Origin of the sequence: Vibrio sp. ES.051 (assembly GCF_002563795.1) — a bacterium.
Classification (GTDB): domain Bacteria; phylum Pseudomonadota; class Gammaproteobacteria; order Enterobacterales; family Vibrionaceae; genus Vibrio.
The window spans coordinates 230,687-346,029 of the sequence record NZ_PDJL01000006.1; the positions used below are offsets into that span (position 1 = coordinate 230,687).

At 45.3% G+C, this 115,343-nt stretch carries 119 protein-coding genes and 5 pseudogenes (2 of these 124 running past the window's edge); 47 read left to right on the plus strand and 77 right to left on the minus strand.

The features are described from left to right. On the minus strand, positions 1–6 hold the start of the coding sequence (gene rpmA / locus ATG66_RS18145; RefSeq protein ID WP_076586054.1) for a 50S ribosomal protein L27. 252 nt of this gene lie to the left of the window's left edge; 6 of the gene's 258 nt are visible here — the first part of the coding sequence; its start codon is at positions 4–6; its stop codon lies beyond the left edge, outside the window. Between the two features lie 20 nt (positions 7–26). Then, complete coding sequence (rplU, locus tag ATG66_RS18150; RefSeq protein WP_098416621.1) at positions 27–338, minus strand: 50S ribosomal protein L21; 312 nt, start codon at positions 336–338, stop codon at positions 27–29. 256 nt (positions 339–594) lie between these two features. Between rplU and ispB the strand changes: the two genes are divergently transcribed. Then, positions 595–1,566 (plus strand): octaprenyl diphosphate synthase, encoded by a 972-nt coding sequence (ispB, locus tag ATG66_RS18155; RefSeq protein WP_143699720.1) that lies wholly within the window; start codon positions 595–597, stop codon positions 1,564–1,566. A 61-nt stretch (positions 1,567–1,627) separates the two neighbouring features. On the opposite strand, the gene ATG66_RS18160 is transcribed toward ispB, so the two are convergent. Beyond that, the gene (locus ATG66_RS18160) at positions 1,628–1,819 is read right to left on the minus strand and encodes a hypothetical protein (protein ID WP_179885751.1); all 192 of its coding nucleotides are present in this window, start codon (positions 1,817–1,819) and stop codon (positions 1,628–1,630) included. Positions 1,820–1,941: 122 nt separating this feature from the next. Next, on the minus strand, positions 1,942–2,877 hold the full coding sequence (gene mdh / locus ATG66_RS18165) for a malate dehydrogenase (protein WP_098416624.1): 936 nt from the start codon (positions 2,875–2,877) through the stop codon (positions 1,942–1,944). Between the two features lie 359 nt (positions 2,878–3,236). Between mdh and argR the strand changes: the two genes are divergently transcribed. The 4 genes from argR to ATG66_RS18195 all read left to right on the plus strand — a co-directional run bounded on the left by argR (position 3,237) and on the right by ATG66_RS18195 (position 8,426). Beyond that, positions 3,237–3,707, plus strand: a complete 471-nt coding sequence (gene argR, locus ATG66_RS18170) for a transcriptional regulator ArgR (protein ID WP_098417111.1) — start codon at positions 3,237–3,239, stop codon at positions 3,705–3,707. Between the two features lie 395 nt (positions 3,708–4,102). Continuing rightward, positions 4,103–5,071 (plus strand): TAXI family TRAP transporter solute-binding subunit, encoded by a 969-nt coding sequence (locus ATG66_RS18180; protein ID WP_098416626.1) that lies wholly within the window; start codon positions 4,103–4,105, stop codon positions 5,069–5,071. A gap of 293 nt (positions 5,072–5,364) precedes the next feature. Then, the gene (locus ATG66_RS18190) at positions 5,365–7,944 is read left to right on the plus strand and encodes a TRAP transporter permease (RefSeq protein ID WP_098416627.1); all 2,580 of its coding nucleotides are present in this window, start codon (positions 5,365–5,367) and stop codon (positions 7,942–7,944) included. Positions 7,945–7,988: 44 nt separating this feature from the next. Further along, the gene (locus ATG66_RS18195) at positions 7,989–8,426 is read left to right on the plus strand and encodes a universal stress protein (protein ID WP_098416628.1); all 438 of its coding nucleotides are present in this window, start codon (positions 7,989–7,991) and stop codon (positions 8,424–8,426) included. An 86-nt stretch (positions 8,427–8,512) separates the two neighbouring features. Here the strand turns inward: ATG66_RS18195 and thiQ are convergent, their stop codons facing one another. The 5 genes from thiQ to mpl form a co-directional block, all read right to left on the minus strand. Further along, positions 8,513–9,217, minus strand: a complete 705-nt coding sequence (thiQ, locus tag ATG66_RS18200) for a thiamine ABC transporter ATP-binding protein (protein WP_098416629.1) — start codon at positions 9,215–9,217, stop codon at positions 8,513–8,515. Continuing rightward, the gene (thiP, locus tag ATG66_RS18205) at positions 9,217–10,803 is read right to left on the minus strand and encodes a thiamine/thiamine pyrophosphate ABC transporter permease ThiP (RefSeq protein ID WP_098416630.1); all 1,587 of its coding nucleotides are present in this window, start codon (positions 10,801–10,803) and stop codon (positions 9,217–9,219) included. The genes thiQ and thiP overlap by 1 nt, the downstream gene beginning before the upstream one ends. A 41-nt stretch (positions 10,804–10,844) precedes the next feature. After that, positions 10,845–11,837: a thiamine ABC transporter substrate binding subunit gene (gene thiB / locus ATG66_RS18210; RefSeq protein ID WP_098416631.1), complete on the minus strand. Its 993-nt coding sequence runs from the start codon at positions 11,835–11,837 to the stop codon at positions 10,845–10,847. A 280-nt stretch (positions 11,838–12,117) separates the two neighbouring features. Then, complete coding sequence (locus ATG66_RS18215; RefSeq protein ID WP_098416632.1) at positions 12,118–12,753, minus strand: flavin prenyltransferase UbiX; 636 nt, start codon at positions 12,751–12,753, stop codon at positions 12,118–12,120. 4 nt (positions 12,754–12,757) lie between these two features. Continuing rightward, complete coding sequence (mpl, locus tag ATG66_RS18220; RefSeq protein WP_098416633.1) at positions 12,758–14,116, minus strand: UDP-N-acetylmuramate:L-alanyl-gamma-D-glutamyl-meso-diaminopimelate ligase; 1,359 nt, start codon at positions 14,114–14,116, stop codon at positions 12,758–12,760. Between the two features lie 312 nt (positions 14,117–14,428). Between mpl and fbp the strand changes: the two genes are divergently transcribed. After that, complete coding sequence (fbp, locus tag ATG66_RS18225; protein ID WP_098416634.1) at positions 14,429–15,445, plus strand: class 1 fructose-bisphosphatase; 1,017 nt, start codon at positions 14,429–14,431, stop codon at positions 15,443–15,445. Between the two features lie 117 nt (positions 15,446–15,562). Further along, complete coding sequence (gene ppa, locus ATG66_RS18230; RefSeq protein ID WP_098416635.1) at positions 15,563–16,093, plus strand: inorganic diphosphatase; 531 nt, start codon at positions 15,563–15,565, stop codon at positions 16,091–16,093. A gap of 74 nt (positions 16,094–16,167) precedes the next feature. Here ppa and ATG66_RS18235 read toward each other — a convergent pair whose 3' ends face one another. The 4 genes from ATG66_RS18235 to tamA are packed head-to-tail and all read right to left on the minus strand — an operon-like array spanning position 16,168 to position 22,436. After that, complete coding sequence (locus ATG66_RS18235; protein WP_098416636.1) at positions 16,168–16,533, minus strand: DUF2799 domain-containing protein; 366 nt, start codon at positions 16,531–16,533, stop codon at positions 16,168–16,170. Between the two features lie 49 nt (positions 16,534–16,582). Next, on the minus strand, positions 16,583–16,930 hold the full coding sequence (locus tag ATG66_RS18240) for a gamma-glutamylcyclotransferase family protein (protein WP_098416637.1): 348 nt from the start codon (positions 16,928–16,930) through the stop codon (positions 16,583–16,585). A 32-nt stretch (positions 16,931–16,962) separates the two neighbouring features. Continuing rightward, the gene (gene tamB / locus ATG66_RS18245) at positions 16,963–20,727 is read right to left on the minus strand and encodes an autotransporter assembly complex protein TamB (protein WP_098416638.1); all 3,765 of its coding nucleotides are present in this window, start codon (positions 20,725–20,727) and stop codon (positions 16,963–16,965) included. Next, positions 20,724–22,436: an autotransporter assembly complex protein TamA gene (gene tamA, locus ATG66_RS18250; RefSeq protein WP_098416639.1), complete on the minus strand. Its 1,713-nt coding sequence runs from the start codon at positions 22,434–22,436 to the stop codon at positions 20,724–20,726. The genes tamB and tamA overlap by 4 nt, the downstream gene beginning before the upstream one ends. Before the next feature lie 179 nt (positions 22,437–22,615). Here tamA and msrA point away from each other — a divergent pair, with 179 nt between their 5' ends. Further along, positions 22,616–23,254, plus strand: a complete 639-nt coding sequence (gene msrA, locus ATG66_RS18255; protein WP_098416640.1) for a peptide-methionine (S)-S-oxide reductase MsrA — start codon at positions 22,616–22,618, stop codon at positions 23,252–23,254. Between the two features lie 86 nt (positions 23,255–23,340). On the opposite strand, the gene ATG66_RS18260 is transcribed toward msrA, so the two are convergent. Beyond that, positions 23,341–23,541 carry a DUF1107 family protein gene (locus tag ATG66_RS18260; RefSeq protein ID WP_098416641.1) on the minus strand — a complete coding sequence of 67 codons (201 nt, stop codon included), beginning with the start codon at positions 23,539–23,541 and terminating at the stop codon, positions 23,341–23,343. A 224-nt stretch (positions 23,542–23,765) separates the two neighbouring features. On the opposite strand from ATG66_RS18260, the gene ATG66_RS18265 reads away from it, so the two are divergent. The 7 genes from ATG66_RS18265 to ATG66_RS18295 all read left to right on the plus strand — a co-directional run bounded on the left by ATG66_RS18265 (position 23,766) and on the right by ATG66_RS18295 (position 29,345). Beyond that, positions 23,766–24,317, plus strand: a complete 552-nt coding sequence (locus tag ATG66_RS18265; RefSeq protein ID WP_098416642.1) for a YtfJ family protein — start codon at positions 23,766–23,768, stop codon at positions 24,315–24,317. Positions 24,318–24,503: 186 nt separating this feature from the next. Continuing rightward, a complete protein-coding gene (locus ATG66_RS18270; protein WP_098416643.1) occupies positions 24,504–24,803 on the plus strand; it encodes a DUF2607 family protein in 300 nt (99 codons plus the stop codon). 137 nt (positions 24,804–24,940) lie between these two features. Further along, positions 24,941–25,579 carry a zinc uptake protein ZrgA gene (gene zrgA / locus ATG66_RS18275; RefSeq protein ID WP_098416644.1) on the plus strand — a complete coding sequence of 213 codons (639 nt, stop codon included), beginning with the start codon at positions 24,941–24,943 and terminating at the stop codon, positions 25,577–25,579. Positions 25,580–25,631: 52 nt separating this feature from the next. Beyond that, positions 25,632–26,360, plus strand: coding sequence for an ABC transporter ATP-binding protein (locus ATG66_RS18280; RefSeq protein WP_098416645.1), 729 nt, complete (start codon positions 25,632–25,634; stop codon positions 26,358–26,360). Then, positions 26,357–27,616 (plus strand): ABC transporter permease, encoded by a 1,260-nt coding sequence (locus tag ATG66_RS18285; RefSeq protein ID WP_098416646.1) that lies wholly within the window; start codon positions 26,357–26,359, stop codon positions 27,614–27,616. Before ATG66_RS18280 ends, ATG66_RS18285 begins: the two co-directional genes overlap by 4 nt. Positions 27,617–27,620: 4 nt before the next feature. Then, complete coding sequence (locus tag ATG66_RS18290; RefSeq protein ID WP_098416647.1) at positions 27,621–28,115, plus strand: DUF3299 domain-containing protein; 495 nt, start codon at positions 27,621–27,623, stop codon at positions 28,113–28,115. 324 nt (positions 28,116–28,439) lie between these two features. Beyond that, positions 28,440–29,345, plus strand: a complete 906-nt coding sequence (locus ATG66_RS18295; protein ID WP_098416648.1) for a TIGR03899 family protein — start codon at positions 28,440–28,442, stop codon at positions 29,343–29,345. A 90-nt stretch (positions 29,346–29,435) separates the two neighbouring features. Here the strand turns inward: ATG66_RS18295 and cysC are convergent, their stop codons facing one another. The 5 genes from cysC to cobA form a co-directional block, all read right to left on the minus strand. Then, positions 29,436–30,053, minus strand: coding sequence for an adenylyl-sulfate kinase (gene cysC / locus ATG66_RS18300; RefSeq protein ID WP_098416649.1), 618 nt, complete (start codon positions 30,051–30,053; stop codon positions 29,436–29,438). Between the two features lie 24 nt (positions 30,054–30,077). Beyond that, positions 30,078–31,802: an SLC13 family permease gene (locus ATG66_RS18305; RefSeq protein WP_098416650.1), complete on the minus strand. Its 1,725-nt coding sequence runs from the start codon at positions 31,800–31,802 to the stop codon at positions 30,078–30,080. A 251-nt stretch (positions 31,803–32,053) separates the two neighbouring features. Next, positions 32,054–33,484 carry a sulfate adenylyltransferase subunit CysN gene (gene cysN, locus ATG66_RS18310; protein ID WP_098416651.1) on the minus strand — a complete coding sequence of 477 codons (1,431 nt, stop codon included), beginning with the start codon at positions 33,482–33,484 and terminating at the stop codon, positions 32,054–32,056. Between the two features lie 18 nt (positions 33,485–33,502). Further along, on the minus strand, positions 33,503–34,411 hold the full coding sequence (gene cysD, locus ATG66_RS18315) for a sulfate adenylyltransferase subunit CysD (protein WP_098416652.1): 909 nt from the start codon (positions 34,409–34,411) through the stop codon (positions 33,503–33,505). A gap of 59 nt (positions 34,412–34,470) precedes the next feature. Next, positions 34,471–35,346: a uroporphyrinogen-III C-methyltransferase gene (gene cobA / locus ATG66_RS18320; RefSeq protein ID WP_179885752.1), complete on the minus strand. Its 876-nt coding sequence runs from the start codon at positions 35,344–35,346 to the stop codon at positions 34,471–34,473. Between the two features lie 273 nt (positions 35,347–35,619). Between cobA and ATG66_RS18325 the strand changes: the two genes are divergently transcribed. Next, positions 35,620–37,581 carry a bifunctional 2',3'-cyclic-nucleotide 2'-phosphodiesterase/3'-nucleotidase gene (locus ATG66_RS18325; RefSeq protein WP_179885753.1) on the plus strand — a complete coding sequence of 654 codons (1,962 nt, stop codon included), beginning with the start codon at positions 35,620–35,622 and terminating at the stop codon, positions 37,579–37,581. 125 nt (positions 37,582–37,706) lie between these two features. Then, entirely contained in the window at positions 37,707–38,285 is a 579-nt protein-coding gene (locus tag ATG66_RS18330) for a Crp/Fnr family transcriptional regulator (RefSeq protein ID WP_098416655.1), read from the plus strand. 51 nt (positions 38,286–38,336) lie between these two features. Here the strand turns inward: ATG66_RS18330 and dbpA are convergent, their stop codons facing one another. Continuing rightward, a complete protein-coding gene (gene dbpA / locus ATG66_RS18335; protein ID WP_098416656.1) occupies positions 38,337–39,716 on the minus strand; it encodes an ATP-dependent RNA helicase DbpA in 1,380 nt (459 codons plus the stop codon). 195 nt (positions 39,717–39,911) lie between these two features. Here dbpA and ATG66_RS18340 point away from each other — a divergent pair, with 195 nt between their 5' ends. Then, positions 39,912–40,388 carry a GNAT family N-acetyltransferase gene (locus ATG66_RS18340; RefSeq protein ID WP_098416657.1) on the plus strand — a complete coding sequence of 159 codons (477 nt, stop codon included), beginning with the start codon at positions 39,912–39,914 and terminating at the stop codon, positions 40,386–40,388. Between the two features lie 51 nt (positions 40,389–40,439). On the opposite strand, the gene ATG66_RS18345 is transcribed toward ATG66_RS18340, so the two are convergent. After that, positions 40,440–41,036: a LysM-like peptidoglycan-binding domain-containing protein gene (locus tag ATG66_RS18345; protein ID WP_098416658.1), complete on the minus strand. Its 597-nt coding sequence runs from the start codon at positions 41,034–41,036 to the stop codon at positions 40,440–40,442. Positions 41,037–41,268: 232 nt separating this feature from the next. Between ATG66_RS18345 and ATG66_RS18350 the strand changes: the two genes are divergently transcribed. Both ATG66_RS18350 and ATG66_RS18355 read left to right on the plus strand, forming a co-directional pair. Further along, positions 41,269–41,889: an FKBP-type peptidyl-prolyl cis-trans isomerase gene (locus tag ATG66_RS18350; protein WP_098416659.1), complete on the plus strand. Its 621-nt coding sequence runs from the start codon at positions 41,269–41,271 to the stop codon at positions 41,887–41,889. A 135-nt stretch (positions 41,890–42,024) separates the two neighbouring features. After that, positions 42,025–42,501, plus strand: coding sequence for a DUF2780 domain-containing protein (locus tag ATG66_RS18355; protein WP_098416660.1), 477 nt, complete (start codon positions 42,025–42,027; stop codon positions 42,499–42,501). 124 nt (positions 42,502–42,625) lie between these two features. Here the strand turns inward: ATG66_RS18355 and rplQ are convergent, their stop codons facing one another. From rplQ to rpmE, 29 genes are all read right to left on the minus strand, one after another. Further along, positions 42,626–43,006, minus strand: a complete 381-nt coding sequence (gene rplQ / locus ATG66_RS18360; protein WP_098416661.1) for a 50S ribosomal protein L17 — start codon at positions 43,004–43,006, stop codon at positions 42,626–42,628. 26 nt (positions 43,007–43,032) lie between these two features. After that, positions 43,033–44,025: a DNA-directed RNA polymerase subunit alpha gene (locus ATG66_RS18365; protein WP_098416662.1), complete on the minus strand. Its 993-nt coding sequence runs from the start codon at positions 44,023–44,025 to the stop codon at positions 43,033–43,035. 24 nt (positions 44,026–44,049) lie between these two features. Then, positions 44,050–44,670 (minus strand): 30S ribosomal protein S4, encoded by a 621-nt coding sequence (gene rpsD / locus ATG66_RS18370; RefSeq protein WP_098416663.1) that lies wholly within the window; start codon positions 44,668–44,670, stop codon positions 44,050–44,052. 27 nt (positions 44,671–44,697) lie between these two features. Beyond that, positions 44,698–45,087: a 30S ribosomal protein S11 gene (gene rpsK / locus ATG66_RS18375; protein WP_098416664.1), complete on the minus strand. Its 390-nt coding sequence runs from the start codon at positions 45,085–45,087 to the stop codon at positions 44,698–44,700. Positions 45,088–45,105: 18 nt separating this feature from the next. Next, entirely contained in the window at positions 45,106–45,462 is a 357-nt protein-coding gene (gene rpsM, locus ATG66_RS18380) for a 30S ribosomal protein S13 (protein WP_098416665.1), read from the minus strand. 149 nt (positions 45,463–45,611) lie between these two features. Then, on the minus strand, positions 45,612–45,725 hold the full coding sequence (gene rpmJ, locus ATG66_RS18385; RefSeq protein ID WP_000868186.1) for a 50S ribosomal protein L36: 114 nt from the start codon (positions 45,723–45,725) through the stop codon (positions 45,612–45,614). A 38-nt stretch (positions 45,726–45,763) separates the two neighbouring features. Next, positions 45,764–47,098: a preprotein translocase subunit SecY gene (secY, locus tag ATG66_RS18390; RefSeq protein WP_098416666.1), complete on the minus strand. Its 1,335-nt coding sequence runs from the start codon at positions 47,096–47,098 to the stop codon at positions 45,764–45,766. A gap of 20 nt (positions 47,099–47,118) precedes the next feature. Further along, positions 47,119–47,553, minus strand: coding sequence for a 50S ribosomal protein L15 (gene rplO, locus ATG66_RS18395; protein ID WP_098416667.1), 435 nt, complete (start codon positions 47,551–47,553; stop codon positions 47,119–47,121). A gap of 5 nt (positions 47,554–47,558) precedes the next feature. Beyond that, entirely contained in the window at positions 47,559–47,735 is a 177-nt protein-coding gene (gene rpmD, locus ATG66_RS18400; RefSeq protein ID WP_005379565.1) for a 50S ribosomal protein L30, read from the minus strand. Positions 47,736–47,742: 7 nt separating this feature from the next. Next, positions 47,743–48,246: a 30S ribosomal protein S5 gene (gene rpsE, locus ATG66_RS18405; RefSeq protein ID WP_004745894.1), complete on the minus strand. Its 504-nt coding sequence runs from the start codon at positions 48,244–48,246 to the stop codon at positions 47,743–47,745. Positions 48,247–48,260: 14 nt separating this feature from the next. Beyond that, on the minus strand, positions 48,261–48,614 hold the full coding sequence (gene rplR, locus ATG66_RS18410) for a 50S ribosomal protein L18 (protein WP_005379568.1): 354 nt from the start codon (positions 48,612–48,614) through the stop codon (positions 48,261–48,263). Positions 48,615–48,623: 9 nt separating this feature from the next. Then, the gene (rplF, locus tag ATG66_RS18415; protein ID WP_098416668.1) at positions 48,624–49,157 is read right to left on the minus strand and encodes a 50S ribosomal protein L6; all 534 of its coding nucleotides are present in this window, start codon (positions 49,155–49,157) and stop codon (positions 48,624–48,626) included. Positions 49,158–49,170: 13 nt separating this feature from the next. Then, positions 49,171–49,563, minus strand: coding sequence for a 30S ribosomal protein S8 (rpsH, locus tag ATG66_RS18420; protein WP_098416669.1), 393 nt, complete (start codon positions 49,561–49,563; stop codon positions 49,171–49,173). Positions 49,564–49,592: 29 nt separating this feature from the next. Further along, complete coding sequence (gene rpsN, locus ATG66_RS18425) at positions 49,593–49,898, minus strand: 30S ribosomal protein S14 (protein ID WP_098416670.1); 306 nt, start codon at positions 49,896–49,898, stop codon at positions 49,593–49,595. A 17-nt stretch (positions 49,899–49,915) separates the two neighbouring features. Next, complete coding sequence (rplE, locus tag ATG66_RS18430; protein WP_098416671.1) at positions 49,916–50,455, minus strand: 50S ribosomal protein L5; 540 nt, start codon at positions 50,453–50,455, stop codon at positions 49,916–49,918. Between the two features lie 23 nt (positions 50,456–50,478). Beyond that, entirely contained in the window at positions 50,479–50,796 is a 318-nt protein-coding gene (rplX, locus tag ATG66_RS18435; RefSeq protein ID WP_098416672.1) for a 50S ribosomal protein L24, read from the minus strand. Positions 50,797–50,809: 13 nt separating this feature from the next. Further along, positions 50,810–51,181: a 50S ribosomal protein L14 gene (gene rplN / locus ATG66_RS18440; RefSeq protein ID WP_098416673.1), complete on the minus strand. Its 372-nt coding sequence runs from the start codon at positions 51,179–51,181 to the stop codon at positions 50,810–50,812. Between the two features lie 163 nt (positions 51,182–51,344). Then, a complete protein-coding gene (gene rpsQ, locus ATG66_RS18445) occupies positions 51,345–51,599 on the minus strand; it encodes a 30S ribosomal protein S17 (RefSeq protein WP_098416674.1) in 255 nt (84 codons plus the stop codon). Continuing rightward, on the minus strand, positions 51,599–51,790 hold the full coding sequence (rpmC, locus tag ATG66_RS18450; RefSeq protein WP_098416675.1) for a 50S ribosomal protein L29: 192 nt from the start codon (positions 51,788–51,790) through the stop codon (positions 51,599–51,601). The genes rpsQ and rpmC overlap by 1 nt, the downstream gene beginning before the upstream one ends. Next, complete coding sequence (rplP, locus tag ATG66_RS18455) at positions 51,790–52,200, minus strand: 50S ribosomal protein L16 (protein ID WP_005379577.1); 411 nt, start codon at positions 52,198–52,200, stop codon at positions 51,790–51,792. The genes rpmC and rplP overlap by 1 nt, the downstream gene beginning before the upstream one ends. Before the next feature lie 11 nt (positions 52,201–52,211). Further along, positions 52,212–52,910, minus strand: coding sequence for a 30S ribosomal protein S3 (gene rpsC / locus ATG66_RS18460; protein ID WP_098416676.1), 699 nt, complete (start codon positions 52,908–52,910; stop codon positions 52,212–52,214). Between the two features lie 17 nt (positions 52,911–52,927). After that, a complete protein-coding gene (gene rplV, locus ATG66_RS18465; protein WP_041156798.1) occupies positions 52,928–53,260 on the minus strand; it encodes a 50S ribosomal protein L22 in 333 nt (110 codons plus the stop codon). A 10-nt stretch (positions 53,261–53,270) separates the two neighbouring features. Then, positions 53,271–53,549: a 30S ribosomal protein S19 gene (gene rpsS / locus ATG66_RS18470; protein WP_041156799.1), complete on the minus strand. Its 279-nt coding sequence runs from the start codon at positions 53,547–53,549 to the stop codon at positions 53,271–53,273. A 20-nt stretch (positions 53,550–53,569) separates the two neighbouring features. Further along, positions 53,570–54,394, minus strand: a complete 825-nt coding sequence (gene rplB, locus ATG66_RS18475; RefSeq protein WP_098416677.1) for a 50S ribosomal protein L2 — start codon at positions 54,392–54,394, stop codon at positions 53,570–53,572. A gap of 15 nt (positions 54,395–54,409) precedes the next feature. After that, positions 54,410–54,712, minus strand: a complete 303-nt coding sequence (gene rplW, locus ATG66_RS18480; RefSeq protein ID WP_098416678.1) for a 50S ribosomal protein L23 — start codon at positions 54,710–54,712, stop codon at positions 54,410–54,412. Then, positions 54,709–55,311 (minus strand): 50S ribosomal protein L4, encoded by a 603-nt coding sequence (gene rplD, locus ATG66_RS18485; RefSeq protein ID WP_098416679.1) that lies wholly within the window; start codon positions 55,309–55,311, stop codon positions 54,709–54,711. Before rplD ends, rplW begins: the two co-directional genes overlap by 4 nt. Positions 55,312–55,328: 17 nt before the next feature. Beyond that, complete coding sequence (rplC, locus tag ATG66_RS18490) at positions 55,329–55,958, minus strand: 50S ribosomal protein L3 (RefSeq protein WP_098416680.1); 630 nt, start codon at positions 55,956–55,958, stop codon at positions 55,329–55,331. 14 nt (positions 55,959–55,972) lie between these two features. Next, positions 55,973–56,284 (minus strand): 30S ribosomal protein S10, encoded by a 312-nt coding sequence (gene rpsJ / locus ATG66_RS18495; protein WP_004410492.1) that lies wholly within the window; start codon positions 56,282–56,284, stop codon positions 55,973–55,975. Positions 56,285–56,763: 479 nt separating this feature from the next. Next, positions 56,764–56,985 carry a 50S ribosomal protein L31 gene (gene rpmE, locus ATG66_RS18500; RefSeq protein WP_098416681.1) on the minus strand — a complete coding sequence of 74 codons (222 nt, stop codon included), beginning with the start codon at positions 56,983–56,985 and terminating at the stop codon, positions 56,764–56,766. Between the two features lie 292 nt (positions 56,986–57,277). Here rpmE and priA point away from each other — a divergent pair, with 292 nt between their 5' ends. From priA to rraA, 9 genes are all read left to right on the plus strand, one after another. Further along, the gene (gene priA, locus ATG66_RS18505; RefSeq protein ID WP_098416682.1) at positions 57,278–59,479 is read left to right on the plus strand and encodes a primosomal protein N'; all 2,202 of its coding nucleotides are present in this window, start codon (positions 57,278–57,280) and stop codon (positions 59,477–59,479) included. Positions 59,480–59,780: 301 nt separating this feature from the next. Beyond that, on the plus strand, positions 59,781–60,809 hold the full coding sequence (gene cytR / locus ATG66_RS18510) for a DNA-binding transcriptional regulator CytR (RefSeq protein WP_257145780.1): 1,029 nt from the start codon (positions 59,781–59,783) through the stop codon (positions 60,807–60,809). A 218-nt stretch (positions 60,810–61,027) separates the two neighbouring features. Next, entirely contained in the window at positions 61,028–61,573 is a 546-nt protein-coding gene (gene ftsN / locus ATG66_RS18515) for a cell division protein FtsN (protein ID WP_098416684.1), read from the plus strand. Between the two features lie 304 nt (positions 61,574–61,877). Beyond that, complete coding sequence (hslV, locus tag ATG66_RS18520; protein ID WP_098416685.1) at positions 61,878–62,429, plus strand: ATP-dependent protease subunit HslV; 552 nt, start codon at positions 61,878–61,880, stop codon at positions 62,427–62,429. A 23-nt stretch (positions 62,430–62,452) separates the two neighbouring features. Beyond that, positions 62,453–63,784: an HslU--HslV peptidase ATPase subunit gene (gene hslU, locus ATG66_RS18525; RefSeq protein ID WP_098416686.1), complete on the plus strand. Its 1,332-nt coding sequence runs from the start codon at positions 62,453–62,455 to the stop codon at positions 63,782–63,784. Positions 63,785–63,865: 81 nt separating this feature from the next. Beyond that, complete coding sequence (locus tag ATG66_RS18530; RefSeq protein ID WP_098414183.1) at positions 63,866–64,372, plus strand: helix-turn-helix domain-containing protein; 507 nt, start codon at positions 63,866–63,868, stop codon at positions 64,370–64,372. After that, positions 64,369–65,211: an IS3 family transposase gene (locus ATG66_RS18535; RefSeq protein WP_143699719.1), complete on the plus strand. Its 843-nt coding sequence runs from the start codon at positions 64,369–64,371 to the stop codon at positions 65,209–65,211. Before ATG66_RS18530 ends, ATG66_RS18535 begins: the two co-directional genes overlap by 4 nt. A 331-nt stretch (positions 65,212–65,542) precedes the next feature. Further along, positions 65,543–66,460 carry a 1,4-dihydroxy-2-naphthoate polyprenyltransferase gene (locus ATG66_RS18540; RefSeq protein WP_098416687.1) on the plus strand — a complete coding sequence of 306 codons (918 nt, stop codon included), beginning with the start codon at positions 65,543–65,545 and terminating at the stop codon, positions 66,458–66,460. A 75-nt stretch (positions 66,461–66,535) separates the two neighbouring features. Further along, the gene (gene rraA / locus ATG66_RS18545; protein ID WP_098416688.1) at positions 66,536–67,057 is read left to right on the plus strand and encodes a ribonuclease E activity regulator RraA; all 522 of its coding nucleotides are present in this window, start codon (positions 66,536–66,538) and stop codon (positions 67,055–67,057) included. Between the two features lie 170 nt (positions 67,058–67,227). Here the strand turns inward: rraA and zapB are convergent, their stop codons facing one another. Then, positions 67,228–67,470 carry a cell division protein ZapB gene (gene zapB / locus ATG66_RS18550; RefSeq protein WP_098416689.1) on the minus strand — a complete coding sequence of 81 codons (243 nt, stop codon included), beginning with the start codon at positions 67,468–67,470 and terminating at the stop codon, positions 67,228–67,230. A 347-nt stretch (positions 67,471–67,817) separates the two neighbouring features. Here zapB and glpX point away from each other — a divergent pair, with 347 nt between their 5' ends. The 3 genes from glpX (at position 67,818) to ATG66_RS18565 (ending at position 70,149) form a co-directional block, all read left to right on the plus strand. Next, a complete protein-coding gene (glpX, locus tag ATG66_RS18555; RefSeq protein WP_098416690.1) occupies positions 67,818–68,825 on the plus strand; it encodes a class II fructose-bisphosphatase in 1,008 nt (335 codons plus the stop codon). 203 nt (positions 68,826–69,028) lie between these two features. Continuing rightward, positions 69,029–69,643, plus strand: coding sequence for a helix-turn-helix transcriptional regulator (locus ATG66_RS18560; protein WP_098416691.1), 615 nt, complete (start codon positions 69,029–69,031; stop codon positions 69,641–69,643). A 167-nt stretch (positions 69,644–69,810) separates the two neighbouring features. After that, on the plus strand, positions 69,811–70,149 hold the full coding sequence (locus ATG66_RS18565; RefSeq protein WP_098417112.1) for a DUF3135 domain-containing protein: 339 nt from the start codon (positions 69,811–69,813) through the stop codon (positions 70,147–70,149). A gap of 41 nt (positions 70,150–70,190) precedes the next feature. Here ATG66_RS18565 and ATG66_RS18570 read toward each other — a convergent pair whose 3' ends face one another. Beyond that, the gene (locus ATG66_RS18570) at positions 70,191–70,613 is read right to left on the minus strand and encodes a DUF805 domain-containing protein (RefSeq protein ID WP_098416692.1); all 423 of its coding nucleotides are present in this window, start codon (positions 70,611–70,613) and stop codon (positions 70,191–70,193) included. A gap of 166 nt (positions 70,614–70,779) precedes the next feature. Beyond that, on the minus strand, positions 70,780–71,127 hold the full coding sequence (locus tag ATG66_RS18575) for a 5-carboxymethyl-2-hydroxymuconate Delta-isomerase (RefSeq protein ID WP_098416693.1): 348 nt from the start codon (positions 71,125–71,127) through the stop codon (positions 70,780–70,782). 269 nt (positions 71,128–71,396) lie between these two features. Here ATG66_RS18575 and tpiA point away from each other — a divergent pair, with 269 nt between their 5' ends. Then, positions 71,397–72,167 carry a triose-phosphate isomerase gene (gene tpiA, locus ATG66_RS18580; protein ID WP_098416694.1) on the plus strand — a complete coding sequence of 257 codons (771 nt, stop codon included), beginning with the start codon at positions 71,397–71,399 and terminating at the stop codon, positions 72,165–72,167. A 101-nt stretch (positions 72,168–72,268) separates the two neighbouring features. Here tpiA and ATG66_RS18585 read toward each other — a convergent pair whose 3' ends face one another. The 3 genes and pseudogenes from ATG66_RS18585 to ATG66_RS18595 form a co-directional block, all read right to left on the minus strand. Next, positions 72,269–73,528 (minus strand): sensor domain-containing diguanylate cyclase, encoded by a 1,260-nt coding sequence (locus tag ATG66_RS18585; RefSeq protein ID WP_098416695.1) that lies wholly within the window; start codon positions 73,526–73,528, stop codon positions 72,269–72,271. Positions 73,529–73,730: 202 nt separating this feature from the next. Next, positions 73,731–75,218, minus strand: a pseudogene (locus ATG66_RS18590) (putative bifunctional diguanylate cyclase/phosphodiesterase); the annotation flags it as partial. A gap of 248 nt (positions 75,219–75,466) precedes the next feature. Next, positions 75,467–75,670, minus strand: a pseudogene (locus tag ATG66_RS18595) (transposase domain-containing protein); the annotation flags it as partial. 384 nt (positions 75,671–76,054) lie between these two features. Between ATG66_RS18595 and ATG66_RS18600 the strand changes: the two are divergent. From ATG66_RS18600 to pepE, 4 genes are read left to right on the plus strand one after another with little or no spacing between them, the layout of a single operon-like run. Beyond that, positions 76,055–76,909: a MurR/RpiR family transcriptional regulator gene (locus ATG66_RS18600; protein ID WP_098416696.1), complete on the plus strand. Its 855-nt coding sequence runs from the start codon at positions 76,055–76,057 to the stop codon at positions 76,907–76,909. Between the two features lie 48 nt (positions 76,910–76,957). Continuing rightward, positions 76,958–78,319, plus strand: coding sequence for a C4-dicarboxylate transporter DcuC (dcuC, locus tag ATG66_RS18605; RefSeq protein ID WP_098416697.1), 1,362 nt, complete (start codon positions 76,958–76,960; stop codon positions 78,317–78,319). Positions 78,320–78,330: 11 nt separating this feature from the next. Beyond that, entirely contained in the window at positions 78,331–79,572 is a 1,242-nt protein-coding gene (pepT, locus tag ATG66_RS18610) for a peptidase T (protein WP_098416698.1), read from the plus strand. 12 nt (positions 79,573–79,584) lie between these two features. Further along, entirely contained in the window at positions 79,585–80,316 is a 732-nt protein-coding gene (pepE, locus tag ATG66_RS18615) for a dipeptidase PepE (protein WP_098416699.1), read from the plus strand. Between the two features lie 397 nt (positions 80,317–80,713). Here the strand turns inward: pepE and ATG66_RS18620 are convergent. The 4 genes and pseudogenes from ATG66_RS18620 to ATG66_RS18630 form a co-directional block, all read right to left on the minus strand. Then, positions 80,714–80,857: pseudogene (locus tag ATG66_RS18620) on the minus strand (transposase domain-containing protein); the annotation flags it as partial. Positions 80,858–80,882: 25 nt separating this feature from the next. Continuing rightward, positions 80,883–80,990 carry a hypothetical protein gene (locus ATG66_RS21245; protein WP_441351608.1) on the minus strand — a complete coding sequence of 36 codons (108 nt, stop codon included), beginning with the start codon at positions 80,988–80,990 and terminating at the stop codon, positions 80,883–80,885. A 318-nt stretch (positions 80,991–81,308) separates the two neighbouring features. Continuing rightward, positions 81,309–82,826, minus strand: a complete 1,518-nt coding sequence (locus tag ATG66_RS18625) for a BCCT family transporter (RefSeq protein WP_098416700.1) — start codon at positions 82,824–82,826, stop codon at positions 81,309–81,311. A 21-nt stretch (positions 82,827–82,847) separates the two neighbouring features. After that, on the minus strand, positions 82,848–84,839 hold the full coding sequence (locus tag ATG66_RS18630; RefSeq protein ID WP_098416701.1) for a CocE/NonD family hydrolase: 1,992 nt from the start codon (positions 84,837–84,839) through the stop codon (positions 82,848–82,850). A gap of 117 nt (positions 84,840–84,956) precedes the next feature. Between ATG66_RS18630 and ATG66_RS18635 the strand changes: the two genes are divergently transcribed. After that, entirely contained in the window at positions 84,957–85,868 is a 912-nt protein-coding gene (locus tag ATG66_RS18635) for a LysR family transcriptional regulator (RefSeq protein WP_098416702.1), read from the plus strand. Between the two features lie 339 nt (positions 85,869–86,207). Then, the gene (uraH, locus tag ATG66_RS18640; RefSeq protein WP_098416703.1) at positions 86,208–86,594 is read left to right on the plus strand and encodes a hydroxyisourate hydrolase; all 387 of its coding nucleotides are present in this window, start codon (positions 86,208–86,210) and stop codon (positions 86,592–86,594) included. A 296-nt stretch (positions 86,595–86,890) separates the two neighbouring features. On the opposite strand, the gene galU is transcribed toward uraH, so the two are convergent. Together galU and ATG66_RS18650 are read right to left on the minus strand one after the other, a co-directional pair. Beyond that, positions 86,891–87,769, minus strand: coding sequence for a UTP--glucose-1-phosphate uridylyltransferase GalU (gene galU / locus ATG66_RS18645; protein WP_098416704.1), 879 nt, complete (start codon positions 87,767–87,769; stop codon positions 86,891–86,893). Positions 87,770–87,837: 68 nt separating this feature from the next. Beyond that, on the minus strand, positions 87,838–89,004 hold the full coding sequence (locus tag ATG66_RS18650) for a nucleotide sugar dehydrogenase (protein ID WP_098416705.1): 1,167 nt from the start codon (positions 89,002–89,004) through the stop codon (positions 87,838–87,840). A 183-nt stretch (positions 89,005–89,187) separates the two neighbouring features. Here ATG66_RS18650 and wecA point away from each other — a divergent pair, with 183 nt between their 5' ends. Next, positions 89,188–90,273 (plus strand): UDP-N-acetylglucosamine--undecaprenyl-phosphate N-acetylglucosaminephosphotransferase, encoded by a 1,086-nt coding sequence (gene wecA / locus ATG66_RS18655; RefSeq protein ID WP_098416706.1) that lies wholly within the window; start codon positions 89,188–89,190, stop codon positions 90,271–90,273. 630 nt (positions 90,274–90,903) lie between these two features. Here wecA and ATG66_RS18660 read toward each other — a convergent pair. Continuing rightward, entirely contained in the window at positions 90,904–91,557 is a 654-nt protein-coding gene (locus tag ATG66_RS18660) for a GGDEF domain-containing protein (protein ID WP_098416707.1), read from the minus strand. A gap of 331 nt (positions 91,558–91,888) precedes the next feature. Between ATG66_RS18660 and ATG66_RS18665 the strand changes: the two genes are divergently transcribed. Continuing rightward, complete coding sequence (locus ATG66_RS18665) at positions 91,889–92,668, plus strand: ion transporter (RefSeq protein WP_098416708.1); 780 nt, start codon at positions 91,889–91,891, stop codon at positions 92,666–92,668. A gap of 37 nt (positions 92,669–92,705) precedes the next feature. Here the strand turns inward: ATG66_RS18665 and ATG66_RS18670 are convergent, their stop codons facing one another. The 6 genes from ATG66_RS18670 to ATG66_RS18695 form a co-directional block, all read right to left on the minus strand. Next, positions 92,706–94,574 (minus strand): DNA repair protein, encoded by a 1,869-nt coding sequence (locus ATG66_RS18670; RefSeq protein WP_098416709.1) that lies wholly within the window; start codon positions 94,572–94,574, stop codon positions 92,706–92,708. Positions 94,575–94,583: 9 nt separating this feature from the next. Further along, the gene (locus ATG66_RS18675) at positions 94,584–95,507 is read right to left on the minus strand and encodes a DNA repair protein (RefSeq protein WP_179885725.1); all 924 of its coding nucleotides are present in this window, start codon (positions 95,505–95,507) and stop codon (positions 94,584–94,586) included. Between the two features lie 2 nt (positions 95,508–95,509). Next, complete coding sequence (locus ATG66_RS18680; protein WP_098416710.1) at positions 95,510–95,914, minus strand: TerB family tellurite resistance protein; 405 nt, start codon at positions 95,912–95,914, stop codon at positions 95,510–95,512. Between the two features lie 14 nt (positions 95,915–95,928). After that, entirely contained in the window at positions 95,929–97,086 is a 1,158-nt protein-coding gene (locus ATG66_RS18685) for a chemotaxis protein (protein WP_098416711.1), read from the minus strand. Between the two features lie 37 nt (positions 97,087–97,123). After that, on the minus strand, positions 97,124–98,080 hold the full coding sequence (locus tag ATG66_RS18690) for a helix-turn-helix transcriptional regulator (RefSeq protein WP_098416712.1): 957 nt from the start codon (positions 98,078–98,080) through the stop codon (positions 97,124–97,126). Positions 98,081–98,624: 544 nt separating this feature from the next. Further along, positions 98,625–99,194, minus strand: a complete 570-nt coding sequence (locus ATG66_RS18695) for an outer membrane beta-barrel protein (protein ID WP_098416713.1) — start codon at positions 99,192–99,194, stop codon at positions 98,625–98,627. Between the two features lie 819 nt (positions 99,195–100,013). Here ATG66_RS18695 and ATG66_RS20885 point away from each other — a divergent pair. After that, a complete protein-coding gene (locus ATG66_RS20885; RefSeq protein ID WP_257145773.1) occupies positions 100,014–100,193 on the plus strand; it encodes a hypothetical protein in 180 nt (59 codons plus the stop codon). 63 nt (positions 100,194–100,256) lie between these two features. On the opposite strand, the gene ATG66_RS18700 is transcribed toward ATG66_RS20885, so the two are convergent. The 4 genes and pseudogenes from ATG66_RS18700 to tnpA form a co-directional block, all read right to left on the minus strand. After that, positions 100,257–101,624: an endonuclease/exonuclease/phosphatase family protein gene (locus ATG66_RS18700; RefSeq protein WP_098416714.1), complete on the minus strand. Its 1,368-nt coding sequence runs from the start codon at positions 101,622–101,624 to the stop codon at positions 100,257–100,259. Positions 101,625–101,861: 237 nt separating this feature from the next. Further along, positions 101,862–103,402: pseudogene (gene tnpC, locus ATG66_RS18705) on the minus strand (IS66 family transposase). Between the two features lie 79 nt (positions 103,403–103,481). Then, the gene (tnpB, locus tag ATG66_RS18710; RefSeq protein ID WP_098416715.1) at positions 103,482–103,814 is read right to left on the minus strand and encodes an IS66 family insertion sequence element accessory protein TnpB; all 333 of its coding nucleotides are present in this window, start codon (positions 103,812–103,814) and stop codon (positions 103,482–103,484) included. Beyond that, positions 103,811–104,131: pseudogene (gene tnpA, locus ATG66_RS18715) on the minus strand (IS66 family insertion sequence element accessory protein TnpA). Before tnpA ends, tnpB begins: the two are co-directional and overlap by 4 nt. Positions 104,132–104,663: 532 nt before the next feature. Between tnpA and ATG66_RS18720 the strand changes: the two are divergent. After that, entirely contained in the window at positions 104,664–105,722 is a 1,059-nt protein-coding gene (locus ATG66_RS18720) for a glycosyltransferase (protein ID WP_179885726.1), read from the plus strand. 32 nt (positions 105,723–105,754) lie between these two features. After that, a complete protein-coding gene (locus ATG66_RS18725; protein ID WP_098416717.1) occupies positions 105,755–107,017 on the plus strand; it encodes an O-antigen ligase family protein in 1,263 nt (420 codons plus the stop codon). Positions 107,018–107,061: 44 nt separating this feature from the next. On the opposite strand, the gene ATG66_RS18730 is transcribed toward ATG66_RS18725, so the two are convergent. The 4 genes from ATG66_RS18730 to ATG66_RS20890 all read right to left on the minus strand — a co-directional run bounded on the left by ATG66_RS18730 (position 107,062) and on the right by ATG66_RS20890 (position 109,477). Continuing rightward, positions 107,062–108,033 (minus strand): GGDEF domain-containing protein, encoded by a 972-nt coding sequence (locus ATG66_RS18730; protein ID WP_098416718.1) that lies wholly within the window; start codon positions 108,031–108,033, stop codon positions 107,062–107,064. 260 nt (positions 108,034–108,293) lie between these two features. Next, a complete protein-coding gene (locus tag ATG66_RS18735; protein WP_098416719.1) occupies positions 108,294–108,584 on the minus strand; it encodes a YkgJ family cysteine cluster protein in 291 nt (96 codons plus the stop codon). Positions 108,585–108,805: 221 nt separating this feature from the next. Beyond that, positions 108,806–109,087: a hypothetical protein gene (locus ATG66_RS18740; RefSeq protein WP_098416720.1), complete on the minus strand. Its 282-nt coding sequence runs from the start codon at positions 109,085–109,087 to the stop codon at positions 108,806–108,808. A 240-nt stretch (positions 109,088–109,327) separates the two neighbouring features. Next, positions 109,328–109,477, minus strand: a complete 150-nt coding sequence (locus tag ATG66_RS20890; RefSeq protein ID WP_179885727.1) for a hypothetical protein — start codon at positions 109,475–109,477, stop codon at positions 109,328–109,330. Between the two features lie 903 nt (positions 109,478–110,380). On the opposite strand from ATG66_RS20890, the gene ATG66_RS18750 reads away from it, so the two are divergent. The 3 genes in view from ATG66_RS18750 to ATG66_RS18760 are tightly spaced (each overlapping or abutting the next) and all read left to right on the plus strand, a layout consistent with a single transcriptional unit that may run on beyond the window. Next, on the plus strand, positions 110,381–111,928 hold the full coding sequence (locus tag ATG66_RS18750; RefSeq protein ID WP_098416722.1) for a hypothetical protein: 1,548 nt from the start codon (positions 110,381–110,383) through the stop codon (positions 111,926–111,928). After that, the gene (locus tag ATG66_RS18755; RefSeq protein ID WP_098416723.1) at positions 111,921–114,725 is read left to right on the plus strand and encodes a tyrosine-type recombinase/integrase; all 2,805 of its coding nucleotides are present in this window, start codon (positions 111,921–111,923) and stop codon (positions 114,723–114,725) included. Before ATG66_RS18750 ends, ATG66_RS18755 begins: the two co-directional genes overlap by 8 nt. Beyond that, positions 114,722–115,343, plus strand: the start of a protein-coding gene (locus ATG66_RS18760) for a hypothetical protein (protein ID WP_098416724.1). Its footprint extends 659 nt past the window's final position; only the first 622 of its 1,281 coding nucleotides appear in the window; its start codon is at positions 114,722–114,724; its stop codon lies off the right edge, out of view. Before ATG66_RS18755 ends, ATG66_RS18760 begins: the two co-directional genes overlap by 4 nt.

Below are 115,343 nucleotides of genomic sequence, written 5' to 3' on the forward strand. Positions count from 1 at the left end.
TGCCATTGTTAAACTCTCCTAATAGATTAAGCGTTGATACCAGTGATCTTCACTTCAGTGAACCACTGACGGTGACCTTGTTGCTTACGAGAGTGCTTACGACGACGGAACTTAACGACTTTAATTTTATCGCCACGACCGTGTTGTACAACTTCAGCAACAACTTTGCCGCCCTCTAGAAGAGGAGCACCAACTTTGATGTCTTCGCCGTTAGCAACAAGAAGAACTTTATCAAATTCTACAGTTGCACCAGTTTCAACGTCTAATTTCTCTAAACGAAGAGTTTGACCTTCGCTTACACGGTGTTGTTTACCACCAGATTGGAAAACAGCGTACATATTTTACTCCGCTTTTTCCGCACAGCCTTTCTTGAGGGTGTGCGCTTAACTAATCATCAATAGGGCGCAGATTCTACAGAATAGACGTTCCCATGACAAGCCATATTTTTAAAAAGTTGGCGAAAAGCTAATCGCCAAACAAAAGTGCGGCAATCATGCCCTTTAGTAATGTATTAATCAACGTTTTTTAGTGTATTATCCCACAATTATATAAATCGAATAAGCCTTGCAGGGTCTAACTTCAGCCGGATATACGATGGATTTTAAAACTATCCAAGCGCTTACTGCCGATGACATGGCAAAAGTGAATGAAACAATTCAAGCCCAACTAAATTCTGATGTCTCTTTAATCAACCAACTCGGTTTCTACATCGTGAGTGGTGGAGGCAAGCGTTTAAGACCGCTACTCGCGATACTGTCTGCCCGCGCACTTGGTTACCAAGGCAGCGGTCATACAATGGCAGCAGCGTTTATTGAGTTCATCCATACAGCAACTTTGCTGCATGATGATGTCGTAGACGAATCAGATATGCGCCGCGGTAAAGCAACAGCAAATGCAGCCTTTGGCAATGCTGCGAGCGTACTCGTTGGGGACTTTATCTATACTCGTTCATTCCAAATGATGACCGAGTTAGGATCAATGAAGATCCTTAAACTTATGAGCAACGCCGTCAACGTGATCGCAGAAGGTGAAGTGCAGCAATTAATGAACTGCAATAACCCTGACACGACAGAAGAAAGTTACATGCAAGTCATCTACTCAAAGACGGCACGCTTATTTGAATCCGCCACTCAGATTGGCGCAATCTTAAACAGTGCACCAGAACATGTAGAAATCTCGATGCAGAATTACGGTAAGTATCTTGGCACCGCCTTTCAGCTTATTGATGATGTGATGGACTATGCGTCTGATGATGACGACATGGGCAAAAATGCTGGTGACGATTTAGCGGAAGGTAAACCAACCCTGCCTTTGCTTCATGCGATGCGTAACACCACGCCAGAAAATTCTCTCATGATTCGTGAAGCAATTGAAAAAGCCAATGGTATGGATCGTTTGGAAGACATTCTTGCGGTCATGAAAGAGGCTGGCTCTTTGGAGTACACAACGCAGAGAGCGTTAGAAGAAGCAGACAAAGCCATCGCGGAGCTGGATGTTCTGCCTGAGTCTGAATACAAACAAGCACTGATTACTTTGGCCCACGTCGCGGTAAGACGCACGAAATAACTTGTGTGCCTAGTAAACAAAAAAGGAAGAGTAACTCTTCCTTTTTTGTTTCAGTATCACTCTAGTAGTACCTATCAGAGCTACCATGTAATTGTGGGTCATCCTCAATTTCATCAAAACTGACGGCTACCTGCTGATCAGAGCCTTGTTTCGACAACAATACAGTCTCCGCTTCGTAGTCCACAACCAGTATCGTCCCTACTCCTTGTTGACACTCAACAACCATGCCTTTACGGATTCGACTTGCTTCCATCATCTTCTCCCTAACAATGTCGTCTTACCAGCTTTTTTACGATTATGGAAAACGAAAGATCAAAAAAACCGATCATTTTGATCGGCTTTCTTTATCGCATATCTTATTAGACGTACTTTTGCTTACTTGGCGAACTCAACACCAATCTTTATGTCGCCATTAAGTGTTTCTAGCATACCGTCTAGTGCAGACTTTTCGTAGTCACTCAACTTACCGTAGCTTAAGACTTCTTCTACACCTTCTTTACCTAGTTTCACAGGTTGCGCGAAGTAAGTCGCATGCTCACTACCACCTTCAACGTAAGCGCATTCAACCACGCCTTCTTCACCGTGTAGAGCACGAACCAGAGACAGACCAAAACGACAAGCGGCTTGGCCCATAGATAGCGTTGCACTACCACCACCCGCTTTCGCTTCTACCACTTCAGTACCAGCGTTTTGAATACGTTTCGTTAAGGCTTCTACTTCTTCCGCGGTAAACTCCACACCTTCCACTTGAGACAGTAGAGGTAAGATCGTTACGCCAGAGTGACCACCAATAACAGGTACGCGAATGTCACCTGGATCTTTGTCTTTTAGCTCAGCAACGAAGGTTTCTGAACGGATAACGTCTAGTGTCGTAATACCAAACAGACGACGTTTGTCGTAAACGCCCGCTTTTTTTAGTACTTCAGCGGCGATCGGTACCGTTGTGTTTACAGGATTAGTGATGATACCCACACAGGCTTTCGGACAAACAACCGCAATCTTCTCAGCTAAAGATTTAACGATGCCCGCATTTACATTAAATAGATCCGCACGATCCATACCAGGCTTACGCGCAACACCGGCAGAAATGAGCACTACGTCAGCCCCTTCTAATGCGGGCGTTGGATCTTCACCAGCGTAACCTTTGATAGAAACGGGCGTCGGGATGTGACTAAGATCGGCAGCCACACCTGGGGTTACTGGAGCAATATCATATAGGGCTAAATCAGAACCAGCAGGAAGACGGTTCTTAAGTAGAAGGGCCAGGGCCTGACCGATGCCGCCAGCGGCACCAATAACGGCTACTTTCATGTAGTTCTCCTTGAGAGTATTTCTCTTATAAACGTATTCGTAGGGTAGTTTGTAACCAACTGAAATAAAGCTATCGGAATCACAACTTGATTACAATCAATTAACGCCAGCTTTGCGACCTCGCGCAACTCGCTGATGTCGTACGACAAATGGCACTTGGATTATTCTTTTATTATGTTGAAATGGAAAGAAATTCAGCTGAATAACATGAGAAGCTGTAACTACATTTGAAGGATATCATTCCATTCATGATTTACAGCGATATAACTAACATAATGTCGGGACTTTTTGGCACTTTATGAATATATATGCGAGAATATGCAAAATTGCTGACCCGTAATAAGAGACTTATAATGACTATGCGCAATTCAGAAAAACAAGACCACTTGGTCCGCGCCTTTAAAGCCCTACTAAAAGAAGAAAGCTTTGGCTCACAAGGTGAAATTGTTGATGCTCTAAAACACCAAGGGTTTGAGAGCATTAACCAATCTAAAGTTTCTCGTATGCTGACGAAGTTCGGTGCTGTCCGTACGCGTAATGCGAAAATGGAAATGGTGTATTGCCTGCCAGCAGAATTGGGCGTTCCAACGGTAAGCAGTTCTCTACGTGAACTGGTTTTAGATATCGATCATAACGCAGCATTAGTGGTTATCCACACAGGCCCAGGTGCCGCACAGCTGATCGCTCGTTTACTCGACTCATTAGGTAAATCTGAAGGTATTCTCGGTGTTGTGGCTGGTGATGATACCATTTTCATTACCCCTACGATGCCAATCACTACAGAACAATTATTCAACTCTGTCTGTGAGTTGTTCGAATACACAGGCTAAGCCAGTTAAGTTAATATCTTTTATGGGGCTATGAAAGTAATCACACTTTGTAGCCCATGAATTATGTAAATTTTTTGCTTAAGGTGGTCACTATCTAACCTGCACTTGTGTGATTAACATCACGCAATTGATTTTTTCCACTTTGGCCCCCAACGATACTTAAGTAACTGTTTAAAAACAATTAAAATAAAAACCCAACATTATCCCCCATCGCAAGCTTCAGACTTATCAACTATAACATTTAACAAATGGATAATTTTCTGCCAATTTTTTGTTATGATTCGCTCGCTTTTTCAAACAATTGGATTGGAAAAGATGCCGTTTCCAAAGAGGAAACTCCAGAAGTGATTTATGGTTATTTCCGGGTAAATAATGAATATAAGGAAGGGAAATTCATGGCATTTAACAAGCTTCTCAAAGTAGGCGCTATCGCCGCAGCTGTAATGGGTACAGGCGCAGTTAACGCTCAAGAGTTTATTACTATCGGTACTGGCTCTGTTACAGGTGTTTACTACCCTACTGGTGGTGCTATCTGTAAGTTAGTCAATAAAGGTCGTAAAGAACACAACATCCGTTGCTCAGTAGAATCGACTGGCGGCTCCATTTACAACGTTAATACTATGCGTGCTGGCGAACTAGATTTTGGTGTCGTGCAATCGGACTGGCAATACCATGGTTATAACGGTACGAGTAAGTTTGCGGAACAAGGCCCGTACAAAAAACTGCGTGCCATGTTCTCTCTTCATACAGAACCTTTCAACATCATCGCACGCACTGATTCAGGCATTGAGAACGTGGAAGACCTTAAAGGCAAACGTGTAAACATCGGTAACCCTGGCTCTGGTGACCGTGCAACCATGGGCGTTGTCATGCAAGCAATGGGCTGGACCAACGACAGCTTTAAACTTGCTTCAGAACTAAAAGGATCTGAACGCTCTCAAGCACTTTGTGACAACAAAATTGACGCGTTCATATACATGGTGGGTCACCCGAATGGTTCCATTAAAGAGGCAACCACCTCTTGTGATGCTAAGTTAGTTTCTGCTACTGGACCAAAAATCGATAAAATTGTTGCAGATAACCCTTATTACGCGTTCAGCACAGTACCTGCAGACATGTACCGCGGCACAGACAAAGACGTGAACAGCTTTGGTGTAGCGGCAACAATGATAACAACAGCTGATGTTTCAGATGACGTGGCATACAATGTAGCAAAAGCAGTATTCGAAAACTTCGATACGTTCAAACGCCTACACCCGGCATTTGCAAGCCTGAAAAAAGAAGACATGGTGAAAGCAGGTCTTTCAATTCCTCTTCACCCAGGTGCGGAAAAGTACTACAAAGAAATGGGCCTAATTAAGTAACGCCCACAGCCCCAAATTCAGGCAGAAACAGATGGTTTTCTGCCTGTTTTAACATCCAATTTGTAGCCAGTTATGGCAGCACGCTTTCATTCGTCAGTTTTCCTCTGAGAATTGAGAGCTCATACCCAAGAAAAACGTTTACGCCGCCAATCAGAGTTTCTCGTTAATCAACACTTTGAGTTCAGGCAGCAAATACTCGAAAGCAAGCTTCGCTCCGTTCACTACACTGATAGAGGCGAAGTGTGGTTCTCGATAAAAATCCGACAGGACCATCAATAATAAGGAAAAAGTACATGGCGACGAATCAAACTCCGTCACAAGATGTGCAAGAAATGGTGGCTCAGGCAGATACAGGTGCACGCAGCCCATCGGGTATGCAAGGGCGAATCCTCTGGTTTGTTCCTCTGTGTTGGTCACTATTTCAATTATGGTACGCTTCCCCGCTACCATTTATTTTTAATTTCGGCGTACTGAACGATACTGAAGCGCGATCAATTCATTTAACTTTCGCGATCTTTTTAGCTTTCACCGCTTACCCCGCACTGAAGAATTCTCCACGCGATAATATCCCGCTCGTCGACTGGGTGCTCGCTCTGGCTGGTAGCTTTTCTGCGGCCTATATTTACCTTTTCTATACTGAGCTTGCTGGACGCTCTGGCGCGCCAACCACTGCGGACATTGTTGTAGCCGTTATTGGTATGGTGCTCCTTTTAGAAGCCACACGCCGTGCTCTCGGGCCCCCTCTCATGGTGGTGGCTGCGGTATTCCTCACTTACACCTTTGCAGGCCCTTACATGCCCGATGTCATTGCACACAAAGGGGCAAGCTTAAACAAAGCGATGTCGCATTTGTGGCTGACGACGGAAGGGGTATTTGGTGTCGCATTAGGCGTATCGACCTCCTTCGTGTTCCTATTCGTACTGTTTGGTGCAATGCTCGAGCGTGCGGGTGCTGGCGCTTACTTTATTAAGGTTGCCTTTTCCCTACTCGGTCATATGAAGGGAGGACCAGCCAAAGCTGCGGTTGTTGCATCAGGATTATCAGGACTGGTTTCAGGCTCTTCTATCGCCAACGTCGTCACTACTGGTACCTTTACTATTCCATTGATGAAGCGAGTTGGCTTTCCGGGAACCAAAGCGGGTGCGGTCGAAGTTGCAGCTTCAACTAATGGGCAGTTAACACCACCCATAATGGGAGCCGCCGCGTTTTTGATGGTGGAGTACGTCGGTATCTCTTATGTTGAAGTCATCAAAGCGGCACTACTTCCCGCTCTGATTTCTTACATCGCTTTGATTTACATTGTTCACCTTGAAGCATGTAAAGCAGGCATGACGGGGCTTCCTCGTCGCCACACTCCTACACTGGTACAAAGTCTGTTGTCATTTACAGGCACCATCTTAGGACTGGGTGTGCTCAGTGCGCTGGTTTATTACGGTGTTGGCTGGACCAAAGATGTCTTTGGTGATGCCGCAACGCCAATCGTCACGGTCGCTCTACTCATCGCTTATGTGGGCTTGGTCAAGATCTCGGCAAATCACGCAAAAGATGGTGCAATTGAGATTGATGCAGAGCTAACAGAAGTGCCCGATCCAGGTCCTACTGTAAAATCTGGCCTGCACTTTCTACTCCCAATCGTGGTACTTGTATGGTGCTTAACCGTTGAACGATTCTCACCGGGCTTATCGGCATTCTGGGCAACGGTGTTCATGATTTTCATTTTGCTAACTCAGCGTCCATTAATTGCGCTGCTCTCAAAGCAGGGCGACATGGTTGAACAAACCAAAAATGGTTTTGTTGATCTCGTCGAAAGTTTGGTGTCTGGTGCTCGTAATATGATTGGTATTGGTGTCGCAACAGCGGCAGCTGGTACCGTCGTTGGTGTAGTAACACTAACCGGCATCGGTTTGGTTATGACGGATTTTGTTGAGTTCATTTCCGGCGGTAGCATTATTCTCATGCTTCTTTTTACTGCGATTATCAGTTTAATCCTCGGAATGGGTCTACCTACCACGGCAAACTACATCGTCGTATCTACGCTCATGGCTCCCGTTATCGTCACCCTTGGTGCTGCGCATGGTCTGATCATCCCGCTCATTGCCGTCCATTTATTCGTGTTCTATTTCGGTATCTTGGCTGACGATACCCCTCCTGTGGGTTTAGCCGCGTTTGCCGCAGCAGCGATAGCAAAATCGGACCCAATCCGCACTGGTATCCAAGGCTTTACCTACGATATTCGAACCGCGATTTTGCCATTTATGTTCGTGTTCAATACCCAATTACTCTTAATGGGAATTGACTCTTGGTGGCACTTAGCGCTGACGATTATTTCTTCCATTATCGCTATGCTGATTTTCTCTGCTGCAACGCAGGGATGGTGGTTTACACGTAACAAATGGTGGGAAACGATCCTATTATTAGTTCTGACATTTTCATTCTTCCGTCCAGGCTTCTGGTGGGACATGTTGTACCCAGCGAAAGTTCTTTCTCCTGGGGTTGAGATAGCTCAAATCACGGACAACCTAAATGTAGGAGAATCCATAGAGCTACGTGTTGGCGGTGAGAACTTAGAGGGTGACTATATCGAGAAAACGGTGCGCCTCCCGTTTGATGATGACGCCACGACAGCGGAAGAACGCATTTCTTCAATGGGTCTAATGCTGACCGAAAGCGACAACAAAATGATTGTCGATATGGTCGAGTTTGGTAGCCCGGCAGAGTCTGCAGGTATCGACTTTGACTGGGAGATCAAGTGGGTAATACAAGATGCCGCTCGTCCAATGAAAGAATGGGTATTTGTACCGTGCTTAATGATTTTGCTGGTACTTGCCATGAACCAAAAACGTCGTGCTCGCAAGGAACAACTGAGCGCATAATCGATTTGGCCCCGAGGATAAGGGGCCTTAATGAGAGACATTGAATGTACAAACAAATTCTTGTTCCGGTTGATCTAAATGACCAAGGCTTTTCGGACCGAGCTGTTGAGCTGGCCGTTTGGCAGGCTAAGCAAGCGAATGCGGAAATTCATCTGTTGACCGTTTTACCCGGTATTCACATGTCGATGGTCGCGAGCTATTTTCCAAAAGACGCGGCAATGAAAATGAAGCAAGACGTAAAACAGCAACTGAAAACATTCGCCAATGAACACATCGATGAAGATGTTATTTATAAGGTACACGTTGCCGAAGGGAAAGCTTACGCGACAATTCTTGATTATGCGGAGCGTTTAGGGGCGGATCTTATCATCATGCCAAGTCACAAACGCTCGAAAATCAACAAAGTGATGCTTGGCTCGGTCGCCAGTAAAGTAGTGGAATACTCTCCCATCAACGTAATGGTGGTGAAGCCTCAAAACTAATTCTCGTATGAGACAGCTAACTAAAAAGCGCAGAAAAATAACAAGGTTGACGTGAACGTCAACCTTGTTCCCTACGTCTAAAAACCTCATCCGGCAGCGCGAACAAACGCTTGTAACGCTTCACTCGGGTGCGATACTTTAAGCTCATCGAGCACGCCTCTCGCTTCGACTTTACCATCAACAACAAACGCAAAATGACTCGCTATGGCTCTCGCATCACTCAAATGATGCGTGACCATCAAAACCGTGATACACCGCTCATTTGCCAGTCGCTTTACTAACGCCAACATCTCTTCATGTAATACTGGATCCAAAGCAGAAAACGGCTCATCCAACAACCAGATAGGATGCGCCTGTACAAAACATCGCGCTAAAGCAACCCGTTGACGTTGACCGCCAGATAAGTGTTCAGGCAAACGGTCAAGATACTCCATGACTCCCACTTGCTGCGCCGCTTGCTCAACCTGGCGCACTTGATCTGCCGTGAGTTTAAGCCCCGGCTGCAAACCTAAACCAATATTGTCACGCACCGATAAGTGAGCGAACAAATTGTGTTCCTGAAATAACATCGAGAAAGGACGCTGATAAGGCGCGTGGTGAATAATCGATTCACCATCGACGCGAATGTCGCCTTGGTCTGGATGTATAAACCCAGCCACCAAAGCCAGCAACGTCGACTTTCCCGCTCCACTCGGCCCCATCAGCGATACAATCTGACCACGCTCAATGGTTAAGTCAAAACGAAACAGTTCACGTTGGTAGGTATACTGCACATCATCCAACACTAACATTACGCTCTCTCCTTCGTTTTCAATACTTGCTCTATCAGCGCAAAACAGCCCACACTCAACAACAACAAGGTCACCGATACCACCGCTGCCGCTTCCATCTGATAGCTGCCAAGCAACTGGAATAAATACAGAGGTAAGGTGCGGAACTCTTGTCCGCCAAACAATGCGATGGCACTTAAATCGCCAATCGCAAACATAAAGCTAATCGCAAACGCATGTGCGAATGGCTTGCGCAGCGCTTGCCACTCCACCACCTTAAACCGTTGCCAGCCACGCATGCCTAAGCTGGCACATACATACTGATATTGCTGTTCAATGTGCAGCATTGGTTGTGCCAGCGTTTTAATCACATAAGGCAAAGCCATCAAACCATTCACCAAAATCACGACAAAGAACGCCAAGCTAAAAACATCGGTAAATGATCGCAGTAGTAAGAATAACCCGGTGCTAATCACCAAACCTGGCGTGACCAATATAATGGTGCCAATCAACTCAATCTGATCGGCGCGAGTGTTCTTATATTGCAGACGCCAGCGGCGACTGGTAAGCAAAATTGACACGCCTGATGCCACCGCCAATGAGCTTGCGAACAGCGCAACGGTTAACGAGTTACACAACGCAGACCAAAAACGTTCATCAGTTAACACCGTCCAAACCTGTTGATTAATACCACTCAATAACACCATCAATAACGGCGGTATTACCAGTAAAAAGGCACCTATGATCCAAAAGCCATCCCAAGCTTTTGACCACCGATGATCCTTCGTTAAATATTGCTGTACCGATGTGCTGCCAGCGCTGATAGAAACAGGCTTCGTTAACTTCTGCACTCCAATTGCGATCAGTCCACACAACAGCATCTGCCACAGCGCTAACAGCGCTCCGGCTTGCAAATCAAAATCAAACTTAATCGCTTGGTAGATAGCCAATTCAATAGTGGTCGATTTAGGTCCACCACCCAGCGCCATCACCGTCGCAAAACTGGTGAAGCACAACATAAAAACTAACCCGCTGACGTGCGGCAATTGCTGTCTTAACCGCGGCCACTCCACCCAACGAAACTTATTCCAATGACTCATACCTAGATGCGCGCAAAGCTTATGTTGCTCCGCAGGAATGGACTCCAAGGCTTGCAACAGCAAACGCGCCGCGTAAGGTAAATTAAAGAACACATGGGCAAGTAAAATGCCGTTCAAACCGTAAATAGAGAATGGCAGTTTGCTATCGAAACTTTGCAACCACTGCGCCAACAAACCACTGTTGCCATAAATCGCTAAGAGCCCGAAAACGCCAACCAACACCGGCAGAACCAGCGTCGATGCAAACAGCTTAAGCAGTAATGACTTACCCCAAAATTGGCGACGTGAAAGCGCGTGCGCAACTGGAATGGCAAAGCCAACACTGAGCAATGTGGAAAGAAACGCTTGGTAGAAGCTGAACTTGGTGACATGTTGATAGTACGGGTCGTCCCATACCACAGACACATCAAGTGAAGGAGCTTGAACAATCAAAGCACCGAGGGCAGAAATAACAAAGGTCGCGATGATCATCGCGACCTCTAAACCTATTTTTGGAACAGAATTCAAAGGTAAAACCTATCTCATTCAGATGAGGGTTGGAACGTCAGCTAAAACGTCAGTGCGCTTTGCCATTCACGAATCCAAGACTTACGCATTTTTGCCACTTCATCAGCACTAAAACTCAACGACTTGCTTGGAACGCTCAAGGTTTCAAAACCTTTAGGTAACTCAACGTCAGTGACTGGGTACATCCAGTTGCCCATTGGCATCGCCGATTGAAACTCATCACTTAAAATGAAATTCATAAACTGCTCAGCGAGTTCTGAATTTTTTGATCCTTTCACTTTGGCGGCTACTTCAACTTGCATGTAATGACCTTCCGCAAAATTCGCCGTCGCAAAATTCGAATCGTTTTCCGCAATCAAGTGGTACGCAGGTGATGTGGTGTAAGAAAGCACTAAATCCGACTCGCCATTTAAGAACATGGAATACGCTTCAGACCACCCTTTGGTGACCGTAACCGTTTTATTCGCCAGCTTCTGCCACGCTTGTGTCACGTCATCACCATAGATGGATTTCATCCACAGCATCAAGCCTTGCCCCGGCGTTGAAGTACGCGGATCTTGATAAATCACTTTCAAATCGTCGCGCGTTTCCACCAGCTCTTTCATGCTTTTCGGTGGATTAGTCAGTTTCTCTTTGTTGTACACAAACGCGAAGTAGCCGTAATCGTACGGGACAAATGTGTTGTCATTCCAGCCGTTTGGCAGCACCGTTTTGGTGGTATCAACACGATGCTCTGCCAGTAGTCCGGTTTTCTTCGCTTCTGCCATTAGGTTGTTATCCAAACCTAATAGAATATCAGCTTTGCTGTTGCGCCCCTCTAAGCGAAGACGGTTGAGAATGGATACGCCATCGTCCAGTGCCACAAAGTTTACGTCACAACCACATTTTGCTTCGAATGCTTGCTCGATTTTAGGACCGGGGCCCCAGTCAGCAGCAAAAGAGTCATAAGTATAGATGGTTAAGGGGTTTTCATCAGCTAAGGCTGACGCAGAAGCAATTGCCGCTAAAACAATCAAACTAGAAGTGGTTTTCACTGCTCGCTCTCCATGAGTATTTCAAAGAAATAAGTTGAGCGGCACAGGCTTGAGGTGGCTATTAAGGACTTCCAATATCCAGACTCAATTCCTACGCCAGCATTATCTGGTTCAGGTAATACGGGTCCCCGCCTGCGTAACAAGGTTAAGCATTAGGTCTCAGCGTCCACACGCATTGATACTGCCAATGCAAAATGGTTTAGCTCCCCGATGAGTTCGATGAATTGTATACCCAATTCACCTAGAAATGCTAGGTTTCGCGAGATAGCTCTGGAATCAATTACGAACGTTGATCATAACCCCAACGCGGCACTAAGCCTTGCTCAAGGCCAAGGTGATCCAGAATTCTCGCCACCATGAAGTCGACTAAATCTTCAATACGCTTGGGTTGATGATAAAAGCCTGGCGCCGCAGGCATGATGGTCACGCCCATTTGCGATAATTTGTGCATATTCTCTAAGTGCAGCGTCGAAAAGGGGGTTTCACGTACCACGAGCAGTAACTGACCGCGCTCTTTCATCACCACGTCAGCGGCGCGCTCAATCAAATTATCCGACATACCATGCGCGATCGCCGCAACACTGCCTGCTGAACATGGGCAAACCACCATTTGCTTGGGTGCCGCAGAGCCAGACGCTACCGGCGAAAACCAATCGTCTTTACCACAAACGGTGAGGTTATTTGGGTCACAATTGAGATGTTCCACCAGCGCTTGCTTTGCAGCTTCGGGGCCGCTTGGCAGCTTAAGGTTGTGTTCGGTCGCCATCACCACACGCGCCGCCGAAGAGATCAGCACGTAAACGTGGTAATCCGCCGCGACTAAACATTCGAGAAGACGGAGGCCATAAGGCGCACCAGACGCCCCCGTTAGGGCCAAAGTGATGGCTTTTTCTGCTTGCTGCTGTTTGTTTTGCATAAAATCAGACTTTTTGTTTAAGTTGCTCGAGGATCTTGCTGTGAATACCGCCAAAGCCACCATTACTCATGACTAGAATTTGGTCGCCTTTACTTGCACGCTCCACGATTTTAGACACCAGTTTATCTATATCAGCATCCACAAAAGCTGGCTGCTGGCACTGATCGGCAATGTCTTGAACGGACCATTCAATACTATCTGGCTGGAAGAGGAACACTTCGTCAGCATTGTGCAGCGAATTCGCGAGTGCATTATTGTGAACACCACGTTTCATCGTGGCAGAGCGAGGTTCTAACACAGCAAAAATACGTTGCTTGCCTACCTTGTTACGCAAACCGCCGACGGTGAGTTCAATCGCCGTCGGGTGATGGGCAAAATCATCGTAAACCGTGATGCCTTGCGCTTCACCTTTTAACTCCAAGCGGCGCTTAGTATTGATGAAGCGACCAAGAGCCTGACAAGCTAAATCCGGTGTCACACCAACGTGTCGCGCCGCAGCAATCGCCATCAGCGCATTATCAACGTTGTGATCACCAACGAGTTCCCATTCAACAGTGCCCACTTTTTTGCCTTGCAGAGCAACGTCGAATTTTGAACCATCGGCCACCAACTTGTCCGTTTGCCAGTCACCGCCAACACCCGAAAACTGCTCTTCTGTCCAACAGCCACGTTCAAGTACATCCGTCAACGCCGGATCTTGCTTCGGCGCCAAAATCAAACCATTGCCCGGCACGGTTCGTACCAAATGGTGAAACTGGCGCTTAATCGCTTCAAGATCATCGAAGATGTCAGCATGATCGAACTCAAGGTTATTCATGATCAAAGTGCGAGGGTGGTAATGCACAAACTTAGAACGCTTATCGAAAAAAGCACTGTCATATTCGTCCGCTTCAACAACAAAAAACATGCTTTCACCCAAACGCGCAGAGACACCAAAGTTGCCCAGTACCCCACCGACTAGGAAACCAGGTTGATAACCACAATCTTCCAGTATCCACGCTAGCATGCTCGACGTAGTGGTTTTACCGTGTGTCCCCGATACCGCTAACACCCAACGGTCGTGCAGCAAAAACTCGTTCAGCCACTGCGGACCAGAGGTATAGCGCATGTTGGTATTGAGTACATGTTCGACACACGGATTACCACGACTCATCGCATTGCCGATCACCACAAGGTCTGGTTGAGGGTCAAGCTGAGATGGGTCGAAGCCTTCAATTATTTCAATACCTTGAGACTCTAGCAGTGTACTCATCGGTGGGTAAACGTTGGCATCAGAGCCTGTGACTTTATGCCCTAGCTGACGCGCTAAAATTGCAGCGCCGCCCATAAACGTGCCACAGATACCCAAGATATGAATGTGCATAAACGAAACCTTGTAATGCGTTCTTTAATGCCTTCATTATCGCGATCATGACCAGAAAAGCGAGTGACTTTAGCCTTCTTCTTGCCGTCCCTTTCACAAATATGACAAGGTTGAACACAGAGTGTACAACCTCTTACTTAATGATGAGCCCACCACCTAAGTAGACAAATAAATTGAGATCTCAAACAGTTACTTCATTACCATTAAAAAGATCTGCGACTTAAACTTACATCTGGCGCAATCGTTTAACATCCAGTAAGAGATGCCCCTTTGCGCACTACCCCCAATGAAATGAAAATGTAAGGATTAACCATGTCAGGACTGCGCACCCTAGGCGAGTTCATTGTCGAAAAACAAGCGGATTTCCCCCACGCTAGCGGTGATCTCTCATCCCTTTTAGCCTCCATTCGTTTAGCTGCCAAAATCGTTAACCGCGAAATTAACGCAGCCGGTCTTGGTGATATCACCGGGGCTGTCGGAACAGAAAATGTCCAAGGTGAAGATCAGCAAAAACTCGACGTTTATGCGAACGATAAATTTAAAGCCGCGCTTGAAGCTCGTGACCAAGTGTGTGGCGTTGCCAGTGAAGAAGAAGACGAAGCAGTTGCCTTCAATAAAGCGCTCAACCAAAACGCAAAATACGTCGTATTAATGGACCCACTTGATGGTTCTTCTAACATCGATGTGAACGTCTCTGTTGGTACTATCTTTTCGATCTATCGTCGTGTCTCTCCGATTGGCACACCAGCCACCGAAGAAGACTTCCTACAACCTGGGCATAAACAAGTGGCGGCAGGTTATGTGATTTACGGATCCTCAACCATGCTGGTTTACACCACAGGTAACGGTGTGAATGGCTTCACTTACGATCCTTCCATTGGCAGCTTCTGCTTGTCGCATGAAAACATGATGATTCCAGAAGAAGGTAAGATTTATTCGATCAATGAAGGCAATTACATTCGCTTCCCACTCGGTGTGAAGAAATACATCAAACACTGCCAAGAGAGTGTGCCAGAAGACGGTCGCCCCTATACCTCGCGCTACATTGGTTCATTGGTTGCAGACTTCCACCGTAATCTACTAAAAGGCGGCATCTACCTTTACCCAAGCACACAAAGCCATCCGCAAGGTAAACTTCGTCTGCTTTATGAATGCAATCCAATGGCATTCCTAATCGAGCAAGCGGGCGGTATTGCATCAGACGGTGTGAATCGCATTATGGATATCAAACCAACAGAACTGCACCAGCGTGTGCCTTTCTTTGTCGGTTCGAAAAACATGGTTCGTAAAGTCGAAGAGTTCCTTGAGCTGCATCGCGACGAAGAATAGTGTCCAACGCGGCGGGTATTTACCTGCTGCGTTTTTGTCGCTAGAGTGAAATGCGAATCTATCATCAGATGAGGCCATTCTTTTGTGCACTCATCCTCAATGAAAAGGAATATTCAAATGAGCCTAAACCATGTGCCAGCAGGTAAATCGCTACCTGACGATATCTACGTCGTTATCGAAATTCCTGCAAATGCCGATCCAATCAAATACGAAGTAGATAAAGACTCCGGTGCGGTATTTGTCGACCGTTTCATGTCGGCACCTATGTTTTACCCATGTAATTATGGCTATGTGAACCACACACTCTCTCTCGACGGTGATCCAGTCGACGTACTTGTTCCTACTCCATACCCACTCATGCCAGGTTCAGTGATTCGCTGCCGTCCGGTTGGCGTATTAAAAATGACGGATGAGTCCGGTGAAGACGCGAAAGTGGTTGCGGTTCCTCACTCAAAAATCTCGAAAGAGTACGAGCACATCCAAGATGTAAGCGATATCCCTGAGTTACTCAAAGCGCAAATCACGCACTTCTTTGAACGTTATAAAGAGTTAGAATCCGGTAAGTGGGTGAAAGTGGATGGCTGGGCAGATGTTGCCGCCGCTAAAGCTGAGATCTTAGAATCTTACGAGCGCGCTCAACGTAAATAAGCGTCGCTGCTGATACAACATTAAAAAGAGCGGCTTTAGGGCCGCTCTTTTGTTTTTCATCTTATGTAAATCAACTAGATAGCCCCGCCTGCAGAGGACATCCGTCCAGCGTCATAGTCATGCTGAAAGAAAGGGTCTACGTCATCACAAATACCAAAGTATGGACGCCCGATGACACCGAGCATATACGCACTTTGCTCGCAATACTCTTGCTTCCCTTGCTGGTAACCCGTTTGATACGCCATGATCAATTCAGGTGTGGCATGGTTTGCATTACCATCAAGTGCGGCAATACGCTCGCCAGATAACGCTCGAAGTCCATCTAAAGCGGACTGCTTACCAAACGCTTGCCAATCGACAACACTGCTCGATGTCGGTAGGGTTGTTTGCGCACAGGCAACAAGAAGCAACGCCATTGCGCCAATTACGAATGCCCTCATCGTAACTCCTTAGTGATCAGCTCGTCGCTATTGATAATGTCAGTATAGCTCACACCTTTTGACACCAATCTCCAGAGGCGATTTCTTCGGTCATTTGCTTGGTACCTTGATACAAATAGAGCCAAGCTTGGCCAAACGGGGTCATGATACTCTCACGACGATACTCTACTGGCACATCTTCCAACTTATCTAGCTCAGCCAAGGTTTCATCATCAATTAGATACACCTCACCTTGAATCGAGCGTTGCCCAACAGACAATGCCGGATAAGGGCCTAAATCATATAATGCGAACTGAGCATCCGTTTCATGTTGACCAAGAAACTGAGCCGAGCTCAGAAAGTGGTGATTACACTCCCCTTGACGTAATGTTCCATATACAAAAACTAAATGCTGCATAACTACTCCTTAGTTATGGCCTTTTATGTGCTTTAATCAAACTCGAATTGATAGAGTAGGTCAACGGCACTATCAACACCAGAAACGGCCTCTAAATAAAGATCTTGCATCAGTCGATAACGCACCGTGAACTCACCCAACGAGTTAAAAATACCGACGCCATATCTCACTTGTAAGCCCGGCAGTATGTAACCGCTCACGGTGACTTGAGAATCATCACCTGAGCCTGCCGTGTCCAGTTGCAAGTCTTGAACGCCAAAGGCTGCGCCGATTTCTCCAACCACACGGCCACTCTTCGCCAAGCTTAAGCCGATTAATGTGGTGGTCATGGCATTGCCACCCGCTTCACCATCAATGTCTTGACCGCGTAATAAGTAAGATAGTGCATTCGCTTGAGGCATCGCTGGCTCGGAAAAAATCTGCACACTTGGTTCAGATGCCGGACCGGTGACACGCACCCCTGCAATCACGTCATCTTGGGTATTGTCAGGGTTTCGAATCGCCTTGATAGAAACATAAGGCTGATCCGCAGGACCATTCATCAAGATCTTCCCCTCTTCGATCAACAAGTCCTGACCAAATGAGCGATAAGAACCATCAACGATATTTACCTCACCAACGATAAACGGTCCTTTGTCTTTCTGGGTCACATTAAGGTTACCCTTCAAGCCGCCTCTCAGACCAAAAGCCACCAGCTTAAAATCATCACCAATTTTGATATTGATGTCGGTTTCTACGTCAAGTGGCATCGGTGCGACATCATCCACTGGTTGTAAATTCTTATCCAAAATCACCGTATCGCTTGAGACGCCAACCGCACTTGGTGGTAGCTCTTCAACCACAATTCGTCCCCAAGGCAGATTAATATTCCCTTCGACCCTAGCAAGCTGCGGTGTGACATCAATGGTCATGTCTGGTTCAACTTTGACTTGGATCATTGGGGGTATATCGACCTTAAGCTCTTGCGCAAACACGCGTGCTTTGGTGTGCCAGTTTTGTAAATCCTGCCAATCTGCCTCACCCGTGATTTCCAATTTGCCATCTGGCGTCATGATCCCGGCATCGAGGTCGGCTTGGTGACCGTTAAAGTTGATCGTGACCTGACCGGAGTTAATGTCGATTGGCGTCACTTCCCCTTGCAATTTCATTTGGTCAATCAAGAATTGACCATTCACCTTTGGATGCAAGACATCGCCAGAGATCGTCAGATCCGTATTCATGTTGGCTTTGAACAGGCTGTATTCACCAATTAATGGCGCTAAGAAATCCAGATGGAACGTCGACAGTGACACCTTACCGTCGATCACTGGCTGTTCAGACGTCACATCAATTAACGAAACCTGACCAGATAAGTCACCGTTATCTTCGACATCCAGTCGCCAGTCTGCATCCAACTTGTCTTGCGCCAACACGGCGTTGACACTAAAGCTTTCCCAACCCACTTTAATCGGTTGTTCTAATGCTTGCTCAACCTGACCTTTTGCCATATCGATATTTATCGTGACTTCAGGCTTCTTCTCAGGCGCCCATTTAGCGCTAGCTTGCGCATTGGCAGTCCCTTGCAGATTGGTTTCTGGTGGTAAAAATAGCTTAATTTGCTCAAAGTCAAAGTTATTGACCGCGAGTTTCGCCTCACCGCTTTGTCCCACACTAATATCTTCAGTCAAACACACTCTAGCATTCGCTTGTAACCAACAATGCGCTTGGATATCGGCAATTTGCTTCTCAATGTTGACTTTAACCGCCGTCGATTTCTGTAATGTCCATGGGCCTTGCGGTGTGCTCATTGCCAGACGACGCAACGCACCATCCCAGATCATTTGCGGCTTGTGTTGAAACGTCCCTTCAATTTCTAAACTGGTTGAAACTATGTCCGACACAACATCCAAGGTCAGTTGATGCAGTTCTTCATCGCCTGACACTTCAAGATCGGCGCGATCCACTTTGATATCAGCGTAGGTAATGTTGTTCGCAATCAGACTTAAGTTCGCTTTCGGTGCTGGCAGAGGCGTCACATCCCCCTTCAAGATTATGTTTTCGACGTTCGTTTGCTGTTGCCAGTTCATTTGGTTTAGCGCTAGGTCTAATTTGATGTCTGGCTCTTTCAAGCTACCACGCAGCGCCACGTTACCTTTCATTCTACCCGCCAGCTCAGGCACACTTTTCGAAAAGTCAGGGAAGTTAACCTCAACATCCATCAAGATCTGTTTCTCTATCTTACCTTTCGCTCTCAGTTGATTTGGGCCATGAGACAAAGCCAGACCTTGTGTGGTGAACTGAATGTCATCACCTTTACCGTTTATATCCGATGCATCAAGCTGACCTTCAATATTGAGCGGATAACCGCGCAAGATGCCATCGATATCTAACTTAGGTAAACTGACTTGCCAACCGCCTTGTTCTGTTAAAGAACCTGAAGTCGAGAGGCTACCACTGATATCGCCTTCCGCTTCTTTCCATTGAAGCCCTGGTTGAATATGTTGCAAATTAAGGTCAGCTTGCCAGTTTATTGGCGCCGCCCAATTCGCCATCACGTGACCGGACACCTCACCACCAAGCGTTTTCACGACAATACTTTCCAGATCGATTTGCTCTAAGCTCCCTTTACCGTTCAACGCAACATCCACGGCAGGAATATCTTTACCTGAAGCTTGGGTTTCTAGTGCCACGGTGTATCCGTCTAGGGAGCCTTTTGCAGATAAACTTGGTACCGATACCTGATAATCACTTTGACCGATTAACGGCCATTGCGCTTGTACATTTTTGATTGCAACATCAAAGGGTAACTGCGCTTTCAGGGGCTGAAGTTCACCTTTGATCTCCGCTTCGACTAGTTCAGATAAAGTCGCAGAGAGAGAGAGCTCTCCCACCGAACCAGCAGCTGACAGCGACAGCTTTTGCCCTTTCGCATCCGCTTGCTTCACCAGCGCATCAAGCTGCGCCTTGAGAGGATAGTCGGCAGAAAGCGTTACTTGTGTGCTTAACTTACCTTCCACTTCATGCATATCGAGCTCTAATGTTTTCACATCAACACGGTCGCCCCCCGCTTTCGCTACAACACCAAGGTGGTGAACGAGCACCGGCTTCTCACCTGCAAGCTTAAAGTTATGAATATCGAGGCGTCTCGCTTCCACGGTGAGTGGAATCCATACCTCAGGTAACACAATATCTTGCGGCGGAGCATTGGCTTCTTTCGGCTCGTCGGTGGCCGCTTCAGGTTCAGCTTCACTCGGAGCCAATGCGACATTGATATCTCTTAATGCCGTCGGCGCAATCACCACACGGTCGCCTTGCATAGAAAGCCCGGTAGAGAAATCTTGCCAATCAATTTGGTTGCCCAAAATGTTTAAGTTTATGTCATCGAAACTGACTTTATTAACAAAAATAGGGACTGGTGTACTGACTGTACGTAATGGCGGAGTCTCCTCTGGCTCTTCGCCTGCCGGAGGGAGCTCTGGCATCTGAAAGTTAACACCTTGCAGGGCTAGCTCATCGACACAGACTTTAGGATCAAAGAAACAACGGAAGTTAACCGCTAACGCTAAACGATCGACTTTTGCGTCGACGTTCAAAGATTCGTCGACAAAACTGACGTTCTGTAGCTCAAAACGAGGAAATAATGAGCCCTGAACTTTCTCTATCTGTAGTTGCGGTAAAGCCTTTTCTGCTCCCCACAACGCGAGCTTAAGACCAGGGTGAGTAAATAGCACTGTCGCAACAAAAATGATGAGCAACAGCAATAGACCAATCAAACTTAGCGACAGCCATTTGGTCCACTTAAACATCATTTTAATCATAACTCAGGTCCCAGTGAGAAGTGGATGCGGAACTCTCTTTCTGGTTCTTCATCCAGTCCCCACGCAAAATCAAAGCTAACCGGTCCAACCGGAGACGCCCAACGAATGCCAACCCCGGCCCCCGCTTTCCATTCAGGTGTTTGATTAAATGCATCACCAATGTCATAGAAGGTCGCGGCCCACCAGTTACCATGCACGCGATATTGGTATTCCAACGTGCTGCTGACGATGTATTTACCCCCCGTCAATGCACCACTCTCATCAACAGGTGAGATAGATTCATAACCGTAACCACGAATATTGCTATCACCACCCGCAAAGAAACGTAATGACGGAGAGAGTTTTTCAAACTCGTCAGTGATGTTCGCCCCACCTTCCACGCGGAATAAACCACGATGATTTTCGCCAATCCCGCGGATCCATGACGACTGCCCTAACAGGCGCAATACTCGCGTCTCTGATAACAAAGCAGGATCACCATACTCGATCGTCACGCTTTGCTTGTCTCCCCACATAGGCATACTACCTCCACGAACACGAGTACGTGAAAATGTCGCCCCAGGAAGAAAGAAATTCACGCCATCGTCTTGTAGACCCTGTGAGTAATTCTCATATAAATGACGTAAATAAACGGTTTTGTGCCAGCCAACATCCGTCAACCAATGTCGCTCAACCGCTAAGTTCGACTCCAAACTCTCGGTATCTCGGTTATCTAGATGCTTCAAACCAAATTGCAGTTGGTAATATTCACGTAAGGCATCATCAAGTGGAATTTTGTAGCCTGCCGTAATGGTTTGCTCTGGTTTAGACAACGACAACGCGGTATTAAAGCTATGACCGCGAGAACTGATCCACGGTTTTTTCCACTTTAAAGTGCCACGTACACCAGTATCGGTTGAGTAACCAATACCCGTTTCTATCTGATTTTTCGGCGCAGGTGCCAAAGAGATTTTAATTGGTAACTCACGGCCTTCATCTAGCTTACTTAGGTCAGGCTCAACAAATACAGAAGAGAACCAATCGGTATTGGAAAGGTTTTGGTTGTACTCGCCGACGCCAGAAACGAGGTAAGGCTCCCCAGTTTCAAAGGGACGCATCGACTCAACACGATCTTCCCAAATCTGACTTCCCGTTATATTGATAGGCCCAAAGTGGTAGCGGATACCACTGTCATAGTGCAAGCGCACGTTAGCCTCATAAAGATCAGGGATCACTTCAAGTTTGGTGAGTTTGTAATCCCCATTGAAATACCCACGTTGCAACGCCAGATTGCGAATACCTGATTTGAGGCTATCGTACTCGCCTTGATTGAGTACTTCGCCAACTTTTAGCGGAGAACGTTCAATAAGATTGGCAAACTCTTTATCGTCTTTTGCCTCACCCGTGATCACCACATCCATGACGGTCACTTTGACAGGTAAACCGGGGTTGATGTTAACGATCAGCTCATCATTCCCTTCGGGCATAGCGTATGAAATTTTTGCATGATAATACCCGAGCGCATTCAACGCTTCAGTGATACTTTGATCCAATCGCGCTTGGAAGCGCAGAGAGGTGGCGTAATCCTTCTCTGGAATCGACGATAAGTAAGCACTAACATTCTCTTCCAATGCGCCATCGATGCCTTTTAAGGTCAAAGAAACATCGGCGTAGGCACCATGGGAAAAGACAAGCAGGCCAACAATAGTGGAGAGAGCTTTTTTTATCATGCTTTCTTATCAAGCTTTTTAGCTGAATGAGGTTAAATAAACGTAAACAATAATAACGCCAATTAAAGGCTAAGTCTGTAGTATTAATAGCCTTACCACGCTCTACGTATCACAACATAAGATACAGACGAAGTGAAAAAAGCTCGCAAACTTAAGACACGTATTAAAGGACAGATACCATGCTTAACAAACAGATATTGATCAGTATAGAAGACGCACTGCCCGGTAGAGAACAACCAATACAGATTGACGACCATCATTTTGTCAATCAATCCAGTTTAACGGCGCCATTACAGCCTCATCAGCAACAAATTTTGCTTGGCATGGGCTGTTTTTGGGGAGCAGAACGCGTATTTTGGCAACAAGATGGCGTGATCTCAACTTCTGTTGGCTATGCCGGTGGCCACACGCCAAACCCAACGTATGAAGAAGTGTGTACTGGCAAAACTGGCCATACCGAAGTGGTGCGAGTTGTCTTTGATGAACGCGTCATTTCACTCAAAAAACTACTGACTGTCTTTTGGGAGAGACACGACCCAACTCAAGGGATGCGTCAAGGTAACGATTTAGGCACACAGTACCGTTCTGCCATCTATACCTATTCTGCAGAGCAACAAGACATCGCAGAGCAGTCAAAGCTTCAGTATCAGCAAGCGTTACAAAAAGAGCAACGTTCAAACATAACCACAGAGGTACAACCCGCAGGGCCATACTACTTTGCCGAAACATACCACCAGCAATACCTTGCCAAGAACCCTAATGGCTATTGTGGTATCGGGGGGACAGGGGTGTGCTTCCCACCTAACTTGCCAAGTTAGCCATGCCTAACTGAAACGAAAAAGAGCGACCTGAGAGGTCGCTCTTTTTATAAAATCGAAAGCTAAATGCAAAATTGAGTGAAAGATTAAACTGGCAATGCGGCAATCACTTGGTTAACTTCTTTAAAAATACTAAGCCTTTTATGATCGTTGACATCAGGCAGCAAAACTTTGCCATTATCAAACTGAAAGCACCCCACCCCAGCGATAAAAAATTGCCCTTTAAATAATCTTTTCACGAATCGCGCCACTTGCTGTGGTCGGTATATAGCAAACTCACGTAGCATAATTCACCTCAACTCCCTTTGAGAAAACACTGATTGCTTTATCCTGCAATCTTCATACGCACAATCTTTATACGCAATTTACGACGACGATATTTTAGCAAATTCTACACATAACGCAATGTTACATCACTGCGTACGTTAAATAAATGTTACCTGTAGTTCTACAAATTTCTCATCTCTGGATATATACTGAAAAACTTCTACCCCATACGGAATATAACAATATGAAAACTAGGACTCTCCTCTCTCTGCTGCTGGGACTAATGCCAAGCCTTGCGTTTGCTCATAACCTATCCATTGGTGAAACGGTGCCACCAGTGAAAGTGGGCGCTTATGGCGAAATTGTTTTACAAGGCGAAGGCGTCGCGTATCAACCGTGGGCGACTCAACATATGCAAGGTAAAATTCATGTGATTCAGGCGATTGCTGGGCGCAGTAGCGCAAAAGAAATGAACGCCCCTTTAATGTCTGCCATTACCACAGCTCAGTTCCCAGAAGAGAATTACCAAACGACCACGATCATCAACCAAGATGATGCAATTTGGGGAACAGGCTCGTTCGTAAAGTCTTCGGCGCAGGACAGCAAAAAAGAGTTCCCTTGGTCATCTATGGTTCTTGATGAAAACGGTTTAGTTGCCGCTGCTTGGGCTCTTAAAGAAGAAAGCTCGGCGATTATCGTTCAAGACAAGCAAGGCAAAGTACTGTTTGTTAAAGAAGGCGCGCTTGAGCAAGAGGACATTACAAAAGTGCTCGAACTTATCAAGCAGAACATCTAACCCGTGCGTTTGGCTTCTTACCTGATTGGCGGTAAAGTAAGAAGTCATCTCACCGACAGACTGTAAGATGAGATCTGGTCATATCGACGGTATTGACCTCAATGTTCCTGCAAACGAACAAAAGAGTGAACTTTTACTAATAATGGATGTTATATTATAACAATTGGTAAGGTTTCAGGCTCTAAGATGCATCATTCCCAACAAAAGACACTAAAACACTGGCATCGCACTGTTTTGTTTTTCAGTGTCGCATTGCTGATCGCTTGGAATTTTGCGGCCATCCTTCATCAGATTGATATTACTCCCGAACACCACACCCACCATCATTGCCAACTGTTTTCTGGTGTTCAGCACGGCCTAGTCAAAGCTCAGTCGGTCATCACGCCACTCACTTATACTCGCGTCCGATACCATGATACGGCCGAAGGCTGCCTTTATATTGAAGCCGTGCCTTGCTCCGCCCGCGCACCACCTTCTTTTGCTTAATCGTCAAACTCCCCCACACTCAACATAATGTTTGTTATTTCGGCCCCCTTGCGTGCCGACCAATGACGTCATTGTTACGTTTTAACCTAAGCCCATATCGTTCAGGTTAATGTAAGCAAAATTAGGAAAATACCACTATGCCATCTACTACACACTTTTTAGCTTTTGTTATCGGCTTATCTTTATCTACGGCGGCGAATACAGAAGAGTACCGTCAACATGGCGCCCACGTTCACAGCCACGTCGAGTTTAATATCGCCCAAGACGGTAAAGATTTATTAGTAGAAATTACCGCGCCCGGAGCCGACGTTGTGGGTTTCGAGCATGCACCTAAAAATGCGCAGCAAGAGCAAGCACTGAAACAGGCCATAACCACATTGGAAGACAGCCACACGTTGTTGACCCTCAACGAACAGGCGAGTTGTGATATTGAAGAAGTCCATGTCGCGCATAATCTTGGTGGTGCACATGAAGGGCATGATCATAGCGAGCACGACCATGATGACCATGCAAATCACGATCATGAAGGGCACGAACATCATGATGAACATGACGGTCACGATGCTCACCATGAGGAGCATGAAAATGGCGGACATGGTGAGTTTTCGGTGCAATATCGCTTCAGCTGTGACCAAGTTAACCAACTCAGTCACATTCAAACCGACTGGTTCAATCAATTTCCAACGACTGAGTCAATCAACGTCAATATGTTCACGGACACCACGCAGTCAACAACTCATTTGAGCAAAGATAACTCTCAAATCGTAATCAAGTAACATCATTAGCGTGTGAGTACCTACTTACACGCTAATGTTTTGGTGATTTAATATGACTAGAACCACGTCAAACGTTGTTGAACTGAATGATGCCCAGTTTACCTGGCCCGGCTCAACACACGCGACCATCCACATCCCACAGTTACACATTGCGCAAGGTGAGCATGTTTTTATCAAAGGTCCCAGTGGTTGTGGTAAATCCACCCTGCTCGCCCTACTTACTGGTATCAACACCTTAACGTCTGGCTCTCTCTCTGTTTTAGAGACAGATCTCGCCCGCCTAGGTGCAAGCGAGAGGGATAAATTTCGAGCCGATCACATTGGCTATCTCTTCCAACAATTCAATTTATTGCCTTACCTAAACGTTGTTGAAAACGTAGTCCTGCCTTGTCAATTTAGCCAAATAAAACACAATCGCGTTACTTCAAAAACGTCATCTAAGACGTTAGAAGAGCAGGCTCAAGCGTTGTTAGATCGGCTCCATTTGCCGATCGGACTTCATACTCGCCCTGTATCAGAGCTGAGTATTGGTCAGCAACAACGTGTTGCCGCAGCGCGAGCGCTGATTGGGCATCCGGAGTTAGTAATCGCTGACGAACCAACATCAGCTCTAGATCACGATAACCGCAAGGCCTTCCTCGAACTACTCATGGAACAAACAAACCAAGCTAACGCGACACTGGTGTTTGTCAGCCACGATCCAACACTCGAACCTATGTTTGACCGTACTCTCAACCTGCCAGACATTAATCAAGCGACCAACCTAGGAGCCGCATCATGAGCGCTGTTATAAAGCTCGCTTGGAAGAGCTTGATGAACCGTAAAGCCACTGCCATTTTAACCATCATGACGGTGGCAATTTCGGTGGTACTTCTATTAGGTGTCGAGCGTATTCGTACTCAGGCAAAAGATAGCTTCGCCAATACCATTTCCGGCACCGACCTCATCATTGGCGGGCGCTCTGGGCAGGTGAACTTGCTGCTTTACTCTGTGTTTCGGATTGGTAACGCCACCAACAACATTGACTGGAAGAGCTACCAAGAGTTTGCCAATCATCGAGCAGTAGATTGGGCAATTCCAATCTCACTTGGCGACTCGCACAAAGGCTTTCGAGTCATGGGAACCAACCACAGCTATTTTGAACACTATAAATTCGGAAGTAAGCAATCACTCACCTTCAGTGAAGGCCGAGAATTCAATGGGTTATTTGAAACCGTACTCGGCTCTGATGTCGCAAAGCAGCTGGGGTATCACATTGGTAGTGAAATCATCATTGCTCACGGCATCAGTGATGTTGGTTTTAGCCGTCACGATAATTTACCCTTCAACGTGGTTGGCATTTTGGCTCCCACAGGTACGCCAGTCGACAAAACGGTGCATATATCACTAGAAGCCATCGAAGCCATTCACGCCGGATGGGAAAGCGGTGCACGTTTAGGCCCAACCCCCAAGGCACAAGATCTCAAAAACAGAGACTTTCAGCCCAAGCAGATCACCGCCATGCTGGTTGGTTTGAAATCACGCATCCAAACGTTTGCTCTGCAAAGGCAAATCAATACTTACCCAAAAGAGCCACTGAGTGCGGTTATGCCGGGCGTGGCGTTACATGAACTGTGGGGCATGATGTCGGTCGCCGAACAAACGTTGATGGCGGTGTCGGGCTTTGTCGTGATCGCAGGGTTGCTAGGCATGCTAAGTAGCTTATTAACCAGCTTACAGGAGCGCCGCCGTGAAATGGCGATTTTGCGCGCCATGGGGGCAAGACCTCGTCATGTGTTCTCATTATTAATTAGTGAAGCCAGCTTGCTGACTGCGGCTGGAATTGTCACAGGCGTAGTCAGTTTGTATGCCATTGTCGCTATCGTGCAACCCATTATTCAACAACACTACGGGATAACTCTCACTTTAAGCGTCTTATCGCCCTATGAATGGATACTATTAGCTTGCGTACAATGCGCTGGTATTGTGATTGGTTTCATCCCAGCTTTTCGCGCCTACCGACAGTCACTCTGTGACGGAATGACAATAAGGATTTAACAAGATGTGGAGAAAAATACTCGTTAGCGGCTTGCTCATCCTCGCATTTATTGCGCCTGTGGCAGCGAACGCCGCACCATTAAAACTCGATTGGATAGATCTTATCCCAGAAGCTGAACGCAAACTGTTCGACAGTGTCGGCATGCCAGACTCAAATCACAGTGGCGGTGCGGCCCAACAATCTAAGATCGGCAATGTTCGACCAGAGCTGAATGGTAGCCTAGTCAAAATCCCTGGCTTTGTGATCCCGCTTGAAGGCGACGCCAACACCGTGACTGAGTTCTTATTGGTGCCCTACTTTGGGGCGTGTATCCATGTTCCGCCACCACCGCCGAACCAGATCATTTATGTGAAATTCCCGAAAGGCGCACCAATTCAGGAATTGTGGGATGTCATTTATGTAGTTGGGAAACTCAAAACAGAGACGCTGAGCCATGAGTTAGCAGAAACAGCTTACATTATTGAGGGTTCGAAACTAGAAGCCTACGACGATATGTAGTGTCAGTCGTTGATTCAGTACATCGAAGGCGTCGTATCGGCGCCTTTGGTCATTTGGTGTCACACAATGTAGCGTGATAAGTACACCAATACGCCCACATAAAGAACCAAAAGAAACGCTATCGACAGGTGCTTTTTCAGTTTGCTTGCTTCCGAGAACTTCATCGCTCCTCCAAAATAGTGATAACAATTTTAACAACTTGTTATCATTTTGAACAGCCCTATTCGTTCAAAACTGAGAACTCCTATCTGGTCGCTTCTTCAGATAAGGTGTAAATTGACACTAGCGAACATCGTCGCTCTTGGTAGGATGGTAGGAAAATTAATGGCAGAACCGACAAAGCAACCTGTTGTCATCGAACACCAGTCAAGCTCAGAAAAAAGCAGTCATCACGACAAGAAAAAAGGTTACATCAGAGACAGTGCTAGCCGGATTGAAAGTATTGCGCAAATCCATGGCCTCGATGCTTTGTTGCAAGTCGACCCCCCCGCCAAGCCCGCGCTTGAACGAGCGCAACTGCGCGAGAAAAGACGCCAAGAGCAAAGACAGAAAAATCTAGAGCACATTTTAAAACTGGCGCATGGCTCATGCCGAGATGAAATGGCCGGTGAGCCAGACCAAGACTGGTTGTATCGATTTTTTGAGATGGCTCAAGACATCCACAACAGTTCAATGCAAAAGCTGTGGGCTCAAGTGATGAAACGCGAAGTCACTAATCCGGGGTCGACGTCAATGAAAGCATTAAAGATCCTCAAAGACATGTCCCCCAAAGAAGCACAAACGCTACAAAGAGCCGCTGCGCTCGCATGCAGTTTTGGTGGTGATAACAGTAAAAAGTTACTGCTTGGTTATAAAGCACATGGTGGCATGTTTAGTTTTGGCAAACGCGATACTGCCAGTAGTTTAAACATGGGAAGCTTTCAACTGCCCTATTCGAGTTTGTTGGTCTTAATTGAAATCGGGCTACTGCATAGAACCGAGCTGGAATCTGGACAAATTAGTACCGAGACACCATTAGTCCTCACTTACCAAGGGAAGAATTTGTCACTGCACGTCAACAGCAAAGGGGTTCGCTTGTTATATTATCGTTTCACCCCGACGGGAAATGAACTTTGTACCTTGCTCGGCAATAAACCCAATTCTGAGTACTACGAGCAGATGATCGCGCTGTTAAATCAAAAATTTAGTGTTCATAGTGACGCGAACAACGCGGTCCACCATACCGTGTAAGCTCAACTGAGAAGCTTTGGGCCATGAATGTTCCGAATGCTTCTCAAGTAAAGCCATGACTTTTTGACCACCAATGATCCAAATGCAGAGTTATCGGATCACGCCACGCGACTGAAGTGCTGCTAAGCACAAATCCACCAGCTCATCGACGCTCTTTTCACCCGCTGGTAAGTCAATTTCCGGACTTTCAGGCGCTTGATATTCTGAGTCGATACCAGTGAAATTAAGGATTTCCCCCGCGCGTGCTTTTCGATACAAGCCTTTTGGATCGCGCCCTTCGCACACAGCCAAGGAAGCATTGACGAACACCTCGATAAACTCACCGTCTGGCAACAGATCGCGCACTAACTGGCGCTCAGCTCGGTGTGGTGAAATAAACGCCGACAACACAATGAGACCCGCATCCGCCATCAATTTAGCCAGCTCACCAATACGACGAATGTTCTCGCGACGATCTTGCAGTGAAAACCCCAAGTCACTACATAAACCATGTCGCACATTGTCACCATCCAATAAGTACGTATGGAACCCCTGGGCAGCGAGGCGATTTTCCAGCGCCCCTGCTACGGTTGATTTACCCGCGCCAGATAAGCCGGTAAACCACAATACAGCAGGCTTTTGCTGCTTTAATTCAGCCCGACACTGTTTATCGACCGAATGCTGGTGCCAAACAATGTGTTCATCTTTTACCGTCGTCTCGGCAGTCATAACGTATCCTTGTAAATATCGGAATTAAAACGGGAAGAAGACCGGAATCAAAGTAAGTACTAATACAGAGTACACAATCGAAATCGGCACACCGATTCTCACATAGTCGGTCAATTTGTAATTGCCTACGCTGTACACCAGCAGGTTGGTTTGATAACCGTAGGGAGAAATAAAGCTCGCACTGGCGCCAAACAAGACCGCCATGATGAATGGCATCGGATCAACGCCATAACCAACCGCCATGCTATAGCCGATAGGAAAAGAAAGCGCAGCCGCGGCATTGTTCGTCACCAGTTCAGTAAGAACTAATGTCATGATGTAAGTTGCGACCAAAGCGCCAAATACGCCCCAGCCATTGAACGCTTCAATAAATATCGCCCCCATCTTCTCGGACAACCCTGAGGAGATCATCAGTTGGGCGATGGATAAAGCGGAACCAACAATCACCACAATATCGAGGGGAAAACGGCGACGCAGTTCTGAGAATTGCACAATGCCAAACGCTATCAGCGCAATGATATACACGGCAAGACCTTTCATCATCGGCACCAGTTCCAACAATGCACCACCAATCACGGCCGCGAAACCAAATAGCACAATAAACGATTTGTGTGTATCTAGCCGCGCACTAGAATCCAACTCATGCACCAGAACAAACTCTTTACGTTGTGCTCGGCGCTCTGCTTCAAACCGCTTACCCGGCACCAAAACTAAGGTATCACCAGGTTCTAAGGTAATACTGCCTAAACCACCTTCCAAGCGTTCATGACCGCGGCGAATCGCCACCACCACGGCGTCAAACCTATCCCGAAAACGGCTCTCTTTGAGCGTTTTATAACAGAAACTGGCTGACGAACTGACCACAACTTCAATAAAGTTCTGTCCATTCAAATGCTGATGACCAAACAGCGTTAAGCCAGAGATTTCTTGCAGTGTGGCAACACTCTCAACATCACCACAAAACAGTAACCGGTCTTTCGCGTTAAGCACAAAATCTGGCCCCACGGAGGGCACGGTGACACCATCGCGCACCACTTCAGCGAGAAACAGTTTGCGTAAGGCGCGTAAATTATTCTCGCTAACCGTCCGGCCAACCAACGATGATCCCGGCTCCACACGAGATTCAAGAAAATACGGTAAGTCTTCCTGGCTGTGATCGTCGTAATTCGGTAATAAATAACTCAAGGGGATCAGGATCAACATCCCACCCGCCAGCACAGCTAAACCAATCATGGTCGGGGCAAAAAAGTTCAGGCTCGGTAGCCCTGCATCTTCCACAAAACTGTTGATGATTAAATTGGTCGATGTCCCTATCAAGGTTAACGTCCCACCCAATATCGCGGCGTAAGAGAGTGGGATCAAAAGCTTTGACGGCGCATGCTTTTGATTACGTTTAATCGCGCCAATCAACGAGACCACCACAGCGGTGTTATTAGTAAATGAGGATAATAATGCCGTCGAGACGCCGAGTTTGGCAATCACACTGCCCAGATTCCCTTCAGAAATACTGCGGCTGACCCAACTGATCAGCAATGTTTTTTCTAAAGCGCACGATGCGAGGATCAACAACACTAACGTGAGTAATGAAGAGTTGGTAAAATTCGATGCGATGGTGGCGGAGTCCATCATCCCCGCCATAAATGCGATAAAGGCTGCCCCTGCAAAGACATAACTAGGCTTAATTTTCGTGACAAGCAAACAAGTGATAATGCCAAGCAATATCGCTAATACAAATCCTTGTTCCCACATAGCCTTTCCTTACCAAATAGCCCGCAAAAGGGCGCAACAACAACTCGTTTAACGGCGATATACCGCAAAAAACGAGTAAACAGACAAAACGAACACAAGCGAAAAAAACTCAGGCCCCTCGGTCTGCTTAGACTTCACCGAAACATTCTGATATTAGGAGAATGACCTCTTTGATTTCGCAGCTCAGTTAGGCTGCGACGCCCCAAGCACGAAAGATGATCGGCTCATGCTCTCGCACTTGGGCTGACCAATTATGCTTTCAGCAGCTGACTGACGTCTTTCGCTTCCCAATGGGGGAAGTGCTTACGCACAAGCGCATTAAGCTCTAGCTCAAACGCTGAAATATCCGTCAAATCGCGCTCTACCGCCGCAAGGCTTTCTTTCACCATGCCCGCACCAACCGTCACGTTCGTCAGACGGTCGATAATGATAAAACCTCCGGTATCGGCACAATCTTGATAGTTATCTAGCGCTACAGATTCATTGAGAGACCATTCACACAAGCCGATACCATTCAATGGCAGCTCAGCCGCGCTGTGGGTCGACAGATTGTTGATATCGTATTGATGACGAATCGACTCAACATGACCCACGGTCTTTTTGCCCGCGATTTTAATGTCGTAGTCACGACCGGGCTGTAACGGTTGCTCCGTCATCCACACCACATTGGCAAGCAGATGATTTGTGGTTTCCACTTGAGCATTATCCAGCACAATCAAATCGCCACGGCTAATATCGATCTCATCGCTGAGAGTTAGGGTCACCGCTAAACCAGCACGCGCTTTTTCGAGATCGCCATCAAACGTAACAATGCGCGCCACGATTGACGTTTTCCCCGATGGCAGCGCTGTGATTGCATCACCGACTTTAATCGAGCCCGATGAAACCGTCCCCGCAAAACCGCGAAAATCAAGGTTAGGACGGTTAACGTATTGCACTGGGAAGCGGAATTCACCCGCGCCTTTTTCTTGCTCCACATCGACCGTCTCAAGAAGTTCAAGCAACGACGGGCCTTTAAACCAACTCAGGTTTTGCCCTTTGTCCACCACGTTGTCGCCTTCTAGCGCCGAAATCGGGATAATTTGAATATCAATATCCCCGGTTAGATTCTCAGAAAACTTAAGATACTCATCGCGGATCTCTTCAAAGCGCTGTTGCGAGTAATCCACTAAATCCATCTTGTTGATCGCCACAACAAAGTGTTTCAAACCCAGTAGGTTGGAAATAAAAGAGTGACGACGAGTTTGGTCAAGAATGCCTTTACGTGCATCGACTAAGATCACCGCTAAGTCACACGTCGATGCGCCTGTTGCCATGTTACGCGTGTACTGCTCGTGCCCAGGAGTATCGGCGATGATGAACTTACGTTTCTGCGTCGAGAAATAGCGATAAGCCACATCAATCGTGATCCCCTGCTCGCGCTCGGCTTGTAAGCCATCTACCAGTAACGCAAGGTCAGGCTTTTCACCCGTAGTGCCCACACGTTGGCTGTCTGAATGCACTGCCGCTAGCTGATCTTCATAAATCTGTTTTGAGTCATGGAGTAAACGACCAATTAGTGTACTTTTACCGTCATCTACCGAGCCACAAGTCAAGAATCTAAGTAACGACTTGTACTGGTGTTGTGTTAAATAGCCTTCAATACCAAGCTCGGCTAATTGAGCTTCAACTGCACTGTTCATTCTCTTTCCTTAGATCCTTTAGAAGTAACCTTGACGTTTCTTAAGCTCCATCGATCCTGACTGATCGTGGTCGATCGCTCGACCTTGGCGCTCACTCGACGTGGCCACCAGCATCTCTTCGATAATGCCAGTCAAAGTGTTCGCTTCTGACTCGATAGCCCCAGTCAATGGATAACAACCCAGAGTACGGAAACGTACGCTCTTCTCTTCAATCACTTCACCCGGTTGAAGCGTCATGCGGTCATCATCAACCATGATCAACATGCCATTACGGTCAACAACAGGGCGTTTGTCAGCCAGATAAAGGGGAACAATTTCAATGCTTTCTAGATAGATGTATTGCCAGATATCCAGTTCAGTCCAATTTGACAGTGGGAATACACGAATACTTTCCCCTTTGTTCACTTGGCCGTTGTAAGTTTTCCACAGCTCTGGTCGTTGACTCTTAGGATCCCAAGTGTGGTTTTTATCGCGAAATGAATACACGCGCTCTTTCGCTCGTGATTTCTCTTCATCACGACGCGCTCCCCCGAAGGCCGCATCAAAGCCGTATTTGTTCAATGCTTGCTTTAGACCTTGAGTTTTCATGATGTCGGTGTGCTTGGAAGAGCCATGAACAAATGGACTACAACCCATTGCTAGCCCTTCTGGGTTCTTATGTACCAAAAGCTCAAAACCATATTTTTCAGCCGTGCGGTCACGAAACTCAATCATCTCGCGGAACTTCCAATCGGTATCCACATGCAGCAGTGGAAATGGAATCTTACCCGGATAAAAAGCTTTACGCGCAAGGTGCAGCATCACTGATGAGTCTTTACCAATTGAATACATCATGACTGGGTTATCAAACTCAGCCGCAACTTCACGGATAATATGAATACTCTCCGCTTCGAGTTGTTTAAGGTGAGTTAAACGTTGTTGGTCCATGTTTTGTCTTTCCTTTTTAAGCTTGAAGCCGCGTTACGTCTCTGATCTTTGGGCTGAAATTATATGGCGTTGGCAATGACATTTTTGCTGCAATCCGTATTGGGTAAAAACCAATCTAGCTTTTGAGACAATCGCACCACTTCTCCGACAACAATCAACGATGGCGCCTTGGCTTCTTTCGATAAATCAGAGAGCTGGGATAGTTGTCCCGTCAATACTTTTTGTTGAATTTGGGTACCGCGTTCAATGATGGCAATCGGTGTCGATGTTGCGCGACCGTGCTTAATGAGTTGTTTCTGAATATAGTGTGATTTCATCAGGCCCATGTAGATCACTAAAGTCTGATTACCACGCGCCAGCGTTGACCAGTCCATCTCATCACTTGCTTCTTTTAAATGGCCGGTGACAAAAATAGCCGATTGCGCATAATCACGATGCGTCAGCGGAATACCCGCATAGGCGGTTGCGCCAGCCGCCGCGGTAATACCCGGCACAACCTGAAAACGCACCCCCGCATCGGCGAGTACCTCGAGCTCCTCTCCACCCCGCCCAAACATAAATGGATCGCCGCCTTTAATTCGAACCACGCGATAGCCTTGTTTTGCGAAGTCGACTAAAAGCTGGTTGGTTTTCTCTTGTGGCACGCTGTGATGTCCAGCACGTTTGCCTACACAGACTAAAATCGTATCGCTTGGGATCAGCGCCATGATCTCCTCAGAGACCAGATAGTCGTACAAAACGACATCCGCTTGCTGTAGACAGTTGAGCGCTTTCACCGTCAAAAGCTCAGGATCACCGGGCCCAGCCCCCACCAGCGCAACTTCACTCGGTTGTAGCGTTTGCTTGGCAAAACGTGTAACACCAGCCACTGGGTTATCAGCAACCAATCGAGGCTTTTGTTGAGGAAAAGAAGTGACTGAATCGTTCGTTGCCATGTGCTTGCTCATCATCCATTGATATTGTTGTGCAAGCATTATGGCGGGGCGTTCATATTACCTGAAATTCTAAAATTTCATTTTTTATTCAAAAATCTGCTAAGAATTTTTTGTTTGGTCTCATTCAAAAGCGTGAAAAAATCGGCGATTACGATGAATAAGGTTCAGTAAACTGATGGATGTTCACAGTTTATTGTTTCTTTATCATCAAGTTGCACTGCGTTTGCTACATTACGAGTATGACTTCCCTATCCCATTGAATTGGAGTACCACATAAAAATGGCAGTTAATTCCCTCTCGCTCGCAGTTTTAGGTGGCATGCTAACGCTTGCAGGCTCTGCGATGGCCGATACCATCAAGCTTCGTATTATCGAAACCACCGATATTCACACTAACGTGATGGATTACGATTACTACAAAGATCAACCGTCACAAAAAATCGGCCTAAGCCGTGCCGCCACATTAGTAAAGCAGGCAAAATCAGAGGCAGAAAACAGTGTATTGGTTGATAACGGTGATTTGATCCAAGGCAGCCCAATGGGCGATTACATGGCGGCGAGAGGGATCAACGCTGGCGATGTACACCCGGTCTACAAGGCGATGAACCAGTTAAACTACGATGTGGGCAACATTGGTAACCATGAATTCAACTATGGCTTGGACTTTTTAGCCAAGACTTTGACGGGCGCGAACTTTCCTTACATCAACGCAAACGTATTTGATAAAAAAACAGGGGAGCACTATTTCAAGCCCTACCTGATCAAAACGCATACCTTCCAAGACACCAACGGCGACGCACATCAAGTTAAAGTCGGCTACATCGGCTTTGTTCCGCCCCAAATTATGGTGTGGGATAAGAAGAACCTTGAAGGCAACGTTTTTGCCAAAGATATTAAGGAAACGGCAGAAACGCTGATCCCTCAAATGAAGAAACAAGGCGCCGACGTGATCATCGCGATTCCTCACTCCGGCATTTCTACTGATCCATACAAGTTAGGCGCAGAGAACTCAATCTACTACTTAACTCAAGTCGACGGGATTGATGCGATTGCTTTTGGTCACTCTCACGCCGTCTTCCCAGGGAAAGACTTTGCTGACCTGCAAGGCGTTGACACTGACCGAGGGACCATCAATGGTGTCACTTCGGTTATGCCGGGTCGCTGGGGGAGCCACGTCGGTGTGATGGACTTGCTACTGAAAGAGAAAGATGACAAGTGGCAAGTGGTCGAAGGTCGTTCTGAAGCACGGCCAATCTTCGACAAAGCCAATAAACAATCTTTGGCTGAAGCCGATAAAGGCATCGTGAAAGCATTAGCAGAAGATCACAAAGGCACGCGTGAATTCGTCAACCAGCCTATCGGGAAAGCGAATGATGTGATGTACAGCTTCCTTGCATTGGTGCAAGACGACCCAACCATTCAAATCGTTAACCTTGCTCAGAAAGACTACGTAGAACGCTTTATTCAAGGCGACCCAGACCTTTCTGACATTCCAGTACTGAGTGCGGCAGCACCATTTAAAGTCGGCGGTCGTAAAAACGATCCAAGCAACTTCACGGAAGTAGAGTCCGGTCAGCTCACCTTCCGTAATGCGGCCGATCTTTACTTATATCCAAACACCTTGGTTGCGATGAAAGTGAAAGGTAAAGAGGTTCGCGAATGGCTAGAGTGCAGCGCGGGACAATTTAACCACATCGATATCACAAACACTCAGCCGCAACCTTTGATTGATTGGGATAATTTCCGTACGTACAACTTCGATGTCATTGATGGAGTGAACTACCAGATCGATATCACCCAACCACCCAAATACGATGCGAGTTGCAAAGTGATTAATCCAGATTCTCAGCGTATTGTGAATCTGACATTCGATGGTAAGCCTGTTGATTCGAAGCAGGACTTCATCATCGCAACCAATAACTACCGTGCTTATAGCAATACCTTCCCTGGTACGGGCCCAGACTTTATTGCGTTTGACGCACCAGATGAAAACCGCTCTGTCGTCGCCGCTTATATTTCTCGCGTGAGTGAAGAAAAAGGTGAAGTGACACCAAGCGCTGACAACAACTGGTCTTTCGCACCGATCAACTCCGATAAAACGCTAGATATTCGTTTCGAAACGTCCCCTAGCGATAAAGCGGCGCAGTTCATCAAAGAGAAAGGTCAATACCCAATGAAACGTGTCGCGACTGACGACATTGGTTTCGCGGTTTACCAAATCGACCTGAATAAGTAAGTAAGTAAGTAAGTAAGTAAGTAAGTAAGGCTGATTTGACAACAACGCTAAGCGGCTCTCATGAGCCGCTTTTTTGTTATCAATAAAACCCGTTAGAATAAAGAAAACCGTTTCTGAGTTATCACATGCACAGCGATCTTTTTTCAGACTTAGTCAATCATGGCTTCTTAGACACAGAAGCAAACCAACTTATCGAAAATGGTGAGTTACTCGAACTGCCTACGCGCCACATTCTTAACCACCAAGGCGAGTTTAGCTCGCACCTTTACTTCATTATTGAAGGCTTATGCCATGCAAGCTATCTCACTGAGCAGGGCAAAGAATTCAGTAAAGAATTTTATTGGGAGAAGGACTGGGTTATCGGCTTTGAGAGCATAATTAAGAACCAACCTTCGCCTTACTTATTGGAAACGCTGAGCGCTTGTCAGCTATTTTGCTTGCCAATTGAAACGTTACATCACTGGCGAGCAGAAAAGCACGCCATTTACTTAAAGCTACTCGAAAACCAACTGGTTAATAAAGAGAATAAAGAACGTTTTATGCTGCTCTACTCTCCAGAGGAACGATACCAATTATTTTGCGCTCATTACCCAGATTTAAAGCAACGTATTACCGACAGCCAAATTGCTGCTTATCTGGGGATCACGCCTATCAGTTTGAGCCGAATTAAAGCGCGCTTAACTAAAGATAACACGCCCAAGTAAACTCAAAAAAAAGGCTCTTCAAACAAAGAGCCTTTGCATAACATCGATATTCTACTTAAGAATTCGTGCTCGGAACTGACGCCCTTTCATCTTGCCATTGCTAATGGTTTGCAACGCCTTCTTGGCGACAGATTTTTCAACCGCTACATAAGCGCGCACTGGGAACAAATGAATCTTGCCAACTTGAGTGCCTGGAATACCACCTTTCCCCGTTAGGCAACCTAATATATCACCTGGGCGGACTTTTTGCCTCTTGCCACCATCAATGTTGATCGTGACCATTTTCGCCTGGTATGGCTGTTGGTTTGACTTCGCTGGCAGCGTTGTTGGCACCACATCCATCTCTAAGTATTCTTCAATACGTGCCACTCGTAAGCCGTCTTTTTCGCCAAAGAAGCTAAATGCCAAACCTGTACTGCCTGCGCGACCAGTACGACCTATTCGGTGTACGTGAACTTCCGGATCGCGTGATAATTCAAAGTTAAACACAGCGTCTAGGTTATCAACATCTAAACCACGCGCGGCCACATCGGTCGCCACCAAAATAGACACACTTTTGTTCGAAAATTGCACCAGTGCTTGGTCACGTTCTCGTTGCTCCAAGTCCCCGTGAATATCGATAACACTAAACCCTTTACGATGCAGTTCATCAGCAACACTTTGTACTTCCTTTTTAGTGTTACAAAAGACCACCGCCGACTCTGGTTGATGAGTCAACAATAAGTTGGCTAACGCCTCGTCACGAGCTTCTGAGCCTTCGACTCGATAAAAGTATTGTACGATACTCGAGGTGTCGTGAGTCGACTCGACTTTAATCAATTCCGGTGATTGCATAATACGCTTTGCCACCTGCTCGATTTTCTCTGGGAACGTAGCACTAAACAGTAGCGTTTGACGCTGTTTAGGTGCTTTCGCGATGATAGCATCCAGGGCATCTTGGAATCCCATATCCAACATACGGTCGGCTTCATCCAACACCAAGGTGTTTAACTCTTCAAGATTGATTCTGCCTTTCTCAAGATGATCCAAAATACGACCCGGTGTTCCCACCAAAATATGAGCACCGTGCTCTAATGAGCCAATCTGTGGCCCCATTGGCATACCACCACACAGAGTGAGCACTTTGATGTTGTGGATGCTTCGACCTAAAGTTCGAATTTCTTTCGCCACTTGGTCTGCAAGCTCTCGAGTCGGACACAGTACCAACGACTGAACTCGGAAGCGTTTGACGTTGAGGTTAGACAATACGCCTAATCCAAACGCGGCCGTTTTACCTGAGCCCGTTTTTCCCTGCCCGATGACATCGCGGTGTTTCAAAATCGCAGGCAAACTCAAAGCTTGAATGGGCGTCATGTGGGTGTAGTTGAGAGAATCAAGTGTGGCGAGTAATGCTGGGCTTAACTCTACTTGATCAAAAGTTGGTTTGCTCACGGGAATATCCTCAGGTGGGATGAAAAGAGAGCACATTATCACCAGATTTGACAGGAAGACCAGTGAAAATTAACCATTGTTAATGAGTATTAGCACAAAACCAAGTAAAGTCAGAGTGAACCAACCCAAATGACTTCACATGCAAGGTTGAGCCTCTCACATTTATTTGGGTACATAACATCATGGATACTAGAAATGCTGACTTGGATTACTTTACCATTTGCCCAACTGACCACCACACAACTGTATGCAATGATGCAATTACGCGTTGATGTCTTTATCGTTGAACAGACATGCCCATACCCAGAGTTAGATGGTAAAGACACGCTGGAAGGCGTTCATCACCTCTTAGGCTATCGCCGTGATGAACTCGTTGCCTGTGCGCGTTTGCTTCCTGCTGGTACAACCTATGACAATGTCAGTATCGGTCGAGTGGCGACGAAACAAACCGCTCGCGGAGGCGGCTTAGGCCATCAGTTACTGGAAGCCGCGCTAACGCAATGCGAGAGAATGTGGCCAGGTCAAACCATCGATATCGGCGCTCAAGAACACCTCTCTCACTTTTACGCCCGCCATGGGTTCAATGTAATTTCTGATTGCTACCTTGAAGATGATATCCCTCACGTTGACATGCGAAGAGAAGCACCCGTGCAGCAGCACAATACTTTATAACCCCCAATAAAAAAGACGCGAGTTTCTCGCATCTTTTTTATTTTGGTTCCATCACTTGTTACGTCCAAAACTGCCATCCGATAAGCGAAAGAACATGACTGAACGGCCACTTTTTTCCAACTGAAGAATATCTAACTCATCATCTTCGGTCAGCTTAAAGCGAATCAACTGACCCTGTTTAATCTGACTCAAAGGTTTGTCGCTGCCTTCAATTTTGACTAAAGCATTAAGATCCGCCATGGAAAGCTGGTTACTTCTGAATACTTGTGCAAGCGTATCACCGTTCTTCACTTGATACTCTTTCCAGTCTTCAGATTTAGGTCCTGAATTTTGTGAGGTACGTTGTTGACTCAAACTTTGCGCATTCAGTTTAATCGCTACGCGCTGATTATCGACTCCAGTCGGCTCGACTAACTGTTCCTGTTCATTCGGTATAGGAATAATTAGAACTAACAGCAACAGGGGAGATAAAATCATCAGAGTGCGCTGATGAAATTTTGGTAACCGATGCCAACATAATTGAACAGGCTGTAAACGCTCCACCCATAACTGTTTGTTGAACAGCTGCTTCCAGTCGATAGCAGCGAATTTTTGTTTAACCAACTCGACGTAGTCGACTTGCTGCTTTTTCTTTCTGCGACGATTCATTTTAATGAGCCTCTTAATACTTCTACTGCCAGTATAAAAATACCGATGCGGAGAGTATATGCTTTTCACGAAACTAAAATGGAATTTGGTTGAAATTAGCAGAAATATCACATGGAGTAAGAGGTAGGTCACACCAGTAAAACCGGTACTATGCATTCCATCGCAATCATTTAAACCTTAGCTCGAAACTGATACTCTATTGTTTTTCTCACTCCTAATAAGAGCGACATTTATGTCTGAAATGAAATTTGAAACAGTAGAACAGAAAGCAAGCTACGGTATTGGTATACAAATGGGCCAACAACTTGCAGGCTCAGGTCTAGAAGGTCTTAGTGTTGACGCTATCGCGGCAGGTATTGCAACAGCACTCACTGGTGATATGCCATCAATTGAAATTGATGACATCAACGAAGCGCTACAAGAGATGCAAACTCGTGCAGAAGCTGCACGTCAAGAAGCCGCTAAAATTGCAGCAGCGGAAGGTGAAGTGTTTCTAAAAGACAATGCACTACGCTCAGAAGTTAACGTCCTAGATTCTGGTCTTCAGTACGAAATCATTACTGAAGGTACTGGCGAAACCCCAACAGCAGAAAGTTCAGTTCGCGTTCACTACCACGGTGAACTAACTGACGGCACTGTTTTTGATAGCTCTGTCTCTCGCGGCCAACCAGCTGAGTTTCCTGTAACGGGCGTAATCAAAGGTTGGGTTGAAGCACTACAACAAATGCCTGTTGGCTCTAAGTGGAAACTATATGTACCACACGACCTTGCGTACGGTGAGCGTGGCGCTGGCGCTGCAATCCCTCCATTCGCAGCACTAGTATTCGAAGTAGAACTACTTGATATCCTTTAATTGAAATTGATTCAATTATCATTAAAAAACGGCGCTCTGGCGTCGTTTTTTTTGTCTAAAATAAATAGACACTCTCACCTTTAGTTACTCTGATAGCCTTTAAAACAACAAAATAACATTAACTTTGGAGGTACCATGGGTAAAACGCTCCTGACTCTCGCACTTTTATTAATCAATATTAGCAATGCGCACGCTTTCCTAGATATCGTTACAGAGAAAAGTGAAAAAAATGGACTCATGGATATGGTTAACAACAGCTTAAATGCTGAACCTTCACCATTAACAGATATGCTAACGAGCCAACTTCCTATCTCAGCAGAGCAAGCTATAGGTGGTAGTAGCGCGTTACTTGCTTTAACGCAAAATCAACTTTCGCAAGAAAATAGCACTGAACTAAAGACTTTACTTCCAGGGCTTGCAAACTTACAAGGGGCTCAGAGCCGGTTAGGGAACATCGACAACATAGAAGCAGTAAACAGAGCATTTGATTCGCTCGGCTTAGACCCATCAATGATCAGTCAATTTGGTCCTATCATACTGAATTACTTGAACACACAAGGTGCAAGCGAAGCATTACTGAGTGCACTGGGCGGACTGTGGGAGAATGGCTAGATTGACGGTTATTGAGCTATCGACAACCAGTATTACGGCATAACAAGGTGGGGATTAATATTCGCTGAGCGACAGATACAAAAAAGCCGAGCTAATGCTCGGCTTTCTCGTTCTTACGAACTGATTACTCAGCAGCTTCTTCAGCAGCTGGGCGATCTACAAGCTCAATGAAAGCCATTGGAGCTTTGTCACCAGCACGGAAGCCAGCTTTTAGGATACGAGTGTAACCGCCCTGACGAGCAGAAAAACGTGGACCTAGTTCGTTAAATAGTTTTGCAACTACTTCGTTGTCACGAGTACGTGCAAATGCTAGACGACGGTTAGCAACACTGTCAGTCTTAGCTAGTGTAATCAAAGGCTCAACTACGCGACGCAGCTCTTTTGCTTTTGGCAAAGTAGTCTTGATAACTTCATGACGTACTAGAGAGCTAGCCATGTTGCTGAACATCGCTTTGCGATGTGAGCTGTTGCGGTTGAGTTGACGACCACTCTTACGATGGCGCATGACCTAATCCTTCTAACTAGTATCGATTAATCTTCAGCGATTGATGCAGGTGGCCAGTTTTCTAGGCGCATGCCCAGAGACAGACCACGTGACGCAAGTACGTCTTTAATCTCAGTAAGAGATTTTTTACCAAGGTTAGGCGTTTTAAGTAGCTCAACCTCAGTACGTTGTACTAGATCACCGATGTAGTGAATCGCTTCTGCTTTCAGACAGTTAGCAGAGCGAACTGTTAGTTCAAGATCGTCTACAGGACGCAGTAGGATCGGATCGAATTCTGGCTTCTCTTCCTTCTCCTCAGGAACTCGTACATCACGAAGATCTACGAATGCATCCAATTGCTCAGCTAGGATTGTAGCTGCGCGACGGATAGCTTCCTCAGGTTCTAGAGTACCGTTTGTTTCCATATCGATAACAAGCTTATCTAGATCAGTACGCTGTTCTACACGAGCTGCTTCTACAGCGTAGGCAATTTTGTCTACAGGGCTGTAAGTAGCATCTACTAGTAGGCGACCGATTGGACGCTCATCTTCTTCGTTATGGATACGCGCAGAAGCCGGAACATAACCACGACCACGTTCAACTTTAATACGCATTGCGATTTCAGCGTTGTCATCCGTTAGGTGACAAATAACGTGTTCTGGGTTAGCGATCTCTACATCACCATCATGGGTGATGTCACCTGCAACCACAGGGCCCGAGCCTGATTTGTTCAAAGTAATGAACACTTCGTCTTTACCTTCAGCGACACGTACAGCCAAACCTTTAAGGTTTAGAAGGATTTCAAGAATATCTTCTTGAACACCTTCTTTAGTGCTGTACTCGTGAAGTACGCCTTCAATTTCTACTTCTGTGACTGCACAACCAGGCATAGAAGATAGAAGAATACGGCGAAGTGCATTACCCAGAGTATGACCAAAGCCACGCTCTAATGGCTCAAGAGTTACTTTTGCGTGAGTCGTGCTGACTTGTTCGATATCAACCAGACGTGGCTTAAGAAATTCTGTTACAGAACCCTGCATTGTGTCCTCTCTTTAGTTTAAACCTTACTTAGAGTAAAGCTCGACGATCAATTGTTCGTTGATGTCAGCTGATAGATCAGAACGCTCAGGCATACGCTTGAATGAACCTTCCATCTTGCCACCATCTACTTCAATCCAAGTTGGTTTTTCACGTTGCTCAGCAACTTCAAGAGCTGCTTTAATACGAGATTGCTGCTTAGCTTTCTCGCGGATAGAAACAACGTCATTAGCCGCTACTTTGAAAGAAGGAACGTTTACAACTTTACCGTTTACTAGGATAGCCTTGTGGCTAACTAGCTGACGTGCTTCTGCGCGAGTTGCACCAAAGCCCATACGGTAAACTACGTTATCAAGACGACCTTCAAGAAGCTGAAGCAGGTTTTCACCTGTGTTACCTTTTAGGCGAGCAGCTTCTTTGTAGTAGTTACGGAATTGTTTTTCTAGAACGCCGTACATACGACGTACTTTTTGCTTCTCACGAAGCTGAACGCCATACTCAGATAGACGACCGCGACGAGCGCCGTGTACACCTGGTGCGTTATCAATTTTACACTTGGTATCGATCGCGCGTACACCAGACTTAAGGAATAAGTCAGTGCCTTCACGACGGCTAAGCTTCAGCTTAGGACCCAAATATCTTGCCATGATTCTTCTCCAACTGTCCTAGAAACGTTATACGCGACGTTTCTTAGGTGGACGACAACCGTTATGAGGGATTGGTGTAGCATCAACAATGTTTGTGATGCGGAAACCAGCGGCGTTTAGTGCACGAACCGTAGATTCGCGACCTGGACCAGGACCCTTAACCATAACTTCCAAGTTCTTTAGGCCGTATTCTTTAGCCATTTCAGCACAACGTTCAGCAGCAACCTGTGCAGCGAACGGAGTAGACTTACGAGAACCACGGAAACCAGAACCACCTGCAGTAGCCCATGCAAGAGCGTTACCTTGACGGTCAGTAATGGTTACGATTGTGTTATTGAAAGAAGCATGGATGTGCGCAACGCCATCTGCAACTTGCTTGCGTACGCGCTTACGAGCGCGAATTGGTTGTTTAGCCATTGTACTCTACCTTCCCGATTATTTCTTGATCGGCTTACGCGGACCCTTACGGGTGCGAGCGTTGGTTTTAGTACGCTGTCCACGTAGTGGTAGACTGCGACGATGACGAAGACCACGGTAACAACCAAGGTCCATAAGACGCTTGATGTTCATAGATACTTCACGACGAAGATCACCTTCTACAGTGTATTTAGCTACACCATCACGCAGTTGATCGATCTGCTCTTCAGTTAGTTCACTGATCTTAACATTTTCAGCAACACCCACTTCAGCTAAGATAGCTTGAGAGCGAGTTTTACCAACGCCGTAGATCGCTGTTAGAGCGATTACTGCATGTTTATGATCAGGAATGTTAATGCCTGCTATACGGGCCATTATTCACTCCTAAGTGTTTCTATAAAAGAATTAGCCGCAGCAAAGCCCGTGATGGATACGCTGCGGAATACTACTTCTTTTGCACGCAAAAGGTAGGCCGAGAAATATACTCGACCCAACCTTCATTTTCAAGTAAAAATTTCTGCTAATTAGCCTTGGCGCTGTTTGTGCTTTGGCTCACTGCAAATCACACGAACGACACCGTTACGCTTGATTACTTTACAGTTACGGCAGATTTTTTTAACGGAAGCACGAACTTTCATTGCTAAACTCCGTAAATGAAACTGAATCTACCGCCGGATTAACGGCTATAGCCCTTCAGATTCGCTTTCTTCAACACAGAATCATACTGTTGAGACATCAGATGAGTCTGTACCTGTGCCATAAAGTCCATAATAACAACAACTACGATAAGTAGTGATGTACCGCCGAAGTAGAAACGTACGTTCCACGCGACCATCATGAACTCGGGAATCAGACAGATAAAGGTAATGTACAGTGCACCAGCAAGGGTTAAACGTGTCATTACTTTATCAATGTACTTCGCTGTCTGCTCACCTGGGCGGATTCCGGGTACGAATGCACCAGACTTCTTCAAGTTATCTGCTGTTTCTCGTGGGTTGAAAACCAACGCCGTGTAGAAAAAACAGAAGAAGATAATTGCTGCTGCATAAAGCATTACATACAACGGTTGACCTGGGCTAAGAGCCAAAGACACGTCAGTTAACCAACCGAACGCGCTGCTCTCACCGTTTTGACCAAACCACTGAGCCAATGTTCCTGGGAACAAAATAATGCTTGATGCAAAAATCGCTGGAATTACACCTGCCATATTAATCTTAAGTGGCAAGTGAGAGCTTTGTGCAGCAAATACTTTACGACCTTGTTGACGCTTCGCGTAGTTAACAACGATTCGACGTTGACCACGCTCCATGAAAACAACGAAGTAAATTACTGCGAAAGCTAATACCGCAATTAGCAATAGAAGAAGTACATGCAATTCACCTTGACGCGCTTGCTCGATTGTTTGACCGATTGCAGAAGGCAACCCAGCAACAATACCTGCAAAAATCAGTATCGAAATACCGTTACCAATCCCACGCTCTGTAATTTGTTCACCTAACCACATTAAGAACATGGTACCGGTTACTAAACTTACGGTTGCAATTAACGTAAACATGGTTTGGTTGATAACAACCAAATTGTCGACCATGTTTGGTAGGCCAGTTGCAATACCTATAGCCTGGAATGTTGCAAGTACAAGCGTGCCGTAGCGTGTGTATTGGCTTATCTTACGACGGCCTGCTTCACCCTCTTTTTTGAGTTCAGCTAACGCTGGATGAACTACAGTTAGCAATTGGACAACAATAGATGCCGAAATATACGGCATGATGCCCAATGCTAATATAGATGCACGCTCAAGAGCACCACCGGAGAACATGTTAAACATTTCAACGATGGTACCTTTTTGCTGTTCGAACAAATCGGCAAGTACAGCAGCGTCAATACCAGGAATCGGCACAAATGAGCCGGCTCGGAATACTAAAAGTGCACCAATTACGAATAACAAGCGCGACTTTAGTTCACTTAAGCCGCTCTGAGCACTACGAAAATCTTGTCCTGGTTTCTTAGCCATCTGTACCTCGTTCCTCGAGATTATTCCTCGATTTTACCGCCTGCAGCTTCGATTGCAGCTTTAGCGCCTTTAGTCACACGTAGACCTTTTACAGTCACTGCTTTGTCGATATCACCAGAAAGAACAACTTTTACAAATTCAATGTTCTTAGTGATAACGTTAGCAGCTTTAAGACTGTTCAGATCAACTACGTCACCAGAAACTTTCGCTAGCTCAGCTAGACGAACTTCAGCAGACACTAGGCTCTTACGAGAAGTGAAACCGAATTTTGGTAGACGTTGTTTCAAAGGCATTTGACCACCTTCGAAACCTGGACGAACATTGCCGCCAGAACGTGATTTTTGACCTTTGTGACCACGGCCACCAGTTTTACCTAAGCCTGAACCGATACCACGACCTACTCGCTTCGCAGAAGCTTTCGCGCCAGTAGCCGGTGCTAGAGTATTCAAACGCATTCTGATTACTCCTCAACTTTAACCATGTAGTAAACCTTGTTGATCATACCGCGAATACACGGTGTATCTTCAAGTTCTACTGTATGGTTGATTTTACGAAGACCTAGACCGCGCAATGTAGCTTTATGCTTTGGTAGGCGACCAATTGAGCTTTTAGTTTGAGTTACTTTAATAGTTGCCATCGTGTGCTTACTCCGAAATAGATTCAACAGTTAGACCACGTTTAGCAGCAACCATTTCTGGTGACTTCATGCTACCTAATGCATCGATCGTAGCACGAACGATGTTAATAGGGTTCGTAGAACCGTACGCTTTAGATAGAACGTTGTGTACACCAGCAACTTCAAGTACTGCACGCATCGCACCACCTGCGATTACACCAGTACCTTCTGCAGCAGGCTGCATGTAAACTTTAGAGCCCGAATGGCGACCTTTCACTGGGTGGTGAAGTGTGCCTTCGTTTAGAGCGATCGTCGTCATATTACGACGCGCTTTTTCCATTGCTTTTTGAATCGCTGCAGGTACTTCACGAGCTTTGCCGTAACCGAAACCTACGCGACCATTACCGTCACCAACTACTGTTAGTGCAGTGAAGCTCATGATTCGACCGCCTTTAACCGTCTTAGATACGCGGTTAACTGCGATTAGCTTTTCTTGCAAATCATTCGCTTGAACTTGTTGTTCTTTAGCCATCTTCCAACCCTACCTTAGAATTTCAGACCAGCTTCGCGAGCAGATTCTGCTAGCGCCGCTACTCGACCGTGGTATTGGAAACCAGAACGATCAAATGCAACTGCAGTTACGCCCTTCTCAAGAGCGCGCTCAGCAATAGCTTTACCCACTGCTTTAGCTGCATCAACGTTACCAGTGTATTTCACTTGCTCACGGATCGCTTTTTCTACAGTAGAAGCTGCTGCGATAACCTCAGAGCCGTTAGCCGCGATAACCTGTGCGTACACGTGACGAGGAGTACGGTGTACAACTAGGCGAGTCGCACCCAGTTCTGCAATCTTACGTCGAGCACGTGTAGCACGACGGATGCGAGATGCTTTCTTATCCATAGTGTTACCTTACTTCTTCTTAGCTTCTTTAGTACGCACATTTTCATCTGCGTAACGAACACCTTTACCTTTATAAGGCTCAGGCTCACGGTAAGAACGAATGTCAGCCGCAACCTGACCAACTAGTTGCTTGTCAGCACCCGTGATCACGATTTCAGTTTGGCTAGGACATTCAGCTTTAATACCCGCTGGCAACTCGTGCTCAACTGGGTGAGAGAAGCCAAGCGTTAGACCTACAGCGTTGCCTTTTATAGCAGCACGGTAACCAACACCTTTAAGAGTTAGCTTCTTAGTAAAGCCTTCAGTAACACCAACAACCATGTTGTTAACTAGTGCACGAGCAGTACCTGCTTGTGCCCAAGCGTTAGCAACACCTTCTTTAGGACCGAAAGTCAGGTTATTTTCTTCCTGAGCGATTACAACTGCGTTGTTTAGAACGCTAGTCAGTTCGCCTTTAGCACCTTTTACAGTGATTTCTTGGCCGTTTAGTTTCACCTCTACGCCAGCTGGAATAGCGACAGGTGCTTTTGCAACACGAGACATAGTCTACTCCTTATTAAGCTACGTAGCCGATGATTTCACCACCAAGACCTGCTTTACGTGCAGCGCGGTCTGACATAAGACCCTTGGAAGTTGAAACGATAGCAATACCAAGACCACCCATTACAGAAGGAAGTTGATCTTTCTTCTTGTAAACACGTAGACCTGGACGAGAAACACGTTTAAGTTGCTCAATTACTGGTTTAGCCTGGAAGTACTTAAGTGTAACTTCTAGCTCAGGTTTTGCTTCGCCTTCAACAGCGAAGTCAACGATGTAACCTTCAGCTTTTAGTAGTGCAGCAATTGCAACTTTAAGCTTTGAAGAAGGCATTTTTACAGCAACTTTGTTTGCTGCCTGACCGTTACGAACGCGGGTCAGCATATCCGAAATCGGATCTTGCATGCTCATATGATTTACTCCAAATGATTAAGTGGCAATTACCAGCTAGCCTTACGAAGACCCGGAATCTCGCCTTTCATGCAAGCTTCACGAACCTTAATACGGCTTAGACCGAACTTACGTAGGTAACCGTGTGGACGACCAGTTTGGTTGCAACGGTTGCGCTGACGTGATGCACTCGAATCACGTGGAAGAGATTGCAGTGTAAGAACCGCGTTCCAACGATCTTCTTCAGATGCGTTTACATCGCTGATGATAGCTTTTAGCGCAGCACGCTTTTGTGCGAACTTAGCTACTAGCTGTGCACGTTTAGCTTCACGTGCTTTCATTGATTGTTTAGCCATAACAGTAACCCTTCACCTTACTTACGGAATGGGAAGTTAAAGGCAGCCAGCAGAGCACGGCCTTCCTCATCAGTACCAGCAGACGTCGTAATTGTGATGTCTAAGCCGCGTACACGGTCAACTTTATCGAAGTCGACTTCCGGGAAGATGATTTGCTCGCGAACGCCCATGCTGTAGTTACCGCGACCGTCAAAAGACTTAGCGCTAACACCACGGAAATCACGTACTCGTGGAAGAGCGATATTAATTAAACGCTCAAGAAAATCCCACATACGTTCGCCACGCAAGGTTACTTTACAACCGATAGGGTAGCCTTCGCGGATTTTGAAACCTGCAACAGATTTGCGCGCTTTTGTGATAAGTGGCTTCTGACCAGAGATCGTTGCCATATCAGACGCTGCATTTTCTAGCAGTTTCTTATCGTTGATTGCTTCACCAACACCCATGTTAAGGGTGATTTTCTCGATTCTAGGGACTTGCATGACGCTTGTGTAACTGAACTGTTTGGTCAGTTCAGCGACTACAGACGACTTGTAGTAATCATGCAGTTTCGCCATAGTAGAACTCCAAATTACTTCTATTAGTTAGAAACGATTTCGTCATTAGACTTAAAGAAACGAACTTTCTTACCATCTTCAAAACGGAAACCGATACGGTCAGCTTTACCAGTAGCTGCGTTAAAGATTGCAACGTTAGAAACATCAATTGCTGCTTCTTGTTCAACGATGCCACCTTGTTGACCTAGAGCCGGTACCGGCTTTTGGTGCTTCTTAACAAGGTTAATACCTTCAACGATAACTTTACCGGTTGCTAGAACCTTAGTTACTTTACCTTTCTTGCCTTTGTCTTTACCAGCAAGAACGATTACTTCGTCGTTACGACGGATTTTAGCTGCCATTTCTACGTGCTCCTTACAGAACTTCTGGAGCCAGTGAAACGATCTTCATGAACTTATTGCCACGAAGTTCGCGCGTCACAGGACCAAAGATACGTGTACCGATTGGTTGCTCAGTATTGTCGTTTAGCAATACGCAAGCATTTCGGTCGAAGCGAATGACAGAACCGTCAGGACGACGTACGCCTTTACGGGTGCGCACTACCACCGCCTTCAGAACATCACCTTTTTTTACTTTACCGCGAGGGATTGCTTCCTTCACAGTAACTTTGATGACGTCACCGATATGTGCATAACGGCGGTGAGAGCCACCCAGAACCTTAATACACATTACGCTGCGTGCGCCTGAGTTATCAGCTGCGTCCAGCATACTTTGCATTTGGATCATGTTAGTGCTCCGCTAAATATTAATAACTAGACCCATCACGGGTCGGGCTGCCTCTTTAAAAGGGACGCGAATTGTACCACCCTTTTTTGTGATTGGGTAGTCAATAAATAAGCGGCTCCAAAAATATTTTTTGGAGCCGCTTGATTTCATAGAATAGCAAAGATTAGATCTTCGCCTTTTCTAGAACTTTTACCAAAGTCCAAGACTTAGTCTTAGACAGTGGACGACACTCTTCGATCTCAACAGTATCGCCGAAGCCACACTCGTTGTTTTCGTCATGTGCATGTACTTTAGTCGTACGTTTAACGTATTTACCATAGATTGGGTGTTTTACGAAACGTTCGATAGCAACGGTGATAGACTTATCCATCTTGTCGCTAATTACACGACCTTGTTGAGTACGTTTTACTTCGCTCATTATGCGCCTGCCTTCTCAGTCAAAACAGTTTTCACACGTGCGATATCACGGCGTACAGCTTTCAGAGTATGAGTTTGCTGTAGTTGACCAGTTGCAGCTTGCATGCGCAAGTTGAACTGTTCACGTAGCAAATTCATTAGCTCAGCGTTAAGCTCTTCAACGCTTTTCTCGCGTAGATCTTGTGCGTTCATCACATCACCTGCTTAGTTACAAATGTAGTTTTGAAAGGCAGTTTACGCGCCGCAAGACGGAACGCTTCACGTGCCAATTCTTCAGGTACACCACCCATTTCGTACATTACCTTACCAGGTTGGATTTGGGCTACCCAGTACTCAACGTTACCTTTACCCTTACCCTGACGAACTTCAAGTGGTTTTTCTGTGATAGGCTTATCTGGGAACACACGGATCCAAATTTTACCTTGACGCTTAACGTGACGTGTCATTGCACGACGTGCCGCTTCGATTTGACGAGCAGTTAGACGACCACGGCCAACAGCTTTAAGACCGAATTCGCCGAAGCTTACATCAGTACCCTTAGCTAGACCACGGTTACGACCAGTCTGAACCTTACGGAACTTAGTACGTTTAGGTTGTAGCATCTGTCGACTCCTTACTTACGGCCTTTGCGCTGCTTCTTAGGCTTATCGCCTTTTGGCTCTACAGCGTTAGCTGCTGGCATACCGTCTAGGATTTCACCTTTGAAGATCCAAGTTTTAATGCCGATCACACCGTATTGAGTGTGAGCCGAAGAAGTTGCGTAATCAATGTCAGCACGTAGAGTGTGTAGAGGCACACGGCCTTCACGGTACCACTCTGAACGCGCGATTTCAGCGCCGCCTAGACGACCGCTTACTTCCACTTTGATACCTTTAGCACCTAGACGCATTGCGTTCTGTACCGCGCGCTTCATAGCACGACGGAACATTACACGACGCTCTAGCTGAGACGCGATGCTGTCACCAACAAGTTGCGCATCTAGTTCAGGCTTACGTACTTCAGCGATGTTAATTTGCGCTGGTACACCTGCAATTTTAGCTACAGCTGTGCGTAGCTTCTCTACGTCTTCACCTTTCTTACCGATAACAACGCCTGGACGAGCAGTGTGAATAGTCACACGGATGCTTTTTGCAGGACGTTCGATAATGATGCGTGATAGAGACGCTTTTTTCAGTTCACGTGTAAGGAACTGACGTACCTTGAAGTCGCCGTCTAGGTTGGCAGCGAAATCTTTGGTGTTAGCAAACCATGTAGCATTCCAAGGCTTAACGATGCCTAGACGAATACCATTTGGATGTACTTTCTGACCCATTGCTTACTCTCCTAGTCTCAAGCGTCTGCTACAACAACAGTGATGTGGCTTGAACGCTTCAAGATACGATCCGCACGACCTTTTGCACGAGGCATAATACGCTTCATGGTAGGGCCTTCATCTACGAAGATTTTAGCGACTGATAGATCGTCGATATCCGCACCTTCGTTGTGCTCCGCATTCGCGATAGCTGACTCAAGAACTTTCTTAACTAATACAGCAGCTTTTTTGTTGCTGAAAGTTAAAATTTCTAGAGCTTGGTCAACAGATTTACCACGGATTTGATCCGCAACTAAGCGAGCTTTCTGAGGCGAAATGCGAGCAAAGTTATGTTTAGCAATTGCTTCCATCATTTACTCCTTAGCGCTTCTTAGCTTTCTTATCCGCAACGTGGCCGCGGTAAGTACGTGTTGGTGCGAATTCACCCAATTTGTGACCGATCATTTCATCAGTGACAAATACAGGGACGTGCTGACGACCATTATGGACAGCGATGGTCAAACCGATCATCGTAGGGATGATCATTGAGCGACGGGACCAAGTCTTAATAGGCTTTTTGTCTCCGCTTTCCACCGCTTTCTCTACCTTCTTCAGCAAGTGTAGGTCAATAAATGGACCTTTCTTGAGAGAACGTGGCATGGCTTATCCTCTTATATAGATTACTTATTACGACGACGTACGATGTACTTGTCGGTGCGTTTGTTCTTACGGGTTTTGAAGCCTTTAGTTGGCATACCCCAAGGAGATACTGGGTGACGACCACCAGAAGTACGACCTTCACCACCACCGTGTGGGTGGTCAATCGGGTTCATTACAACACCACGAACCGTTGGACGGACACCGCGATGACGTGATGCACCAGCTTTACCCAGTTCACGTAGCATGTGCTCAGAGTTACCAACTTCACCGATTGTTGCACGGCCTTCAGAAAGAACTTTGCGCATTTCGCCAGAACGTAGACGGATAGTTACGTACGTACCGTCGCGAGCAACGATTTGAGCGTAAGCACCAGCCGAACGAGCTAACTGACCACCTTTACCAGGCTTAAGTTCAACGTTGTGTACAGTTGAACCTACTGGGATGTTACGCATTGGTAGCGTGTTACCAGCTTTAATTGGTGCATCAACACCTGACTGGATTGCATCACCAGCTTTAACACCTTTAGGTGCTAGGATGTAGCGGCGCTCACCGTCTTTATATAGAACTAGAGCAATATTTGCGCTACGGTTTGGATCGTATTCAAGACGCTCAACTGTCGCTGGGATACCGTCTTTAGTACGTTTAAAGTCAACTAGACGGTAGTGGTGCTTATGACCACCGCCGATGTGACGTACTGTAATACGACCGTTGTTGTTACGACCGCCATTCTTAGAGTTTTTCTCTAGAAGAGGTGCATACGGCTTGCCCTTGTGTAGGTCAGCGTTAACAACTTTAACAACGTGACGACGACCAGGGGAAGTCGGCTTACATTTAACAATAGCCATTCTTAACTACTCCTGTTATTCCGCGCCGCCAACAAAGTCAAGATCTTGACCTTCTTTCAAAGTAACGTACGCTTTCTTAACGTCGCTGCGGCGACCTTGGCGTAGACCTTGACGTTTGGTCTTACCCTTAGTGATAAGAGTATTTACAGACTTAACTTCAACTTCAAATAGCTTTTCTACAGCTGCTTTGATCTCTTTTTTAGTAGCATCTTTAGCTACTTTGAAAACGATAGTGTTCGCTTTCTCAGCAACCATAGTTGCTTTTTCAGAGATGTGCGGCGCACGTAGAACTTTTAGGATACGCTCTTCTGTAATCATGCTAGCATCTCCTCAACTTGCTTAACTGCCTCAGCAGTCATTACAACTTTGTCGAACGCGATTAGAGAAACTGGATCGATACCAGCAACGTCACGTGCGTCAACTTTGTATAGGTTACGAGCCGCTAGGAATAGATTCTCATCTACTTCGCTAGTCACGATTAGAGCGTCTGTAAGCTCAAGCTCTTTGAGCTTAGCGACTAAATCTTTAGTCTTTGGTGCTTCAACTGAGAAGTTATCAACAACGATTAAACGCTCTTGACGAACAAGCTCAGAAAGAATGCTCTTCATAGCACCACGGTACATTTTTTTGTTTACTTTTTGGCTGTGATCTTGTGGTTTCGCAGCAAAAGTAACACCACCTGTACGCCAGATTGGGCTACGAATTGTACCAGCACGCGCACGGCCAGTACCTTTTTGGCGCCATGGCTTAGCGCCACCGCCAGAAACTTCTGAACGTGTTTTTTGAGCACGAGTACCTTGACGAGCACCTGCTGCAAACGCAACAACTACTTGGTGTACAAGAGCTTCGTTAAACTCACGTCCGAAAGTAGTTTCGGAAACAGTTAGTGCATCGGCACCTTTAACCATTAGTTCCATTACTTACTCCTGAGACGTTATGCTTTAACAGCTGGTTTAACGATCACGTTGCCGCCAGTTGCGCCTGGTACTGCACCTTTAATAAGAAGCAGGTTGCGCTCAGCGTCAACACGTACGATCTCTAGGTTTTGAGTCGTTACACGCTCAGCACCCATATGACCTGCCATTTTCTTGCCTTTAAATACGCGACCTGGAGTCTGACATTGACCGATAGAACCAGGAGCACGGTGAGACAATGAGTTACCGTGTGTCATATCTTGAGTACTGAAATTCCAACGCTTAACTGCGCCTTGGAAGCCTTTACCTTTAGATGTACCAGTAACGTCTACTTTCTTAGTTTCGTTGAATAGTTCAACTGTTAGTTCTGAACCAACTTCGAACTCTTCGCCGTTTTCTAAACGGAATTCCCAAAGACCGCGACCAGCTTCAACGCCAGCTTTAGCAAAGTGACCTGCTTCAGCTTTGTTTACGCGGTTAGCTTTCTTAGAACCAGCTGTAACCTGAATTGCTGCATAGCCATCAGTATCAAGTGTTTTCACTTGAGACACGTGGTTAGCTTCAACCTCAACAACAGTTACTGGGATAGAAACGCCTTCTTCAGTAAATACGCGGGTCATGCCCACTTTACGACCGATTAGACCAATCATACTTCTAATCTCCCTTAACCTAGGCTAATTTGAACGTCAACGCCCGCAGCAAGGTCTAAACGCATTAGAGCATCAACAGTTTTGTCTGTTGGCTCGACGATGTCGATTAGACGCTTGTGAGTACGAATTTCGTACTGGTCACGTGCTTTCTTGTTAACGTGCGGAGAGATAAGAACAGTGAAACGCTCTTTACGAGTTGGCAGTGGGATTGGACCACGAACCTGTGCGCCGGTGCGCTTAGCTGTTTCAACGATTTCCGCTGTAGAAGCATCGATTAGTTTATAATCGAAAGCTTTTAGGCGGATACGAATACGTTGGTTCTGCATGAGACAGAGCTCCAAATTTATTAAATTACACAAACAATATCGCCACTCAAACTCGTCAGGACGAGAGAATGCCGATTGATTTATGTGAAACCGTAGCATCCAAGATTAGGACGCATTGTCAGTTAATTTTCGATTAACTATCCCTATATGCCAAAGTCACCTCTGAGGATAGTTTTTCCGAAGAAAAGATAGCTAATTGTATTAACCGCGAACATAAGCTGAGTATACATTACCTACCAAACTCTAAAGTTTGTTAGCTCCTCACTGCTCATTGGTTCACAACTGGCTTAACCAGTGCGCTGCATTATACAGATCGCACTTTAGGTTGCAATAGTCGAATGAAAAATAATCGAACTTATGTGTAGCAGACGGCTTTTGCTTAGCCGCCTCCACACCATCCGCCTATGCATGCTATGACTATAAACAAAAAGGACGCCGAAGCGTCCCTTTTTAAACTGTAATCGTAAAAGCGTCTGCTATTATTTCTTACCGCTTGATAGTGCACCAAAACGCTTGTTGAAGCGATCAACACGACCACCAGTATCAACGACACGTTGCTTACCAGTGTAGAATGGGTGGCACTTGTCACACACGTCTAGGTGGATAGCTTCCTTCGCTAGCGTTGAGTTGAACTCAAAAGTGTTGCCGCAAGAACAAGTAGCACTTACTGCTTTGTATTCTGGGTGGATACCAGCTTTCATGGGATAACCTCAATAGTAGGCCGTGTCGCTATACGAGTCTAAGCCGCACACCACACGTAATTAACATCAAAAGTTTGATACCGCTACAGCCTATCGCTGAAGCCATATCTCAAGGCGCGATATACTAAAGAATCAGATTGATCGGATCAACATATTTGGCAACTTTTTCGCCACTTTTTTAGCCAGACTGGCTCCATTGACAAGGTTCATACCCAAACATGCAGCTTTACTCGAGTGTCCACATCGATTTTAATAGACTCTACACTCCTTTCTATTTTATAGCTCAGAATCTATGCGCCCGTCCATTGCTAGAGTGGCATTACCCGTACCACTCGACAAACAATTTGATTACACCATTCCGGGGCACTTGTTTCCGATCATTGGCGGACGGGTATCAGTTCCGTTTGGACGCCAGACCCTTGTTGGCATTGTCATTGCCATGGTCAACCACTCCGACTTTCCAAAGGAGCAACTAAAACCACTCAAGGCGGTTTTGGATTCAAGTCCTATTTGGCCAGAAAAGCTGTATTCTCTGCTGACTTGGTGCAGCCAGTTCTATCAATATCCGCTGGGTGACACACTACACAACGCGATGCCCGCCGCGCTAAGAAAAGGCAAACCCGCGGATTTTGCTACCTTGCAAGAATGGCAACTTACTGACGCGGGTAAAAACAAATTAATGCAAGGGCTTGGGCGTGCTGTGAAACAACAACGAGCTTTACAGATGATGATTGGTGGTGCTGTGTCTCACCAAGAAATGCTTGAACAAGAAATATCCTCAACTGTATTAAAAACACTAGAGGAAAAGGGTTGGATTGAACGTATAGAGAAAAAGCCGATCATTAGCCAGTGGCAGCTTCCGATTGAACGTGACGTTGAAAAACCAAAACTCAACCATGAGCAAGCTTTAGCCATTGCTAGCGTCAATAGCCAAACCGGCTTTGCTTGTTATTTATTAGAAGGGGTCACTGGCTCAGGTAAGACCGAGGTTTATCTCAACCTCATTAAACCGGTGCTCGAGAAAGGTAAGCAGGCATTGGTGCTGGTACCCGAAATTGGTTTAACGCCGCAAACCATCAACCGCTTTAAACGTCGCTTTAATGTTCCTGTTGATGTCATTCACTCCGGCTTAAATGAAACTGAACGTCTTAATGCTTGGTTATCAGCTCGAGATAAAGCTGCTGGCATCATTATCGGCACCCGCTCTGCACTACTAACACCTTTTGCCGCTCTCGGCATCATCATCGTCGATGAAGAACATGACATCTCTTACAAGCAACAGGATAGTTTGCGCTACCACGCTCGTGACGTCGCCGTGATGCGTGCACACAAAGAACAAGTACCGATAATACTGGGCTCGGCAACGCCGGCATTAGAAACACTGCATAATGCATTGTCAGGCAAGTACCACCACCTTACCCTAACGCAACGTGCAGGCTCAGCTGTACCGACGACAAACAAAGTTTTAGATGTAAAAGGCCAATATTTAGAAAGCGGTTTGTCTGCCACGCTCATCGCTGAAATGCGCAAGCACTTAAAAGCGGGCAACCAAGTCATGCTGTTCCTCAATCGCCGTGGTTTCTCTCCAGCACTGATGTGTCATGAATGTGGCTGGATTGCAGAGTGTAAACGCTGCGATGCTTACTATACATTTCATCAATACAGTAATGAAATCCGCTGCCATCATTGTGGTTCTCAACAACCCGTAATTCATCAGTGCCATGGGTGTGGCTCTACACAATTAGTGACTGTTGGCGTTGGAACTGAACAACTGGAACAACAACTCGCTCAACTCTTCCCCGAATACAAAGCGATACGGATAGACAGAGACAGCACTCGCAGGAAAGGCAGCTTAGAAAATGCGCTCGAGTCAATTCACAAAGGTGAATTTCAAATTCTCATCGGCACCCAGATGCTCGCAAAAGGCCACCATTTCCCAAATGTCACTCTCGTCGCACTACTTGATGTGGATGGATCATTATACAGCAGTGACTTCCGCGCTTCTGAACGCCTCGCACAACTGTTTATTCAAGTTGCGGGACGGGCTGGCCGCGCAAGTAAACCCGGAGAAGTCGTTTTACAAACCCACCACCCTGAGCACAGCTTATTACAAGCATTGCTGCAAAAAGATTACCGCCACTTTGCGAACACTGCATTGGAAGAGCGTAAACTCGCACAGCTTCCACCCTATAGTTTCCTGACCTTATTTAAAGCAGAATCCAACCAAAGCGAGATTGTTGAAAACTTTCTACGCCAAGTCCGTTTCACTTTAGAATCTCATCCTTTATTTGATGACACATGTCTGGTCCTCGGCCCCACCCCTTCACCACTCGCCAAGCGGGCTGGCAAATATCGCTGGCAGCTTTTGTTACAAACTCAGCACCGCTCATTGATGCAAAAGTTATTAACCAGTGCTAAACCTGCGATTGAGTTGTTGCCAAATGCGAAGAAAGTACGCTGGAATTTAGACATAGAACCACAAGACCTCAGCTAGCAAACGTTTAACCATGTAATGAATTACCTTTTAACGTGACACGGATCACATTCAGATTGCGTTTTTTGTTAAACAGACCGTAACTTTCACTTTAGAAATGAATAGACTATCCCAATGAGTAAAGTCTACCGTGACTTGAGCACACAGACTTAGGTTGAATAATGACTATTCCCATAAATTGATGTCGCAGTGAAAAACCCAATTTTCCACCTGTAAACACGAATTGAGCGATGAGCAGGCGCTGATTTATCTTGGTTTGAGTACTTCGACTTCAAAGCAGGAATAACATCGTCTTAGCAAAATAAATGAGAGGTTAAAAACTATGGCGACAATGAAGGATGTTGCCCAGCTTGCGGGAGTGTCTACGGCTACGGTATCTCGAGCATTAATGAATCCAGAAAAAGTCTCCTCTTCAACCAGAAAAAGAGTGGAAGATGCCGTACTTGAAGCGGGTTATTCTCCGAATTCATTAGCGCGAAATTTACGTAGAAACGAATCGAAGACCATTGTCACCATCGTCCCTGATATCTGTGATCCCTACTTCTCAGAGATCATTCGTGGTATCGAAGATGCAGCCATGGAACATGGCTACCTCGTCCTATTGGGGGATAGTGGTCAACAGAAAAAACGCGAAAGTTCTTTCGTGAACCTTGTTTTTACTAAGCAAGCTGATGGCATGTTGTTACTTGGCACCGATTTACCGTTTGATGTCAGTAAACCTGAACAAAAAAACTTACCGCCCATGGTCATGGCCTGTGAGTTTGCGCCCGAGCTTGAACTTCCAACCGTTCATATTGATAACCTGACATCAGCCTTTGAAGCCGTGAACTACCTAACTCAGTTAGGCCATAAACGCATCGCACAAATCTCAGGGCCAGAGGCGGCTATTTTGTGTCAGTTCCGTCAGCAAGGGTATCAACAAGCACTTCGTCGCGCCGGAATTAGTAAAGAGCCACAATACAGCGTGATCACCGAGTTTTCTTTTGATGGCGGAGCCAAAGCCGTTCGTAAATTGCTCGAACTGCCCGAGCCACCTACCGCGATTTTCTGTCACTGTGACACCATGGCCATTGGCGCCATCCAAGAAGCCAAAAAACTCGGCTTGCGTGTCCCACAAGATCTCTCAGTGGTGGGTTTTGATGACATTAACTTCGCTCAATATTGCGATCCACCGCTAACGACCATTTCTCAGCCTCGCTATGAGATTGGCCGACAAGCCATGTTGATGATGCTAGAGATGCTCAAAGGTCACGACGTACATTCCGGCTCGCGCCTATTGGAAACCAATCTCATCGTTCGTGGTAGCGCTGCGCCGCCGCAACGCCCATAAGTTTTATAGCGTGGGAGCAACGAGCTGTCCATGCAAACACGACAGCGGCGCTAATGATGCGCCGCTTTTTTATTCCGTCATTAAAACTCATTGTTTTAATCGTGCCCATATGTGCCAGGTTATTGGGTCTTAACTATCAAGATTCTATCAATAGGGTGTTTTCTCAACCCGTTCTGGATTAACATATTTACAAGAATCCTTGATGACCAGAAGTAACCGTGGCAAATAGAGATTATGTGAGACGGGGGCGAGGTGCTCCCAAAAAATCGACAAAAAAGCAGCCGTCTAACAAGAAACCTTGGCGTAGTAGCCTATTAGCAATCTTGCTCGTCGGAGGGTTTGGTTATGGGCTTTACCTATTGAGTAATGATCCAGAACCTAAGCAGCCGGTTGTAAAGCAGCCAACAACAACCGTCAATACAACCAAGCCGAAAAAAACATTACCCCCTCCCCCTGAAGAGAAATGGGAATATGTCGAGTCATTACCGAAACGAGAAGTGGAAGTTGTGGCGAAAGAAATTGAAGTTTCTAAAATTCCTTACATTATGCAATGTGGCGCTTACAAAACTCGAGCGCAGGCAGAAGAGCGTAAGTTATCAATCGCCTTCCAAGGGATGTCGAGTAAAATACGCAAAAAAGAAGGCAGCTCTTGGTATCGAGTGGTGCTAGGGCCTTACAAATTCAAACGGGATGCTGAGCGAGAACGCCATAAACTGCAGCGCGCTAAAATCGAGCCGTGTGCGATTTGGAAAGAAAATCTATAGTTCTAGTCCTCATTGAATGAATCAATTTAAAGACCAACAAGGGCAACCCTGTTGGTCTTGTTGCTTTACCCAGATAACCTCTAAACGGTGGGTTCTGCGAGTCGAGGAATCTAACCAAAAAGTGTGCGCATCAAAAGCATTCTGGTGCATATGACCAGCATTCAGCAGCTAGATTGTGAATCATATTCGTTTCTCACTGCCGAACATAACGTCTAAGTTCGAAAAACGCTCTCCCCTTGAATCCCTAATTTCTCCCCCCCATATACAGAATTAAATCCAAAAAGAAATAATCAAGAGGTCGACTGTGACTACCATTGTATCTGTACGTCGAAACAATAAAGTCGTCATCGCGGGTGATGGCCAAGTATCTCTAGGCAACACCGTCATGAAAGGTAACGCGCGCAAAGTTCGTCGCCTATATAACAATCAAGTATTAGCTGGTTTCGCTGGCGGTACGGCGGATGCCTTTACCCTATTTGAGCGCTTTGAAAGCAAACTGCAAATGCACCAAGGTCATCTGACTAAGGCGGCAGTAGAGCTAGCCAAAGACTGGCGTAGCGATCGCGCTCTTCGTAAACTAGAAGCCCTTCTTGCCGTCGCGGACGAAACCACATCGTTGATCATCACAGGTAACGGTGATGTGGTACAGCCAGAGCATGACTTGATTGCGATTGGCTCCGGTGGTGCTTACGCCCAAGCAGCCGCAATAGCGCTGCTGGAGAACTCCGACTTAGATGCTCGCGAAATCGCGGAAAAAGCGCTAAACATCGCAGGTGATATTTGTGTATTCACCAACCACAACCACACTGTAGAAGAGCTAGAATCAACTACAGAACTTGCAAATCCAACAGCGTAATCGTAACGAAGTAAGGAAAGAATATGTCTGAAATGACACCTCGCGAAATCGTCCATGAGCTGAACCGCCATATCATTGGGCAAGAAAAAGCAAAACGTTCGGTTGCGATTGCACTTCGTAACCGCTGGCGTCGTATGCAGCTTGAAGAAAGTTTGCGTGCAGAAGTCACCCCAAAGAATATTCTAATGATTGGTCCTACTGGTGTTGGTAAGACCGAAATCGCTCGCCGCTTAGCAAAACTGGCAAATGCACCGTTCATCAAAGTCGAAGCAACAAAATTCACCGAAGTGGGTTATGTTGGTAAGGAAGTCGAAACGATTATTCGTGACCTTACGGATGTCGCCGTAAAGTTGACTCATCAGCAAGAGATGGAAAAAGTAAAATTTCGCGCTGAAGAGCAAGCAGAAGAACGTATTCTTGATGCATTACTACCACCTGCACGAGACAGCTGGGGGCAAGCAGAACAAACTGAGGAGTCGTCTCATACACGCCAAGTTTTCCGTAAAAAACTACGTGAAGGCCAACTAGACGATAAAGAAATCGATATCGACGTGGCCGCACCACAAATGGGGGTGGAAATCATGGCACCTCCGGGCATGGAAGAAATGACGAACCAGTTACAAGGCATGTTCCAAAACCTGGCTGGTGATACCAAGAAAAAGCGTAAGCTAAAGATCAAAGATGCACTGAAGGCGCTTGTTGAAGAAGAAGCAGCAAAACTAGTGAATCAGGAAGAGCTGAAAGAAGCAGCCATTTACAACGTAGAAAACAACGGCATCGTGTTTGTCGATGAGATCGATAAAATCTGTAAACGCGGTGAAAGTTCTGGTCCAGACGTTTCCCGTGAAGGCGTTCAGCGTGATTTACTACCATTGATTGAAGGCTGCACCGTTTCCACCAAGCACGGCATGGTAAAAACAGACCACATTCTGTTTGTTGCCTCTGGCGCATTCCAAGTTGCTAAACCCTCTGATTTGATCCCAGAACTGCAAGGCCGCTTACCAATTCGCGTAGAACTTGAAGCACTAAGCAGTAATGATTTCAAACGCATCCTGACAGAACCGAAAGCATCTTTGACAGAACAATACGTGGCATTGATGAAAACGGAAGACGTAGACATCGAGTTCACGGAAGACGGTATCACACAAATTGCGGAAGCCGCTTGGACGGTGAATGAAAGCACAGAAAACATCGGTGCTCGTCGTTTGCATACCGTCATGGAACGCTTGATGGATGAAATTTCTTATGACGCTGCAGAACAATCAGGGGCGAAATTTGTCATTAATGCCGCTTATGTGAAAGAACGTTTAGGCGATACCATTGAAGATGAAGATCTAAGCCGCTTTATTCTTTAGTCGCCCCCCTCACTGCACAAGCCCAGAAGTCCTATTGAACTGACCCCCAATAGTTGGACACCAATTATTGGGGGTCTTTTTATGTCCAAATATAGCCGCGAGCTAAAATGTATCATTGCTAAACAATGCTTAGATGGTGCGTCATCTCGCTATTTAGCAAAACAATATTCAATGTCTTCAAGACAGATACGGTATTGGGTTCAAGTCTTTGTCATCCATGGTGCTGATTCATTTTTACCAACTAAGCATGCTACTGCTCAGGAAAAACGAAAAGCATTGAATTTAATGTGGACGAATGATTGGTCTCTCACGCACACTAGCGCAGTATTAAACCTCTCATCCCCGGGGATACTCTCTGTCTGGCTCAAAAGATTTAATGAGCTCGGTATCAAAGGGCTCAAAATGCGCCAGAAAGGAAGACCCTCAATGAAACAGCAACCTCAACGTACCACTAAACCTGATAATGAAATGACACTTGAGGAGCTAAAAGAGGAGTTGGTCTACTTACGAACTGAGAATGCCGTTCTAAAAAAGTTGGAAGAGTTGGAGCAGGAAAAAAACCGTCGAACAAAGAAAAAGCGGTCATAGCTCTAACTCTTAAAGGCAAGTACCCGTTGAAGCACTTACTGCACACTCTACAGTTGGCAAAAAGTGTCTTCTATTATCAGGCTCAAACGAGTAAGCGCCCAAATAGCTACGAACGTGAGCTGCGTTTGATAAAGTCAATTTATCATGAACATAAGGGTCGATACGGCTACCGCCGTATTCACTTGGAACTAAAAAATCAGGGGGTTATGCTTAATCACAAAACGGTTCAAAGACTTATGGCTCAGCTCAACCTTAAATCGACGGTCAGGGTTAAAAAGTATCGTTCATACCGAGGAGAATCTGGAACAGCAGCTCCTAACGTGCTTGAAAGAGATTTTAGTGCGACTCAACCCGATGAAAAATGGGTAACAGATGTCACGGAGTTCAAAATCAAAGAGCAGAAAGTATACTTGTCTCCCGTTGTCGACTTGTTTACTCAGGAAGTGGTTGCTTATAGAGTGGCCAAAAATGCCTGCTTGCCGCTTGTCACGGATATGCTGACGGAAGCTATATCAACGCTTAAACCCAACTCAAAACCAATTATACATAGCGATCAAGGTTGGCAATATCGCCATCGACAGTATCAGAAAAAGGTAGCGGAGAATGGGTTAACGCAAAGCATGTCGAGAAAAGGTAACTGCTTGGATAATGCTGTTGCTGAAAACTTTTTTGCTTTACTCAAAACAGAGATGTATCACAACCAAAGTTTTGAAGATGCAGATGCTCTGATAGAACAAATTAAAGAATACATCGAGTACTACAATACCAAGCGTATAAAAGTGAAACTAAAAGGCCTGACTCCGATAGAATATCGAACTCAGGCCTTGAAAGCCGCTTAACAGAAATGTCCAACTTTACGGGGTCACTTCATATTCTGGGCTTGTCGATATTTGCGAGGTTGCCCTGCATCAACAGGGGACTACATACCACAATCGTCCCTTAGCGTTCAAAACGGCGAGAGCTCTTGATTCAAACTCATCAACCCAAAGTGTAATTTTCGAAGAACTAGGACGAACAAATATCTGACTACTGCGTACGCTGAACTCCAGCTTGTACTAGCCACGACAGTACTCTTCATAAAGAGACTCCTAATTGACTTGTTTTAGGTCAATAGCGTATCCACCTCTTTGTGCTTATACTGGGCACATTGGTTACTAGCACGAAATTTCCATGAAACAATCTTTACAGATCTGGCTTGAGGCCGCTCGCCCTAAAACATTACCTCTGGCATTAGTCTCTATCTTAACAGGTAGCGTACTTGCATACTCCACGGGGCACTTCTCGATGACGATAGCTATCATGGCTTTCGTCACAGCGACACTACTGCAGATTTTATCCAACCTTGCTAATGATTATGGCGATGCCGTGCAGGGAACTGATAATGAAAAGCGCTTAGGCCCTTTACGGGCGATGCAGTCCGGCGCCGTAAACGCAAAACAGATGAAACAAGCCATTACCTTCAACATCGTTTTGACTGCACTCTCAGGGTTAATCTTGGTCTTTTACTCACTCAACTCGCTAGAAAGCATTGCCACTTTCATCGGGCTAGGCATGCTCGCGATCCTTGCCGCAATTGCGTATACCATGGGCAGCAAACCATATGGCTATGTCGGGTTGGGAGACATCTCTGTCTTCCTCTTCTTTGGTTTGCTAGGCGTCTCGGGCACCTACTTTTTGCATACCGGTCATGTCGATGCCGCGCTGTTCTTACCTGCTCTGGGCTGTGGTTTACTAGCCGTAGCGGTACTGAACATTAACAACATGCGTGATATCGAAAACGACCGTGAATGTGGTAAGCGCACTGTTCCCGTGCGTCTAGGGCAACGCAAAGCGAAGCACTATCATTTTATTCTACTTGGCGGAGCCATCCTTGCGTTTGCCGCGTATTTACTGATTCAAGACAAACCAGTTTGGATTAGTCTGCCATTTTTACTGAGTATCTACTTCGTGGCCGATCATGGTAAAGCGGTTTGGAACACGAAAAAACCAGCACAGATAGCACCAATGATGCCCGTCATCGTGAAATGCTCTTTAGTCACGAACGTTTTGTTTGCAACAATTGTGGTAGCTCAAACTCTAGTAAGTTAAAAAAAGATTGTCATTGCATTGACTTAATGCCCATATATACTCAAGACAACCAATTTCTGTTTAGAAAGGTAAGCTATGGAATACAATACCTCAGCACTCTGTGATATCTACCTCGATCAGGTAGATGTGGTTGAACCAATGTTCAGTAACTTTGGCGGTCGTGCTTCATTTGCTGGACAAACCACCACCATCAAGTGTTTTGAAGACAATTCGCTGATCCGCGAGACATTAGAACAAGATGGACTTGGTCGCGTTTTGTTAATTGACGGTGGCGGCTCCTTACGCAAAGCCTTAATTGATGCAGAAATCGCAACCATCGCTGAAGAAAATGAGTGGGAAGGGATGGTCGTTTACGGCTGTGTTCGTGAAGTCGATGAACTAGAAGATATGAATATCGGCATTCAGGCTTTAGCCTCTATCCCCGTTGGTGCAGCCAGTCAAGGGATTGGTGAGCTAGACATCCCGGTCAATTTTGGTGGCGTCAGCTTCTTACCGGAAGATTACATCTATGCCGATAACACCGGCATCATCTTGTCTCCTGAGCCATTGAATATTAACTTAGAGCTCGATAAATCGGATGAAGAGGAAACACTCTGACTTACTTCGAATTCAAGTCAGTGAAACGCAATATAACGCCTCGGCATTATCGATGGCATATCGATAATGCCCCGACACTCAAACGTTAGCTTACGCCCGTTTCCACCGTTCAAATACACAAACACCCGCTTAAAGCGGGTGTTTTTTAATTCCAAATAAGAACAAGTGAATTATTCCACTTCGTCCATTTTACCTAGCAGTGTACGAATGCGTTCTTGCCATTGTGAGTGCTCTTGTTGAGCTTGCTGCGCTTTTTGCTCTAGCTCTTCACGTTGCGAACGAAGCTCATTTGCTTCTTCTGCTAGTTTTAGCTTATCTGCTTTTAGCTCTTCGACTTCCATCTGGAGAAGAGTGATTGTATCTACTGCAGTTTGAATTTTAGATTCTAGTTGTTCTAGTACTTCGAAAGACATCTTGGCCTACCTATGTTATTCCGTTGGGACGATGTACGAGACTGATGCACACCTAACCTATATAAGGTTCATTCTACTCAGCGTCGCGATGAGAAACACTTACTATATTCAATATTTCGCATCATTCGGTTAAAAAATAAGCGCAATCTCACTAAACGCTGACTTTTCTTATCGACGAAGCATTTTTGAGCAAGGATTTTGCCTCTTACCGCGCCATAAATAGTGCTAAGTATTGATCAAATTCAACTTAGTTAAAGTAAAAGCTCAGCAAAAAGCAAACGTTCACCCCGCGTTATGATAGAATCCCCGCGCAAATTTATCTTTCTCTTGGCTTACTTGGAGACATCATGAAACGCGATTTAGCAATGGCATTTTCCCGTGTTACTGAAGGCGCAGCACTGGCTGGCTATAAATGGCTCGGTCGAGGCGATAAAAACGCGGCGGACGGCGCAGCGGTTGAGGTGATGCGTACCTTACTAAACAAAACAGACATCAACGGTGAAATCGTCATTGGTGAGGGTGAAATCGATGATGCGCCCATGCTATACATTGGTGAACAAGTCGGTGTCGGCGGTGATGAAGTCGATATCGCCGTGGATCCAATAGAAGGCACTCGCATGACCGCGATGGGCCAATCCAATGCTCTTGCCGTTCTTGCGGCTGGAGAAAAAGGCAGCTTTTTAAAAGCGCCTGATATGTACATGGAAAAACTGGTTGTTGGTCCTGGTGCAAAAGGCGTGATTGATTTAGAAAAACCATTAAGAGAAAACCTAGAAAACGTCGCAAGAGCGCTAAATAAGTCACTCGACACGCTGGTTGTTATCACCTTAGCGAAACCTCGTCACGATGAAGTCATTGCCGAGATGCAGACGATGGGCGTGCGCGTCTTCGCTGTACCTGATGGTGATGTGGCCGCTTCGATCCTCACTTGTATGCCAGACAGTGAAGTCGACCTGATGTACTGCATCGGTGGGGCACCAGAGGGCGTGGTTTCTGCCGCCGTCATTCGCGCCCTAGACGGTGACATGCAAGGCCGCTTATTGCCTCGCCATGAGGTGAAAGGTGACACCGAAGAAAACCGTATCTACGGCGCCTCTGAACTAAAGCGCTGTGCCGAGATGGGGGTAAAAGCCAATGTGGTACTCAAGATGGAAGAGATGGCACGCAGCGACAACGTCGTATTCTCAGCCACTGGGATCACTAAAGGGGACTTGCTAGAAGGCATCACTCGTCAAAACAATATCGCGACCACAGAAACACTGTTAGTTCGTGGTCGCTGCCGTACCATCCGCCGTATTAAGTCTATTCACTACCTAGATCGTAAAGATCCTGAAGTGCGAGATATCATTCTTTAATATCTCAATTAAGCTCCATCCTCTTGATGGAGCTTTTTCATCTTCCTCATCCCTCACGGCTCAAAATGACGACAAATTAGCGTCAACAGGCACGTAACTCCGATTAATAGATAAATCATCAAATCAACCTTTAACCTAAGTCAACTCTTTTCTTTACTAACCCTATCGCGCATAATGTGTACTGACATATTGATGGTGGATATATGAAGACCGTAGATAGGATACTGCAAATCGTTAAGCGTGATGGTTCTGTCACCGCAAAACAACTCTCTTCTGAGCTAGGGATGACAACCATGGGTGCTCGTCAGCATCTGCAAAGTTTAGAAGATGATGACATCCTTTCTATCCATGACGTAAAAGTTAAAGTGGGTCGTCCTGCTCGTCATTGGTCCTTGACCCCAAAGGGTCATGAACAATTTGCCGACCGTCATGGTGAATTAACCATTCAGTTTATCGAGGCGGTGGAGCACATTTTCGGTCAGGATGGCCTCGATAAGGTCACCTCTGAGCGAGAAAAGATCACCTTACAAACCTATCGTCAGCATCTCGCCCAATATGATGATCTAGAAAGCAAGTTGGAGGCACTCGTCTCATTACGTGAGCAAGAAGGCTACATGGCCGAACTCGAAAAAGACGAACACGGCTTTATTCTCATCGAAAATCATTGCCCCATTTGTAAAGCTGCAACGCGTTGCCCGAGCCTGTGTCAATCAGAGCTTAATGTGTTTCAGTCGTTACTGGGGCACGAAACCAAAATAGAACGCACAGAGCATCTAATTAGTGGTCAGCGTCGCTGCGTATATCGAATTCAACAATGACAGTGTTCCTCATGTGTTAGATCCTTACCTAGGCACTCATTTCATCTGTGATAAAGAAAGTTGCTCTTATAAATGAGACAACCGTGTCATTCATCCTCACTCCCTATTTTCGTGGTATAGGCTTTTAGTAACTAAGAGCAAGTTCCATAAGGATTTGGAGAATGGTAATGCCACCTCTACACAGTTACTCCCCCCAAGCTCTACCTTCATTCGATGAAATGGTTCGAATGGCAGAAAGCAATCCACAAGCCTTTGAGCAGTTCCGCCACGATATGGCGAAAAAGATGATAGAGGGCGCATCAGAAAAAATGCAGCCGCGATTGTGGGCTCAACAAAGCCACATCGATAGAGTGATCAGCACTTGTAAAAACCCAAACCATACCAATGTCGTCTTAATGGATGAGCTACAAAAACAGGTGATTAAGTTTAGAGCAGCATTGCAGGGGGAAGCATCCCCCACACAGAAAGCAGATGTCGTACCATTTACTGGAAAAGGCTTCTATTAAGAGAAAAACATCCCCTTATGGGTACGCTTTTCTCTTCAGTTTTACTCTGGTTCTGGGCCATATTTATTTGGTCCGGCGGTTCCTTTCAAGAAGCCACACTCAACCAAAATCCATAAACCACAGATCAGAGAGATAGATGCAATCAGCATTTGCGGCATCGACGGCTCTTGCGCTATAGGACTTGTGATTGGTGTAGCAATACGACCCACCACCAGCGGAATATTAAGTGCCAACCAATAGATTGATTTGTCACGATCGTGCCAACGCTTAGTCGTGATCGCTAAGTCCGGTATTAAAATAATCAGCAGAAAGATAGGCAACAGCAGATAGGAGAAAGTAGGAAATAGCTGATTGACTCCTACCCCGAAACCTAAGATGGAAACATAATAAATGACGTTCCAAATCCAGTAGGTTTTACGGTTTATACGTCCTTGAAAAGAAAACAATAACTCTTTATTCGACATCAATTTTTGCCCAAAAGTAGAAAAGTTGTAGATTAGCCGAGTCAGCTTGATTTGGAAAGACAGCTTCTATCCCCCCGAAACCAACATCTTTATTCTGAGAGTGACGAAGCGACGACAAGACTCGACGCCCCAACACTGATTACTTTGCAGTACTCGACACAATGATTTAATTCAACACCTTTTGAAAAGTGTCCACATCCATATCGCGAATATTGACCGTCAAACTGTGCACATGACTTGCCTGCTCTTGTAGCACGCCCATCAAACCTCGCGATAGCTCTCGTTTTTGCTCCTGAGTTCTACCAGACAACAACTCAAAGTTAATATGAATAAAATCGACCTTGCTGCCCTCTTCTCCAATTAGCCAGTGATGACATCTTAGCGTTCTTGATTTCACCGACGCGAACTCAAAAAGCCCGCTCTCTAACGCCGTTTTATGTAAGTCCTCCAGCAAGCCTTGAACATTCACTCGCTCTTCGACAGAGTTCGAATACTCTAAAACTAGGTTTGGCATCTTGATTCCTTTCTACAACCATTAAATCCATCCTGTAGTAATACCAATCCAAACAGCAATTTCCGAGAAATGAACTATCATTCTGTCTACGCGATCACTAATCGGTTGCGAACAAGGAAATGAACAGGACCAGTGCTGCGCCTACCGGAATAAGAAAGGCGCTTAAGACATGATACCAATCATGATCTGTTCACATTATTCTGTTATATTCTTCCGTAGATTTTTTACATTAATTCAATTTTCACATTAAAGATAAGGGAGATATTCCTATGCGTCGTCCTGTAGTGATGGGTAACTGGAAACTAAACGGTAGCAAAGCAATGGTAACGGAGCTGCTAACTGGTCTTAACGCAGAGCTTGAAGGCGTTGAAGGTGTTGATGTGGCTGTTGCTCCACCAGCACTTTACATCGACCTCGCAGAGCGTCTAATCGCAGAAGGCGGTAACAAGATCATCCTCGGTGCGCAAAACACTGACCTAAACAACAGCGGTGCGTTCACTGGCGACATGTCTCCAGAAATGCTGAAAGACTTCGGTGCATCTCATATCATCATCGGCCACTCAGAGCGCCGTGAATACCACCACGAGTCTGACGAGTTCGTCGCTAAAAAATTCAACTTCCTAAAAGAAAATGGCCTAACGCCTGTTTTCTGTATCGGTGAGTCAGAAGCACAAAATGAAGCTGGCGAAACTGAAACCGTTTGTGCTCGTCAAATCAACGCCGTTATTGATGCATACGGAGCTGAAGCGCTAAACGGTGCCATCATCGCTTACGAACCAATCTGGGCAATCGGTACTGGCAAAGCTGCAACCGCTGAAGATGCACAACGCATCCACGCTTCTATCCGTGCCATGATCGCCGAGAAAGACGCAGCAGTGGCTGAACAAGTGATCATCCAATACGGCGGCTCTGTTAAACCAGAAAACGCTGAAGCTTACTTCTCACAGCCAGACATCGATGGCGCTCTCGTTGGCGGTGCGGCTCTAGACGCGAAAAGCTTCGCTGCCATCGCAAAAGCGGCGGCAAAAGCAAAAGCTTAACGTATTCTTGCTACGTGCTTTATAGAACCGAAAACGGTGCGATAATTCGCACCGTTTTTTATCAATCTTAAGCGTGGAAGACGGAGACCGACGACCTGCCTTCAATATGACACTTGGTTTTTGCCTTGTGATTTTGCTTGATATAGCTTTTTATCGGCACGTTGAATAAGGTTATCCATGCAATTACGTGCGGCCTCCTCATTCCTTTTTTCAGCGGCGTCATGATCATCGTCGTTATATGCCACACCAATACTCACCGTCCGCTGTATTCGATTCTGTGAACAGTACCATTCACTCTCCTCACATCGCCGACGAATTTCTTTCGCCACGTCAATCACCTCAGTCGCGTTGAAATCCGGTAAAAAGATGACAAATTCTTCTCCTCCCCAGCGACCAACAATACCTCGCTCAGACACAATGTTTTCACATAGCTGACCAATACAACGGATCACAGTATCGCCACTAACATGGCCATATTCATCATTCACACGCTTGAAATCGTCAATGTCCAAGAGTATGCACGCCAATGAGTCGGTATTGCGCCATTTATCTTGAAACCATTGATAAATGGCATTGCGGTTCCACAACCCAGTCAGCGAGTCATGATGCGCTTTATAATCGAGCTCTTTTTCTAACTCAACTTTATCAGTAACATCCTCGATGACCGCTTGAATTGCAGGCTCACCATCCCACTCAATAACATTGTCGTATACGCTGAAATAACGTTTTTTTCCATCAAAGCAAATATTTTCAACCACAGAGTGTGCGCCTTCGACTCTCCCTGACATCAGCTCTTGATAGCGCTCTATCACTGTTGCTCTAGCACTCTGAGGGATAAAATCCAATAAGCTAACCTCATCTAATACATAATCGATGGAGGGCGCATGCATTAAATTGACCCATGCTTGGTTCACCATAATTGGCCTAAAATCTCGATGCACCGTAATACCCTGTCGCGAAGAGAGGATCAGTCGTTTATATTTTTTTTCGTTTTCAAGCATTTGTTCTTGAGCACGCTCAAGCATCGAAAGATCAATTAAGGTCACTTGAACGGCAGGCTTTCCTTCCCATTCGATCAAGTGGTCGATGGTAAACACGGTAAATGTACGTCCATAACGGTCAATATTGCGGAAGGTACGGCCTCGGGGAGTCACGAGCCCCTTAACTTGTTGATAATAATTATCGCGTGCGGCTTGATGATACGTGGGGTCAATTAAGTCAAGAAAAGAATCAATCCTCGACATTAACGTGTCGGCAGAGTCATAACCAAAAATATGGGCATAATTGTCATCAACGTAAACCAATTCAAAGTCTTGGAGAACAAGCATCCCATAAGTTGAATTGATATTCAGTGCTGGCATACAGGCCCTCTAAACAAATCAGATAAGATCCGGAAGATTTCTTCCATAACAAAATAGTAAGTAAGCAGCCCATATATCAATCAATAAAAGGCAGTTGCTGATTAATGCGCAACACTTGAACATTCGTCATTGATTTGGGTTTCAAAGGCGCTATCTCCCCTAATTCTTCCGATAAATTCAACGACTTTCTAAAGGGGAGCGTGTCCAACCTCTGTGTTAACTGATGCTTTAATTGAGCCAACGGCACCGGACGCCCGAGGTAGAATCCTTGAGCTTGTTCGCAATTCAACTCTTTTAAAATACGCAGCTGCTGCTCAGTTTCCACCCCCTCTGCCACAACATGAATACCAAAGCCGTTTGCGATATCAATAATGCCAGAAGTGATCGCTCTTGAACGGTAATCATTTTCTATGTGTTGAATGAAACTGCGATCGACCTAAATTTCATCCACATCTAGCTTATTAAATATTCCGAGTGATGTGTAACCTACGCCAAAGTCATCAATAGAGAAGGAAACGCCATAATGTTTTAACTTTTTCACCAAAGCCGCACACAGTTTAATCTCTTTTAACATTGCCGTCTCAGTGATTTCAAGACACAGATAACGAGCAAAATCAAGATCTTGTTTAAGATAAGATTCTATTTGGCGGATATCTTCTGCACTGCTTAACTCGGTAGCCGAAATGTTCACTGACACGCTTTGAATCTCTTTCCCTAACAACTGAGATTCTTTGAGCTGTTTTGAGGCTTTGCTCAGTACAAGCGTGGTTAAATCACGACAAAAGTGGTTTTCTTCGGCCAGTGTTATAAATACCGCGGGTGACACGGCTCCATACTGGTGATGCTCCCACCGCGATAGCACTTCAACGCCCGTGATTCGTTTATCTTTCAAGTTATATTTCGGCTGAAACACGATTTGTATTTGCTCTTCTTCAATCGCTTTACGCAGTTCAGCAATCATTTCTTGTTTTTGTAGGTCTTGCTCGATCAATCTTTGATCGTGATATCGAATGGTATTTTTGCTTTTCTTTGCCTCATTCAGCGCATGCCTTGCTGAAGACAGGAGCTGTTTACCTGTGCGACCGTCAGTCGGATACAGCGCCACACCAATCGAGCATGTGACACCACTGTCATATTCATGAGCGTGTTTGTTGAATTGCCGTTGAATACGTGCCAAATGCAGGCCTATTTGACAGTCATTGTGCATACGGATCAAGCAAGCAAAGCCATCCGTGTGGATACGAGAGGAGAAAAGCGGAAAGACCGTTGGAGACTCAATAGATTGCGCGACACCTTTTAAAAATTGATTGGTTTTCTCAAAGCCAAACTTATCTGCGACGGGTTTAAAGTTATCGATATCGAGAAGAAAAAGCACATAATGTTCTTTATCGTATGCGCTATTGAGCTTTTGCTCTAAATGACGAAAAAACACATCGGGACTACGTAATCCGGTTACATCGTCGATGTCGTTAGCACGCTCAAGCTCTTGATTGTTCTTTTTTACTAGCCTCCACAATAACAGCGACGTTATCACCACAAACAGTTGTCCCTTGAACGACTGCACCCAAGAAAACACTTGTAGGTTGTTCGATAATAACGCGACCGCTTGATCAGAAAATAAAACCCACAATGATGAAAATACAAAGTAGATAAAAACGAGTTTAGCGGAACAGTGCGGCGTTTTTTTCATATTGACCCAAAAATATCGTCCGTGCGCCATTACAGCATTAAGGCCATCGCATTAATGACTAATTTATCACTATATTCAATATCAGACCAACCATTTATAATCTTAATGAGAGCACGCTTATTTTCATTTATAAAATATAATGCTTACCCACAGCAGCACAGGTTAACATTACCATGTCGTCTTTAAGCGTGGCTTCTCGCCTTCAATGCATCACCTCCTATGTAAGCGATTAATGAACCAGTGAAGCCTTAGTCAGCTTCACCAATTTCAATGTTCCATGGCATGAGAAGCGAGATATCATCGGTCAAAGTTCGTTTCGGCAACTCGGTGAATAGGTGTTAGAAGTAGTAGGGATTAATGTCATTGGCACGACATGTCATCACTAAACTATACAAGTTGACACTTGTTTTTTCTCCACCAACGGATGTCGAGAACATCCAGATGGTACGACCTTATATACTAAGACTGTCTCGGTGTTGTCTAAGTTTGACCAAAAGAAGAAGGCAGGTACTTCTTTATATTGCCAGTCAGTGAAGCTGCCTGGCATTATTTTAATTATGGCTTTTTAGCCTTTGACTACTTAGGCTCTTATATCACCACCCTCATCGGGCGAGGATTTACGGCAAAATTGCTAAAAGTAAAAAGTCCACTGCATATCTACCTCCTAGATATGAATCAAGTCTTGATGTAAACCTTCAAATCATACCAAGAAACCTAAGATCATTTGGCATATTCAAAACAATTATCACACTTTTTTTATGGGAAAAACTCATTCCCTTGAAGGCCCATATCATCAATAGGAAAATTGTCCCATAAAGACCAAAAAGTGGGAAAAGATGACCAAGCAAGATTTTATCGATAGCGTCAACGAGGTTGGTGCGCTGACGCCGAGCGAAAAGCTCATTGTTCGTTACTGCATCCAAAACTTCCCAATGCTGCCATTCGCTAAGATGGATGAGTTGTGTAAAAACATTGGCGTAGGTAAAGCCACTCTGGGACGCTTTCTCAATCGACTCGGTTTTACTGGCTTTATCCAGTTTAAAAAATTCGTCTCGCAAGATTTAGTGCAAGAGCTGAGCACGCCAATAGAACGCGTCTACAGCGCCGATTCCACGCACCCAAAACAAGGTTTCGTTAATCAGCACTTTGAAGAAGTGATGGGCAATATGGAAGAGACGTACAGCACGCTCTCCCTTCCTGATGTAGAACGTGCCGTCGACTATCTGCTTACCCCAAAAGGCAAACTTTACATTATGGGCAGCGCGTCTGCTGAAGCCTTGTCGAACTACTTTTATCTTCTCGCTCGATATCTGCGCAAAGATGTGGTGCTACTCAAAGCTGATGCTTCCACGTTACCTCACCAATTGGTTGATGTGGATGAAAACGACACGTTACTGGCGATCTCTTATCACCGCTTTTCCAACATTACCGTGCGTTGCGTACGTTGGTTCCATCAGCATGGCGGCAAAATCATTACTCTTACCGACCAACAAGTGAACCCGTTTGTCTCTTATTCAGACATCGAGTTTTGTGTCGCTAGCCACAGTGAAAGCATCTTTAACAACCGTACTTCGGGATTTTCTTTAATTGAATTATTGATTAAGGGGATGTCGAGTAACGCAGAAAAAGACCAACGTTTTAGCAGAATAGAAAACACGTTTAAAGAATTCGAAATATTCAATAACAAGTAAACACGCCCCTCTTCTTCGGAAGAACGTCTAAACCCCAAGAGGTGTAACATGATTACCTACCTAGCCTTACCGATTATCTTTTTTGTCGGCTACTTTATTGTTAAAAAATACAATACCCAAGCAGTGCTGCTACTGGCCGGCTTACTTATGATTGCTTTAGGTGTTCTCAGTGGACACGAAGACTTTATGCCCAAAGGGGGCAAACCAACGGGCGCGGTGATTGTCGACTTTTTTGAAGTGATTAAAGTGATCGCCTCTTCGACATTGGCGAAACTGGGCTTGATCATCATGGCTGTGGGTGGTTTCTCGAAATACATGAGTCACATCGGCGCGGCGAATGCGATGGTTCAGATTGCAACCAAACCGCTTTCGCACATCAAAAACCCATACCTTGTCTTGGCAATGGCGTACATCATTGGTCAGCTCATCAATATCTTTATCCCAAGTGCGACTGGCTTGGCACTACTCCTTTTGGTGGCGATGTACCCAGTGCTTGTCGGTGTTGGTTGTAACCCAGCAGCGGCCGCGGCCGTGGTTGCAACAACGGGCTGTTTGGACTTGGGGCCTGCCTCTTCGGCAGCGAACAAAGCAGCGGAAGTTTCTGGCATTGACGTTGCTACCTACTTTATCAGCTACCAAATGGTTGTGGCTGGCGCAGCAATGATCGTGATTGCAATTCTGCACTTTGTTTGTCAGCGTTACTTCGATAAAAAAGACGCAGAAAAAGGTGTAGAACACGAGTTCAATCTAGAAGAAAAAGAACAGCGTCAGGTACCAAAATGGTTCGCGATTCTACCTGTACTACCACTTTTGCTTTTACTGACGTTCAGTAAATTTGCCATCACTAGCATTCGTATGGATGTGGTCACAGCGATGTTTATTTCCCTCTTCGTTGCAATGGTGTGTGACTACATTCTTGAGCGTGACGGCAAAGCAGTAGCAGCGTCTTTGAAAGTGTACCTTGATGGTATGGGCGGCGTGTTTGCTAGCGTAGTGAGCTTGATCATTGCGGCGCAAGTGTTTGTGAGCGGTTTGAAATCTATTGGTTTCATTGGCCTATTACTTGACTCTGCTTCTAGCTTTGGCTTTGGTTACCTCGCGATGGTTCTGGTTCTTGTCGGCATCATTATGCTAGTAACCCTATTATCAGGCTCGGGTAATGCGTCTTTCTTCAGCTTCTCGAATCTAGCACCAGATGTGGCGACTCAAGTGGGCGCACCGATTGCCGCCGTCGCGATGCCAATGCAGCTTGCTTCTGGTCTGATGCGCTCTGCTTCTCCGGTGGCAGGGGTGATCATTGCCTGTTCCGCGGTCGCAAATGTTTCTCCAATTGATTTGGCGAAACGTACTGTGATCCCAATGGCCGGTGGCCTAGCGACCGTGCTTGTCGTCTCTCAAATACTCATTTAATGGGAGGATGTATGGATATTGTTGATCGCTTTATCAGCTATACCAAAATTAACACAACGACCAATCGTGCTAACGGAGCGGCAGGCATTATGCCTTCCTCTCCGGGGCAGATGGTGTTAGCGAAAAAATTGGCCGATGAACTCATTAGCCTTGGCATGCAAGATGTGCACGTGGCTGAAACCGCGATCGTCACTGCGACGCTACCAGCGAATATTGATACTGATGCGCCAGTGGTCTCGTTTTTCGCGCACCTTGACACCAGTGCCGAACAAAGCGCCGACACCAAGGCGCAAATTAAGCGTCACGACAGCGATGCGATTTGTCTTAACCAAGAGCTTGGCATCTACCTCAGTGAAAAAGAGTTCCCAGAACTGGCGGATTACCGCGAGGAAGAGATTCTAGTGACCGATGGCACTAGCCTATTGGGCGCAGACGACAAAGCCGCGATTGCCGCGATTATGGATGCGCTGCAACATTTTCACACACACCCAGGAGAGAAGCATGGCACGGTCAAAATCGCCTTTGTGCCAGACGAAGAGCAAGGCTTACGAGGGGCAAAAGCCTTCGACGTTGATGCATTCGGTGCAGATTTTGGCTTTACCCTAGATTGCTGCGGCATCGGGGAGTTTGTATGCGAAAACTGGAACGCGGGCAACGCGGTGGTGACCTTTACCGGACAATCGGCGCACCCAATGTCGGCCAAAGGCAAGCTGAAAAACTCACTTCTGATGGCACATAAGTTTATTGCCATGCTGCCACCGGGTGAAGCACCAGAATACACCGAAGGCCGAGAAGGTTACTACTGGGTGAAAGAGCTAAAAGGCAACAGTGCTAAGACCGTACTTAACCTCGATATTCGTGACTTCTCTTTTGAGGGCTACAAGCAGCGCATGGCGTTCTTGCAGCAGCTGGCTGACAGTTGTGATGCGCTGTGGGGCGGCGTTGAGATCGACTTAAGTGATCGCTACGAAAACGTGGCTAATAGCCTGCAAGGTAAGAATGCCTATGTGGTCGACATCGCCAAACAAGCGTATGCAAATAAACAAATCGAGATGAAACAAATACCGATGCGCGGCGGCTATGACGGTGCGGTGTTGTCTCAAAACGGACTGCCTTGTCCGAACTTGTTCACTGGTGCCCATAACTTCCACTCGATTTATGAGTACTTGCCGGTGAAATCACTACGCGCCGCGAGCGAAGTGGTACAAGAGGTCATTAGGATCACGAGTGAAAAATCAATTAATCGTAATTAGCGGAGAAACGCCATGAATGTATTGTTATTTAGTAATGGTAAAGTGGCTGGTAATACCTCATTACTTGAGTTTGGTAGTGAGTGGGTTGAAGATGCCATCAAGCGCACTGGTACAAAAAAATTGCTGTTTATTCCGTTCGCGATGATCCGCGGCGAATATGATGAGCGATTGGCGCAATTAAGTAGCGTAGTGGCTCCGTTTGGCGCAAGTATCACCGGAATCCACCACGCAGACGATCCGGTTGAGGCAGTCAAGGCCGCAGACGGATTTATTGTCAGTGGTGGGAACACTTGGGTATTAAACAAGATGTTGCACGACCAAGGACTGATTGGCCCGTTAAGACAGGCGATCTTGAAGCAAGATAAGCTGTACATCGGTTGGAGTGCGGGTACAAACATCGCATGCCCGACCATTCGTACCACCAATGACATGCCGATTATCTCGGCTGCGATCTTGCCTTCACTCAACTTAGTGCCGTTCCAGATCAACCCGCACTATATTGAAGCCAATATTTCTGGGCACATGGGTGAAACTCGTGATGAGCGCATTGAAGAGTTTTTGATCCAGAACCCACATGAAATCGTGGTCGGCATTCCTGAAGGCACCATGCTCAAGATAGAAGGCGAACAGCTGAGCTACTACACCGCCACGGGCGCACCGCTTAAGTTGTTCCTGCATAAACAAGAAGCGCAATACTTTAACTCCGAGGACAACATCCAGGCGTTGATGCAGCAAGGTATTTAGAGTCTATTTCATTAGACTGACGTGCAAAAAAACGGTGATAAATAATTATCACCGTTTTTGGTTTTTCTGCCGATATTGATAATCTTCTCAAACATTGGTCGAGAAAATTAACTTCATTCAAGCATCTCTCTTGTTCTTTTCCTGACTCGAGCTCTACCATCGACTCGCGTAATCGACAAGCATCGCTTCATAATTTTCAAGTGAGCTCATCACCACGAGCGCTTCACTTTTGCTAGTGATGATGATAGGCACATTATCATAAAGACTTTTTCCATCGTCATTTGGCAGCACCTGCTTTAAAGTTAACGGGGGCTGTACTAAATGAAAATTCGATGGCTTTTCTTATCAAATACTAGTACTAGCCTGTATCCGCCCCATGAATCCACGGGGCAACTTGTCAGTGCTTGAAGTTCCAAGGTAGGAGTGCGTCGATATCAGACTCTGCTTTTGCTAACTCTTTCAGACACTTGACCATGTAGTTGTAGAGGATAAGACCGTTGGCTTTCGCGATCTCGACGATGCTGTAAAGTATCGCGCTCGCATAGTCGACTGACTTTCGCTCATCACTATTGGCTGAACTTGAGTTTGCTCTTCTGGTTTATTGAGTTTTTAAACCAGTAATGAAATGTTTGATAGTTGATGTCATTGTCGAGGCAAAATTGTTTAAGCGTCAAATTGCTATTTTTGGCTGCTCAAATACCTGGGCCCAGTGATAACGTTTTTGTTCTTGATTCATAATATCTCCTTTGAAAAAGATACTATGATAAAGCTAGGTTTCTATTGGTATGTGGGTTTTATTCATCGCTTACCATCCTATTGTATATCTCAGTCCTTGTGATTGATGATAGTTAAGTCATTTTGACGGGTTTACCTACGTTACTAACCCCCGCATAAAAAACCCTCAAACATGGTGTTTGAGGGTTTTGTTCATCATACAAGTCATTGAAAGTCTCATTATTATTAACTAACGTTTTTTATAAGACCTCTCCAATTTATTTATTAACCTCTGACGGGTTTTTAATCCACCGAATCAGAGTAAGACTGCAGGCTAAAATGATCAGTGTCGCGGGTAACCCACCTAAATTGGACAGCTGCTTAACACCATTGATACCAACGGTACTGACCATGATCCATGCTACCAACCCAATCAACGTACCCCATAAAATTTTAATAGGTAACGCCGTGCCTTCGTCTGAATCTGAGGTGAAATCTTTCGTACACAAATCACCAATGGCATCGGTACTGGAATCGGCCGCGGTAACATAAGAGATAAACGCAACCAAAATCAGGAAAAAAGAAGTCACACCACTCATCGGTAGTTGATCCATAATGTGATAAAGCAATTGTTCAACACCGCCATTATTTAACACTTCATAGAGAGTGCCGTTAGTGGTGGTATCAAGATATACCGCAGTCCCGGCAAATACAGAGACCCAAAAAAGAATAAACAAGCTAGGGAAAATCAGGTTCACCTGAATAAACTCTTTTACTGTATATCCGCGCCCGATCTTGCCAAGGAACATTGCGGTGATAGGTGCCCAAGCAAACCATACTGCCCAATAGAATACACTCCACCATTGTGGCCAAGGATCGTTAGCCGCTTGACCAGTAAACAAGCTTAATCGAAAGAAGTTCTGGAGGTAAGCTCCCAATCCTTCTACTCCAATGGATAACATGTAGACCGTAGGGCCAAACACCAAGACGAAGGCAAACAGCGCCATCAACATCCAGAAGTTCGCTTTTGATAGGCGCGCAATCCCTTTATTCAGTCCACTGGCAGCAGAGAAAATGAATGTCGCAACAATGAGGGCAATAAATATGCCTAACGTTATTGCGTTGCGCTCAATATCAATAAACTGACTGACACCACCGAGTAAAGTTAATGCACCGGTTCCCAAAGAGGAAGCCATGCCGACCACTAAAGAGTAAAGAGCCAAGGCATCAATGATATCGGAAACCCTTGGCGTTAATGCTTTTCCAAACACCGGGCGTAGTGAACTAGAGATAGAAAATGGCATCTTTAAGTTGTAAAACGCCAAGGCAAAAATCAAACCAGGTATACAGTAGATAGCATATGGCGTAGGTCCCCAGTGCAAAAACATGGCAGAAAATGCAAATAACGTTGCATTCGCGCTACCGGGCTCAATACCTAAGCTTTCCGGTGGCGCGTGTAAATGATAAATCGGCTCGGCTGTTGTCCAAAACAGAACGCCAACAGCCAATGTCGTACAAAGCACTATCATAAACCAACGTGGTTTAGTGACTCGTGGGGTGCTGTTTTCACCGCCGATACGGACATCACCTAACTTCGAGAAGTAAGTTAAGACAACCAGCACCAATAAGTAAAAGCTGCCAATACTAAACAGCCAAGAAAACAGATCCAACACCTTATTGTTTAATTCGCCAGTGACAGCCGTGAATTGCTCGAGATCCACCAAACTGAGGATCAGCGCGCTCACCAAAATTAAAAACGTCGGATAAAAAACCAACGGTCGTAAATGTTTAAACATTATTACATCCTGTAAACTTGATTACATAAAATTACGTTCAATGGTTTCATCAAAAGACTTTTCAAAAATAACCTCATCATCATGCTTGGCGGTCCAGTGCGCGTGAATGTAAAAATTTTCCTGATCGCACGTCATCACGTATTGGGCTTCAATGCCGGTACGCCAACCATCACGTCCCATATCGACTCGAAGACGAATATCATTCTTCGCACTGTGAGGATCTTCAGGATGAATAGACAGGAACTGATGAATATCAAAATCAATTTCACTTTGAGACGAATTAAAGTACTGGCACCCAAAATCATCATAGGTTTCAAGCGTCGTGATCCCGGTTTGGTAATCACGATGCACCACACGCTGACTGTCTGTCGGGGTACGTTGTTCACCATCAAAACTCACTGCTCGACTGTAAGCAGGAACACGATCCGTCGGGGTTTGCGTGTGATTCAGTGGAAGCTGAATCGAACACTGTGCTGGATTGAGTGTTAAGGTTGCGTCATGTTCACACGGCCAAGTCAATGGCCAGTAAGCGGTAGAAATCGCTACGCGTAGTTTATGTCCTTTAGGGACCACATACGCCATATGATAAAGTGGGACCTCGACTTGATATTCATGCCCAGGCTCTAATGCTTCAGGAAACTCATGGCTATCACGGTGCGCTAAATTCAAAATGCCATGCGTCACTCGCGTGACTTCCCCGGTCGGATGCACATCAGAAACGCGCACTACTACATGCGCATTAGGCGCGGAGCTGGCCAAAGAGAGCTGCGCTTTGACTTGACCTGCGATCGGCAGATCCTCACTTAGCGTATCCGTTTCAAACACTAATGAGCCAGCATCGTCATGGCGCTGGTCCGCCGGCTGTTCCATCTCTAAACGAATGCCGACACATAAGCGGCCGCCATCTAGGCCGACATCTTGCGGCGAGCGAATCGAAATAGGCGGATTGTCGCTTGGAGTGTCTAACAAAGACTTATTGCCTAAATAGTAAGTGCAATGTGTTGTGTCAGGCGAAGGCCAAGTAGGCTCACTGACCCATTTACCTGGGCGCATTTCGTAATCGCTGCTCGGCAGCACACTCTCTTGAAGGTAGTATTGCAGCTCAGGCTCCTGTTCAATGCCATTCTCAATGCCTTTTAACCAACGATCCCACCAACGCACAGACTCTGTCACATAGTCCATCTTGGGATTTGGATAAGCAATGTTTGGATATTTGTGCGCCCAAGGACCAATCAGACCTTTTTTCGGACCGGTTAAATTGCGTAATAAAGAAAAAACGGTGTTGCGGTAGTTATCTGCCCAACCGCCGATGGCGTAGACCGGTATCTTGATGTTTGAGTGATCTTCACACACAGACCCGTGTTTCCAGTAATCACCTCGCGTTTGATTGCTGATCCATGGTTTGGCCAAAAATGGCATTTTGTTCAAACGTTCAAGCCAAATTGATTTCCAGTTTTCGCCAACTAATTTGGCATCCGGGCTACGACCTTGAGCATACGCCCAGAAAAATGCGGCCCAATCCATGTTGTCGTTTAACAAACAGCCACCTAGAAAATGAATATCATCGCGGAAACGGTCATCGGTAGAACACTGGGTAATGATGGCTTTGAGAGCGGGAGGTTGTAATGCAGCTATTTGCAGCGAGTTAAACCCACCCCAGGAAATACCGACCATGCCGACACTACCATCACACCACGCTTGGCGAGCGATCCAGTCGATCACGTCACAACCATCTTGCAGTTCCTGGGCTGAATACTCATCTTCAAATAAACCTTCCGATTCACCACAACCGCGCAAATCGACACGAATACACGCATAACCATGCGCAGCAGTTTCAGGCATCGTGATTTCATCACGAATCACCGTGCCGTCATTTTTTCGATAAGGTAAAAATTCTAAAATGGCAGGTACCGGTTTAGAGTCGGCATCATCGGGCATCCATGCTCGAAACGCTAATCGTGTACCGTCGGGCAGGGTAAGCCAATCGTGATGAATCTCTTTTACGGATTTCATTCAATCTCCTTAACTATTCATAAATTTTCACTTTTTATATTACGGTGTGAGATTTGCCAGTAAAACGTTAATTAGTTAAGCTAGCTTCAACTTTTAGTTAATGCTCTTTGAGGAACAATGCCAATAGACCGCAAAACGATCCCGACTACGGGAAGCCTAATCATGTTCGAATCTGCCGCAAGATTGGGGAGTTTTGTCAGTGCATCCGAAGAGTTATTTGTCTCTACTGCCGCAGTAAGTAAGCAGATAAAACAGCTCGAAGCGTTACTTCAAGTTAAGCTGTTTCATCGAACTCGTACTGGTGCCGTGGTCACGAGAGCGGGTGAGCAATATCTGGAAACCACGCGTCAAGTCCTTGATATTCTTGCACAAGGAACGCAGCGTTTTTCTGGCGAAGAGGACAGTACTATCGTACTCAACGTTGAGGTAGGCCTGTGCTTTTTGCATTTTTGGTTATTACCTAAGCTTGAAGATTTTCGTCAACATTACCCAAACATCCAGATCAATCTTATCGTCAACAATGAACGTACTCAGGTTGACGAAAATGATGATTTTGATGTGGCATTTTTTTATTCCAGTGTCGATACCTCGAATCGCGACAATTATCTACTTTTCCATGATCGCGTACTGCTAGTGGCAAGCGCTAATTTTGTAGAAACACGATTGGTTGACAAAGATATTCGCTCCATTTTGCAGCAGTGGAAGATCATGTTGAAAGAAGAACTACCGATGTGGGAAGGGTGGGAATCGTTTTGTCATCGACTAGGGGTGGAATACGACATATCTGATGATATTCTCTTTGTGGAAGATCAGGTGGCGGTGATTCAAGCGGCATTCAACGACGGAGGGGTGGCACTTGTAACCGAATGGCATGTTAAAGATGCACTCGAATCGGGACAATTGGTTGCGCTAACGCCTACCATTGAATATGAAAATAAGGCGTATTTTTTAGCTGTATCAAATAAAGAAAAAAACGAAGCAGCGAAACTCCTCATCAATTGGGTTACGTCTCAAATTGCCCCGGTGTGATCACTGACATTTTGCTTCATTTACATCAAATTTATCCCACCAATAAATACCCGCTCGATAATTTGCTAATGTGCTCCAAGCATGGCACGTATGAATAAAAAACAGAGATAAACGCCTCTGGAATTTCTCATTAATCCATCTCTCAGCATCAAGCCGCTCGGGCCTGGCTGAATGCTCGCAACCTCTAAATTTCAAGCATCGACCGTATCGGAACATGCCTACGAATAAGGTCGAGCACAGAAAAATCGATAAATTATTTTAGTTTAATGAAAGAAAACAGAATGGCTGTCGGTCTTGTAAATTCGAATAATCATCATTCATAGCAAAAGGAGCAAATATATGAAAATACTAAAAACTTCGATCCTAACACTGTGTTCTTTAGTCGCGGCCCCTGTCTTCGCTGATGTTAGCGTTCACGTCCTAGATACCAACAAAGGACTGCCAGGTACAAATATTGAAGTCAAATTCTACGAGAAGTCCGGAGAACAATGGAAACTTCTTGCAACTCAAACAACAGATGAAAACGGACGAATCAAAAAGTTCGATTTTGGCGAAGGTACCATGTATCGAGCGGAATTTAACGTTGGGGATTTTTTCGAAAATCAAAACACCGACTCTTTCTACAGCAGCATCCCAGTTGATTTTAAGGTAGAAAATAAAGACTCACACTATCATATCCCGCTCCTACTGAGTCCGTATGCTTACTCCACTTATCGCGGAAATTAAGGGAAATTTAAAGTTATCCTATCTGATTGACAGACATGCTTTACATTTATAAATACAGAGACTTCCTGTCTAAAAAATAGAGTAATAACTTCACTTCCAAAAAGCTGGAAACTCATAACAATAAAGCCTGTTACGCAAAGTAGCAGGCTTTTTAGCAGTCGACGTCTACATCTTAGAAAACGAAAAGAAACAGATTTCTTAGCAAACCGCAGAAATCGCAACCACATATCCGCACTCAGAGTCCCTATCACTCTTACGAGACTGAAGTGAGACAAGGGCTCTTTTAGCAACGTACCTTACGTCAGTTCCGCAATTTTCACCGTTGGCTTTTCCGCTACCTTCGCGCTGGAAGTTTGCTTATAAAGGTTGTTATAGCAATAATTTGTCGCGTCAATGTAGCCTTCTACACTGCCGCAATCAAAACGCTGGCCTTTAAATTTATACGCGAGCACGCAACCCGATTGCGCTTGTTGCATCAGAGCGTCGGTGATTTGGATCTCACCACCTTTACCTGGCTCAATATTTTCAATCAACTCAAAAATATCGGGTGTCAAAATATAACGGCCAATGATCGCCAAGTTACTTGGCGCAGTACCGGGTTCCGGCTTTTCTACCATGCTGTCAATACGGAAAATGTCTTCTTTGATCGCCTCACCAGCAATCACACCGTACTTATGCGTTTCTGTTTCTGGCACTTCTTGTACCGCGACAATGGAACAACGGAACTGATTATACAGCTCGACCATTTGAGCCAGAACGCCTTTGTCTTCATTGACACATAGATCATCTGCAAGTACAACCGCAAAGGGTTCGTCCCCCACCAATTCACGCCCCGTCAGAATCGCGTGACCTAAGCCCTTCATCTCACTTTGGCGGATATAGGTGTAACTTGCCGAATCAATTAAACTGCGAATATCACCGAGCAGCGCTTCTTTACTTGTGCCACTGATTTGATGCTCTAACTCGTAGTTTTTATCGAAGTGATCCATGAGCGAGTGCTTGCCTCGACCAGTCACAATGCACATGCCGTTCATGCCCGCTTCGATGGCCTCTTCAACGCCATACTCGATCAGTGGTTTGTTCACCACGGGCATCATTTCTTTTGGCATGGATTTCGTTGCAGGTAGAAAACGTGTACCGTAACCCGCTGCAGGGAAAAGACATTTTTTAATCATAATAATATTCACCAACTGTAAAAAAGGCCCTCACGAAGAGAGCCGCTATAACTTTTTATTTTAATAGCTTAATCGCTACCAAACAGATCGCGGGTGTAGACTTTATCCGCCACATCGGCAAGTTCCTCAACCATTCGGTTAGAGACAATCACATCGGCGGATTGCTTGAACTCATTGAGATCACGAATGACGCGAGAGTTAAAGAAGTCATCTTCTTTTAGTACCGGCTCGTAAACAACGACGTCGACGCCTTTGGCCTTAATACGCTTCATGATGCCTTGGATAGAAGACGCACGGAAATTATCTGATCCCGCTTTCATGATCAGGCGGTAAATACCCACCACTTTTGGCTCACGCTTGAGAATAGATTCTGCGATAAAATCTTTACGGGTACGGTTTGCATCCACAATCGCACCAATAATGTTGTTTGGTACATCTTGGTAATTAGCCAAAAGCTGTTTAGTATCTTTTGGTAAGCAGTAACCCCCGTAACCAAACGATGGGTTGTTGTAGTGGCTACCAATACGAGGGTCTAAGCTAACCCCTTCAATGATTTGACGAGCATCTAAACCATGCGCTTCTGCGTAAGAATCTAATTCATTAAAGTAAGCAACGCGCATCGCTAGGTAAGTATTTGAGAACAGCTTCACCGCTTCTGCTTCTGTCGAATTGGTAAAGAGAACTTGAACATCCTCTTTCACAGCGCCTTCAACTAGCAGGCCTGCAAATGTTTCTGCACGCTCACTGCGCTCACCAACGATGATGCGAGATGGGTAAAGGTTGTCATACAACGCTTTGCCTTCACGAAGAAACTCTGGCGAAAAAATAATGTTTTCGCAGCCTAATTCCTCTCGAATACGCGCGGTATAACCAACCGGCACTGTCGATTTAATCACCATCACAGCATCTGGATTAATCGCTATCACATCCTTAATCACCGCTTCAACTGAAGAGGTATTAAAATAGTTGGTTTGCGGGTCATAGTCCGTGGGAGTGGCTATCACAACATATTCAGCGCCTTGATACGCGTGCTGTTTGTCTGTTGTAGCCACAAAGTTCAGCGCTTTGTTAACGAGAAAATGTTCGATCTCTGCATCAACAATTGGAGATTGCTTTTTATTGAGTAATTCAACTTTTTCAGCAATGATATCTAATGCGACCACTTCATGATTTTGCGCCAATAACATAGCATTAGAAAGCCCAACATAGCCGGTCCCCGCAACTGCGATTTTCATAGGTTAATCCTTCAATTTATTTTTGCCAGAGAATAGCAAAATTAGATTTGTTGTGCTATTGACCAATGCAACGGCTAACCAATTTCTCCACCGGCCGACACGATTCTGGAAACTACAGCTTTTTACCCCCGCTAACATGGGCTAGAATTACGCAAATATATACAATAACGGTTGGCTTTTATTATGTTCTTTGAACTCAGTTTTATCTTTTTCTCTTCTTTTGCCACTCTCTTCTTAATGCGGAAAGTGGCGAAAAAAGTCGGCTTAGTTGACAAACCCAACGCCCGTAAACTCCATCATGGCGCCGTTCCCTTAGTCGGCGGAATATCAATTTGCTTAGTGCTAGCACAATACCTGACTTTTAACCCCGACATCATCAAACACAGCTGGCTTTATCTATTATGTATTGGATTATTAACTCTGATTGGCGCTGTTGATGACAAGATTGATCTTAGCTTCAAAATCCGTATGGGCGTCCAAGCACTACTCTCTATTGTGATGATGAAAGCCGCAGGACTTGAGCTTCACAGCCTCGGCAATATGTTTGGTATCGGTGAAATCTCTTTAGGCTGGGTAGGTAGTTTGATCACTATTTTCGCTGTCATTGGCGCAATTAATGCCTTTAATATGGTCGACGGTATTGATGGATTACTTGGCGGACTTTCTATTGTTACTTTTGGTGCCTTGGCTTTTTTACTTCAAGTCGATAGCCAACATGGTCTTGCATACTTATGTGTAGTGATCGTCGTTGCCATGCTTCCCTACATTTTTATGAACCTTGGCATTCTAGGGAGAGAGCGAAAGGTATTTATGGGGGATGCAGGCAGCATGATGATTGGATTTACGGTGATCTGGATATTACTCGGAGTGAGTCAAACAGAAGGCTCTGAGCCTTTGATGCGTCCAGTTACAGCACTTTGGCTTATCGCCGTGCCGTTGATGGACATGACTGCCATTATGATCCGTCGTATTCGCCGAGGAGACTCGCCATTCAAGCCTGATCGCGAACATTTACACCATATCTTCCAACGCTTAGGTCTGGGTCCTAGACAAACATTGGTTGCTATTTGTTTTATCGCCACGTTGTATGCAAGCTTTGGTCTTTATGGTGAAACAACCAATATCTCTGAACTCACGATGTTTAGTTTATTCATGGGTTGCTTTGTTATCTATTCCGTCATACTGGCGTATATTTGGAAAATCACGAGCTTTATTCGCAACAAGTTCGGAAAACAGCGCCAAGCGGCTGAGTCGCCAAACGCTTCCTAGAAAATACACTATTTCCGTACGATTTGAATATGCAAGCTGGCATCGTTGAAAGTGCTCTGTCATTTTTTGGGGGGCTCTATTCAGCGGCTTTACACTTCCAAGCATCGACAATCAAACTGCAATGTAATATAAGCCTGGCAGCATCACCTCTTGCAAAACGGTGCCTAGCTTTTAATACTGATAAAAACACCAATTAAGACTGCTTAAAAGCAAAGCAAAACACGCTCGCCGAACCGAAGGCGGGCTTTGTTTTTTAATCCGAACTCAACCTTTTATCCGGGTATGATTAAACGATCACTATCGTTTAGGCATGTTACGAACGGATAGTTTGATTCAGGTGGGTCAATTTTAAATCGGCGCTGACACTAACCCTCTTAGCTTATTTAACACTTTTATCATGGCGTCAATTTCATTAGCTTAGGCATTTTAATTTCTTAAACTTAATTCCTCACCAAACAGTTTATTCATACGGAACATCGTCGTCTAATCCGCGATGAACCAAAACAAAGCCTTACGGAGATACGCCTTGACTGTGATAAAGTGATACATTGAACAACAGGGTAGGCTTCATTAAGATCCTATGCATCGTTGGTTATTTCCCTTCTCATTTCTCAGGAATCTTCCTTACCATTACAGATGGTTGATTTTATTATTTTTGGATTTATACATAGAAAGGTCCGCTTTTTCTATCAATTGTTTGGGAGACATACACTGAACGCTGTATGATTTGTCGTAAAAATAACGCCCCATAGAAACTGACACTGATATCTTGTGATCATTAATATTGATTGGACCATGTAGGCGTAGGTTCTTTTCAACATTTAAGCTCCATCTCTCGAGAGCTTCTTCAGAGGTATTTGGTAAGATTGCAATAAATTCATCGCCACTCAGACGAGCAACACAACATTCTGGCTGTCGACATTGCTTCAACGTTTTACCCATGTAATTTAGTGCTTGGTCTCCAGCAGCATGTCCAGCAAGATCATTGACTTTTTTAAGGTTATCGATGTCCATATATACAATACCAATGGTGCTTATTTCTTGATTTTTTAACCAGTTTGCAATGGTTTCTATCGCTGCCTCTCTGCTTTTCAATCCGGTTAAATAATCATGATTCAATCGGGTGTTCAAGTTTGCGATATTTTGTATCAATACACTTTTCTCTGCTTCTAACTCATAGATTTTATTGAGTAATATTGATTTTTGGCAGGGTATTATGTTGCACCCTGGAGCAGGAAGCGTTACTTGACCTTCGATATGTATAAACAACGTGTTATTTTTCATGCTTTAACCTCTCAGTGTCGACGATTTAAATTTACTCGACAATGCGTCGTTATGTGTCGCATCAAGATTAAGCGCATATTTCAATGAATTCTGATATTATTCTGAACCATGGACTGGGTGTTCTCTACAAAGCCAAGGATATATAACGCCCAGTAATACTTTGAAAAACACCGTGACATACATAGCTCATATCTAAGAGGTAGGCATCTAGCGTCGTGTTGTCATAAGATAGACCGTACTTGTAAGAGTAATGATTATTTTATTGCATTATATGCACTCGACACCTTAGATCAGTTTTGTGACCGATTACAAACAACAAAGAACGTTAACCATGCATACAAAGGTAAAGGATATATACCCAGAAAGTCTTGAGCGCTTATCTGCTTTCGTCATTATAAGTTCATTGATCATTTTATTTGTCCAAAACCTGATAGATAATGTGATGCTCTTTCAATACATAGACTTACTTGTGCTCGGTTACTTCTCCGTTGAGTTCCTTGTCAAAGTCGGTGTCTTATCATGGGGGACTTACATTCGAGATAAAGCATGCCAATTTGATCTGCTTTTACTTCTTATCAGTATCCTTTCTATCCCCTTTTCAGATGTCGATAGCGTCATTTACCTTAGAATTTTTAGATTAATTTCTGTTATTCGAATATTCAGAGTCATCCCTAATGGTTCTCAAATCCTAAGGGGGTTGATTCGGGCGATAAAAAGTTCTAAAGCAGTACTTGCATTATTATTTACTATGTTGTGCTTTTTTTCTTTAATTGGTTTTATTCTTTTTTCTAACTCCGTACCAGAATACTTCAGCACCCCCCTTTCGTCCCTAAACACAGTATTTGAAATATTTACCATTGAAAACTGGGGAGAGCTGCCTGACTCGATAGACAAGATCAATAAGCCAGGCTTACATGCACTAGTAAATGCTTTTACTATTATTGTTTTAGTTTGTGGCGGATTTATTGCGGTATCTCTTGCAAACGCAGTTTTTGTTGATGAGCTGGTGAGTGATAATAATGATGACTTGAAGAAAGAAGTACTTCAGTTAAGACAAGAGAATCTAGAAATAAAAAAATTACTTTATGAGATAAAATATAAGATCGATTGATGGAGCACTTTTTAAAAGAGCTCCAAATCATAAAAAGTCAAACAATCTCTAAGGTGCTGTGATTTTCAAGTAATGCCATGAAATCATCACTAGACTTTATTTTCAAATCAATATGCATAAAGTCAGCAATACTTTCTACTTCTTTATTTACATTTCGGTTGTTTTTAACTGCATCATTTAGCTTTTCATTAAGCTGACGGAATTGTAGTCTCTCTTTCGCCAGTCTCTCAATAGAAGCGTTTTCAAAAGCGTCAGTATTTTCTTTGATTTGTCGGATCCGCAATTCAAAGACTTCTTTGACTCTTTTTTGCCTCAAGTCCGCTTTCGTAGAAAATATATCTGCCTGGTCTATCATCCAGACCACTATAGCTGAACCAATCCCTGAGATCATGATACTCGTTGCTTCTTTTAGATGTTCACCAATAATAGGGATATTGGCAATGTAAGAGCCTAGGCTTGTTTCAAAGGCAAAGCTTAAATAGGTTACTATTGTAGTGGCAAGCAATTTTGTAATCGCATCTGCCTTTTGGGCCTGAGTGCTATCGCTCATGAGTATTTTTATCGATTGAATAATTGCCGAAAATCCTTCAGTGAGAATTTTTAGCGCGCTTTTTAACATACCAACAAATAACTCAATCACAGCATTTATGAAGTATTTTATGAAATTTTTCAATGCGTCTTTTAGAACATGAAAGCCAATGCTTTTAATATTGTTAATTACATATTTATAAGCTCGATGAAATCTTGCTTTTATTGCTTCAAGCTTTGAATTCGTCTCAAAACCACTTAATACACCATTTCTTAAACTGTCCGTCAACTCAAAGAAAATTGGTTTAATTATTAAAATAATTAGTTCACCAATACCTTTTTGTTCCAATTCATTTTTTGCCTGTTTATAAGATTCGTCACCCAATTTCATTGAAAGAGTGCTGTCTTTCTTTAAGTTCTTTACTACTGAATCATTTAGCTTTTTTTCTATTGATTGAGTGGCGACTTGATCAGCTTTAAGTGACTTATTTAAAGTTTCATCGCTCGGGGCATGTTTAATCCAATCTTTTTCATTTTGCGAGAGTTTTTTCCCTTCGCCTTTTTTTTGCTCAATTCTTTGTTTTTCCTGATTAACCCAGTCTGTATAATCTGACCAAGACATGTCCCCTTTAGATGTGTTTAAGGTGCCAGAAATGACTTTGTAGTTGTCGTCTTGATTTAACGCGTCTTTCAAGTCGTCGTTAGTAAGTCCACGACTAGAACCATATGCGTCAAAAGCGTGCTTTAAAGGCACTTGATGGTCAACATTCATCTCGCTAGGAGCAGTATTTATCCCGTTATTTTTACGACTTTTATTGTAATCACTGCTCCGTTTGCGTAATGCCTTCCTTACTCCATTAGGATTGACTTCTAACTCACTATATACTCGCGTTTGTCCTTCCATGTATCTATTTAAGTAAGAGTCTTTCCTCCCTGTCATTCTTCCCTTATCTTCGAGCGTCTTTCGATCGTACTTTCCTCTTTGCGCACTTTGATTATCACTGTGCGAATTTAAGCGCTCCTTCTCCAGTCTTGCATCATCGACCCGTTCAGGAGCCTCATCATAGCGGAAATGCTGTATCTCATTAACTAGTCTCGTTGCCGTTAATCCATTTTTTGATAAGTCCAGCTTAGAACTCCTTACAAAACCATCACATACGCTTAAAATAATTGGTTGAATAAGAGCGTCACCAATACCAGATTGACTTTGATTTATTTCTTTTTCAATATCTTCTAAGACTTTTAAACTATCTTTTTGGTCGTGAAGCTCTACATCTAACAAGATCTTGCTCGCCTGTAATGGTGAGCAACCCTGAAGCTTTTTAATGATATCTTCACTCGAAAACGAGGTTATTTCATAGTCTTTGTTCTGATTCATACGGGACCTTTATGCACACAAAGACTGTGCTTGAGTGAATTCGTATATGTTTTTCGCTTTCTGGCTATCATTCTCTATCAGCTTACCAGTGTCGGATAGGTAGCCGAGATTCGCCATTTGCTTCAATACTATAGAAAGACTAAACAACGCTCGGAACTCTTCTAAGTGGACAATAGGCAAAAGTCTAAAGTCGAGTTTATGCGCAAACACATCTGAGCTATTGCTCATTTGATGTAAACGTTGGCTCTGTATTCCATACTCAAAACGCTCAAGGAGATCACTGTAGCTTTTGATCAGCTTGTCGAAATAAACGACAACATTATCAATAGAGTCATTGATGACGCTTAACTGTTTTTGTTGTGCTTCTAGCTTTGCAATATCTTCGTTAATACGTTCACGCTCTTGTTTGGCATTGGCCAATGAGGCTTTGGCTTTCTTGCGGGTGAAGATACCAAGTGTCAGTACCATTCCGAGCGTATCGAGCATCCCCATTTTGTTGAAGTCGATTTCCATGATAGAAGCTTTAGCCCTAAGACCACGTTGATTTTGAGATTCTAAAATATCATTATCAAAAAGCTCTTCGAAAGGCTGACCTTTTACTGTGACGTTATGTAAGCGCCGTGAAATGCTAATAAAACGCTCGAAGTGGACGTTATATATATCGTATTTTTGCGCGTTTATTTGACTGATTTTTTCCTCGATACTTGCTGATATACCGGCAACGGCGACTTCGTAGACCTGCTTAGCATCATCGTAACGTTTTTTCGTTTCTGCATATATGGCTTCAGCTTCATCTGCATAGTGTTTGCCTGTAAAAGCATTCCAAACTTTGGCAGACTTCTTCTTAATATGTTGAACTGCACTAGAGACTTTTTCTTTAACTGCACTACATTTGCTTGCCGCCCAACGATAAGCGCTCTTAAAAAAACTCATCATTACTCCTTGTCAATCATTGCATAGCCTTCTGAGACCATATCATTCATTGCAGAAACCCAACGTTGAATCTTCTTAGACTCGTACTCTTCGATAGAAAGCTGGTTGGACAATTCGGTCATAAAGTCACTTTCTTCCTTACTAACGTCACCATCAGCCAATAGGATCCCGTAAAGCTCAAGAAGGACAATTCGTTTACTTTTATTTTTGCTTTTTGAGAGAACTTTGATCACTGATTGAATATTGTCTTGCTTTTTCAGCTCGTATTCCGTTAAACCACATTCCTGCACAAAAGACTGGTAAACCTCTTGTTCTTCCGTTTTTTGTTCTCCGTCTAGCCCCATTGAAAATTTTGCCAACTCAAGGAAGTTCTTTTTTTCGCCTATGTTTAGTTCTGATAAATACATTATTGCTCCCTCTCTCAGTAAGCGACTTCTACCTGGCTTATTTCATTACCCGATTGATCAAAAGTTTTTTCTATGCGTCCAGTTACTTCACCAGCATCATTGTAATTGTATTCAAATACAATATTCCCTTTGTCATCAAACTCTCGACCAATGAGAGGCTTACCCTCTTCATTAAATAACATTTGATATTTCAACCGTTCATTGGCATAAGTATCACTTCTTCTTTTGATGTTGTTGTCGTAGTTGATATAGGTGACTTGTCCAGAATGTTTGTCTTCAATTTGCGTGACTTTGCAGTCACCTAGCTTCTTAACAAAGTCTTCAGTGTCAATTTCTAATTCCTGATGTTTAGCCAATTCATTGGTTAAACTGACAAGATTGTCTACACATAGCTTTTGGATTTGAGTGGTTAATTGCTCTAACATTGCCACGTTTGACTGTCTATGTGAGAACTCTGAGCGTTCATTGAGTTTTTTCAAGTTCAATAGGGACTCACTAAACTTATGATGAGAAAAACTTAATAATTTTTGGATTTGATCAAACTCTTCTCTTTGCTTATCTGTCAGAGTCGCAATTGTTTTCATGTGATGATTTTCGACACTGGAAAGGGCATTAAGAGTATCGGCATGTTTATTATCGATGAAACTACTTAACGTATGTAAATCACTTTTAATCGCCTTTATACCCTCAGCAATGAACTGCTCGATGGCGGCTTGCTGTTGCTTCATTAAATCGAAAGCTTTCGTCATCGTAACGCGTTGCGTTTCTCCTATTTCCACAATATTTTTTTCAAGAGAAGACGTTGATGTGGTAACTAGGTTGTAAACTTGCTCATTGTATGTCGACATTGCTTGAGAGTTTAATTCCTGCTTAGATAAGATATCTAACCCTTGTTGTGTGACGGTGCGACTGAGCTCATCGGTGGCCTTGTGAGAGGCATCGATAGAGTCTGAGAGTCGTTGCGTGGTCGCTTTCAAATTTAGATCTTGAGCGTCAAATAATGCTTTAATCAATGAGTCATTGTTTTCAAAAGCTTGTGTCAGCTTGTTACTCTCATCAGTTAGACTTCTGTGGAGTTCGTTTTTTTTACTTATCGAAACGCTTTGAAGGATGACTATCAAAGATGAGCAACCGACCAATGTCCAGAATAATATTTCTAATGTTATTTCCATTTCTATCTCTTTGTATTAATGGTGACGTTTTTAATTACTACTGAGAGCTCAGCTCAATATCCCATACGTTTTTACCAAAGCTATTTAACCATTTAGTCAAGTAAAGTGAATCAATGACGCTTGCAGACACTTTCAAACTATCGCCTAAGTCAAAAATACGTTGGTCTTCTGATATTGGTGTTTCATACAAGAAATATCCTTCAGACTTTTTTATATGAAACGTCAAATAAGAATGCTCTCCTTCACCAAATCCGAACCTGCCATCAGCATCGTATTGGGCTAAGTCGAACTCTCTTGGTCGTTCAAAGTGAAAGGTGGACAATGTTGCCTCGAGAACTCGATGCACAGCCAACGTCCTTTCATTAGAATAACCATCAAAGCGACAAACTAGGTACAAACGATTTCCTTGTTGCGCCATTCCTAGAGGCATTACTGACGTTTTTTTTATCTCACCGTGTCTATTTTTGAATTTTACAGTTACCAACCTATTTTCATATAAGCCTTGGCTTAACACATTAAGAACATTAAGGTTCATCTCAGGAGGTAATAAAGGCTGAGTCTCACTAACCACCCTTATTTTTTTTAACCAGTCCTTCTCCTTTTGATTGTTTGGTGTGTCATTTAAGTTATGTTTGGCTTCCTGAAAGAAACTGTCCATGGATGCAGAAACGTTTTTGGGGAGGAGTCTTGCTAAATATTGATGCGCTAAACTGAGCAATAGTGACTCATGAGGTGACATGGTAGGTACGCTAAGCATAGGGTGATGTTTTATAATTTTATATCCATAGGGCTTACTTTTATCATTACGATCTAACGCGAACTGCTCTGACAACGTTTCCATGATCCGCTGTATAGTTCGAACGTCTCTTTTTATGCCCACTTCAGTTAACTGACTTTGAAGTTCTTTAATTGTAATGTACCTAGACGTGGGGATACGTTTAAGTATTTCAAATGCTAATGTCAATGACTCGTTCAACGATGATTTTTTATTCATTATGATATTTTACCGCACTTCATCTGATACTTTTAAACACTCGTCAGTTAGGCTTGCCGATGCGACTTAAAATCTAATGTGTATAGCTTTCCACAAGGCATCTTTACTTCACTGGATTTTATGATGCCATGCGACATTTCGTGTCGTATTAACAACCATTAGATAGTTTTTTTGGCTGTTAACTTGCTTAGCTGTCTGGAGATTATTCTTTTGCAATTTTAAAAAGCGTCTTCATCTGAAAATGAATGTTTATTCAATCGCTGAACCAACCGTGAAACCCCAATCAATAATCAGTTCATTCTCAAGTGATGGTTATGTATTGAGAGCTCCCATAAATCCACTAACACATACCCATGCTTCAAAGTAGATGAGTAAAGTCGGTCCGTATCGGACAACTCCGATTATGTCATCTGGTATTGAGGGGGGCGTAGTAACTTCATACCTCAGCGTATAATTGAAAGCATATTTTTTTACTTTATTATTGGCTTGAAAGTCCCTACCTTAGCAGAGCGACCTAGGGTTAGTTTAGGGTGTAGAGGTTAAGTTAGAAGTAGTAACGACCACCAACATACAAGCCACGAATCGCAATTTTTACATCATCAATTTCAGTATTTGCGCTTCGGTAACCGACATTTAAGCTAATACTTTCATTGATGTTATATCCGCTCTCTACACCAAATTGATAGCCTGTTTCAGACTCTTCAACGGTATACTGTGTGTCATTTGTCTTATCTTTCAGAGTCATTTGACCTAACCCCAATACACCCGCGATGTAAACGCCAGTATCAAAAGTATATTTAGGCTTAAGATTGACAAAGATCGCATGCCCATCTGCTTGCATCACTCCGAAAAAGTCCACCTCGCCAAAGGTTCGGTATTCAACTTCACCTGCAAGTTTAAAAGACTCTTCTATATCTGATTCATATCCTACAACGGCACTAAAACCAACATCATTTGATTTTTCGATTGATGCACCACTATTTTCTAGTTCTGTATCATTCGCAAACGCCACATCAGTGCCTAGATAAAAGCCTGTTTTGGTATCAGCAACTGCCGCATTAGTAATGAAAAAAGTTAACACTGCCAACGAGAATATATTTTTAATCTTCATCATTACCTTAAAATCTCACTAATTATGCCTATATGCATTCACGTAACTTTAATTTTATCAATAATTACATGAAATTACCGGATGGCATGATATTCGACATCATATTGACAAACAATGACTAACGTCACACCGAGTGAAGTACATACAACATTAAACCTATATTAATTCCATGATAAAAAGTGGGGCGAGTGGTTTCATCTTATTCCCCTTAGCATCGATAAAAAAAAAGAATCAATAAAGGGACAAACAGCATGAAAAAGTAATAAATTTCGATTTTCAGATAGTGATAGCCTGACCTCAACAACCAACGCAAACAGGCACATCACGTATTTCAACGAGAACTTTGTCGCGTTTCCGGGCAAGATGAAGAAGAGTTACTGGGAGGCTTCCTCAAGGCCGTTCACATAAGAATGTGCTCCGTTACGCATTTGTTCAGATTGAGAGTATATTCAACAAGGTAAGATCTGCATGGGCTGGTAACAATAGGTGCAAAGCACCTCAACACTACTGGGTATCGGTTTTTATGACGCTCATGCATGGAGTAGCCCCACACTGGGTATTGTGATGATATCTCCCATATGTAACTGGCGCTGATGATGAAGCCCTTCGAGCCGCAACGGCAAAATCAACGTCAGTCGCTCCACAAAGTAAGTAGGCTAAATCGCGCAGAACATGCACCCTAGAGGTTTAATTTCTAGGGTGATCCTGCTTTTACTAACTTGAGCTTTGTTGTGTAGTCCATAACTTAACTCTTATCACGCCATGATCCGTCCCAGACAGCAGTTTTGGACACCTAATTAAGTCAGTACAATCACTAACGAGGTGACAATTGGTGGCTCATACAGCGCCCATTCACAATGGAAAGTTGAGCTTTCATCTCAAGGGAGCACGGCTAAGGCGTATGATAAAGACGAGCGCCTAACCGGGTTTATTGTGACCAAAGAGAATATAAATCAGACATTTACGCTTCTACGTGAAGTGCAGTCCACCGCTCGCGGATAAAGTACGTTCTCAAATAAAGCCAACAACGATCTCTCGTCGTTGGCTTTGCCTACTGTTGCCAGCTTAGAACTTGGCTTTAAACCAGACCAATCGGTGATCAGACGATATCGATTTACCATCACCAAATTTGCCAATTCGACTATCGTTGAACAGTTTGCGTCCTTCTTCATAAGACGCCGCCCAGTATACACCAGAGTTTACAACATTCAGGTTGGCAGAAGGCATGGCGTAATCAACACCTAACCCAAATGTAGAGGTAATACGATTAGGGTATGGGTGAGTTGACATTTTATCCACTGCGTGTTCAGCCGCACCAAAACTGGTTGGATACAACTCACCATTCATCACCTTTTGATTCACGAGCGGATCGTTGTGAAGTGCTTGCATGACCGCACTAATGCCATCACCAGAAACAGGATCGAGGTTTTGATCCCCCATCATCACAAATTTCGCGCCATCAGGTAACCCACCTTTGATACCGGCATCATCATAGAAATAATCTTTTCCTTGGATGTAATGATGCCAGAATTCAACCTCTGCCGCATTTTGTGCTTTGTTTTTTCCGGTATCAAATACGGGTGGTGTGGGGTGAGACATCAATAAATGCACCACCTCATCCCCTTTACTCGTTGGGATAATAATAGGTGCATCTACGTGGTTTTTAGAAGAAAGACGAACCTGCGCCCACTCTTCACTCGTATACCATTCATCACCGCACGCCATCCCATTAGGGATTGGATTTCTTGGATCGTCACAGATGGTAATGGTGGGGATGGTCGCCCCTTGCATGTCCTTCCATTTAAATTCTTGAAACGTTCTTGTATTGGCGGTATCGATTTTGTATTTAGACATCAACGCAAACGCATACTGCCCATGATAAAAGCCAAAGCCCCATGCATCGCCGGGCATTTGTCCTGCTGTCCCGTTGTTATCAAGATCAAACTCACTCAACAAACCGGTATTGGTTGAATACGATTCTGCGTAAGGGTATTCGATGGGTTCGAGATTAGCCTCACCACCTGCGCCATCTAAGCTCTGAGCAACAGACAAATAGTTTTTCTGAAAGCCTTCTAGTGCGGCTTTTTTGCTGCCAGTACCATCATTGTTAAATTCCGCCATCATCAAAACGTCAGGTCGATTTTTTTGAATGATCGCGGCAACATTACGAATTTGAATGACTTTTTCTGCGATCGCTTTGTCGTTTTCCGCAATCGTTGCGTCTAAATAGCTGTTTACTAACGTGGTTTGCTGCGCTGGTTCAATTTGCATCTCTGCCACGAGGTCTTCGAACGTGGCTCTATCAAAAGAGAGGTTATAAGTGGCGATTTTTACTTCGCTGGGGGCTACGGTTACGTATTCTGTATCATCATCGCAGCCTGAAAGTAACGCCGCGCCAATGAGAAGAGCAAGAGGAGTTTTCAACATTTTCATAAAGGTTATTCCTTGTTTTTATTCGTTATCCTCCTGAATATTAAGATCGACGCCTCCTCTCTGTAAGAGACACTAATCACACTAAACGGTGACTGTTTCCATAAAGTTGCTGTGTTATTGTGAGTTTTGTTGCCCCAGTGATACTTCCAACATTAATCGGTCACATACGACTAGCAACGAAATCAGTGTGAAGCTAGATATACTGTAAACGCCCCACGAACCCACGGGCTGATGTTGCTAATGTTTGAAGTTCCAAGGCAGGAGCGCATCGATATCAGGTTCAGCTTTCGCTAACTCCTGTATGCACTTGACCATATAGTCGTAAAGGATAAGACCGTTGGCTTTTGCTGTCTCGACGATACTATAAAGCATTGCGCTCGCTTCAGCCCCATTAGGGTTAGTTGAGAAGAGCCAATTTTTTCTGCCAATGACCAGCGGTTTTATTGCGCGTTCAGCACGATTATTATCTATCGATAAATGACCGTCATCGATATAGCGGATAAGTTTCGGCCATTGGCCGAGCGTGTATTTTATCGCCTTACCCAGCGGGCTAGACTCCATCACTTGTTGAGTCGTCATCCACTCGTACAACTCATCCAGTATCGGCTTAGCATGCAGTTTACGTTCTGCTTTTCTTTTTTCAGCAGATTCACCTTTTAAGCGGGATTCTATTCCATAGAGCTTCTGGATTTTGGCCAGCGCTTTATCCGCTTTGCCTGACTTACCTTTACCTTGAAGCTTCTTAGCATCCATGAACTTACGCCGTGCATGCGCCAAGCAGCCAACATTAGTGACTTGGTGAAGCCCATCATAGGCACCATAGCCATCGGTTTGCAGATAACCACTGTAATCCCCCAAGAAGGTAACAGGGCATGCCCTCGCGCGACTGTTTTGATAGTCGTACAAGGCGATATTTTTCACATTAGGAAGTGCGGCATCTGGCGAGTCTGCACCCGAGCAGTAGAGCCACATGTAACACTGTTTATCTTCCTTGAGGACATTGAGCGGCGTTTCATCCGCCTGAACCACCACTTGCTCTAGCAGGTGCGCTTTCAAGGCTGCGTAAAGTGGAGCGAACTTCTCACTGGCTTGGATAACCCACCTTGCCATAGTAGTCCGTGATAGCTCGATACCCGACTGAGTAAACAACGACTCTTGGCGATACAGTGGCATCGCGTATTGGTATTTACCAAGGATGATGTTGGCCAGTAAGCTTTCTGTCGCGAAGCTCTTCGGGATAATGCTTTGTGGTGCTGGCTTTTGAACGATGCGATTGTTGTTTTCAGTTTACTCACACTGACGACAAGCATATTTAGGACGAACATATTCCAGCACTTTGAGCACGGCTGGTGAGAACTCAAGTTTCTCACTGCGGTCTTCACCGATTTTATGAAGTTCATGATTACAGCATGAACACTGCTTTTCATGGTCGTCTAAGTCGAGTTCGATAACTTCACGAGGCAAGGTCTGTGGAAGTGGCTGCGTTTACCCCGTTTCTTCGTTGTGGTGGTCGTCGTGACTTCAACTTCTTCTTCCTTAGCGGCTTCACATTCCGCTTCGTTGAAGAGATCACCTTGGGATTCATCGTAAGGCTTTAATGCCTCCGAGCGTCTAGCGAACTGACGGTCGAAGGCAAGCTTGAGCTGTTCAAGTAGCGACTGGCGCTCTTGTGTCCACTCAGATTCTTTCTGTTTTTGCGACGCCATCAGAGCTTTCACCATCGCTTGTAGCTCGGCAACATCTTGGCTTTCTGGGTTGATATTTGGCGTCTTTTTCATGGCATTTATTGTACTAAAATCATGTCGTTAATGCTTGGTGGATAAGGCTTTATTATCGTTTAAGTCATTGTAAAATTGTTTATTTAATGGGTTTATGGCCGATAATCGTGAAGCCAGAAAGCAGTCTATCAAGCTCGAATTGAGTCAGGGTAAACACCTCATTTTGCTCTTTTGATGGCCACTTGTACTTGGCTTTTTCGAGGCGCTTGTACCAAAGAGCAAAGCCTGTTTTATCCCAGTACAGCACTTTGATTTTGTCGCGCTGTTTGTTGGTGAACAGGAACAGTGCGCCGCTGCCCAAGGGCAAGTCGGTGTCATTTTCAATCATGGCAGCGAGGCCGTTGATGGACTTTCTAAAGTCGACGCTTTCACGATAGAGATAGATTTCGGGAGCACTGAGCATGTGTTTCATGACAGCGCACCGATAAGTTCTGCAAGATAGGTCGCTGGCGTGCCTTGTGGGATGCTCAGTTCAACACTGTTTACAAGTAGTGTCATGTTGGCAACGGCAACGTGAGTGGCTTGATACTTTGTGGTCTTTTCAACGACTTCTGCTTTAACAAAGCCAACCGTGTTCGGTTTTTCGATGTGCTTTAACTGTTGGCGCTTAGCATAAAAAGTGGAGAGGCTCAGTCCGTTACGTTCACAGAATAATCATTGTGATAGCTGGCTGGATTCATAGTGTTCGAACAGGGTTCGCCATTCTTGATTAGTGCGCCGTTTGGCCATTTCAAATCTCCTTTGGGTTAGAGGTTTGATCTTATTATTCGGGCTAAACGATTAAAATGCGGGGTTTATGATGCGCTTACAAAACAGCAATGCTTCAACAAGAGCTAACTACCGTAACCAAGTATAAATTGTGGTCCATTAATCGAAGTTATAGAAGTCTCTGTGGGGTCTCACCGCTAGCGTTAGGTTCCACAATTTCAGTTATGATCTGTTAATTTTTGTATTACAATGCAATCAACGTAATACAAGGAGGCTCAAAATGCCTTCTCTGCTAATCAGTACCTTGAGATATTCAGAGGCTTCCAACTCGTATGAATCAGTCTACCTTCTGGTAAAGCAAACAATGCGAGTCACCGAAAGTAGCGCATATCGCACTGTTAAAGCGCAATTTACACCAAAAAATAATTGCTCTTAATTATAACAGACAAACATTTGCCACTTTCTGAATTTTTTAACACTCAAGAAAAAGTCATGAGTATTTATGAATAAAAAAGTCATTATTTCCATTGTGCCCCATTTAGCTGGCGGCGGTGTGGAAAGGTCTGTTATTGAACTCAGTAAAGGACTGAGTCAACAGTATCCAGACACAGACGTCCACATCGTCACCATTAAACCCTACAAAAGCCAGATGACCATTCCTACCAATGTTCATATCCATAATGTTGATACCCAATTGCGTAATACGCTGGGCATGCGGTTCAGCAGCCAAGCCAAAGCCCGCATAATTGACTCTTACATCAAGCAGCACATTGCGAGTGAGCCCGACCTGATTCTATGCCACCAAGATACGGTGTCGAAATTAATGTGCCACACCGAATTTGCCAATATTCACCACGTAATTCATACCAATTTATGTCGTAATAAATTCACTCATGGCAATCGACTGGCTCGTTGGCTGCGGAAGAAGCAATTGCAGAGTGTGTATCGCCATGGATCGTTGGTCTGTGTCTCTGAAGGCGTCGAGCGTAGTGTGCATTCCTGTTTAGGGAACCAGCGTACACGTGTGATCCCGAATGGCTTATCGGTGGAAGATCTCCATTGCGCGACACAACCCAAGATAGATTTTGATCAGCCCTACCTGATCCACGTGGGGAATTTTGGCCCCGCTAAACGCCATGATCGTCTCGTGAAAGCGTATATCAAGTCAGGTATTCAAAACTGGGATCTGGTAATGATTGGACAACAAGATGCAGTATGGAGCCCGGCTGTGGAGAAAATCTTAGAGGCTCATCCTGAGGCAGCAGCCCGTATCCACGTGTTGGGCTTTGTGCGTGATCCCTACCCTTGGATCGCACGCTCAGAGGGCTTAGTGTTGTCCTCCGATTACGAAGGGTTGGGGATGGTATTACTCGAGGCGGTAGCCCTCGGCAAACCGGTTGTATCGACCGACTGTGAAAGCGGTCCACGTGAGATCGTCGGCGAGCAGCATACGCATTGTTTGAGTGCGCTGACTGTCGACAGCTTGGCGGAAACCTTGCGGCAGATGCATCAAAACCCAGCATGTTTTATTCCGCCTTGGCAAGCTAAGTTTGGCTTGAGTGCCATGTGTAACCAATATTACCAACTCGCCACAACACGTGAATGTCATTAATCTAGAGGTCAAAAGCCAGGAAGGAAGTTCGCATGAACACGTTTAAATCCGCATTGGACTTAAGTCCAATGTCGACCGCCTCTCTGTCGTTCAGTATGTGGGACGCGGTCATTGCTTTGCCGGTGATGGTTTGGGTGTTTGGTGGCCAGTTGCTCACGGCCGACGCGTACAAAATCTTGGTCGGATTAAGCGTACTGTCTTTTGTGATATCGGGCTGGCGTCATGGTTGGGTTACGATGTGGCAGCGTTTACGAGGCAGTGGTTGGTTACAGGCACTGGGCCTGTTGCTGGTCATGGCAGCGATGTACAAGGAGTATAACGGAGGCGTATCGAACGGTTTGTTGCGGGGATACGCCATTGCTTGGTTGTTTTTCTTGGCCTTGCCCCGGTACGTAGCGGCTCAGTTGTTGGCGCGTCTAGAGTGGTTTTTGTTGTTAATGGCCATCGTCTTGTGCGTCAATGCTATCTTGTATCATTATGTATGGATGATGCCCCGCTCGCGATGGGTAATCAATGCCATCCCCTTTACGACAATCTCAGCCGCCATCGCGATACTGACGCTGATACGAGGCATTTGGCCGTCCAACAAAGTGAAACTATGTTTGAATACCACGGCGTTCGTGTTGAGCTTTAATTCCCTCATCATCGGCCAGAGCCGCGGAACGGCATTAGCGTTTTTGGTCGCTCTGGTTGGCGTACTGGGATATGGATGGTGGCGCCAAGTGGGTTCAATGTACCGTTTCTGGCTCATGGTGGGATTGATGCTGGGGTCGCTAATAGTGAATATGAACGCCATTGTTGAGCGCAGTGAAGCGACCCAGATCGAAATTGAAGCCATCCAGGCGAATAACACGCACACTTCGATTGGGATCCGTTTGGAGCTGTGGCGAGCCAGCGTGCATTCACTGATGGAGAGCCCGTGGTTCGGTTTAGGCGATCAGCACCAGGTACACCGACAACAACTGGCGAATGAAGGGCGCATTGATCAAGCGATCGTCCGCTGGGACCATTACCACAACCAATATATTGACACTCAGATACGCCGTGGTGTGGTTGGGATCGCGCTGCTGGCTCTGATTCTGGTCGGCCCTTTCATGGGTTGGCGTCGATGGCCATTGGAGGCCCAGTTATCAGCTGGGGCACTAGTCGTGGTGTACACCGTTGCCGGACTCACGGATGTACCATTCGATCACGTTCAGCCTCTATTGGTGTTTCTGGTAGTGGTCACACTGTATGAGCGCGTCCATTCAACACGCCATCGAGGTGGACAAAGGCCCAATAATGCCGCTCTTTGAATGAGGGCAGCGTCAGCTGAACTGTCCAACCAGAACTCTCAAATTCATGAATTTTCCGCGTGATCCAGATGAATGAACCTCACACCATTTTTCCCGTTTTTCTTAATTTTATACATGGCCAGATCGGCTTGATGGTACACTTCTTCAAAATGATGTCCGCTCTGACTAAAGAGACAAACGCCAATACTGATTCCAATGGTTACGTTAGTAAGCGTCTGATTAACCGCAGGAGCAATCGAGAATAAAAGGGCGTGACAAAAGCGGGTGAGCTCTTCTTGATCTGAATATGAGCATAAGACGACGAACTCATCCCCGCCAATGCGTCCAACCTCAGCCTGAGCAGGGGCCAACTCTTTTAAACTGTGTGCAATATTAATCAGTAATTGATCACCGGCCTGATGACCCAAATTATCGTTCACGGCTTTAAAGTTATCGATATCAAAAAATATCATTGCGGCTTTTTGCAGGGTTTCGGCGTCTTTACGAGCATAAAAACGTTCTTCAATTGCACTTCTGTTGAGCAATCCAGTCAACCGGTCGGTGGATGCCAACATGGCTAACTGTTGTTCAAACCGTTTTTCTTTCGTGATATCGATGTGCGTTCCCATCATACGAAGAGGAGAGCCATTGGCATCGTACTCAACAATACGCCCTCGATCATAAACATAGCTATCACTGCCATCTTTATGAACCATTCGATAAATAACCTCATACAAGTTGGCTTTACCCGACAAATGATCCTCAAATGCTCTTACCGCAAGAGCATAATCATCGGGGTGTAGATTGTTTTTCCAGGTTTCGACCGTAGCAGTCAGTTCATGTGGTTGGTAGCCGAGCATTTCGCCCCACTCCATGTTGAATATGGTGAGCGTGCCTGATGGAATGTGCTGCTCCCACAAACACAAGCCATTGCTATCCAGCGCCGCATTCAACTTTTCTTGTAGGCGAGTATTATGACTTTTTAGCTCTCTATTTTCTTGTTCTAATTGTGCAACTTTATCTAAATACTCTTCCATTATTTCAATCAAAGTTAGGGGGCAAAGTGTTAATACAAAAAGCGGTCACTGTCTATGCTCATTCAACTTAAGTGCCGTTTTTAAGAATTGAGAATCATCCATCATTCTGAATGCCAACAAGCCTGTCCTTCCTAGTCGCGGCGCCATAACTAGAGAGCTTTACCACTGGCTCATAGAAGCCGTTCGTCTGTGTCAGTGTCTAATGAACACGCTAGCTATAAGTAACCACTCACGACCTCATCATGATAATGACACCTTTTTTATAAAAACTTCACTCGCTCATCGATACACTCATAAGAACCCATGTCGAACTCCCGACATATCCAAGGCCGGTTTTCGTAGATTGTGCACATGTACGTTTCTCGGTCTAAGGCCGCACACCAACCATCGTTTAATCGCATCATCGTCTCGCCACCATACTGGTCACGTTGGATAAATTCGTCTGGTACGCCAGTGTCTGAAATGATCATCACTTCAAGACGACAACAACACGCTTTACAGTTTGAGCAAGAGACATTAGAGGAAGCGGCGTTTTTAATCGGTATATTCATGAGTCACTACAATTTAGTCAATTCTGCATCATACCTTAAAATTTAATCTGAACTATCCCAAATTTCTAGAAGATACTTGCCCTGCGAACGATAGAAGTACGGCGAAGGTGTGAACAAGATCCTCACCTCAAAGCTATCACCAACGTATTAGCGATATTACGTCAGTATTCAGCACTTTTCCAAAGTGCGTGACACCGCCAACGGATGACGAAAGGCATTAACTAGCCCCGTGAAACGCCCTCAACTTCTGTCACGCTATGGGCATTGGCTCGCTCTATAATTTTCAATATCACCGTCTGAATACTCTCATCTTCACGCACGTCCTGCTTAGAAGAGAATGTTTGACATTGCGGTTCAGCTCCCTCTTCAAGCACGAACTTTATGACGACTTCTGTGGCTAATTCTGACTTCTCACCGAAGTACTCAATAGAAACGAGTGGGTAACCTTTAAAACCTTTACCAATTTGCTTGGCTATTCGCTTTTTTGCTTTGTCTATGTTCACTTTTAACCCTCATATGGTTATGAACTTCAAAAAAAGGTCACACATCTTAGTCGAAAAAACTTACCCGACTCTGCTATGACGTCTTTCATTTACGCTTTCGTTGATAATCTATCGGTAAAGTACACAAAAAGGAATGATGATATTGGCCAGCTAAACCAAACGCCTGATCATGTTGAGTTCTTGCGTGCTCTCGCCTATTCATAGCAGGAAAATGATAACGAAAAAGTGCGACTTGCCAGCTTATTTCTTACTATGTTGCTCTTTTCTCTTTTTTTTGAGATTTTTCTCATAGAAAATATCTGCAAAGTCCGCTTCGGTTAATACACCAAGCAAAAGATCTCTGACGACATCAGCAAGTAAGGCGTTGTCGATGACAATTTCAAACCCCATGACACCTAGACGCCGTGTTAAGAATTGAGCAACGTCACCATTGTGTCTAACCTATTGTGCGTAAACACTAAAGCCGATCCAAACCGAAATGGCTAAGCGTTAGGGAGCGGTCTTAAACGCTTTGTATCCTGCTGCCTGCCGCTCCAGGCGAACCAATCTCCATAGACAACTCTATTCAACCATTTAAATCACTTTTTCTATCAATTTATTGTTTTTGAGATCAATCCTCCAAATTCTCACAGTAATTGAGAAGTTCGTCCAAAAACCATTTCAACGACCTAATAAATGTGATTATGATGAAAAAAAACACAGAGACACCATATATCGACCAAGCAATAACCATATACACAATATGTAGACACCATATGTTTCACTGACCGTATTTCACTGACAAGGAAAGCAAGCGAAGTGATGAGACCAAAACTAAAGAAAGTGGGATTCCCCGCCCTTCGCCTTCAGATGCACCCGTTACTCTATGCATTAACGCAAGAGGATCGCTTTCAGTTAACGCAAACGCCACCGCTCGATGCTATCTCAGTTCACCACCTACAGCGCCTCCTCGATTGTCACCCAATCCCCGTCACACGGCCCACCACCACTGAGTATTACCAATGTCTCGTGCCGCTCCCCTTTGTTGAACGATTGCGATCGCATCCACAACGCGCCGATTTGATGGTGACCCTACTCATATATGGCGACGACGAAATCCAAGACGCACTCACCAGCTTTCTTTTATTTGAGCCAGCACTGGCGCTCTCCACTCAAACCTTTCAGACCCAGAATATCCATCTCCGATTTCGTCAGTTCAAAGCACAGGGCATCCCCTCGCCAACTAAAAAAGCACTCGCTGCACTCGCGAATTGCTCTCCATCCGCATTTCGATGAACAAAGGAGAAAACTGTGATGAGAATCTTTCAGCTTGTAGCTCTCAAAAACCGCGAAAAGAACGCCGGCGGATGCTATCCGGATGCGCTTGCCCATGCGACGACGCTGGCCATTATGCTGCGCAAATTGGCTCGGGAAGATCCCAAAGACCGCTCCGCTATGACAGTGGTCGCGCTGTTTCTGTGGCTGACACAAGCCTGGCCGGATATTCATTCCCCCAACGACATCCCTGACTTTGTTAAAATCTCCGGGGCGACGCCATGCCGAGAACATGCCTTTCGTACCTACAAAGATGGCGCGCTCTCATGGGCGGAATACGTACACCGGTATCGTGACGGAAAGAAGACGCATTATTTATGGCAGCCATTCCCGACCTACCTCAATGCGTTGTTCCAACCCTTGATCAGCGCGCAAAGTTATGAGACCCCCTTCCTACGACCAAAAACGAAAGTTCGCCTGTTTCACATCATGAAAAAAAAATGGCGCACGCCTGTGTCACTGAATGATTATCCGCGAGTAAGAAAAGACACTTTTCATCAATATCTGATTGATTGCGCCTTGGTTGACAATACCCTGACCCCTATCCCTCGCGCTCAGATTGTGTCTCCTAACCGAAAACATCATAAACATGCCGACACTTATCAGCGCAGCGACAGTGATCGGGTTCGGTACAAGCTGTTTGATGCCTACAATCGCTACCTGTCGCGACTCGTGCGAGCGGCCCGCAATGCCAAGCTATCGCCACACTTTGACGTCTTTGTCGGTCAGCATGCCATCAATCTGATCGCGGAGCATCCCAAAATCCCTCCATACCTCTCGCAACCGGGGCGGATCACTCAAACGGTTTTAGAGACCGTCAATGGGACTCAGCAAAGCATCCGCAGTCCCGCCACTCCATTAGGCAGTCAACGCTACCTGGAGGAAAATGCCGTCATTCGTTTCTTTAACGACCTGTTTGTACATCTCCACGTCCTCAAACCCGGTAAGTCTGCGAGTAAAAAACAATGGGTTGCCTATTACAATGGTGCGACGCATCGCCTGGCGTTACTGTTCATTGTTCTGACGGGGACGCGCCCAACGCATGGGATCAGTATTTTGGCGCAACACTATTGGGGAGGCGACATGGTATTTGTCAAAGACAAAGGTCGACTGCGACAAATCATCCTTTGTGACTATCTCCAGCGTGAAATCCAGCACTACCGTACGCTTCAATCGGCGGTCCTCTCTATGTGGGGACCCCACCCAGAATTAGACGAGATGTGGTTTTGCCTCAACGACCATGGCCAGCCTGCCCCCTTATCCAGTCGAACGTTACGCCAGTTTATGCATCAACACTGTCCTGGGGTCGTCCCCTACCAGCTACGCCATTTCTTTGCCCAAAGTGCGGTCAATAATGTTTCCTCGACTCGATTGCTCGACCAGGATATCGACCGTCTGATGGGGCACGAAAATCTCGGCGAACATTTGGGCAGCGATGTGATTTTTCCAGACACCTTTGAGGCGATGAAAGTCTATCTCAACCAGTACGCTGAAAGGCTGGGAATGCAGGAGTTTGCGTATGTCTGAGATCATTCAAACCCTTACCGAGTCGGTACGCGATCACTTTGCCCAATCCGGACAAACCTGCTGCGCGCAAGGCGATCTGCTCTGGGTACTAGAACGCTGGCCCATTGCTGATCATAAAACGCGCTCACTTTGCAAGGCTGATATAGAACCCATCGAAAAGCAAATCAGCGTCGTCCCCACCGGAAAACAAAAACACTACAAACAAGCCCTCAAAGACATATTGTTTTATCTGCAGGATGCCTGCCATTGGGTACTGCCTGAAGCGCGTCAGCCCAGCATTCAAGATACTGACTATGAATGGTTTGCATCCATTGCCAGCGAAGCGCAACAGGCCAAGCAGATCTATACCTGCTATCAACAACAAAAAACGCAATACCTAACCCGGCGAGACGACTTGTCCGCGGCGTTCATCGCACTGATGATTGGCTTTGAGATTGCCCCTCTGTCACTTTACCACCTTTCTCAACTCTTGAGCGATCCTACGTCCATCACGATGGATCACGCCATGCCCCGTCTTCGAGTGCATCACCGATCGTCTGACAAAGAGGCACCTTATTCTACGCATTACCACCTCCCGCTGATGAGCTACCGCTTACTCAGTGATTACTATGCACGCTCCCCCGAACCTCAAAGTGAACACCACCTTCACCAGCAACTGACGCGATGGTTACAGTCGCATGCGTTACCCACCACGGATCGGTTCAAATGGTCAAGACGGTTTCAGATCAGTTGGTATGTCCGCCATCGCTTGCCCCCGGTTTTTATCAGAGATCTCGCGATCCCAGAACGGCATGTCAGCCTCATAACCGAGCATCAAACCTCGCCGCTCAAAGACGCCGATATTTATGCCATTGACTGGGACATCAACTGGTTTGAACGCTTAAACTCATCGAGCCGCAAAGTACGCTGGCCTCATAATGCTCTGATCAAGGCCTATTCGCCTTCAAAACCGATGTCAACGCCGATACCACCGGCACCGGTGCGGGACGTCAATAACCTTTTGCCGCGTTTACTGTACGACTATACCTTGCAGCTGATCACCTCCGGCGGTGTGAAAAAAACGCGGCTAGCTGCCAGCACCATCACAAAATACACCGGTCTCGCCAGTCACCTGGAAGCCTATCCGTTATCCTATTCTGACGCTATTAACGAAGAGGCAATCAACGTCTGGGCACAAACCGTCTACGACTCGCTCACCACCGAGTCAAGCCAACACCTTTTCTTGTATTTTCTGCGTTTTCTCAGCATTCAGGAACAAACCGACAGCATTGATCTGACGCGATTTTCGTCCCCAATCACGCCGCCTTCTGTGAGTCCGGCTCGTTTGACGCTGGCGCAGTTAGATACGCTAATTCAAACGCTGATCGCCACCAATACCACGCACCCGTTTCGAAGTCTCTTTGCGGTTATGGCCACCTTGCTGGGCTTTTTCAGCATGCTTCGTCGGGGAGAGGTGCTGCGCCTTCGTTGCCAAGACGTTCAGTTTGTCCCTAAAACGGGCTTACTGAGTTTAACCATCACAAACACGGAAGAGGGGCGGACCAAAAGTGGGCGCTCTCGCACCGTGTCTATCATCCTCCCCGAGCGGTATCGCCCCCTGTTTCGGGTGCTCTTAACCATCAAAAAAGGCGCGTCACCCGCCAGTCCACTGTTAGGATTTGAAGGTGAGAAATACCATTCCCGGCAACTCTATTACTTTGTCCCCATCACTCGAGCCTTAAAGAGGCACTTCGGCACGCACATGAAGTTTCATCATCTTCGTCATTCCGGCGTGCACCTTTTGATGCTCCAGGTGCTGCATTTTGTCAGTCGCACACCGGCGCAAGCTCGAGGGGACACACTTTTGGAAAAAGAAGTCATGTCGGATAGCGTTATTGCCGCCCGCTTTGAGAATTGGCTGGAAGGGCGAGATATCCGTGAGGTGAACGACGGCCTTGTCCTTGATAAGGTCTGCGAGCAAATTGGTCACACCCATTATGCAACGACCCGGTGGTCTTACTTGCACGACATTGACTGGCTCCTTCCGATCCTCAGTCAGGCGCACCAACCGCACATTGCCAGAGACTATACGCACTCAGAGCTCCGGTATCTAATGGGACTGTCCCCGCAATCCAATGATTTATCCAGACGCCTGATACGACTGAGCCCCCATTACGCACAGAAAACGCTGGACGAGAAACGCAGCCAAACCATTGCACTCACCGACGCCGAGCTGCGCGTCGCGATGTTCGGCACACCGCCGGCGACCGAAGAGGTGCCGCCGCGCGATCATTTTCGAGATTGGCAGCGCTCAATCCACACCAGTGACAACACGTTACTCGGTTTTCTCTTTAAAACCATGATGGTCAATCAATCGCTCGATCTCGCCGCGCTCAGTCAAATCTGGAGCCAAGGCTGTCAACATGACATTCAACCCATCGATAAAAAGTCGCGCACCGCCTTTCGTCAGCTCCCTCCGATTGAATTATCGGGCGATGGGCGCGCACTTCACATGACGATGGCCTGCAACCTAAAAAATGCACGCGCCTTTGCGGCCGCTTTTCGGCACAAAGAGTGGCGATGGTTAACTTGTCACTTCGAGCTCGCGGTGAATCGAAAACTCAACCCAACTCGACAAATAGCTCTGCTTGAGCAGCATTATGTCCAAGGCAAAGAAACCGTTCGCGTCAATCGGCACCCGTTAGGCCAGACGTCGCTCACTATCATTCTGACGCCCAAGTTGCCAGTTTCCAAACCGGCTCTCACTTTCACACAACAATTTATCGAATCCATGTCACTGCAAAAGGTCACACCATGAACATCATCATTCCAGCCAATAAACGCCCGCTTCTTCAAACCTTGTTAGAGCGTATCGATACGCACTATGTCGACAGTGTCGTGACCGTGCTGACGGATAAAGCCGACCGCACCATCACGTTTGTTTGCGGACAATCCCCTTTTTGTTCCGAGTGCCAGTTGATCCTGGATGAACGCTCAACGCATGTAAAAGATAAACAGTTTTCCATCGATGGTAGCTTCGCAAAACAGCTCATCCATTATTTTGTCGAAGGAGAAGATATCGAGCTGGAGTTCGACATCAGCGCCTCAGGAACAATGTTCGTAGAATTGGTCGATACAACCGCACTTAGCAAAGATGAGTATCAAACGGCGGCGCTGCGCCGCTGTCAGTGCGGAGATGCATCCGATGATCATTTGACCTATTTGACGGATAATCAGCACCGTCCCACTACAACTGCCTCTAAAGCCACCATCGAACGTATCGTGTACGAAGCGCAAGAAAACGTTCCTTTTGAGTTTCTTGAACTGAATAAGGAAAAACAGTACCTGCGAGTACAGCGTCAAGGTGAAGTCGAAGATAAATCACTCCCCCGAGACTTAACGCTTCCCGTTTCACTGGTGTTAACGCCCGAGACTA

Coding starts and splice junctions, on each gene's coding strand:
- rplU (WP_098416621.1), bottom strand. CDS start 338: ATGTACGCTGTTTTCCAATCTGGTGGTAAACAACACCGTGTAAGCGAA.
- ispB (WP_143699720.1), top strand. CDS start 595: ATGGATTTTAAAACTATCCAAGCGCTTACTGCCGATGACATGGCAAAA.
- ATG66_RS18160 (WP_179885751.1), bottom strand. CDS start 1,819: ATGGAAGCAAGTCGAATCCGTAAAGGCATGGTTGTTGAGTGTCAACAA.
- mdh (WP_098416624.1), bottom strand. CDS start 2,877: ATGAAAGTAGCCGTTATTGGTGCCGCTGGCGGCATCGGTCAGGCCCTG.
- argR (WP_098417111.1), top strand. CDS start 3,237: ATGCGCAATTCAGAAAAACAAGACCACTTGGTCCGCGCCTTTAAAGCC.
- ATG66_RS18180 (WP_098416626.1), top strand. CDS start 4,103: ATGGCATTTAACAAGCTTCTCAAAGTAGGCGCTATCGCCGCAGCTGTA.
- ATG66_RS18190 (WP_098416627.1), top strand. CDS start 5,365: ATGGCGACGAATCAAACTCCGTCACAAGATGTGCAAGAAATGGTGGCT.
- ATG66_RS18195 (WP_098416628.1), top strand. CDS start 7,989: ATGTACAAACAAATTCTTGTTCCGGTTGATCTAAATGACCAAGGCTTT.
- thiQ (WP_098416629.1), bottom strand. CDS start 9,217: ATGTTAGTGTTGGATGATGTGCAGTATACCTACCAACGTGAACTGTTT.
- ATG66_RS18215 (WP_098416632.1), bottom strand. CDS start 12,753: ATGCAAAACAAACAGCAGCAAGCAGAAAAAGCCATCACTTTGGCCCTA.
- mpl (WP_098416633.1), bottom strand. CDS start 14,116: ATGCACATTCATATCTTGGGTATCTGTGGCACGTTTATGGGCGGCGCT.
- fbp (WP_098416634.1), top strand. CDS start 14,429: ATGTCAGGACTGCGCACCCTAGGCGAGTTCATTGTCGAAAAACAAGCG.
- ppa (WP_098416635.1), top strand. CDS start 15,563: ATGAGCCTAAACCATGTGCCAGCAGGTAAATCGCTACCTGACGATATC.
- ATG66_RS18235 (WP_098416636.1), bottom strand. CDS start 16,533: ATGAGGGCATTCGTAATTGGCGCAATGGCGTTGCTTCTTGTTGCCTGT.
- ATG66_RS18240 (WP_098416637.1), bottom strand. CDS start 16,930: ATGCAGCATTTAGTTTTTGTATATGGAACATTACGTCAAGGGGAGTGT.
- tamB (WP_098416638.1), bottom strand. CDS start 20,727: ATGATTAAAATGATGTTTAAGTGGACCAAATGGCTGTCGCTAAGTTTG.
- tamA (WP_098416639.1), bottom strand. CDS start 22,436: ATGATAAAAAAAGCTCTCTCCACTATTGTTGGCCTGCTTGTCTTTTCC.
- msrA (WP_098416640.1), top strand. CDS start 22,616: ATGCTTAACAAACAGATATTGATCAGTATAGAAGACGCACTGCCCGGT.
- ATG66_RS18260 (WP_098416641.1), bottom strand. CDS start 23,541: ATGCTACGTGAGTTTGCTATATACCGACCACAGCAAGTGGCGCGATTC.
- ATG66_RS18265 (WP_098416642.1), top strand. CDS start 23,766: ATGAAAACTAGGACTCTCCTCTCTCTGCTGCTGGGACTAATGCCAAGC.
- ATG66_RS18270 (WP_098416643.1), top strand. CDS start 24,504: ATGCATCATTCCCAACAAAAGACACTAAAACACTGGCATCGCACTGTT.
- zrgA (WP_098416644.1), top strand. CDS start 24,941: ATGCCATCTACTACACACTTTTTAGCTTTTGTTATCGGCTTATCTTTA.
- ATG66_RS18280 (WP_098416645.1), top strand. CDS start 25,632: ATGACTAGAACCACGTCAAACGTTGTTGAACTGAATGATGCCCAGTTT.
- ATG66_RS18285 (WP_098416646.1), top strand. CDS start 26,357: ATGAGCGCTGTTATAAAGCTCGCTTGGAAGAGCTTGATGAACCGTAAA.
- ATG66_RS18290 (WP_098416647.1), top strand. CDS start 27,621: ATGTGGAGAAAAATACTCGTTAGCGGCTTGCTCATCCTCGCATTTATT.
- ATG66_RS18295 (WP_098416648.1), top strand. CDS start 28,440: ATGGCAGAACCGACAAAGCAACCTGTTGTCATCGAACACCAGTCAAGC.
- cysC (WP_098416649.1), bottom strand. CDS start 30,053: ATGACTGCCGAGACGACGGTAAAAGATGAACACATTGTTTGGCACCAG.
- ATG66_RS18305 (WP_098416650.1), bottom strand. CDS start 31,802: ATGTGGGAACAAGGATTTGTATTAGCGATATTGCTTGGCATTATCACT.
- cysN (WP_098416651.1), bottom strand. CDS start 33,484: ATGAACAGTGCAGTTGAAGCTCAATTAGCCGAGCTTGGTATTGAAGGC.
- cysD (WP_098416652.1), bottom strand. CDS start 34,411: ATGGACCAACAACGTTTAACTCACCTTAAACAACTCGAAGCGGAGAGT.
- cobA (WP_179885752.1), bottom strand. CDS start 35,346: ATGGCAACGAACGATTCAGTCACTTCTTTTCCTCAACAAAAGCCTCGA.
- ATG66_RS18330 (WP_098416655.1), top strand. CDS start 37,707: ATGCACAGCGATCTTTTTTCAGACTTAGTCAATCATGGCTTCTTAGAC.
- ATG66_RS18340 (WP_098416657.1), top strand. CDS start 39,912: ATGCTGACTTGGATTACTTTACCATTTGCCCAACTGACCACCACACAA.
- ATG66_RS18345 (WP_098416658.1), bottom strand. CDS start 41,036: ATGAATCGTCGCAGAAAGAAAAAGCAGCAAGTCGACTACGTCGAGTTG.
- ATG66_RS18350 (WP_098416659.1), top strand. CDS start 41,269: ATGTCTGAAATGAAATTTGAAACAGTAGAACAGAAAGCAAGCTACGGT.
- ATG66_RS18355 (WP_098416660.1), top strand. CDS start 42,025: ATGGGTAAAACGCTCCTGACTCTCGCACTTTTATTAATCAATATTAGC.
- rplQ (WP_098416661.1), bottom strand. CDS start 43,006: ATGCGCCATCGTAAGAGTGGTCGTCAACTCAACCGCAACAGCTCACAT.
- ATG66_RS18365 (WP_098416662.1), bottom strand. CDS start 44,025: ATGCAGGGTTCTGTAACAGAATTTCTTAAGCCACGTCTGGTTGATATC.
- rpsD (WP_098416663.1), bottom strand. CDS start 44,670: ATGGCAAGATATTTGGGTCCTAAGCTGAAGCTTAGCCGTCGTGAAGGC.
- rpsK (WP_098416664.1), bottom strand. CDS start 45,087: ATGGCTAAACAACCAATTCGCGCTCGTAAGCGCGTACGCAAGCAAGTT.
- rpsM (WP_098416665.1), bottom strand. CDS start 45,462: ATGGCCCGTATAGCAGGCATTAACATTCCTGATCATAAACATGCAGTA.
- rpmJ (WP_000868186.1), bottom strand. CDS start 45,725: ATGAAAGTTCGTGCTTCCGTTAAAAAAATCTGCCGTAACTGTAAAGTA.
- secY (WP_098416666.1), bottom strand. CDS start 47,098: ATGGCTAAGAAACCAGGACAAGATTTTCGTAGTGCTCAGAGCGGCTTA.
- rplO (WP_098416667.1), bottom strand. CDS start 47,553: ATGCGTTTGAATACTCTAGCACCGGCTACTGGCGCGAAAGCTTCTGCG.
- rpmD (WP_005379565.1), bottom strand. CDS start 47,735: ATGGCAACTATTAAAGTAACTCAAACTAAAAGCTCAATTGGTCGCCTA.
- rpsE (WP_004745894.1), bottom strand. CDS start 48,246: ATGGCTAAAGAACAACAAGTTCAAGCGAATGATTTGCAAGAAAAGCTA.
- rplR (WP_005379568.1), bottom strand. CDS start 48,614: ATGGATAAGAAAGCATCTCGCATCCGTCGTGCTACACGTGCTCGACGT.
- rplF (WP_098416668.1), bottom strand. CDS start 49,157: ATGTCTCGTGTTGCAAAAGCACCTGTCGCTATTCCAGCTGGCGTAGAG.
- rpsH (WP_098416669.1), bottom strand. CDS start 49,563: ATGAGCATGCAAGATCCGATTTCGGATATGCTGACCCGCGTTCGTAAC.
- rpsN (WP_098416670.1), bottom strand. CDS start 49,898: ATGGCTAAACAATCAATGAAAGCACGTGAAGCTAAACGTGCACAGCTA.
- rplE (WP_098416671.1), bottom strand. CDS start 50,455: ATGGCGAAACTGCATGATTACTACAAGTCGTCTGTAGTCGCTGAACTG.
- rplX (WP_098416672.1), bottom strand. CDS start 50,796: ATGGCAGCTAAAATCCGTCGTAACGACGAAGTAATCGTTCTTGCTGGT.
- rplN (WP_098416673.1), bottom strand. CDS start 51,181: ATGATCCAAATGCAAAGTATGCTGGACGCAGCTGATAACTCAGGCGCA.
- rpsQ (WP_098416674.1), bottom strand. CDS start 51,599: ATGAGCGAAGTAAAACGTACTCAACAAGGTCGTGTAATTAGCGACAAG.
- rpmC (WP_098416675.1), bottom strand. CDS start 51,790: ATGAACGCACAAGATCTACGCGAGAAAAGCGTTGAAGAGCTTAACGCT.
- rplP (WP_005379577.1), bottom strand. CDS start 52,200: ATGCTACAACCTAAACGTACTAAGTTCCGTAAGGTTCAGACTGGTCGT.
- rpsC (WP_098416676.1), bottom strand. CDS start 52,910: ATGGGTCAGAAAGTACATCCAAATGGTATTCGTCTAGGCATCGTTAAG.
- rplV (WP_041156798.1), bottom strand. CDS start 53,260: ATGGAAGCAATTGCTAAACATAACTTTGCTCGCATTTCGCCTCAGAAA.
- rpsS (WP_041156799.1), bottom strand. CDS start 53,549: ATGCCACGTTCTCTCAAGAAAGGTCCATTTATTGACCTACACTTGCTG.
- rplB (WP_098416677.1), bottom strand. CDS start 54,394: ATGGCTATTGTTAAATGTAAGCCGACTTCCCCTGGTCGTCGTCACGTT.
- rplW (WP_098416678.1), bottom strand. CDS start 54,712: ATGATTACAGAAGAGCGTATCCTAAAAGTTCTACGTGCGCCGCACATC.
- rplD (WP_098416679.1), bottom strand. CDS start 55,311: ATGGAACTAATGGTTAAAGGTGCCGATGCACTAACTGTTTCCGAAACT.
- rplC (WP_098416680.1), bottom strand. CDS start 55,958: ATGATTGGTCTAATCGGTCGTAAAGTGGGCATGACCCGCGTATTTACT.
- rpsJ (WP_004410492.1), bottom strand. CDS start 56,284: ATGCAGAACCAACGTATTCGTATCCGCCTAAAAGCTTTCGATTATAAA.
- rpmE (WP_098416681.1), bottom strand. CDS start 56,985: ATGAAAGCTGGTATCCACCCAGAATACAAAGCAGTAAGTGCTACTTGT.
- priA (WP_098416682.1), top strand. CDS start 57,278: ATGCGCCCGTCCATTGCTAGAGTGGCATTACCCGTACCACTCGACAAA.
- hslU (WP_098416686.1), top strand. CDS start 62,453: ATGTCTGAAATGACACCTCGCGAAATCGTCCATGAGCTGAACCGCCAT.
- ATG66_RS18530 (WP_098414183.1), top strand. CDS start 63,866: ATGTCCAAATATAGCCGCGAGCTAAAATGTATCATTGCTAAACAATGC.
- ATG66_RS18540 (WP_098416687.1), top strand. CDS start 65,543: ATGAAACAATCTTTACAGATCTGGCTTGAGGCCGCTCGCCCTAAAACA.
- rraA (WP_098416688.1), top strand. CDS start 66,536: ATGGAATACAATACCTCAGCACTCTGTGATATCTACCTCGATCAGGTA.
- zapB (WP_098416689.1), bottom strand. CDS start 67,470: ATGTCTTTCGAAGTACTAGAACAACTAGAATCTAAAATTCAAACTGCA.
- glpX (WP_098416690.1), top strand. CDS start 67,818: ATGAAACGCGATTTAGCAATGGCATTTTCCCGTGTTACTGAAGGCGCA.
- ATG66_RS18560 (WP_098416691.1), top strand. CDS start 69,029: ATGAAGACCGTAGATAGGATACTGCAAATCGTTAAGCGTGATGGTTCT.
- ATG66_RS18565 (WP_098417112.1), top strand. CDS start 69,811: ATGCCACCTCTACACAGTTACTCCCCCCAAGCTCTACCTTCATTCGAT.
- ATG66_RS18570 (WP_098416692.1), bottom strand. CDS start 70,613: ATGTCGAATAAAGAGTTATTGTTTTCTTTTCAAGGACGTATAAACCGT.
- ATG66_RS18575 (WP_098416693.1), bottom strand. CDS start 71,127: ATGCCAAACCTAGTTTTAGAGTATTCGAACTCTGTCGAAGAGCGAGTG.
- tpiA (WP_098416694.1), top strand. CDS start 71,397: ATGCGTCGTCCTGTAGTGATGGGTAACTGGAAACTAAACGGTAGCAAA.
- ATG66_RS18585 (WP_098416695.1), bottom strand. CDS start 73,528: ATGCCAGCACTGAATATCAATTCAACTTATGGGATGCTTGTTCTCCAA.
- ATG66_RS18600 (WP_098416696.1), top strand. CDS start 76,055: ATGACCAAGCAAGATTTTATCGATAGCGTCAACGAGGTTGGTGCGCTG.
- dcuC (WP_098416697.1), top strand. CDS start 76,958: ATGATTACCTACCTAGCCTTACCGATTATCTTTTTTGTCGGCTACTTT.
- pepT (WP_098416698.1), top strand. CDS start 78,331: ATGGATATTGTTGATCGCTTTATCAGCTATACCAAAATTAACACAACG.
- pepE (WP_098416699.1), top strand. CDS start 79,585: ATGAATGTATTGTTATTTAGTAATGGTAAAGTGGCTGGTAATACCTCA.
- ATG66_RS18625 (WP_098416700.1), bottom strand. CDS start 82,826: ATGTTTAAACATTTACGACCGTTGGTTTTTTATCCGACGTTTTTAATT.
- ATG66_RS18630 (WP_098416701.1), bottom strand. CDS start 84,839: ATGAAATCCGTAAAAGAGATTCATCACGATTGGCTTACCCTGCCCGAC.
- ATG66_RS18635 (WP_098416702.1), top strand. CDS start 84,957: ATGCCAATAGACCGCAAAACGATCCCGACTACGGGAAGCCTAATCATG.
- uraH (WP_098416703.1), top strand. CDS start 86,208: ATGAAAATACTAAAAACTTCGATCCTAACACTGTGTTCTTTAGTCGCG.
- galU (WP_098416704.1), bottom strand. CDS start 87,769: ATGATTAAAAAATGTCTTTTCCCTGCAGCGGGTTACGGTACACGTTTT.
- ATG66_RS18650 (WP_098416705.1), bottom strand. CDS start 89,004: ATGAAAATCGCAGTTGCGGGGACCGGCTATGTTGGGCTTTCTAATGCT.
- wecA (WP_098416706.1), top strand. CDS start 89,188: ATGTTCTTTGAACTCAGTTTTATCTTTTTCTCTTCTTTTGCCACTCTC.
- ATG66_RS18660 (WP_098416707.1), bottom strand. CDS start 91,557: ATGAAAAATAACACGTTGTTTATACATATCGAAGGTCAAGTAACGCTT.
- ATG66_RS18665 (WP_098416708.1), top strand. CDS start 91,889: ATGCATACAAAGGTAAAGGATATATACCCAGAAAGTCTTGAGCGCTTA.
- ATG66_RS18670 (WP_098416709.1), bottom strand. CDS start 94,574: ATGAATCAGAACAAAGACTATGAAATAACCTCGTTTTCGAGTGAAGAT.
- ATG66_RS18675 (WP_179885725.1), bottom strand. CDS start 95,507: ATGAGTTTTTTTAAGAGCGCTTATCGTTGGGCGGCAAGCAAATGTAGT.
- ATG66_RS18680 (WP_098416710.1), bottom strand. CDS start 95,914: ATGTATTTATCAGAACTAAACATAGGCGAAAAAAAGAACTTCCTTGAG.
- ATG66_RS18685 (WP_098416711.1), bottom strand. CDS start 97,086: ATGGAAATAACATTAGAAATATTATTCTGGACATTGGTCGGTTGCTCA.
- ATG66_RS18690 (WP_098416712.1), bottom strand. CDS start 98,080: ATGAATAAAAAATCATCGTTGAACGAGTCATTGACATTAGCATTTGAA.
- ATG66_RS18695 (WP_098416713.1), bottom strand. CDS start 99,194: ATGATGAAGATTAAAAATATATTCTCGTTGGCAGTGTTAACTTTTTTC.
- ATG66_RS18700 (WP_098416714.1), bottom strand. CDS start 101,624: ATGAAAATGTTGAAAACTCCTCTTGCTCTTCTCATTGGCGCGGCGTTA.
- tnpB (WP_098416715.1), bottom strand. CDS start 103,814: ATGAAACACATGCTCAGTGCTCCCGAAATCTATCTCTATCGTGAAAGC.
- ATG66_RS18725 (WP_098416717.1), top strand. CDS start 105,755: ATGAACACGTTTAAATCCGCATTGGACTTAAGTCCAATGTCGACCGCC.
- ATG66_RS18730 (WP_098416718.1), bottom strand. CDS start 108,033: ATGGAAGAGTATTTAGATAAAGTTGCACAATTAGAACAAGAAAATAGA.
- ATG66_RS18735 (WP_098416719.1), bottom strand. CDS start 108,584: ATGAATATACCGATTAAAAACGCCGCTTCCTCTAATGTCTCTTGCTCA.
- ATG66_RS20890 (WP_179885727.1), bottom strand. CDS start 109,477: ATGGGGTTTGAAATTGTCATCGACAACGCCTTACTTGCTGATGTCGTC.
- ATG66_RS18750 (WP_098416722.1), top strand. CDS start 110,381: ATGAGAATCTTTCAGCTTGTAGCTCTCAAAAACCGCGAAAAGAACGCC.
- ATG66_RS18755 (WP_098416723.1), top strand. CDS start 111,921: ATGTCTGAGATCATTCAAACCCTTACCGAGTCGGTACGCGATCACTTT.